A 108,499-nucleotide genomic window follows, 5' to 3' on the forward strand; every position below is an offset into this window, starting at 1 on the left:
ACGGTCGCGGAGGTCACCTCGGCGTCGTGCACCCGGGCGCAGTCGATCCGGTAGGTGAAGGGGGTCTCGTCGAGGAGGTCCCCGCCGGGGACGTTGAAGCAGTCGCCCGCCCGCAGCCGGTCCATGTCGGTCAGCTGGCCCTCGACCGCCTCCGGGGCGGGCCCCGGGCCCAGCCGCTCCAGGAAGGGCCGGGCGTAGCTCGTGAGCCCGTACACCATCACCGACGTGGTCACCAGGGAGACCGCCAGTCCGGCGACCGCCAGCGCCCTGCCCCGCTCCCGCCCGCGCCGGATCTGCACCAGCGCCACCAGGCCGAAGACCACCCCGAGGGGCGGGAAGCAGAGCAGCCCGACCAGCAGGGAGGCGAGGGCGAAGCCGTTGAGCGCGGGCGGTCCCGCCGGGCCGGGCCCAGGCCCCCACCCCGGCTGCGGCGACGGCGGCGGCCAGGAGGGGCCGGGGCCGGCGGGGCGGGGCGGTTGCGGGGTGCTCACAGCGTGAGGTGCTCCATCACAGGGGGCTCGAAACGGCAGCGCGCGCACGACCTCACGCGAACGGCTGCCCGAAATAGTACGCAGCGGGGGCGACCCGGTGATCGGTCGCCCCCGCCTTCACCGGGCGCTCCCGCCCGGTGTCACGCCCCTTCGGCCCGGGCGGGTCAGAACTGCAGCGCCCAGGAGTCGATCCTTCCGGTGTCGGCGGCCGCGTTGTCGCTCACGCGCAGCTTCCAGACCCCGTTGGCCACCTCGGAGGAGGCGTTGACCGTCACCGTCCTCACGAGGTCGTCCGCGCTGCCGCCGGTGCGGTTGTGCAGGTTGTGGAGAGTGCCGTCGGGGGCGACCAGGTCGACCTTCAGGTCGCCGACGTAGGTGTGCTTGACGTCCGCGGAGACGCCCAGCGCGGCCGGCGCGTTGCCGTCGAGACCCCGCTGACGGTGATCGGGGACTCGACCGTGGCGTTGTCGCCCACCGCGTAGTCGGCGGTGCTCTCGAAGCGCGGGCCGGTGGGCGGGGTGGCCGTCGACGCAGGTGATGCCGGACGCGATGGAGTCGCGCACCGCGGTGTCGAGCGCCGGGGCGTTCCAGGCGACGAGGGCCCCGTACGGGCCCTCGGCCCAGACCCGGGCCCCAGGACCGCCCAACGGGCCGTGGCCGCCGTAAGGTTGGCCCACCCGTGCGCCATCCCACAAGAGCCCCACGGACGCGTAACATCCGTGCCATACGACGGCCATGAACGAGCAAAGGCGCTCCGCACATGACGCACGCACTTCCTGGTTATGTCTGCCCCGAGGACGGCACGCGCGCGGACGTGCGGACCGCCCCCTGGTGCTGCCCGGTCTGCGGCGGCCCGTGGGACCTCGACTTCACCCCGGATCCGGCCGTCGCCCTGGAGCCGGCCGCCGGCCCGCCCTCCCTGTGGCGGTACGCGCCGGCGCTGCCGCTGCCGGGGGCGTTCTCGGTGACCCTGTCCGAGGGGCACACCCCGATGCTGCCGCTCGGGGACCGGATTCACGCCAAGCTCGACTTCATGATGCCCACGCTGTCGTTCAAGGACCGGGGCGCGGTGATGCTCGCGGAGCTGGCCCGGCGGCTGGGTCCGGAGCGGGTCGTCGCGGACAGCAGCGGGAACGCGGGGACCTCCGTGGCGGCGTACTGCGCGCGGGCCGGCCTGCGTTGTGAGGTCTTCGTGCCCGAGGGCGCCCCGGAGAAGAAGACCGGCCGGATGCGGGCGCACGGGGCGGCCGTACGGGTCGTGCCGGGTGGCCGCGAGGCCGCCGCGAAGGCCGCGCGGGCCGCGGCGGACGAGCCGGGCGCCTTCTACGCGAGCCACGTCTTCAACCCCTACTTCCTGCAAGGCACGAAGACCTACGTGTACGAGGTCTGGGAGGCCCTCGACGGGCGGCTCCCCGAGGTGCTCGTCGTCCCCGTCGGCAACGGCACGCTGCTGCTGGGGGCGGCGCTGGCGGTGGCGGAGCTGGGCCGGCGCGGAGTACGGGCACCGGCGCTGGTCGGGGTGCAGGCGGAGGCGGTGTCGCCGCTGGCGGCCGCCTTCGCGGAGGGCGCGGAGGAGGCCGAGCCGGTGGAGCAGCGGCCCACCCTCGCGGAGGGCATCGCGATCCCGGCGCCGCCACGGGGCCGCCAGATCCTGTCGGCGGTGCGGAAGTCGGGCGGCGCGATCCTGACGGTCCCGGACGCCCGGATCCGCGAGGCCCAGCGGGACCTGGCCCGCCGCGGGCTGTTCGTGGAGCCGACGGCCGCGGCCTGCTGGGCGGCGGTGGGACCCGGCGCACCCTCCGACCCCCTGGAGGGCCGCACGGCGGTCATCCCCCTGTGCGGTGCCGGCGCCACGTCCGGACTGGCCCCCTGAGACCCCCGCACGGCCCCGGCCGGGCCGCGTCCATGTCGGAAATCCGCCAGCCGGACCCGCCGGATTCTGCTGGACTACCCCCATGACCGCCGCACTTGAGAAGGCCACCGCCTTCACCGCCCTGCACAGCCCCGCCGCCCCCCTCGCCCTCGCCAACGCCTGGGACGTGGCCGGCGCCCGCATCGTCGAGGCGGCCGGCGCCCCGGCCGTGGCCACCACCAGCGCCGGCGTCGCCTGGTCCCTCGGGGCGCCCGACGGCGACGCCCTCGCGCGGGACCGGGCCCTGGACCTCATCGCCCGTGTCGCCGGCGCCGTCTCCGTCCCCGTCACCGCCGACATCGAGGGCGGCTTCGCCGCCGACGCCGCGGGTGTCGGGGAGACCGTCGCCGGCGTCCTGGCCGCCGGCGCGGTCGGCGTCAACATCGAGGACGGCACGCGCGCCCCCGCCGAGCACGCGGAGCGCCTGGCCGCCGCCCGGGCCGCCGCCGACGCCGCCGGGATCCCGCTCTACATCAACGCCCGCGTGGACACCTACCTCTTCGGCCTCGGCGAGAGCGCCACCCGTCTGGACGAGACCCTCGCGCGCGCCTCCGCCTACCTCGCCGCCGGCGCCACCGGCGTCTTCGTGCCCGGCGTCACCGACCCCGCCATCGTCGCGGAGCTCGCCCGGGGCATCGACGCACCGCTCAACGTCCTCGTCGGCCCCGGCGCCCCCTCCGTCGCCGAACTCGGCGCCCTGGGCGTGGCCCGCGTCAGCCTGGGCTCGTGGGTGGCGGAGGCCGCGTACGCCGCCGTCCGCCGCGCCACCGAGGAGCTGCTCGCCGACGGCACCTACGGCTCGCTCGCCGGAGCGCTCCCGTACGGCGAGCTGAACGCCCTGCTCAAGGGGTGAGACACCAGGAAGCGTGCATGCACCACCGACCGTAGGATCCGGCCATGAGCACCTCGATACCGGCACGGCCGGAGGCGACGGAACAGGGCACCTCCCCGCGCGGGACCAGCGGCGCCGTCTGGGCGGCCCTCGGCGTCGTGTACGTCGTCTGGGGCTCGACCTACCTCGGCATCCGGATCGTCGTCCAGACCATGCCGCCGTTCCTCTCCGCCGGCGCCCGCTTCATCACCGCGGGCCTGGTGCTGGCCGGCATCGTCGCCTGGCGGTTCGGCCCGTCCGCGCTCCGCGTCACCCGCGCGCAGCTCGGTTCGACGCTGCTGGTCGGCCTGCTGCTGGTGCTCGGCGGCAACGGCCTGGTCGTGTTGGCCGAGACCTCGGTACCGTCCGGGCTGGCCGCGCTGCTCGTGGCGGCGGTGCCGATGTGGGTGGTGGTGCTGCGGGCGGCCACCGGGGACCGGCCGCCCGCGCGGACCCTGGCCGGGGTGCTGGTGGGGCTCGCGGGGCTGGCGGTGCTGACCAGCCCCGGGCTCAGCGGGGAGGTCCGGCTGTCGGGGGTGCTGCTCGTCCTGTCGGGCTCGATCGCCTGGTCCCTGGGCTCCTTCTCGGCGGGGCGGCTGCCGCTGCCGGGCAACTCGTTCACCGGCAGCGCGTACCAGATGGTGTGGGGCGGGCTCGGCGGGGTACTCGTCGGGCTGGCGCGCGGCGAGCAGCGCGGTCTGGACCCGGCCTCCTTCTCCACCGCCTCCTGGCTGGCCCTGGGCTACCTGGTGCTGATCGGCTCGGTCGTCGGGTTCACCGCGTACGCGTGGCTGCTCCAGTCGGCCCCGCTGTCGCTGACGGCCACGTACGCGTACGTCAACCCGGTGGTGGCCGTCGCGCTCGGCGCGCTGGTCCTGGACGAGCCGCTGACCCTGCCGATCGTGCTCGGCGGCGCGATCGTGGTGGCGGCGGTGGGCATGATCGTCAGCACCGAGCGCCGGAAGTAGGACGGAAGCAGGCCGCGGGAAGGGGGCGGGGGCCGCGGGACGGGGGCCGCGGGACGGGGGCAGCCTCAGCCCCGGGCCGCCGCCTCGTAGAGGGCCTTGGCCTTCCCGTCGTACAGCGCCGCCGTGGAGTCCACGTCGGTGTCCCCGCCGCTGAGCACGCCGATGAGCCGTCCCGGCTGGCCCGTGCCGCCGCGGTCGGCGATCCAGGGGCTGCCGCTGGTGCCCGTCCAGAAACCCGCGCAGCTGATGTACAGCATGTCGGGGTCGTCGGTGTCGTGGCGGGTCTGGGTGGTGCAGGAGACCGGCTTGTTCTGCGGGTTGTGGTCGGACTCCGGGTAGCCGATGACGGTGACCTCGCGCTCGTAGCCGGAGGTCCAGTCCGGCTTGGGCGCCTCGCCCTGCCCGACCCGCTGCTGGAGGCTGCGGCCTTCCTTGTCCGGCTCGATGGTGAGGAAGGCGAAGTCGGCGGTCTCGTCGCCCCACTTCGTCCAGCGCTCGTCCACGTGGATCGAGCGGACCTTCCACACCCCGAGGGGCTGGGTACCCGAGCCCTCGCCGGAGAAGGCGGGCGCGAAGGACAGCTCGCCGATGGCGAGCCCGTCGTGCGCCACCTCGCCCGGACGGCCGTCCTCCCCCGCGGGGGCCACGCAGTGCGCGGCGGTCGCGACGACGTTGCCCCGCGGGCTGTCGACCACGCTCGCCGTGCACCAGTGCTCCCCGTTCGCCATGAGCACGCCGACGGTGGGGAAGGGGTGGACCGGCTGCTCGCCGGACGCCCCGAGGAGGACCACGGCGGCCGCCGCCACGATCCCCGCGGCGGCGGCCGCGGCCGTCGCCCCCTTCACCACCGGGCTCATCGCACGGCGGGGTCGGGTGTCGGTGCCTGCATCACCTTGCTGATCCACTCCAGGGAGCCCTCCCTCATGCCACGTACGTACGATTTTCCGTTGTGCTCACCATCCTGGATCACCTGGAGCCGGGTGTGCACGGGTCCCTTCCCGTACTCCCGCATGAACTTCTCGGCCAGGTCCCGGCCGCTCTCCTTGGTGCCGATCTGGAAGCTGATGTAGACGTCGGGTCCACCCTGCCTGATCAGCTTCTCGGCGAGCTTCTCGGGGTTGTTCTCGTCCATCGCCTCCCGGTTCCCCCGCCACAGCGGGGAGTCGGGGACGAAGTCGACGCCGCTCGCGATGACCGCCTTGAAGCGGTCGGGGTACTTCAGCACGTCCTTGAAGGCGCCGAACCCGCCCGAGGAGGAGCCCATGAAGGCCCAGCCGTCGCGGGAGGTGAAGGTACGGAAATTGGCCCTCGTGAAATCCGGGACGTCATCGGCCATCCAGGTGCCCATCTTGGGCTCTCCGGGGATGTCGGAGCCGTCGTAGTGGTGCTTGGTGTCGGCGTTGATCACCGGCATGACCAGGATGAACGGGAGGCTGGTGCCCTTCTTGACCCCGTCGATCACGGCCTGCTGGAGGCCGAGGCCCGGGCCCGTGCCCCAGTAGTTCCTGGGGTAGCCGCGGCCGCCGGGCAGGGAGATCAGGACGGGGAAGCCGCTCTTGGCGTACCGCGGGTCGTCGTACTCCTTGGGGACCCACACCCACACGTCACCCGTGAAACCGGACTTCTTGCCGGTCAGGGTGGTCATCGCGATCTGCGTGCCGTCCGGCAGCCGGCTGGTGCGCACGAAGGAGGACTTGGGGCCGGTGGGCATCAGCACCCCCGGGCTGCCGATGTCCTCGGCGGCCGCCGACTCCTGGATCTTCCCGAAGGAGACGGGGTCCCCCATGTCGGAGAAGAGGCCGAACGCGTACGCCGCGCCGCCCCCGGCGGCGAGGGCGAGCGCGAGGGCGGCGCCGATCAGGATCCGGCGCTTCCGCGGGCGGCGGCCGGGGCGGCGGCCGCCCCCGGTCGCGGGGTCGCCGTCGCCGCCTTGCTGGTCATACTGCACGGATTTGTTCCCGTTCCCTCTCCGGCGCCCCGGTTGGGCGCGGGTCGGACCGAAAGGTCCCCCTTATCGCTTCTACAGAGGTGTCAACGACCGTAGGGGTTGCCTGGGACCGGGGCGACGTGGCGAGGGCCACGTGGCGGACGCCTGTACGGATGCCCTGTACGGACGCCCCGTGCGGGCGCCCCGTGCGGCGGCCTCCGGGGCGTCCGGGGGCGGGAACGAAGGCTCGGGAACGAAGGCGGGAACGGAAACGGGAACGGGGGTGGGGTGCGGCGGGAGCCGGGGCGGGGTGGAGCGGCTCAGCCGGCCTCGGGCTTCGGGCCCTTCAGCACCCTGCTGACCCACTCCAGCGAGCCCTCCTTCATACCGCGCACGTAGTGCCAGCCGTTGTGCTCGCCGTTCTGGATGTCCCGGATGGTCGTCTTGACGGGGCCCTTGCCGCACTGCTGCACGAACTTCGCCATCCGGTCCTTGCCGGACTCCTTGGTGCCGACCTGGAAGTTGATGTAGACGTCCGGGCCGCCGCTCGCGATCAGCTTCTCGGCGAGCTTCTCGGGGTTGTTCGCGTCCATCTCCGCCTGGTGGCCCTTCCAGAGCGGGGAGTCCGGGACGATCTCGCCGCCGCTGGCGATCACGGCCTTGAAGCGGTCCGGGTACTGCAGGAGCGTCTTCATGCCGACGAAGGCGCCGGAGGACGAGCCCATGAAGGCCCAGCCGTCGCGGGACTTGTACGTGCGGAAGTTGGCGCGGGCGAAGTCCGGGACGTCCTCGGCGATCCAGGTGCCCATCCTGGGCTGGCCGGGTATGTCGGCGCCGTCGTAGTAGTACTTGTTGTCCGGGTTGAGCACCGGCATGATCACGACGAAGGGCAGGCTGGTCCCGGCCTGGACGCCCTCGCTGATGGCCTTCTGGAGGCCGAGGCTGCGGTCGGCCCAGTAGTTCGTGGGGAAGCCGTTGCCGCCCGGCAGGGCGATGAGGACGGGGAAGGCGCTCTTGGCGTACTTCGGGTCGTCGTACTCCTTGGGCGCCCAGACCCAGACGTCCCCCTCGAAGCCGGACTTGGTGCCGGCGAGGCGGGTCTTGGCGATGACCGTGCCGTCGTCGAGCCTGGTGGTCTGCTTGAAGTCCGACTTCGGGCCGGCGGGCAGCTGCACGTCGGGGTCGCCGGTGGGCGTGGGCGAGGCGGAGGGGCTCGCGCCCTTCTGCGCCGGACCGCCGTCCGTCCCGGCGGCGGCGGGCTGGTGGTTCCCGCCGAAGCTGACGGCCTGGCCGTTCCCGTCGAACCACTCGTTCTTGTACGCGGCGAAACCCCCGCCGCCGAGGACCAGCGCGCCGACGACGCCGGCGCTGATCCCTATCGCGCGCCGCGACTTCCTGCGCCCCCCCGGCCCCTGGGGCTCGCGGCCGGACGACTGCTGAGGGTACTGATCCACGAACTTCGCTCCGAACGGTCTCGGCTGCCCCTGGGGCGGGGCAGCACACGGACATCCCCTTGACTGGTCCTGATGAGCGAATTCTGCGGATAGTTCCAAATCCCTGCAAAAACTTGCCTGGAACTTCAGGTTTCGACTCGCTCACCTCAGCGCGTCGAGCACCTCCGCGCACCGCCCCAGCAGGCCGATGAGCTGGTCGCGCTCCTGCGGCGTCAGGGCCGCGGCGAGCGTCCGCTCCACGCGCACGGCCCCCGCGTCCGCGAGCTCCATCGCGGCGCGCCCCTCGGGCGTGAGCCGGGTCTCCAGCACGTTGCGGTGCCACTCGTGCGGGGTCCGCTCGACGAGGCCGCGCTCGTGAAGGTTCTTCAGCACGGTGTTCATCGTCGGCGCGGTGACCCCGCACAGGCGGGCGAGGGCCGCGGCGGAGATCCCGGGCTTCTCGGCGAGCCAGAGCAGGGCCGCGTACTGCGGAACCGTCACCGCGGCCGGCTTGCAGGCGGTGGTCTTCGCCGCGACGAGCGCCTGCTCGGCGCGCTTGATGTGCGAGCCGATGCGCTCCTCGGCGGGCATGGAGGTCATGACGGCATCTTATGACCCTTGCCAAGTATTAGAACTCTAACTACTCTTCGAACCCACTCACTCAGAAGGATGCACCCATGCGCAAGCTGTCATATGCCCTGCCCGTCGCCGCCGCCCTGGCCCTCACCACGGCGCTCACCACCGGCGCCGCCCCCGGCCCGGCCCGCGTGTCGACGGCGTTCACCCTGCCCGGCGCGAAGGCCTACCCCGAGGGCATCGCCGCCGACGCCCGTACCGGCGCGGTCTACGTCGGCTCGTACGCCGACGGCACCGTCTACCGCGCCCGCCCCGGCGCCCGTGCGGCCGAGGTCTTCCTGCCCTCCGGCACCGACGGCCGGCACACGGCCAACGGCCTGCGCGTCGACGCGCGCGGCCGCCTGTGGGTCACCGACTCCACCGCCGGTGTCACGGTGTACGACACGGCGACCGGCATCCGCCTGGCCCGCTTCGACGTCGACGCCGCCACCCCGCACTTCATCAACGACCTGACCATCACCCCGGACGGCACCGCCTACCTGACGGACAGCGTCCGCGCCGTGATCTACCGCGTCACCCCGGCCCAACTGCGCGCCGGCTCGGGCGCCCTGACGGCGGCCTACGACCTGAGCCGGCAGGTCACCCCGCCGCCGCCCGGCAAGCTCACCCTGAACGGCATCACCTCCGACGCGGCGGGCCGCTACCTGCTGGCGGTGGACATGACCGCCGGGGAGCTCCACCGCGTCGACCTGGCCACCGGCACCCTGAGCCGGGTCATCCTCACGGGCGGCGACCTCAAGGCCGCCGACGGCCTCGACCTCTCCCCCGGCGGCACCCTCCGGGCGGCCCACAACATCACCAACACCCTGACCCGCTGGCAGCTCACCCCGGACGGCACCCGCGCCCGCCTGGTCCACAGCATCACGGACCCGGCCCTCCAGATCCCCACCACCCTGGCCCACACCCCGACCCGCACCCTGGTGGTCCGCTCCCAGTTCGACAAGGGCGGCCCGATGACCCCGTCGACGGGCACCCCGACCACCTTCTCGGTCGCCTCGGTCCGGGGGCTGTAGCCGCCTCCTCCACCGACCGGCGCGGTGACCCGCGGGGACCTAAAATGGCCTCAAGAGTCAGCAAGGCACGTCCGGCGGCTCCACGGCGCCCCCGCGGGCCGCCCGGCCCGCCCGGGAGGCGTGATGACCGTATCCCCCGACGCACCGGAGTACGCGCACACCGACCCCGAGGACACCCTCAAGGTGCTCGGGGGCTCATGGCACTGGGCACTGGGCCTCGCCCTCGCGACCCTGATCCCAGGCATCCTGATCCTCGTCTGGCCCGACGAGACCCTGCACGTCCTGGCCGTGATCCTGGGACTGCAGCTCCTGGTGGCCGGCGGCTTCCGCTTCGTGTCGGCCTTCTCGCACGGCAAGGAGTCGGGCGGCAGCAGACTGGCGGGCGTCCTGATCGCCCTGCTGGCCCTGCTGGCGGGCGTCCTGGTGCTTCGGCACCCCATGCAGACGGTCGGCCTGCTCGCCCTGATCGTCGGGGTCTCCTGGCTGCTGACCGGAGTCCTCGCGGCCTACGTCGCGATCGCCGACCGCACCCTCGCCCACCGCGGCCTGCGCTTCGGCCTGGGCGCCCTCGGCGTCGTCGCCGGAATCGTCGTGCTCTGCTTCCCGGTGGACTCCGCGGTCGCCCTGACCCGGCTGCTGGGCCTCTGGCTGGTCCTGATCGGCGCCTTCGAACTCGTCATGGCCTTCGCCCTCCGCTCCACCACCCGCAAACTCACGACCCCACCACCCGTCTGACCCCCGGGCGGAACCCGAAGGGGCCGGCCTCCGAGAGCCCGGCCCCTTCGGTGCGTCGCCGCGGTCGAACGGTGAAACTCCGCAAGTACGCGGAGGCCGGGATCCCGCACTGCTGGTGCATCGAGGACGAGGACGGCGCACCCGTCGTCCACGTCTACGAGCGCGACGAACCGACCGGCGCCTACGCGCCCGCCGGCATCTTCCGTGGCACCCTCCAGCGCCCGGTGCCGTTCGAGATCAGCCTGGACCTCGACAAGCCCACGCCGCCGCGACACGTTGAAGCGGAACGTTCAGCCCAGAGCTCCGACCTGCACAAAAAGGGTTCCGGAAGTGGTTATCCGGCACCTATCCAGCACGGTGCGAGTTCATGCAGCACATCCAGCACCACGCGACCCGCCAAGCTGGTGTACACATGACACACTCGGTACGCTTGAGCGCATGACACAGCCGCTGCCCATAGAGTCCATCCGCGACGTGCGCGCACACCTGGCTGAGGTCGTGGAGCGCGCGGATCGCGACGACGTACCCACAGTGATCACGCGCCGAGGCAAGCAAGTCGCCGCCGTCGTCTCCATCGAGGTGCTGCGCAAGTACCAGGAGTGGGAAGAGCGTGAGATCAACCGGATCATCGACGAGCGCATGGCCAACCCGACTCCCGGGATCCCGATCGAGGACATCATGAGGGAGACGCTGGCGCGAGGTGAGTGAGTACCGAACCGTCTTCCGGCCAGAGGCGCAGGCCGAGCTTCGGAAGATCCCACGCGACATGGCGCTGCGCATCCTGGCCAAGCTGACCGAGCTGGAGAGCGACCCCCTCGGCTTCAACACCACCGCGCTCGTGTCGCAGCCGGACCGCCGCCGGCTGCGAGTCGGCGACTACCGCGTCGTCTACACGCTCGACAACGGAGAACTCGTGGTGTGGGTCGTGCACGTCGGGCATCGCCCCACCGTTTACGACACCTGACGCCGGCCGATCCGGCGTCAGAATATCCAGCACCCCCACGCCTCCCGCCCCTCTCTGGCCTCCCCGCATCTTCCCACCGCCCACACCCGGCCTCGACGGGCCTTCGCAGCCCTGCGGACCGACCGAACCTCGGGTCAGTCATTCACACCCCCAGGCTTACGACCGCCGGTAGGATCGGCACCATGAGCGGTAGTAGGAAGTATTCAATCAGCCTGCCCGAGGATCTCGCCGAGGCCGTGCGTGCCCATGTCGGGCCCGGCGGTTTTTCCGCCTACGTCGCCGAGGCTCTCGAACAGCGGGTCGCCATGGACAAGCTGCGGGAGATCGTCGCCGACTTCGAGACCGACAACGAAGCTCTCACCCGCGAGGAGGTCGAGGCCGCCCGGGAGCTGCTGCGCCACGACCACCGGCAGGCCGGCGGGGCCGCCGCCTGATGCCCGGCACCCTCCTGCTCGACAGCGAAGGACTCTCGAAGCTCTACCGCAAGGACCGCACCGTCGTGGCCCTGGTCCAGGCGGCGTCGGAGGAGGGCGTCCGCGTCGCCACCAGCGCCATGACCACGCTCGAGGCCGGCTACGAGCACATTCACCCGGCCCGCATCAAGTGGGTCCTCTCCCGTGTCGACGTCCACGACGTCACGAAGGAGATCACCGGCCAGGCCGCCACACTTCTGCGCGCCCATCACCTCCACGGCCACAAGTACGCCATCGATGCCGCCTTCGCCGTCATCGCCCGCAACGCACCCCGGCCGGTCACCGTCCTCACGTCCGACCCCGAGGACCTGAGACTCCTGTGCGGCCCTTCCGTGGAGGTCGTCAAGGTCTGAGACCGCGTCGCCGCGACGCCGCCCGGCCAAAAGCTGTCACCGCATCGCGGGATCGAGGACTCACTGCGGACACACAGCTGTGCCCGACCCGGCAACAGGCGGGTCGGGCACAGGTATGGACATAGCGTCACACGTTGAAGCGGAATGTCCACCGCAACGCTCTCACCTGCGGAAACTGGCTTCTAAGAGATCCAAGTCAGCGCAGAATCAGCACGGGTGGCAGGTCTGGGACTCCGGGACGACAGAAAGGACAGTCCCTTGGTGACGATCTCGTGGCCCGCGCCTCGTCGAATCGCTACGGTTGAGCCATGACCGCACTGCCCGACTGGATGCGCCCGCCGCGTGAGGAAGGCTGGTTCGCGGAGGACCTGGACCGCCTTCCCGAGGCACCCCGCCACACAGAGCTGATCGACGGAGCGCTTGTCTTCATGATGTCGCCGCAGAGGTGGTGGCACGGCCACCTCGTCACCATGCTCACCGTCGCTCTCATGGAGCAGGCGCCCGGCGATGTCAGGGTCGGCCGCGAGATGACCATAAAACTCGACGAGCGAAACCGGCCCGAGCCGGATCTGCTGTTGACGACGGCCGACTACGACGGAGACCGCACCTGGTTCGCGCCGGACGAGGTGCGACTCGTCATCGAGGTCGTCTCACCCGAGTCCGCGCACCGGGACCGCACGGTCAAGCTCCGCAAGTACGCGGAGGCCGGCATCCCGCACTACTGGTGCATCGAGGACGAGGACGGCGCCCCCGTCGTCCACGTCTATGAACTCGACGAACCGACTGGCGCCTACGCGCCCGCCGGCATCTTCCGGGGCACCCTGAAGCGGCCTGTGCCGTTCGAGATCAGCCTGGATCTCGACAAGCTCACCCCGCCGAGGAGCAAGTAGGAGTCAGCACCACGTCAGCACGGGAACGCAGATGGGCCCGGACTCACAGAGCCCGGCCCCATCTGACCTGCACGTTTGACGAACCGTTTAGCTCACGGTAACGAAACCAATCACACGTTGAAGCGGAATGTCTGAAGCCAGATCCTGACCTGCGGCGGAGCCCCCTCCAGGGCTCTGACCTGGGACTTCCGTGTTGGCACGCGTTGGCTTCCGGCGGCCGTTTACGGGTGTCCTGCGGACTGGCTGCGGACCAGCAGACCTCCGCGATCCCCCGGTCAGCGGTTCGGCGGAACGCTTTCAGTGAGTTCCTGGTACGCGTCCATGACATCACCCACGTGCAGCGTGATGACTTCGTCCTCCGACGGGACTCCAGAGCTGCCGAGCGCGTCGTAGACCCGCAGGTCCCGCACTGCGGCAGCCTTCCGAGCGAGTTCGCGCGCGAAGCGCCCATTACCAAGCCGGTCGATCAGGCCATTGGTGACGACGAGGTCACATGACATACGCAGCGCAATCGCTGCCTCGTCGGTAAGGGCATCGCCTTGGGCTACCAGGAACGACTCCGCGATCAGCACCAGCTCGTCAGCCGAGTAGGCAGGGAAGTCCACCCGAGTATTGAAGCGGGAGGTGAGACCTGGGTTGGTGGACAGGAGGTCATCGATCTCGTTCGGGTACCCGGCGAGAACCACAACCAGACGGTGCCTGTCGTCTTCGGCTCGTTTGAGGAGCACCTGTAGGGCTTCCTTGCCGAAGGCGTCACCTCCCGAGTACCCGGTGTTGGACAGTGCGTACGCCTCGTCGATGAAGAGAACACCGTCCAGGGCCTCGTCGATGATCTTTGATGTCTTGATCGCCGTCTCTCCGAGGTGCTGTCCCACGAGGTCAACGCGCTGGGCCTCGACGACGTGGCCTCGGGCCAGCAAGCCAAGCCCTGCGAAGACCTTGCCTACGACGCGGGCCACCGTGGTCTTGCCCGTGCCGGGCGGCCCGGCAAATACCAAGTGCTGTGGAGCCGGTGCCGCAGCCAGGCCCTGGCCTCTTCGCACTGCCGCCATCCTCAGCTGTGCCGACAGGGTCCGCACCTGGCGTTTCACCGGGGCCAGCCCGACCATCTCGTCGAGTTCGGCCATCGCCTCATCCAGCAATGCCGAACGCTCCTCGTCGCTCAAAGTGACGCCGGAGGAGTCCTCACGTTGTTCTTGCGCAGCCCCAGCAGCCTGGGCGGGCAGGCGCGCAGCAGGCGGGGCCACCACCTTCGCCCGCTGGGCCACATCACCCAGGGTCGGGCTGTACCGGAACGCTGTCTGGAACTGCTTCAGGGCTTCCTCAGCCCGGCCGAGCTGCTCATACGCACGGCCACGCAAGTAGGCAATCTCCCCGAGAAATCCGGCGTTATCAGCCAGCGCTTGCGGAAGTGGGCTCAGCACGTTGAGTGCCTCGTGGGATACGCCTTGGGCGATAAGGCTGGCCGCAACACAGAGCTGCGACTCGTCCCGTAGGAAGGAGTTCCGGATTCCCTCGGCAAAGGTCAGAAGGAGTGGCCAGTCCTTCTTCAGGACGGCGTAGCGGGCGCAGACGAAGCGGGTCTCGTCACAGTCGAGCACTGCGTGGGAGAGCATGTTCCATGCTTGATCGAGTAGGCCGTCGTCCAAGAACTTCGCCGCCCTCGCGAGCCACAGGTCACGGTGCGTCTCTAAACGGAAGTTCACGTACCCCCCGATCTGAAACCGGGAGGACAGCGGGGTCTGGAGCTTCGTGCGCATGGCACCGAAGGACTGGGCTTGACCATGCATGGCCTCGATCGCCTGGCCCTGGAGCTGCCCCGCGGCATGCAGTCCTAGCCAGGCGTCAGCAGCAAGAGGGTTGTGCGCGACGGCCGCGTGAAAGGATGCAGCCGCAGCGGCCCGATTACCCACCCTCAGCTGCGCAACCCCTTCGAGCCACGCTTGCTCGCAATTCTTGATCGAACGCCGTGATACGGACGGCCCCTGCACTCAGGTCTCCAGTGCTGTCGTTGGTTGATTCAAGATTCGCCCGCCTTGGATAGGCGGGCTAGTTCCACCCGTCAAGTGATACCTGAGAGTTGCCGCCCAAGTACTGATGGAAGGCGCTGGCGGTGGTGTCCACGAAGTTCTCGGGGACAGCGTCAGCGTCGACCCAGCGGACCTGGGAGTGCTTGCGGGGTTCGCGGTTTTCGGGTTCGCCGGTCCATTCGTGGGCGGCGAACACGACCGTGAGGAAGCCGTTGGGGGCCTCGACACCCCAGGCGCCGTGGATGATGTGGGCGACCTTGAGAGACTCGGGCTTCACCGTGAGGCCCGTCTCCTCGTAGAGCTCGCGGACCGCCGTCTCCGTGATGGGTTCGCCCGGCTCGCTCTTGCCGACGGGCAGGTCCCACATGCCCTGGGCGAACTTGGCGTTCTCGCTGCGCTGGAGGAGGACGACGCGGTTGGCGGCCTTGTCGTGGACGATGACCGCAGCGACCAGCAGGGTCATCGATTCGAGCGCCGGCTTGAGGGCCTTCGGCTGGTCGTCGGTCTGCTGGGTCACGGTGTTCCCTTCGTCGGGCGGGTTGTTGGGCATGTTAGGCGAGGGCTTCGCGGGCGCGGCGGGCGAGATCTGCGGCGCCGGGGACACGGCGGCGCTGGTAGACCGCGAGGGTGGAGCGGATTGAGGTGATCGCCTTCCGGGTCCGGTCGGAGGTCATGCCCTCCATGAGGACCAGAGCCTGGGTCCAGGCGGCGACGGCCTCGTCGGCGCGGGCCTGAGCGGAGAGGCTGTCGCCGAGGTCGGCGTGGGTCAGGGCGTGGACGCGCTTGTACTTCTCCGGGTCCCAGCGGGTGAGAGCGTCGCGGTGCTGTCGTTCGGTGCCGATGTGGTCGGCGAGGTCGGTCAGGGTGCGGGCGGTGTGGCTGGCCACGGTGCCCGCGGCGGGGCCACTGACGCGGGAGTAGCTGGGCTGGGGGCCGTCGTCCCGGAGAAGGGCGTCCTCGGCAGCGAGCAGGGCGCGCGCGGCCAGGGAGTTCTCGTCGGTGGCGGCGTAGGCGCGGGCGTGGGTGATGTGGAGAAGTGCCTCGGTCTGGCCGTCGACGTGGCCGAGACCTGTGCGGAGGGCGCCTTCGACGAGGTCGACGCAGTGGTGGGGCTGTTTGAGGCTCAGGGCTTGGTGGGCGAGGGCGCGCATCATCCAGGCGGCGTGGCCGTGAGGGTCGGCTTCGCAGGCGAGCTTGTAGCCGACCTGGTAGTAGCGCTGGGCAGCGCCTTCCTGGCCGAGGTCGTGGTGTTTCCACCCTGCGAGGTAGGCGAGTTCGGCGACGGCGCCGAAGGCGGCCCGGCGTAAGGCTTCGCTGGGGAAGCGTCCGCGCAGCATGGGGGCGGCTGTGTCGGCGAGGTACGCCGTGACGGTGGTCAGGCCGTGCCCGCCGCCGAGGCGCTCGTCGGCGGCGCTGAAGGCTGCGGTGATCTGCCGTACGACGTCCACGTCCTCCGCGCCGACCAGGGACGTGCCAGTGCGGGCGCGAAGCATGCGGGCGGTGGCTTCGTGGTCGTAGCCGAGCGGCATGGCGACGCCCGCGGTGGTGAAGGCCGCGATGGCGAGGAAGCGGCGGCGCTCGACGTCGGCGCGGCCCAGGTCGGTGGCGGCGAGGACAGGGTCGGATTCCGCCGGCGCTTCGTCGTCGCTGGCCTGGAGGCCGATCTCGGACTGGGTGACCGTGCGCCCCGCTCGGCGGGACAGCGCCTCGGCCAGGTACTGACCTACCCGGCCCGACGGGGCGCGGGTGCCGTTCACCCAGTGCGAGATGGCCGACTTGTTGGTCTGGAGGATCTCGCCGTTCTCGGCCGCGATGCGCCGCACGTCTCTGGCGAGGGCCTCGCAGGTGCAGTCGACCGCCGCGATGACGTCGCGCAGACGGGAGTCGGGTGCTCTCGGCGCCGCCACGATCGCCTCCACTCCGGAGCTGTAAACCGCGTATACCGCTTCAACTGCCGTCCACCGTACCCACTGAGCGTGACCACCGGTTCACTTATCAGCAGCCGCCCGGAACGGCGCGACCGTGATCCAGGCTCCCCCTTGGTCCGGGCGGCACCCCGAAGTTCCGTACGCCCACACCAGGCTCGGGCATTCCTGTGCCCGAGACCGGCCAATCAGAGACGGAGACACGGTGACCACCATCGACACCACGGCCATCACGGTCGAGCTGCCCGAGGCGTTCGACCCGCGCTGGAGCCGCCTGCCCGGCATCCAGGTCGACGGCCGGCGCATCACCATCGATCCGGCCGAGTACTTCTTCCGCTTCGAGTCCAACACCTGGCTCGTCGCCGACTGGGAGCTGGTCAAGGCCCAGCTCCTGGACGTGGACGAGACGACCGAGAGCGCGGTCGAGCAGCTCGCGCTCGACTTCATCAAGCAGCACAGCGAGTCCACGTCCGACGCCGCCCGCGTCCTGGCCACCGCGTACGAGGTGTACGCGTACCTCTTCCGCGACGAGCACCTGGCCGGCCTCGGTCTGTCGCAGATGACCGCCGACCATCTGCGGATGCTCCGCGAGGCGGCCACGCTCATGGCGCTCAACAAGGTCGAGCTCGACGGGCACATCTCCAACGTCGGCCCGTGCTGGTTCTTCCCCGCCGCCACCTCCGTCGTCTTCGAGTTGGACGACGAGACGGGCGGGATGCTCGACGAGGTCTACCACGGAGGCTGGTTCAACGAGCACCGCCGGATCGAGTCCATCAAGGCCCACGCCGCGCTCGGTGGCCGGCTCGTGCACGGCTGCCAGTCCGTGCCGGACCAGTCCGGCGGCGTGGTCGCGCCCTACGGTGCCAACGTCATCCGCACCGGCCTGGTCACCCCCGTCTGGTGCACCAGCTGGCGGCAGGACGCCACCACCCTCATCGGCCCCCTCCTGGGCCTCCCGGACCTGCCGTACGTCGACCTGCCCCATCCCGAGATCACCACCAGCCACCCCAACGGATACCTGTGGAAACGCGACCACGTCGACACCTGGCTGGGCGACGCCCCCGCTGTGTGGATCGACGACGACTTCACCAGCCTCGACCACGCCTGGGCCACAGAGCGCACGACCCGCGGCGCGGCGACCCTCCTGATCCAACCCGAACCCCACGCGGGGCTCCAGGCTGAACACCTGGCCGAGGCCCGGGCGTGGGCGGGGCGGCTGGTCCCGGGCCTGGCAGAGGGGCAGGCCCCGGGCAGGGGCTTCGGAGCTGCTCCGTTGTCCAGTGGGGAGGCCGACTCAAGCTGGCGCCGCCTCCGCTCCGCCGGCACTGCCGTCCTGAAGCACCGTCGGCATCATCTCCACAAGCACCACCACCTCGGCCACATCCCCGTCAGCGGAACGCCCCACCCACACTGGGTAGGTACCGTCGCCGGTCGTCGCGAAGGCCACCAGCTCGCCGCCGGAAGCTTCGTCCTGAGTACGCAGGAAGTACATGGAGTCAGGGATGTCCTCCCCGACACCCGGCTCCCCGCGAACAAGGTGCCGCTCGAAGAGCCGGTGGAGCGACTCCCAGGCCCCGGCATCGGCGAAGCATCCGGTCGCACCGTCGGTACAGAAGCCGAAGACCTCGTTCTCCCCGAGCAGCCTGGGGTCGTCATCCGGCCCGAGGCCCATCTCCCACGAGGAGGCGGGGGTCTCGCTGATGCGCAGCCGAACTGCCGTGGTGTCCGTGCGGGTGACCCAGCCCTGGCTCCACTCACAGTCGTAGCCGACGCGGACCTGCGCTTCTTCGAGTACGTGCTCCCCCGGCGGGACGGGGACCATGATGGCGGGACCGTCGTCGGATAGGTTGTCCGGTCCGGATATGGCCAGCATGCCGCTCGGCACGCGCAGGGTTCCAATCCGGCGTGGCTCCACCACGGTCATCTCGGGGTGGTAGCCGTCTGTCATACGCGTTCCGGGCCGGAACAGCGCGTCGAGCGGCCCGGGCTGCGCGGGACGAGGTGGTCGCCAGCAGGTGGCAGGGGCTTCGGATGCGTCCGACGCGCCTGCGCCTGAGGCGAGTGCCGCCGCCTGGAGCACCACCGGTCCCGGCAGCCTCCGCCAGAGGGCGGCGACCACCGGCCAGTCTTCGAACCGGGGGCGGACCTGCCAACGGCGTACATCGGCGTCGGGCACCGTGACGAGCTTCCGTCCGCGCTCGCCACGGGGCTCCTGCGCAATCGAGCCCTTGCCGTCCGGGAACAGCTGCATGGCGGAGCGGGGGCACTCGTCGTCGAACTCAGCCATCTCCGGGCCGGTGTACTGCCACTTGCGGGTACGTCGGCTGAGCAGCCGACTCTGATCGTCCAGCAGCCGCAGGTCCAGCTCGTCGGTGCGACGGCCCTGGTCGTCGTAGAGCCATAGGCCCACGTAGTGGTCCCGCCAGGAAACCAGCCGGACCTCCAGCGGAACCTCCCGCCCCGGGATCCGGTACACCACGACGTACGGCAGCCCCACGGCATCCCGCTCCCGCGCTTCCTCGGCGGTCAGGGGCCGCCACGGCGCGCGAGCCTCCAGATCCCACGCCAGCGCGTACGCCACCTCGACGACCGTACCCGGTCCCTGTTCCCCGCCCATACGGCCACCGTCCGCTCTGCCTGACTCTCACGCACACGGTAGACACCGCCGCTGACAACGGCGATGCGGGGCCGGATGCCGGCCTGGCTCAGCGCCATCGCGCTGTCGCCACACGAGGCGTACGCGGACCGGTCCGCCGATGCCCAGCCACAGGTCGACGAAGCGGCGTAGCCGCTCCCCCGCGCGCTGACCGAAGTCAGCACGCTGCGGACTCTGTGCGGACCGCAAAGGCCGCCCAACCCGCTCCGCCGCAGGTCAGACGGCCTTTCGCCGGACGTATTAGACGTTGAAGCGGAACTCGACCACGTCGCCGTCCTGCATGACGTAGTCCTTGCCCTCCATGCGGGCCTTGCCCTTGGCGCGGGCCTCCGCGACCGAGCCGCAGTCGACCAGGTCCGCGAAGGAGATGACCTCGGCCTTGATGAAGCCGCGCTGGAAGTCGGTGTGGATGACACCGGCCGCCTCGGGGGCCGTGGCGCCCTGCTTGATCGTCCAGGCGCGGGTTTCCTTCGGGCCGGCCGTCAGGTAGGTCTGGAGGCCGAGGGTGGCGAAGCCGACGCGGCCGAGGGTGGCCAGGCCCGGCTCGTCCTGGCCGACCGACTGGAGGAGCTCCAGGGCTTCCTCGTCGTCCAGCTCGGCGAGGTCCGCCTCCAGCTTGGCGTTGAGGAAGATGGCCTCCGCCGGGGCGACCAGCGCGGACTGCTCGGCCTTGAAGGCGTCGTCCGTCAGCTCGTCCTCGTCCACGTTGAAGACGTAGAGGAACGGCTTGGTGGTGAGCAGGTGCAGCTCGTGCAGGAGGTCGCCCTGCTCGGTGCCCTTGGTGATGCCCTGGGAGAAGAGGGTGTCGCCGTTCTCCAGGATCTTCTGGGCCTTCTCGGTCGCCGCCAGGACCGCGACCTTGTCCTTCTGGAGGCGGGACTCCTTCGTCAGGCGGGGGATCGCCTTCTCGATGGACTGGAGGTCGGCGAGGATCAGCTCGGTGTTGATCGTCTCGATGTCGTCCTTGGGCGAGACCTTGCCGTCGACGTGGACGACGTTCTCGTCCTTGAAGGCGCGGATGACCTGGCAGATCGCGTCGGACTCGCGGATGTTCGCGAGGAACTTGTTGCCCAGGCCCTCGCCCTCCGAGGCGCCGCGCACGATGCCGGCGATGTCGACGAAGTCGACCGTGGCCGGGAGGATGCGCTGCGAGCCGAAGATCCCGGCCAGGACCGCGAGGCGCTGGTCCGGAACGCCGACGACGCCGATGTTCGGCTCGATGGTGGCGAACGGGTAGTTGGCCGCCAGTACGTCGTTCTTGGTCAGGGCGTTGAACAGGGTCGACTTGCCGACATTCGGCAGGCCGACGATTCCGATCGTGAGCGACACGTTGGCGACTTCCCGTAGCTGAGTGGGGGCGGCGGCCCGGAGTGGGCCGTCGGACAGTTTACTTTCCTATGAGCGCGCACGTGGCTGTACGCGTGTCCGGGCGGGCTGGGCGGGGGGTCGGGCCTAGGTTGGTGGGGTGGAGCGATACAGGACGCGTTCGGTACGTCACCCCCAGGTGCCCGCACAGGCGGCGCGGCGCCCCCGGCCCCCCGTCCCGGCCGCCGCCGCCCGGCGGATGCCGCGGCCGCGGCTGACCGGCCTCGGCGGCGGGCTGTTCGCCTGTGTGGCGATGCTGCTGGTCGCCGGGATCGCCTGGCTGCTGTTCGACTCCTCGCTGTTCGTGTACGGGCTGCTGTTCCTGCCCGTGGCCGCCGCGACCGCCCTGTGGGTGCGCCCGGCGGACCTGATCACCGCGCCGGTGTGCGTGCCGATCGCCTTCGCCGCCGGAGTGTGGCCCGTGTCCGGCGGCTCCGGCGGCTTCGGCGGGGAGCTCATGGGGGTGGTGTCGGCGCTGTCCCTGCACGCCGGATGGCTGTACGCGGGGACGCTGGTCGCGGGCCTGATCGCGCTGGCCCGCCGCGCCGCGCTGAGCGGGCGGCGCCGGGCCGCCGCGGCCCGGCGCGGGAGCAGCAGCGCCGCCTGCTGACGGCCCCTACCGCGTCAGCCCGTCCCGCGCCGCCATCGCCGCTCCCACGATGCCGGCGTTGTTCTGGAGCTTCGCGGGGACGATCTCGGCGCGGACGTTCTCAATGAGGGGGAGGAACTTCTCCGGTTTGCGGCTGACGCCCCCGCCGAGGATGAACAGGTCCGGGGAGAACAGCATCTCCACGTGCGCCAGGTACTTCCCCAGCCGGCGGGCCCAGCGCTCCCAGCTGAGGTCCCCGTCGTCCTTGGCCTTGACCGAGGCCCGGGTCTCGGCGTCGTGGCCCTTGAGCTCCAGGTGGCCCAGTTCGGTGTTCGGCACGAGCCGGCCGTCGCGGAAGAGGGCGCTGCCGATGCCCGTGCCGAGGGTGAGGAGGAGGACCGTGCCCGGCACCCCGCGCCCGGCCCCGTACGTCATCTCCGCCACGCCCGCCGCGTCGGCGTCGTTGAGGACGGTGACCGGGCGGCCCCCGAGCCGTTGGGAGAACAGGGACGCCGCGTCCAGGCCGATCCAGGCCCTGTCGACGTTGGCGGCCGTCCGGGTCACACCGTGGGTGACCACTCCGGGGAAGGTGACGCCGACCGGTCCGTCCCAGGAGAAGTTCCGGACGACCTCGGCAACGCCTCCGGCCACCCCCTCGGGGGTGGCCGGATGTGGTGTCAGTACCTTGTGGCGCTCCTGCGCCGGCTCGCCGCGGTCCAGGTCCACGGGAGCGCCCTTGATCCCCGTACCGCCGATGTCCACTCCGAAGATCTGCATGGACTCACGGTACGAACGCGCCGCCGCGCGGGCTACTCGTCGGAGCCGGCGGCCATCAGTTCGGCCGCCTCGGTGCGCAGGTCGCGGCGCAGCTCCTTGGGCAGCGAGAAGGTGATCGACTCCTCGGCGGTCTTGACGATCTCCACGTCGGCGAAGCCGCGCTCCGCCAGCCACTCCAGGACCTCCTCGACCAGGACCTCGGGCACCGAGGCGCCCGAGGTCAGGCCGACCGTGGTGACGCCCTCCAGCCAGGCCTCGTCGATCTCGGCGGCGAAGTCGACCAGGTGCGCGGCGCGGGCGCCGGCGTCGAGGGCGACCTCGACGAGGCGGATGGAGTTCGAGGAGTTCTTCGAGCCGACGACGACGACCAGGTCGGCCTCGGAGCCCATGGCCTTGACCGCGGCCTGGCGGTTCGAGGTGGCGTAGCAGATGTCGTCGCTGGGCGGGGAGACGAGCAGCGGGAACTTCGTCTTCAGTGCGTCGACCGTCTCCATCGTCTCGTCGACGGAGAGGGTGGTCTGGGAGAGCCAGACGACCTTGGACTCGTCGCGGACCTCGACCTTGGCCACGTCGTCGGGGCCGTCGACGATCGTGATGTGGTCGGGGGCCTCGCCGGAGGTGCCGATGACCTCCTCGTGGCCCTCGTGGCCGATGAGGAGGATGTCGAAGTCCTCGTTGGCGTAGCGGATCGCTTCCTTGTGGACCTTGGTGACCAGCGGGCAGGTCGCGTCGATCGTCGCGAGCCGGCCGCGTGCCGCCTCCTCGTGCACCACGGGCGCCACGCCGTGCGCGGAGAACATCACGATGTTGCCCGGCGGGACCTCCTCCGTCTTCTCGACGAAGATGGCGCCCTTCTTCTGCAGCGTCTGGACGACGTACTTGTTGTGCACGATCTCGTGGCGGACGTAGACCGGGGCGCCGTACTGCTCGAGGGCCTTCTCGACGGCGATCACGGCGCGGTCCACGCCCGCGCAGTAACCGCGCGGGGCGGCGAGCAGGACGCGGCGGGAAGCGGGTGCGGGGGCAGTCATACGCTCCATCGTACGGGGGGCTCCAGGAGGCCGGACGTCCCCCGTCCGGCAGAGACTGGGTCGAACGTCCGTCCCCACAGCCCCCCGGAGGAACGATGGCAGCTGCTGTGGATCCCGGTACGGCCGCGCCCCCGGCGCTGCGCCGGAGCCTGGGCTTCCGGGACCTGGTGGTGTACGGGCTGCTCTTCATCGCGCCGATGGCCCCGGTCGGGGTGTTCGGCACCCTGGACGCGAAGTCGCACGGGGCCGTCGCGCTCGTCTACCTCGCCGCGACGGTCGCGATGGGCCTCACGGCGTTCTCGTACGCGCAGATGGTGCGGGTGGCCCCGCAGGCGGGGTCGGTCTTCACCTACGCCCGCAAGGGGCTGGGCGAGGGGGCGGGGATGGTCGCGGGGTGGATGGCGCTGCTCGACTACCTCCTGATCCCGGCGGTGGCGTACCTGTTCTCGGGGATCGCGATGAACGCGCTGGTGCCGCAGGTCTCGCGGTGGGCGTGGACGGCTCTGGCGGTGGCCGTGACGACCCTGCTGAACCTGTGGGGGGTGCGGGCGGCGGCGCGGGTGGGCTTCGCGGTGCTGGCGATGGAGATCGTGGTGCTGCTGGTCTTCCTGGTGTCGGCGGTGGCGGTGCTGGTGCGGGACGGGGCGCGGCGCGGCTGGCTCTCGCCGCTGGCCGGCGACGGCTCGCTGGACTTCTCGACGGCGGCCGTGCTGGGGGCGGTGTCGGTGGCGGTGCTGTCGTACCTGGGGTTCGACGCCGTCGTCTCCTTCGCGGAGGAGGTGACGGGGGGCGGTGCGCGGGTGGCCCGGGCGGTGCTGTTCTGTCTGGCTCTGACCGGGGTGCTGTTCGTCGCGCAGACCTATCTGGCGGCGCTGCTGGCCCCGTTCTCGGCGGCGGAGCTTGCGGCGGACCCGGCGCTGCAGGGCCCGGCCTTCTACACGGCGGTGGAGGCCTCGGTCGGGGGCTGGCTGCACGACCTGGTGGCGGTGAGCAAGGCGGTGGGGGCGGCGTTCGCCGCGCTGGCCGGGCAGGCGGCGGCCGGGCGGCTGCTGTTCGCGATGGCCCGGGAGCGGCGGCTGCCGGGGGTGCTCGCCCGTACCTGGGGAGGTACGCCGAGGGCGGCGCTGCTGGTGGCGGCCGGGGTGACGCTGGTGGCGGCGGTGTGGGCGGCGCGACGCGACGACGGGCTCGACCACCTGGTCTCGGTGGTGGACGTCGGGGCGCTGGTGGCGTTCACCCTGCTGCACGCCTCGGTGGTGGGCTGGTTCGTGGTGCGGCGGGCGGAGGGCGAGCCGCGCTGGGGCAGGCACCTGGTGGTTCCGGTGCTGGGTGCGGCGGTGACGGTCGCGGTGATCGTGGAGGCCTCTCCGGCGGCGCAGGCCGTGGGGGCGGTGTGGCTGGCGGTGGGGCTGGGGGTGCTGTTCTTCCAGCGGGGGCGCGCGGGCTCCGACACCCTGCCCGGTGCCTGAGACGCTGTCAGCGTCGGCGGATAGCCTGCCTGCATGGGTCTGAATACGTCGGCGGAGGCGCCGCTGCCGGTCGGTCAGGTGTCCCGGCTCATCGGGGGCTGGATCGACCGGCTGGGCCAGGTGTGGGTGGAGGGGCAGATCACGCAGCTGTCCCGGCGGCCGGGGGCGGGGGTGGTGTTCCTGACGCTGCGCGACCCGTCGCACGACATCTCGGTCAGCGTCACCTGCTTCCGGCAGGTCTTCGACGAGGTCGCGGACGTGGTCGCGGAGGGTGCGCGGGTCGTCGTCCTGGCGAAGCCGGAGTGGTACGCCCCGCGCGGTCAGCTGTCCCTGCGGGTCACGGAGATACGGCCCGTCGGCATCGGGGAGCTGCTGGCGCGCCTGGAGCGGCTCAAGCGGTCGCTGGCCTCGGAGGGGCTGTTCGCGCTGGAGCGCAAGAAGCCGCTGCCGTTCCTGCCGCAGCTGGTCGGGCTGGTGGTGGGGCGGGCCTCGGCGGCCGAGCGGGACGTGCTGGAGAACGCGCGGCGGCGCTGGCCGGCGGTGCGCTTCGAGGTGCGCAACGTGGCCGTGCAGGGGGTGCACGCGGTGCCGCAGGTGGTGCGGGCGGTCAAGGAGCTGGACGCCCTGGACGAGGTCGACGTGATCATCGTGGCGCGGGGCGGGGGCAGTGTGGAGGACCTGCTGCCGTTCTCCGACGAGGAGGTCGTGCGGACGGTCGCGGCGGCCCGTACGCCGGTGGTCTCGGCGATCGGGCACGAGCCGGACTCCCCGCTGCTGGACCTGGTGGCGGACCTGCGGGCCTCGACGCCGACGGACGCGGCGAAGAAGGTCGTCCCGGACGTCGGCGAGGAGCTGGAGCGGGTGCGCCAGCTCCAGGGGCGGGGGCTGCGGGCGCTGCGGGGGCTGCTGGAGCGGGAGGAGCGGGGACTGGCGCACGCGCTCGCGCGGCCGGTGTTCGTGCATCCGCAGCGGATGGTGGAGACCCGGGAGGAGGAGCTGGAGGCCCTGCTGGCCCGCAGCCGGCGCACGCTGGGGCACCTGCTGGACCGGGCGGAGTCGGAGCTGGAGCACACGCGCGCGCGGGTGGTGGCGCTGTCGCCGGCGGCCACGATGGAGCGCGGGTACGCGGTGCTCCAGCGGGCGGACGGGCACGTGGTGCGGGCGCCCGGGGAGGTGGCGCCGGGCGAGGAGCTGCGCGCGCGGGTGGCGGAGGGCGAGTTCACGGTGACCGTGCTGGAGGCCCGCTCGGGAATCGGTACAGAGCGGACGGACGGCCACGTTCCGGCAACGAAATCGCTGTAACACACATCTACGATGGGACACGGGAATGTCTGAGACCGATACCGCGCTGGGCTACGAACAGGCCCGCGACGAACTCGTCGAGGTCGTCCGCAGGCTGGAGGCCGGCGGCACCTCGCTGGAGGAGTCGCTCGCGCTCTGGGAGCGCGGCGAGGAGCTGGCGCAGGTCTGCCGCCACTGGCTGGAGGGCGCCCGCGCCCGGCTGGACTCGGCGCTGGCCGCCCGGGAGGCGGCGGACGCGGCCGGCGGGGACGGCCGGGAGGAGTGATCCGGATCACCGGCACCGGCAAGTAGTTGAAATTTCATCTATTTCTGCCTAAGGTCGGGGTACCGCTTCACCTCCGTACAGAAGAAGGCTTACCGATGTCTCTCGTGCTCGACGCCGCTGCTCAGGACCTGCTGTTCCGCGAGGCCCGCACCGCCAACTCGTTCTCCGACGAGCCGGTGACCGACGAGCAGGTCCAGGCCATCTACGACCTGGTGAAGTACGGCCCGACCGCCTTCAACGCGACCCCGCTGCGCGTGACCCTGGTCCGCTCGGCCGAGGCCCGTGAGCGCCTGGTGAACCTGATGTCGGACGGCAACAAGGCCAAGACCGCCGCCGCCCCGCTGGTCGCGATCCTCTCCGCGGACAACGAGTTCCACGAGGAGTTCGACACCCTCCTGCCGCACTACCCGCAGGTCAAGGGCTTCTTCACCGAGCGTCCGAACCGCGAGCGCTTCGCCGGCATGAACGCCGCGCTGCAGGCCGCCTACTTCATCGTGGGCGTGCGGGCCGCCGGCCTGGCCGCCGGCCCGATGACCGGTGCCGACTTCGAGGGCATCAACAAGGAGTTCCTCGACGGCGACCACTCCGCCCTGATGGTCGTCAACATCGGCAAGCCGGGCGAGGACGCCTTCCACCCCCGCTCGCCGCGCCTGTCCTACGACGAGGTCGTCACCACCGTCTGAGCCCCGGCCCGACGGAAACGCGCGGAAGGCCGCCCTCCCCGGTTCCCCCGGGGAGGGCGGCCTTCTCGCGTCGTCCGGCACGGCCGGGCGGGGGCCCGCAGGCCCCGCCGCACGGGGGCCCGCAGGCCCCGCCGCACGGAGGGCCGGCCGAACCCGCCGCACGGAAGGCCGGCCGACCCCGACGGCCTACTGGCCCTGCTTGAACTCCAGCGCCGCCGCCATCGCGCCCAGCCGCTCGAAGGAGGCCGTTCCGGTGACCACCGTGACGTAGCCCTGCTCCTGGCGCACCAGCGCGTCGTACTTCTCGCCGTCCCAGCGCTCCCACGCCCGGTCGCCGACCTGCTGGGTCTGCCCGGTGGGCGCGGCCTTCTGGGTGAGCTGGTCCAGGTTCTTCTTCGAGGCGTCCGTGGACTGCTCGACCGCCACGTACTGCTGCTCCGGGTCCAGGAAACCCAGGTGCCAGGCGTTGGCGTTCTTGCGCTCGAACGTCACCGACGTCGCCCGCCACTGCTCCGGGAGGCCCACGGGGGCCGCCACCGGGTACGGGGCCGCGCGCCGGGCCGTGAGGGTCTCCACCCGGTAGTCGACCGTGCGCGTCGGGTCGGCTTTGTCGTCGTGCGGGATGAAGATGTAGATCCCCGCCACCACGACACCGATCACCGCCAGCGACCGGACCATGTCCCAGACCGTCTGCTTGCCTTTCATACCTGCCACCCCACCATCGTCCCGCATGACCGACGGCGATCACCGCCGGGGTCGGCGTGGCGGGCCGGGGCGGGCGGCCGGCGAGGGGCGCGACGCGTCCGCTCAGCCGGACGGGCTGACCGATAATCCGCTCATACGTGACCCGCTCTGCTCAATATGTCGACGAACCGATAGAGTTTCAGCACCCTCACACTCCCGGCCGTCGTCGTACAGAAAGGTGCGCTCCGATGACCGAGCACAACCTGCCGCCCCAGCTCGAAGTAGCCCCCGACTCGCCTGACCGCAACCTCGCCCTCGAACTCGTACGGGTCACCGAGGCTGCGGCACTCGCCGCGGGCCGGTGGGTCGGCCGTGGCGACAAGATCGGCGCCGACGGCGCCGCGGTCAACGCGATGCGGACCCTGATCTCCACCGTCTCGATGAACGGCGTCGTCGTCATCGGCGAGGGGGAGAAGGACGAAGCCCCGATGCTCTTCAACGGCGAGCACGTCGGTGACGGCACCGGCGCCGAGGTCGACATCGCCGTGGACCCGATCGACGGGACCACCCTGAACGCCAAGGGCATGCCGAACGCCATCGCCGTCCTGGCGGCCGCCGACCGCGGCACGATGTTCGACCCGTCCGCCGTCTTCTACATGGACAAGCTCGTCACCGGCCCCGAGGCCGCCGACTTCGTCGACATCAACGCCCCGGTCTCGGTCAACATCCGCCGGGTCGCCAAGGCCAAGAGCATCGCCCCCGAGGACGTCACGGTCGTCATCCTGGACCGCCCCCGCCACGAGGGCATCGTCAAGGAGATCCGCGAGACCGGCGCCCGGATCAAGTTCATCTCCGACGGCGACGTCGCCGGCTCGGTCATGGCGGTGCGCGAGGGCACCGGCGTGGACCTGCTCATGGGCATCGGCGGCACCCCCGAGGGCATCATCTCGGCCTGCGCCATAAAGTGCCTCGGCGGCACCATCCAGGGCAAGCTCTGGCCCAAGGACGAGGCCGAGCGCCAGAAGGCCATCGACGCGGGCCACGACCTCGACCGCGTCCTGACCACCAACGACCTGGTCTCCGGCGAGAACGTCTTCTTCGTCGCGACCGGCATCACGGACGGCGAGCTGCTGCGCGGCGTCCACTACCGCTCGGAGACCGCGACCACGTCCTCGCTGGTCATGCGCTCGAAGTCGGGCACGATCCGGCAGATCGACTCCACGCACCGCCTGTCGAAGCTGCGCGCCTACAGCGGCATCTCCCTGGGCCGCGCCCAGTAGCGGGACCCGCGGCCGGTGACGGCACGCCCGAAGGGCGGCCCCTGTGCGGGGGGCCGCCCCTCAGTCGTCTCCGGTACGGGCAGGCCCGGTACGGGTCAGCCCGCCGCGGCGACCGGCCCGGGCGCGCCGGGCAGCAGCTCGGCGGCGCGGCGCCTCCTGCGGCCCAGCACCACCCGCCGCTCGGCGGCGGTCAGACCGCCCCAGACGCCGTACGGCTCGGGCTGGAGCAGGGCGTGCTCCCGGCAGGCGACCATCACGGGACAGCGGGCGCAGACCCGCTTGGCGGCCTCCTCGCGGGCCAGCCGGGCCGCGGTCGGCTCCTTGGACGGCGCGAAGAAGAGCCCCGCCTCGTCCCTGCGGCACACCGCCTCCGCGTGCCAGGGCCCGTCCTCCTCTTCCCTCGCCGGCACCCGCGGCCTCGGCACGGCGACCGGGCGCGTCTGAAGACTCTGGAGGGCTGCCTGCAGGGACTGATGCGGCGGATGCGGCACGGTCTACTCCTGACGACGTGTACGCGAGCGAGAGACGATGCACCTGTCCCTACCCGCTGCGCGTGCCCGTATGCACCGGGCGCGGCGCGCCCGCCGAGGATCGTCCGAAACCGAACCACTTGCGGGCGGGCCCGGCGGACGGCTCAGCGAAGCCGCTTGCGCAGCTTCTCCGCGAGGTCGACCAGGCGGGCGCCGAGCTTGGCGCGGGCCTCGATGTTGCCGAGCAGGGCGAAGCCGCGGACGATCACGACCGGCGCCTGGGGGTCGGCGGTCGCGCCCTCGCCGCGCACCTCGAAGTTGCCGAGGACCCCGCTGCCGTAGCCGCGCAGGGTGACGTTCTCCGGGACCAGGATCTCGACGTTGCCGAGGACCGAGACCACGTTGAACTCGGTGACCTGCTGCTCGAAGACGGCCTCGGTGAGGTCGATGGTGATGTCGCCCATGACGGAGACGGCGCGGGTGTGCGCGCCGGGGCGCCAGCGGCCCTTGCGGGCGGAGCTGCTGCACACGGCCACCACCGACTCGACCGGCCCGGCGCCCGGCACGGCGGGGACCGGGGCGGCGGACCGGTGCGCGGCGGCAGCGGCGGCTCCGGCCGGCAGGTCCTGCACGAGCACCTCCAGCTCCCCCACCGTCTTGACCGCGTAGAGGGTGTCCAGGCGCTCGGAGTGCTCCTCGGCGGTCAGCCGGCCCTCCGCGAGGGCGTCGGAGAGGATCTGCGCGATCCGGTCCCGGTCGGCGTCGGAGGCGCGCAGCCCGCCGACGGCCGGGGCGGCGGGCGTCCCGGGAGCGGGCGCGGGGGCAGGGGCGGCGGGGTGCTTTTCCAGGTCCACGCCGGCCAGCATAGCGAGACACGATAGATCGCGATACTGGCCGGTGAGCCCTACCTCACAGACGAGGCCGCACCGGGAGGTTCTACGCTGGATAGCCGCGCTGCCAAATCGGGCGTCAGCGCTGTCTGCCGAGTGAGGATTGGCCACCATGCCGGAGTTCGCGTACACCGACCTGCTGCCCTTGGGCGAGGACACCACCCCCTACCGGCTGGTGACCTCCGAGGGCGTCTCGACCTTCGAGGCCGACGGGCGTACGTTCCTCAAGGTCGAGCCGGAGGCGCTGCGCAAGCTCGCCGAGGAGGCCATCCACGACATCCAGCACTTCCTGCGCCCCGCGCACCTGGCCCAGCTGCGCCGCATCATCGACGACCCGGAGGCGAGCGCGAACGACAAGTTCGTCGCCCTCGACCTGCTCAAGAACGCCAACATCGCGGCGGCCGGCGTGCTGCCGATGTGCCAGGACACGGGCACGGCGATCGTGATGGGCAAGCGCGGCCAGAACGTCCTCACCGAGGGCGGCGACGAGGCGGCCCTCTCCCGCGGCATCTACGACGCCTACACCCGGCTGAACCTGCGCTACTCGCAGATGGCCCCCCTGACCATGTGGGAGGAGAAGAACACCGGCTCGAACCTGCCCGCGCAGATCGAGCTCTACGCGACCGACGGCGGCGCGTACAAGTTCCTCTTCATGGCCAAGGGCGGCGGCTCGGCCAACAAGTCCTTCCTCTACCAGGAGACCAAGGCGGTCCTCAACGAGGCCTCCATGATGAAGTTCCTGGAGGAGAAGATCCGTTCGCTCGGCACGGCCGCCTGCCCGCCGTACCACCTGGCGATCGTCGTCGGCGGCACCTCCGCCGAGCACGCGCTCAAGACCGCCAAGTACGCCTCCGCCCACTACCTGGACGAGCTCCCCCGCGAGGGCTCCGCGCTGGGCCACGGCTTCCGCGACGAGGCCCTGGAGCAGCAGGTCTTCGAGCTGACCCAGAAGATCGGCATCGGCGCCCAGTTCGGCGGCAAGTACTTCTGCCACGACGTCCGCGTGGTGCGCCTGCCCCGCCACGGCGCCTCCCTCCCGGTCGCCATCGCGGTGTCCTGCTCCGCCGACCGCCAGGCCGTCGCGAAGATCACCGCCGAGGGCGTCTTCCTGGAGCAGCTGGAGACCGACCCGGCGCGCTTCCTGCCGGAGACCACGGACGAGCACCTGGACGAGACGGCCGACGTGGTCCGCATCGACCTGAACCAGCCGATGGACGACATCCTGGCGACGCTCACCAAGCACCCGGTCAAGACCCGCCTCAGCCTGACCGGACCCCTGGTCGTGGCCCGCGACATCGCGCACGCCAAGATCAAGGAGCGGCTGGACGCGGGCGAGGGCATGCCGCAGTACCTCAAGGACCACCCGGTGTACTACGCCGGCCCGGCCAAGACCCCCGAGGGCTACGCCTCCGGCTCCTTCGGCCCGACCACGGCCGGCCGCATGGACTCCTACGTCGAGCAGTTCCAGGCGGCGGGCGGCTCCAAGGTCATGCTGGCCAAGGGCAACCGCTCGCAGCAGGTGACCGACGCGTGCGGCGCGCACGGCGGCTTCTACCTGGGCTCCATCGGCGGCCCGGCGGCCCGCCTGGCGCAGGACTGCATCAAGAAGGTCGAGGTCCTGGAGTACGAGGAGCTCGGCATGGAGGCGGTCTGGAAGATCGAGGTCGAGGACTTCCCGGCGTTCATCGTCGTCGACGACAAGGGCAACGACTTCTTCACCTCGCGTGAACCCGAGCAGCCGACGTTCACCACCATCCCGGTGCGCGGCCCCGGCCTGGCGTAGCGGCCCGCTTGCGGGTCCCCTGACCCGCGCCGAACGTTCACGCGCCCACAGAGCCCCTGGCAGCCGTCAGGGGCTCTGTCGCTGCCTGCCACACCGAGGGGGCAGTACCCGCCCGCCTCACACCGGTTTCCCGTAACGGAAACTGGAAGCCCTTGCGCCTGAGGCCAGTTGGTCGCCAGCATCGTCCGTGAGTAGACGCTGAAGGCCAAGAAGGGACCCCCGTGAAGGTCACCAAGCTTGTGAGTACCTGCGACCTCAAGGACTGCCCGACCATCTACGCCACGGACCGGGGCACCCTGCTGGTGCAGGGCGAGACCCCGACCGACCATGGTCTGGAAATTCCTGCACACGAAACCGTGGTCGAGATCCCGGAACAGCTGATCTTCGATCTCATCCGGAAGGGCCTTCGTGGCGCCTAAGAATCTTGGCGAGCTGTTCGACGCCTTCCAGCTGGAGGCGTTCCGCCTGGAGACCCTGGACGACTACGGCAAGTCAGGGAGCACGGATACCTATAGGGCGTTCCTTGCTGGCGAAGCCCAGCCACCCGATTACAACGAAACCTGGGTCTCGGAGCTGCGATCGCACACTGGCAAGGGCAAGCGCATCTACCGCGTGCACATCCTCTCCCGCCCCCTCACTCCGTATCTGCGGTTCGAACTCGGATGGGGTTACAGGAAGAACATGACGGGCGGTGAAGAGTTCTTCATTCTTGACACCACCGACCGCCACAACCCCCTTGAAGGCGTTCCGGATTTCTGGCTGATGGACGGCCTGACAGCCGGAGTAATGAACTACTCGGACGACGGGGCGTTCCTCGGGGCCGAAATTCTCCCCGAGGAGCGTGCAGGGGAGTTCCGCGCGTATCGCGACACGGCCATGGATCACGCCGCACCGTTCTCCGAATGGTGGGCGAAGCACGGCGCGTGAACAGAGGACAGCTGGGGGCCGCACTGCGGGCGCTACGGCTAGCATCCGGCAAGGAGGCAAAGGCCGTAGCCCGCAGTGCCGTCATGTCTGCAAGCAAGCTGAGCAAGATCGAGACTGCGAAGGTTGCTCCGTCCGTAGGGGATGTTGAGCGCATCCTCACAGCTATCGGCGTCTCAGATGAAGTCAAGGAAGAGTATCTAGAGGCCGTCAGGGCAGCAGCGACAGAGGCTACAGCGTGGCGACTCGTCCGCCGCATGGGAGTACACAAGGCCCAGCAGCAGACAAGGGCCCTTGAAGCCCAAATGGCATTACTGAGACTCTTCCAGCCGGCTTTGGTCCCCGGGCTGCTTCAAACGCCGGAATACATCAGGGCCATTCTGTCCCGTCATGACCTCGGCGAGGACGTGCTCACCAAGACCATCAGCGCCCGCCTCGAACGCCAACAGGCGCTCTACGACTCATCCAAGGAACTCCACTTCGTCATTACAGAACCCGTCCTCCGTTGGCGGATCGTGACGGCTTCCAGGATGGCGGAGCAGATCGATCGGATCGTTTCCCTCTCGCGCCTACCACACATAGACATTCGAATCGTCCCGTTGTCCGTGCGGCAGCATGACATACCCAATCACGCATTCGTTATCCGGGACGACCGAACCGTCACCGTCGAGACCACACACGCCGAAATAGTGGTTACAGACCCGAGAGACGTGGCCCTCTACGTCCGCAAGTTCGAGGGATTTTCCGCCACAGCAGTTTCCGGCGACGAGGCGCGCATGATGCTTGAGAGCCTTCGGGAAGAGTTCTTGCGCGAACAGGAAACCGGCTAGAGCCTGGTCCAGCACCCCGACACCATTGGTTGTCGGTTCCCGAAATGGCGAGGGGTGCGAAATGGCAACCATGACGGACACGTTCGAGTACGCGACGTTCACCGGCAAGCGCGAGACATGCCCGTCGTGCAGCATGCCCATCCCCCTTCACCACATCGCCCGGCGGGGAATGCTCGGCCAGAAGGACGGGCCGCCGAGGGTGGCCTACTGGCACACCCGGTGCGTGAACCCGGACGGGACGCGGCGGTGACGCGCTCAGTCCTCCGGTACGTCGAGCACCGGATCATCAGGGACCCCGAGACCGCTCCCACGGTACTGGCGAGTTGCCTCCATGAGGGCTGCGGCTGGGCGGCCGTGCCCGGGCCGGACGTGGCCGAGGTCGACCGGCAGTGCATGGCCCACACGGGCCTGAACGCCGGTCACGGCCGCTTTCTTCGAGGGTTCGAGGACATCGCCCTGGTCCACCGGGTCGACAGCCCCGAAAGGTGATCGGCTCATGGGAGATGAGAAGGCACACATGAGCCCCCCGCCTCGCTGCCACTTCACGCCCCAAGAGCGGGCGGAACTGGAAGGCGGATTTGCCCGCATCCTGGCGGCCAGGGAAGCGCGGGAATGGGCGGCGGCTTTGAAGGAAGCCTTTCACACGCTCGTTCAGGCGACGGTGGAGGCCGCACAGCAGGAAGCCAGAACCAATGACCAATAGGGACGAGCCGGCACAGCCTTCGTACTCCTCGTACGAACGGGCAGCGATCCGAGCTGTCGAGGACGCAGACGAAGCCTGCGTCACCTTCGCCAAGATTCCGGAGCCAGCTGCTCCCCGCGGCCCTGGCGGTACGGCGGCACGAAGCCGCCGCTGCCCCCGCACCGCGGCGCCTGCGGAGCCGGCGGTCGAGGCGGCGGTCGAACCGGCGGCGGTCCAGCCCGCGGCGGTCGAGGCGCCGACGCCCGAGCCGCCGACGCCCGAGCCGGAGGCGGTCCAGCCGGAGGCGCCCGAGGGGACGCCTCCGGGCCGGGGCGCCCCCGGTTCGGACCTGTGGGCGCTCGGCGCGGGGCCGTTGGATGGCCGTCTGCGGCGCCCCGCGCCCGGGGCGGGGCGGGGCCCGCAGCCCCCGCCGCCGGAAGCCGGGCCGCGGGGGCCGGGCGTCGGGCTCGGGGGCTGAGGCCTGCCCCGGCCGCCCCGTGCCCCCTGGTGGTGAGGGCCCCTCCCCCGTGCGGGGGAGGGGGCCTCGCGCATGTCGGTCCGGCGGTAGACGTCCTGGTCGGGGGGGGGCGGCGAGGCTGTTCACGTCAGCGGGACAGCCTCTTCGAAACCGGATTCCACGATGAAGAACCGTACGCGCGCCCTCGCCCTGGCCGGCTCTGCCGCCCTCGTCGCCACCCTGGTCGGGGCCGCCCCGGCCCCGGCCGCGCCCGCCGCGCCCAAGGTCGCCTCGGTGCACGGCGGCGGCACGGTCTCCTACCCGTACGTGCCGAAGGAGCACGACATCCGCATCACCGTCGACGCGGAGCAGGTCCCCTGGAGCCGGCCGTTCCAGGGCGAGGGCGGGGATCAGGGCATGCCGGTCGACGCGCGCGGCACGGTGACGGTGTACCACGCCATGCCCGACCAGAACTTCACCGCTGTCGCCGAGGCGCGGGTGGACTGCCTGGTCACCGGAGGGAAGACGGCGGTGGTCACGGCGGTGGTGACCTCCTCGAACGTCGGCTGGGAGGGCAAGCGGATCGGGATCAGCGTCCAGGACGGGGAGCGCGGCGCCCCGGACCGGGTCGGCTTCTCCTGGGGCATCGCCAACGTGGACGTGAAGCCCGACGGGACGGCGGAGGCGCCCCGCGTGGGCACCTGCATGGCCCCGGCCCCCTTCGCGGAGGTGGTCAAGGGCGGCTTCAAGGTCACCTCGGCGCCCCTGGCCCCGCGCCCCGCGAAGCCGTGACGGCGTCCTGGGCGTGACCGGCCCCGCGCCGGGTTAACGTCGGGGTCACAGGCCCGCACCCGGCCGTTCACCCCGGTTCGCAAGGATTCCCGCATGGCAGCGACGACCCCCGCCCCCTCCCCCGAGACCACCCGCGCGATCCGCGTGGTCGCGCACCGGGGGGCCTCCCACGAGCACCCCGAGCACACCATCGAGGCCTACCGGCAGGCCGTCGCCGACGGGGCCGACGCCCTGGAGTGCGACGTCCGGCTCAGCGCCGACGGGCGGCTGGTGTGCGTGCACGACCGGACGGTGGAGCGGACCTCCGACGGGCGCGGGGTGGTCTCGGAGCTGACGTACGAGCAGCTGGCCGCGCTCGACTTCGGCGGCTGGAAGGGGGAGGCGCACCGGGGTGCGCGGGTGCTGCTCTTCGAGGACCTGCTGAAGGAGGCCCTGGCGGCGGACCGGCCGGTCGGGCTGGCCGTGGAGACCAAGCACCCCACCCGGGCCGGGGGCCGGCTGGAGGCCGAGCTCGTGCGGGTGCTGAGGGAGCACGGGCTCGTGGACGGGTCCGACGGCCGTGTCGAGGTGATGAGCTTCTCCCGCACCGCGCTGACCCGGCTGCACCGGCTGGCGCCCGGGCTGCCCGCCGTCCACCTGATCGAGCGGCGGCTGCGCGCCCCGCGGCCGCCCTTCGCGGGGCATGCCGGTCCGGGGATCGACCTGGTGCGCAAGGACCCGGGGCTGGTGGGGCGGCTGAAGGCCAAGGGGCTGCGGGTGCGGGTGTGGACCGTGGACGAGCCCGCGGACGTGGAGCTGTGCGTCCGGCTCGGGGTGGAGACGATCATCACCAACCGGCCCCGCGAGGTGCGCGAGCAGCTCGAAGCGCTCTGAGCGGGGCTCCAGGACACCGGGTACACGGGGCGCGGGGCCTGCCGGGCGCCACGGACGCGTGTGCGGGCCGTGCGGTTGCGGACCGGCGAACACCCGGCCGGGAAGTCCGGCCGGGTGTGGGGGTTCTGGTGGTGCGGGGCCCCGGCTACGCGAAGCGCTGGTTGGCCGAGCCGTTGCAGGTCTGCAGGCGCAGCTGCTCGTGGGCGGCGGCGACGGTCAGGCACATGCCGGGGGCGGCGGCGGGGTGCAGGGTGGCTCCGTCGCGGACGAACTGCTGGTTGGCGCCGCCATGGCAGTTCCAGAGGATCAGGCCGGTGCCGGCCCCGTAGTCGGCGCCGGTGACGTCGAGGCAGCGGTCCTGGCTGAGTTCGACGTGCACGGACTTGTTCGCGGCGTCGTACCACCAGCCCTGGTTGCGTCCGCCGTGGCAGTCCCAGCCGACCACTTTGGTGTTGTTGGCGCTGGAGCCGCCGAAGGAGTCGAGGCAGTTGCCGGTGGCCTCGTTCTTCAGGGGCTTGTAGAGATCGTCCCAGGCTCCGGCCTGGAGGACGGGGGTGCCGGTGCTCGCGGGGTCGGCGCAGGAGGCCTCGCGCAGCCCGGAGTCGTAGAGCTGGGTGAGGCAGGACGCGAAGGCGCCGTGGCCGCGGTAGTTGGGGTGGAAGGACTGGCGGGCGGTGTTCTCGTCCCAGGGGAAGTGGTCCCCGAGGTCGAGGTAGAGGCCGCGGGCCCAGGTGTCCTCCATGCAGACCTCGTGGCCGTGGAAGAGCCGCGAGTTGTCCAGGTAGGTGGCGCCGGCGGCGAGGGCGGCGGCGCGCATGCCCTTCTCGAAGGCGGGGACGGCGTGGTTGCGGCCCCAGGCGGCGTCGGAGTCGTAGCCGGCGCAGCCTCCGGGGAGCTTGCCGGGGAAGTTCGGGTTGTCGTTGAAGTCGGGGCCGATGGGGCTGGGGTAGCCCATCACGACGAGCTTGTAGTCGGAGTCGGCGTAGCCGGCGTCGCGCATGACCGTCTTGAGGTCGCCGATCGTGGCCTCGACCTTGGGGCGCAGTCCGTCGACGCGGGCCTGCCAGCCGGGCCCGTACTTGGGTTCGCAGGTGCCCTGGCTGAGTACCCAGCGGGTGACGCAGTCGGTCATGACGGGGCCGAACTGGAGGTCGTCGTTGGCGCCGGCGACCAGCAGCACCATCTTGATCTTCGTGTTGCGGGCCTTGACGGCCAGGTTGTCGCTCTGCACCAGCTCGTCGGCGTACTGCTTGCTGCCGCCGATGCGGATGTTGCCGGTGTAGCCGCCGGAGCAGGCGACGTTGAAGGTCAGGTCGGCCGGGATGCCGGTGCGGTGGATCGCGGAGTCCGGCGAGCGGTGGCACTGGTTGGTGGGGGTGTTGGTGGCGGGATCGTAGTTTCCGACGCCCTCGCCCGAGATCTCGCTGTCGCCGAGGGAGATGAGCCCGGTCTTGCGCTCGGCGAGGGGGCGGATCGCCGGGTCCCCGTAGATCTTGGTGGCCTCGGCGGCGCGGATGGCTTCGAGTTCCGGTGAGAGGGGTGTGATCGAGCCGGATGCGGCGGGTGCCGCTTCGGCCACGGGGGTGATGGCGGAGACGCCCCCGAGGACGGCCGCGATCGCCGCGACCGCGGCGAATGTACATCTGAGCCTGGGTTTCGCATGTGAACGAGCCATGTACTGCCTCCCCGATAGCGGTGTTACCCCCGGTATTTACTGGCCGGTAGGGGAGATGGGAACAGTCCGAACAAGACAATTGCTCAACTTTCTGAGGAGGATGTGAAGATGACCGACGATCAGCAGTCAGCGGCGTTCCGGACCGAGCGCGACTCCATGGGCGAGGTACGGGTGCCCGCGCACGCCAGATGGCGCGCCCAGACCCAGCGCGCCATGGAGAACTTCCCGCTCTCCGGGCAGCGCCTCGAACGCGCCCACATCGAGGCCCTGGCCCGGATCAAGGCGGCCGCCGCCCTGGTCAACGCGGAGCTCGGGGTGCTGGACGAGGAGACCTCGGACGCCATCCGGTCGGCCGCGGCGGAGGTCGCCGAGGGCCGCTGGGACGAGCACTTCCCCGTCGACGTGTTCCAGACCGGCTCCGGGACCTCGTCCAACATGAACACCAACGAGGTGATCGCCACCCTGGCCACCGAGCGGCTCGGGCGCGAGGTCCACCCCAACGACCACGTCAACGCCTCGCAGAGCTCCAACGACGTCTTCCCCTCGTCCATCCACATCGCCGCCACCGCCGCCGTCGCCCACGACCTGGTCCCGGCCCTGCGCCATCTGGAGCTGGCCCTGGAGCGCAAGGCCGCCGCGTTCGCGGAGGTGGTCAAGTCCGGGCGCACGCACCTGATGGACGCCACCCCGGTCACCCTGGGCCAGGAGTTCGGCGGGTACGCCGCCCAGATCCGCTACGGGATCGAGCGCCTGCACGCCTCCCTGCCGAGGCTGGCCGAACTGCCGCTGGGCGGTACCGCCGTCGGGACCGGCATCAACACCCCGCCCGGGTTCTCCGCGGCCGTGATCGCCGAGGTGGCGCGGGCCACCGGGCTGCCGCTGACCGAGGCCCGGGACCACTTCGAGGCCCAGGGTGCCCGGGACGCGCTGGTGGAGACGTCGGGGATGCTCCGCACGATCGCCGTCTCGCTCACCAAGATCTGCAACGATCTGCGCTGGATGGCCTCCGGACCGCGCACCGGATTGGCCGAAATCAATCTGCCGGACCTCCAGCCGGGGTCCTCGATCATGCCCGGGAAGGTCAATCCGGTCGTCCCCGAAGCCCTCCTGATGATCGCCGCGCAGGTGACCGGCAACGACACGGCGGTCGCCGTGGCGGGCGCGGCCGGCAACTTCGAGCTCAACGTGATGCTCCCGGTGATGGCCCGCAACCTCCTGGAGTCGATCCGCCTGCTGGCCAACGGGAGCCGCCTGCTGGCCGACCGCACCGTGGACGGGATCACCGCCAACGCCGAGCGGGCCAGGGAGTACGCCGAGTCCTCGCCCTCCGTGGTGACCCCGCTGAACCGCTACATCGGCTACGAGGAGGCCGCCAAGGTCGCCAAGCGCTCGCTCGCCGAGCGCAAGACGATCCGGGAGGTCGTCCTGGAGTCCGGCTACGTCGACCGGGGCGCGCTGACGCTCCAGCAGCTGGACGAGGCGCTGGACGTCCTGCGGATGACCCGCCCCTGACCCGCCGCCGACCCTCCCCCGCAGGGGCCGAATCCGGTCGTTCGCATCCCCCGGCCCCCTCCGTGACCTGCACCGCAGCGTCCCGGAGGGGTGCCGCCCTAAGATCTGCGCATGACAGGTGATTTCAGGTCCGGGAGCGGCGCGGCGCACCCCGCGGCGCCGGGCGCGGCGGACGGCGTGCGCTGGGCGCCCGGCGACCGGATCCTCTGGCGCTACCGCGGCCACGAGCCCGGACTGGAGGGGCGGGTGCACATCGCCCGCCCGGTGACCGTCGTCCAGGACACCGACGAGCTGCTCGCGGTCTGGATGGCGCCCGGCACCGAATGCGTCAAGCCGGTGCTCGCCGACGGCACCTCCGTGCACGAGGAGCCCCTCGCCACCCGCTACACCGCCCCGCGCACCACCAGGCGGGCGCGCTGGTTCGGCACCGGGGTGCTCAAACTCGCCCGGCCCGGGGAGCCCTGGTCCGTATGGCTGTTCTGGGACCACGGCTGGGTGTTCAAGAACTGGTACGTGAACCTGGAGGAGCCCCGGACCCGCTGGTCCGGCGGGGTGGACTCGGTGGACCACTTCCTGGACATCGCCGTCCACCCGGACCGCGGCTGGAAGTGGCTGGACGAGGACGAGTTCGCACAGGCGCGGCGGATCGGGCTGATCGGCCCGGAACAGGCGCGGCGCGTGGAGGAGGCGGGCCGTGCGGCACTGGAGGTCGTCGAGGCCTGGGGGCCTCCGTTCTGCGACGGCTGGGAGGACTGGAGACCCGATCCCGCCTGGGAAGTTCCGGTTCTGCCCGAGGACTGGGACCGCACCCCGGCGCATATGACGTCATGAGACCCTTGATGCGCCCCCGGGGTTCAAACGTAGGATCGTCCTCCGCCGGTCGTACGCGGGGGGCCATCCCGGTCCCGCTTCCGTAAATGACCTGCGGCGACCGGGACTTGACCGGAGGTCGACGCGGAAGAAAGGTAACGAGCGGGACGCGGAACCCGGGGGTGGTGGTGCCCCCGCCGCTGAGCGGGTATACCGCGACTGACCGAGTTGAGTGCAGCGCACATCGAGCGCAAACGGACGGAATTCCACGCGTGACGGAGTACCCCACCTCCCAGGAGGGCCCGCAGCCCACCGTCGCCCCCGGCGGAGGTACGGACGAGCTCGGCCACGGCAAGGCCCCCATCGCGGCCGCCGAGGCCGTACGCACGCATGCCGACTTCCCGCGCCCGCGCGGCACCGCCGGCGAGGGCTCCTCCGGCCACGGCCCCGCGGACGCGGACCCCGAGGGCGCGCGGTCGCGTGACGGCGGGGCCGCCCGCAACGCGGGCCGGCCCGACGAGGCCGCCGCCGCGGCGGCCGGGACGCAGACGCTGCCGGGACCGGGCGCGGGCGGCCCGGGCCACGGCGCCGCCGAAGCGGGCACGGCCCGGCGCGAGGGCGACCGGCTGCGGTTCGTCGGCGCGGCCACGCGCCGCATCGCCCGCGGCATCGACCTCGACGAGATCGTGCTCGGCCTGTGCCGGGCGACCGTTCCCACCTTCTCCGACGCCATCCTCGTCTACCTGCGCGACCCGCTGCCCGTCGGCGACGAGCGGCCCGTCGGCCCGGTCGTTTTAAGGCTGCGCCGCACCGACCGGCTCCGGCCGATCGACGATCTGGGCCTGGCCGACGGCGGCGAGGCCGCCGGAGCCGCGGGGGGCGCCGGCGAACTCGACTTCAGCCAGCTGCCGCTGGTGGGCCCGCAGGGCGACCTGCCCGCGGCCGAGCTGTGCGAGATCCGGCCCGGCGGGGCCCTCGCCGAGGTGCTGCGCGGCGTACGGCCCGTGTTCGGGTCGGCCCCCGGCGCCCGCGACGCGCTGCCCGAACTGCTGGGCGCCGACCATCCGGTGCCGAGCGGCCAGCGGGCCATCCTCGCCCCGCTGCGGGGCCGCCGGCGCGTGATCGGCGCGGCGGTGTTCCTGCGCAGCCCGGACCGGGACGCCTTCGAGCAGAACGACCTGCTCGTCGCCGCCCAGCTGGCCACGCACACCGCGCTCGGCATCGACAAGGCCGTCCTCTACGGCCGCGAGGCCTACATCGCCGACGAGCTCCAGCGCACGATGCTGCCCGACGGCCTGCCCCAGCCCACCGGCGTGCGGCTGGCCTCGCGCTACCTGCCCGCCGCCGAGACGGCCCGGGTGGGCGGCGACTGGTACGACGCCATACCGCTGCCCGGCAGCCGGGTCGCGCTGGTCGTCGGCGACGTCATGGGCCACTCCATGACCTCCGCCGCGATCATGGGCCAGCTGCGCACCACCGCGCAGACCCTGGCCCAGCTGGACCTGCCCCCGGCCGAAGTGCTGCACCACCTGGACGAGCAGGCCCAGCGGCTCGGCTCCGACCGGATGGCCACCTGCCTGTACGCGGTCTACGACCCGGTCTCGCACCGGATCACCATCGCCAACGCCGGCCACCCGCCGCCGGTCCTGCTGCACCTGGGCGGCCGCGCCGAGGTGCTCCGCGTCCCGCCGGGCGCCCCCATCGGGGTCGGCGGGGTGGACTTCGAGGCCGTGGAGCTGGACGCCCCGGCCGGGGCCACGCTGCTGCTGTACACCGACGGGCTGGTGGAGTCCCGGCTGCGGGACGTGTGGACGGGCATCGACCAGCTGCGCGAACGGCTCGCCACCACCGCGCAGCTGACCGGGCTGGACCACTCGCCGCCGTTGGAGGCCCTCTGCGACGACGTGCTGGACATGCTCGGCCCGGGCGACCGGGACGACGACATCGCGCTGCTCGCGGCCCGCTTCGAGGGGATCGCGCCCAGTGACGTGGCGTACTGGTTCCTGGACCCGGAGGAGACCGCTCCGGGCCGGGCCCGGCGGTTCGCCCGGCGCGCCCTGGCCCGCTGGGGGCTGGAGGAGCTGAGCGACTCGCTGGAGCTGCTGGTCAGCGAGGTGGTCACGAACGCCGTCCGGTATGCCGAGCGGCCCGTGACCCTGCGCCTGCTGCGTACGGACGTGCTGCGCTGCGAGGTCGGCGACGACTCCCCGCAGCTGCCGCGCCAGCGCCGGGCCCGGGAGACCGACGAGGGCGGGCGCGGCCTGTTCCTCGTCAACCGCATGGCGCGGCGCTGGGGCGCGACCCGGCTGAGCAGCGGCAAGGTGGTCTGGTTCGAGCTCTCCCTGCCGGGGGCGCACGACCGGCGCTGAGCCGGGGGCCCACAGTCCCTCCTACGGAAAAACCGCCGCCCCGCAGCGTTCTCGCTGCGGGGCGGCGGTGTTCTCGTGCCTACTGCAACAGGCCCGGGCCGGGCGCCGGCGGCGTCGGCTTCTTCGTCGGCGGCTGCGGGTCACCCGTGGGCGAGGTCGGGTTCTTCGTCGGCGGGGTCGGGTTCTTCGACGAGGAGGACGGGTCCGGCTTGCCGGTGCCGCTGCCCGAGGGATCCGGGGTGCCCGAGGGTCGGGTGCCGGAGCTGGACGGCGTCGGGCTGACGGAGCCGGAGGGGCCGCTGGAGGGAACGGCGCTGCGGGTCGGGCCGACCGGGGTGCCCATCTTCGCGTCCGACAGGTCGAACTCGCCCGTGGTGACGCCCTTGAGCGCGGCCAGCGTGTAGGCCTGCCAGATCTGCGCGGGGAAGCTGGAACCGCCCGCACGGCCCTTGCCGGCCGTACCGGTCAGGGTGACCTGGCCGTGCGAGTTGGGGTCCTCGCCGAACATCGCGACGACGGTGACGAGCTCCGGGGTGTAACCGGTGAACCAGGCGGCCACGTTGGACTCGGTGGTACCGGTCTTGCCCGCGGCCTGGTAGGCGTCGCTGCGCACGGCCTTGCCGGAGCCGTCCTGGACCACGCCGGTCAGGACCTTGGTGACGGTGTCGGCGGTCTCGCGCTTGATGACCTGGGCGCCGATGGGGCTGACCGGCTTGAACTGGGCGTCGACGTGGTCGGCGCTCTTGACGATGGTCGGGGTGACCTTCTTGCCGTGGTTGCCGAAGGTGGCGTAGACGCCGGCCATCTCGACGGTGTTGGCGCTCATGGTGCCGAGCGACATGGCGGGCTTGTCGGCGGGCCAGCCGTCGCGGTCGCGCATGCCGAGGGATATGGCGGTCTTCTTCACCTCCTGCGGCTTGGCGTCCACGATCATCTGCGCGTACACCGAGTTCACGGAGGAGTTGGTGGCCTCCTGGACCGTGAGCATCGGGTCGCCGTAGTTGATGTCGTCCTGGTTCTGCGGGGCGAAGGGCGTGTCGCTGCCGACCACGGGGCGCTTGCTGGTGCCGTCGTAGAGGGCGTTCGGGGTGATCGGACGGCCGTCCTGGGTCTTCGCCCCGGTCTCCAGGGCGGTGGCCAGCACGACCGGCTTGAAGGTGGAGCCCGGCTGGTAGTCGGTGCGCAGGGCGTTGCTCTCGGCCTTCTCGGTCAGGCCCACGCCGCCGTACATGGCGACGATGTTCCCCGTCTTGGCGTCCACGGAGGTGGCGCCGGCCTGGACGCTCTGGTCCTGGGGGCGGTCCTTGACGTTCTTGCGGTCGAGCTTGGACTCCAGCTCCTCGTCGACGGCCTTCTCCAGCGCGGCCTGCTTCTTCTTGTCGATGTTGAGGGTGATCGTCCAGCCGCCGGCCGCGATGTCGGCCTCCTTGATGCCCTGGCGGCTCATCTCCGCCCGGGCGGCCTGCATCAGGTAGCCTTTCTGGCCGTCCATGCCGGGCTGCGGCTTGGGCTTGATGGGCTCCTGGAACTTCAGGGTGTCGCGCTTGGCCTTGTCGAGCTTGCCCATCTCGACCATGTTGTCGAGGACGGCGTTGAAGCGGATCAGGGCCAGCTTCTTGCCGTTGGGACCCGCGGTGGCCCAGTCGTACTGGCTGGGCGCCTGGATGACGGCGGCCAGGTAGGCGCCCTGCTCCAGGGTGAGCTTGTTGGAGTCCACGCCGTAGTAGGCCTGGGCGGCGGCCTGGATGCCGTAGGCGTTGCGGCCGTAGAAGTTGGTGTTCAGGTAGCCGGCGAGGATGTCGTCCTTCTCCATGCGCTGGTCGACCTTGAGGGAGATCACCATCTCGCGGAGCTTGCGGGTCGCCGACTGGTCCTGGGTCAGGTAGTAGTTCTTGACGTACTGCTGGGTGATCGTCGAACCGCCGGCCGTGCCCTTGCCGCGGAGGGTGTTGAAGACACCGCGGGCCACACCCACGAAGTCGACGCCCCGGTCTTTGTAGAAGGTCTTGTTCTCGATCGCGATGAAGGCCGTCCGGACGTCCTCCGGGATCTTGTCGATCGAGACGATCTCGCGGTTCATCTTGCCCGTACGGGCCATGACCGAGCCGTCGGCCCACTTGTAGGTGTTGCTCTGGAGGACCGCCGTCTTGTTCGGGTCGGTCGGCTCGTCCACGGAGAAGTAGAGGGCGACCGCGCCGGCTATGAGGAGCAGGATCCCGCCGAGGAAGGTCCCGAGGATGGTCTTCCAGGTGAAGAAGCGGCGTATGCCGCCGCGCTTCTTCCCGGTCGGCTTGTCCGCGCGCCCGGCGGCACGCCCGGTCGGCGCCTTCCGCCCACCGCGCTGCTGCTGCGCCCGTCGCGCATCTGCTCGGCCCATCGCTCCCGCTCCGCTCGATTACCCCCCCGACGTCAGCTCAGAAAACTAACACCGCAGGCTGTGACAAAGGTTGACTAACCCTGATCAATACCGGTCAATTCGGACGTGAGAATCAGCACCCACTCCAATGGAACCGACGCCCACGATGCCGGAAGGGTTGCGGTCACCGCAAAAAGTGATATCACTTTGCTAGGCGTTCCGGTCGACCGCGACCGGACGCGACCGACCAAACGGGGGTAATCCATGACAGCCACGATGACGGACGAACGACCTCTCGATGTACGGGAGTTCGCGGCGAACAGCGTCGGCGGCGGCCTCGCGCTGCTGTCGGGGCTGGTGGGGGCGGTGGCCGGGGCGGGCCTGATCGCCCTCGGTGCTTCGGCGGCCGCGACGGCGACGAAGGCGACCCTGATCCCGCTCGGCATCCTGCTGGTACTGGCCTCCGCGATGGCCATGAGCGGGCTGAACACGGTGGCTCCCGGCGAGGCCCGCGTGGTCCAGCTCTTCGGCCGCTACCGGGGCACGATCCGCACGGACGGGCTGCGCTGGGTCAACCCCCTGACCTCCCGCGAGAGGATCTCCACCCGCGTCCGCAACCACGAGACGGCGGTCCTGAAGGTCAACGACGCCTACGGCAACCCGATCGAGCTGGCGGCGGTCGTGGTGTGGCGGGTCGCCGACACCGCGCGGGCGGTCTTCGAGGTCGAGGACTTCACGGAGTTCGTCGAGACGCAGACCGAGGCAGCCGTCCGGCACATCGCGATCGAGTACCCCTACGACGCCCACGACGAGGGCGGCCTGTCGCTGCGCGGCAACGCCGAGGAGATCACCGAGAAGCTCGCGGCCGAGCTGGCCCTCCGGGTCGATGCGGCGGGCGTGGAGATCATAGAGTCCCGGTTCACCCACCTCGCGTACGCTCCGGAGATCGCCTCCGCGATGCTCCAGCGCCAGCAGGCCGGTGCGGTCGTGGCGGCCCGCAAGCAGATCGTCGAGGGCGCGGTGGGCATGGTGGAGCTCGCCCTGACCCGGCTGGCCGAGGAGGAGATCGTGGACCTGGACCCGGAGCGCAAGGCCGCCATGGTCTCCAACCTGATGGTGGTCCTCTGCGGCGACCGCGCGGCCCAGCCGGTCGTCAACACGGGCACCCTCTACCAGTGACCCCCGTCGGCGGCCCCCGGCCCGAGGACGCGGACGCGGACCCGGCGGGCGAGCCCAAGCCCGCCCGGGCCGGGCGGCAGGCGCGCAAGCAGGTGCTGCTGCGGCTCGACCCGCAGGTGTACGACGCCCTCGCGCGCTGGGCCGGCGAAGAACTGCGCAGCGCGAACGCGCAGATCGAGTTCCTGCTCCGCCGGGCCCTGTCCGAGTCCGGCCGCCTCCCGGGCGGCGCCGCCCCGATCCCGCCCCGCGGCCGCCCCCGCACCAACCGGGACACCTGACCGTCCCACCCCGGCCCCGGGCTCGGGCCCGGGCGCGACCCCGCGCCCGGGCCCCTTTGCGTCCACCTGCGCCCCCACCTGCGGAAACGAATCGACAGCGGATCTATACACCATGCGTATACACCCCGTGTATAGTCGCCGCCATGTCCATCGGCCACACCCTGCTCGGCCTCCTCGAGGCCGGCCCGCGCCACGGCTACGACCTCAAGCGCGCCTTCGACGAAACCTTCGGCCACGACCGGCCCCTCGCCTACGGGCAGGTCTACTCGACCATGTCCCGCCTCCTGAAGAACGGCCTCGTGGAGGTCGACGGGATCGAGAGCGGCGGCGGTCCCGACCGCAAGCGGTACGCCATCACCGACGCCGGGATCACCGACGTCGAGCACTGGCTCGCCGAACCCGAGAAGCCCGAGCCCTACCTCCATTCCACCCTCTACACGAAGGTGGTCCTCGCCCTGCTCACCGGCCGCAGCGCGAGCGGACTGCTGGACACCCAGCGGGCCGAACACCTGCGCCTGATGCGCATCCTGACGCAGCGCAAGCGCAAGGGCGACCTCGCCGACCAGCTGGTCTGCGACCACGCCCTGTTCCACCTGGAGGCCGACCTGCGCTGGCTCGAACTCACCTCCGCCCGCCTGGACCAGCTCGCCCGGGAGGTACGACGATGACCCCGGCGGGATCCCTCCTCATAGGCGCCGGCCTGCGCAAGGCGTACGGCACCGCCAAGGCCCTCGACGGCGCCGACTTCTCCATCCACCCCGGCGAGGTCGTCGCCGTCATGGGCCCCTCCGGCTCCGGCAAGTCCACGCTCCTGCACTGCCTCGCCGGGATCGTCGCGCCCGACTCCGGCACCGTCACCTACGACGGCCGCGACCTCACCGCCCTGGGCGATGCCGAGCGCAGTGCCCTGCGCCGCAGCCAGTTCGGCTTCGTCTTCCAGTTCGGGCAGCTCGTCCCCGAACTGACCTGCGTGGAGAACGTCGCCCTGCCGCTGCGCCTGGCCGGCGTCCGGCGCAAGGAGGCCGAGGCGACCGCCCTGGGCTGGATGGAGCGGCTCCAGGTCGAGGACATCGGCGCCCAGCGCCCCGGCGAGGTCAGCGGCGGCCAGGGCCAGCGCGTGGCCGTGGCCCGCGCCCTGGTCACCCGGCCCCGGGTGGTCTTCGCGGACGAGCCCACCGGCGCCCTGGACTCCCTCAACGGCGAACTGGTGATGCAGTTGCTCACCGAGGCCGCCCGGGCCGCGAGCGCCGCCGTCGTCCTGGTCACCCACGAGACCCGGGTGGCCGCCTACTCCGACCGGGAGATCGTGGTGCGCGACGGACGGTCGCGGGACATGGAGCACGCCCTGTGAGCGCCCTCCGGACCTGGGCCCGGGACCTCGCGCTCGGGGCCCGCTTCGCCTTCGGCGGCGGACGGCGGGGCTGGACCCGCACCCTGCTCACCGGCGTGGGCGTGGGCCTCGGCGTCGCGCTGCTGCTGATCGGCACCGCGGTGCCGGGGGCGCTGACCGCCCGCCATGAACGCGAGGACGCCCGTTCCCTCCTGGGCGCCACCACGGCCGACGTGCCCGGCCGGGACACCCTGCTGGCCGCCCGCGTCGACCAGACGTACCGCCGGCAGGAGATCAGTGGTCTGATGCTGCGCGCGGAGGGCCCCGACGCGCCCGTCCCGCCGGGGCTGAAGTCCCTCCCGAAGCCCGGTGAGATGGCGGTCTCCCCCGCCCTGGAGAAGCTGCTCGCCTCCCCCGAGGGGGCGGAGCTGCGCGAGCGCCTCGGGGCCCGGATCACGGCGACCGTCGCCGACCGGGGCCTGACCGGCCCGGCCGAACTCCGCTTCTACCTGGGCGGCGACTCCCTCCAGAAAGGGGGACCGGGCGACCACCGGGTCCAGCGGATCACCGCCTTCGCGGGGGATCCGGAGCCCCGGGAGCTCGACCGGGTGCTGATGCTGCTGGTCGTCCTGGCCTTCGTGGCGCTGCTGGCACCCGTCGCCGTCTTCATCGCCGCCGCCGTCCGCTTCGGCGGGGAGCGGCGCGACCAGCGGCTCGCCGCGCTGCGCCTGGTGGGCGCCGACGGCCGCACGGTCCGCCGGATCGCGGCCGGCGAGGCCCTGTGCGGGGCGCTGGTCGGGCTGGTGCTCGGCGCGGGCTTCTTCCTGGCCGGCCGCGGCCTCGTCGGATCCCTCTCGTTCCGGCAGCGCAGCGTCTTCCCGCAGGACCTGGCCCCCTCCGCGTGGCTGCTCCTGCTGGTGGCGCTGGCGGTCCCGGCGGCCGCCGTGGCCGTCACCGTCCCCGCCCTGCGGCGGGTGGTCATCGAGCCGCTGGGCGTCGCACGGACGGTGGCGCCGCGTCGGCGCCGCGTCTGGTGGCGGCTGCTGCTGCCCCTGGCCGGGCTGGGCCTGCTCGTCCCGCTGGGCAGGAGGAGCGAAGGGCACCGCGGCTTCGACCGGTGGCAGGCCGGCGGCGGCGTACTGCTGCTGCTGGTCGCCGTCACCGTCCTGCTGCCGTGGCTGCTGGAACGGGTCGTCGGACGGCTCTCGGGCGGACCGGTCTCCTGGCAGCTGGCCGTCCGCCGGCTCCAGGTCGACAGCGGCGGCGCCGCGCGCATGGTCAACGGCATCGCGGTGGCGGTGGCCGGGGTCATCGCCCTCCAGATGGTCTTCACGGGCGTCGAGGAGGACTACGAGCGGCCCACCGGCCAGGCCTCCGGCCGCGCGGCCGTGTCCGTCGTGATGCACCTGGGCACCGAATCCCGCCTCGAAGCCCTCGCCGGGAAGCTCGCCGCGACGCCGGGCGTCATCCGCGCCGTCCCCCTGACCGACTTCCAGGCGGCGCGCAGCACACCAGCCGACGGCGAGACCGTCCGCGGGACCGTCGGCACCTGCGACGCGCTGCGGGAGGTCGCCGACATCGGGGCCTGCGCCGAGGGCGACGCGTTCGTCCTGTCCGGCGGCGGCCTGTCCCCCACCGGTGAACCGCTGGCCCCCACGCCCGGCGAGCGCCTCTACGCGGGCAACATCACCTCGTACGGCGCCCGGGAAATGCCCGCGCAGAAGCCCGTCGAGTGGACCGTCCCCGCGGGCGCCCGCACGGTGCGGCCCATCCTGGACCCGGCGGGCAACCTCCGCGAGGGAGTGCTCGTCACTCCCTCGGCCGCCCCCCGCGACATGGGCAGCTGGCCGTCCGCCCAGGTCTATCTCCAGACCGGCGGGCCCCGGCCCGACACCCTCGACCGGATCCGCACGACGGTGTTCAGGGCGGAGCCCCTCGCGACGGCGATCCCCCTGGGGGAGAGCGCCGAGGACACCTCGTACGCGACGATCCGGACCGGGCTCTTCTTCGGCGCCGCGGGCCTGCTGGTGCTCATCGGCACGAGCCTGCTGGTCGCGCAGCTGGAGCAGCTGCGCGAGCGGCGGCGCCTGCTGGCCGTGCTGGTCGCCTTCGGCACCCCGCGGGGCACTCTGGGGCTGTCCGTGCTGTGGCAGACGGCCCTGCCGATCGCCCTCGGGCTGGCGCTGGCGACCGGCGCGGGCCTCTCTCTCGGATCGGCCCTGCTGTGGGTCGCGGACCGGCCGGTGCACGTCGACTGGGTCTCCGTGCTGTCCCTGGCCGGGGCCGGGGCGGGCGTGGTCGCGCTGGTCACCCTGCTGAGTCTGCCGCCCCTGCTGCGCCTGACGCGCCCGGACGGCCTGCGCACGGAGTGACCCCCGCGCCCGTGCGAGGGCAGTCGCGCCCGCTCCCTCCGGGTCCCGCCGCTCAGTCGGTGGGCCACACCGGGAGTGGGCGCACCGCCTCGCGCAGCGCGCCCGCGATGGCCCGGAACTCCTCCTGCCGGGCGGTCCCGGTCCGCATGGCCAGCGCGATCCGCCGCGAGGGGGCCGGCTCGGCGAAGTACCCGGTGGCCAGGGCCTCGTTGCGGGCCGTCTCCAGCCGCAGCGCGGTGCGCGGCAGCAGGGTCACCCCGAGCCCGCCGGCGACCAGCTGGACCAGCGTGGAGAGCCCGGCGGCTGTGGTGGTGACGTCCGCGCCGGCGGTGCGCCCGGCCTCCCGGCAGATGTCCAGGGCCTGGTCGCGCAGGCAGTGCCCCTCGTCCAGCAACAGCAGCTGGAGACCCCGCAGTTCCTCGCGCGGGATGTCCCTGCGGCCGGCCAGCGGGTGCTCGCGGGGGGCCAGCAGCACGAAGTCCTCGTCGAAGAGCGGCAGTTCGCTCACACCGGGTACGCCCAGCGGCACCGCGAGCAGCAGCAGGTCCAGGCGTCCGGCGGCCAGCCCTTCCAGCAGGGAGGCCGTCTGCTCCTCGTGGACCTGGAGGTCCATGCGCGGGTAGCGCCGGTGGAAGAGCCCGAGCACGGTCGGCAGCAGGTACGGGGCCACGGTCGGGATGACCCCGAGACGCAGCACGCCGGTGAAGGGTGCCCGGACCGCCTCGGCCTCCTCCAGCAGCCCGCCCAGCGCGTCGAGCACGCCCCGCGCCCGGACCGCGATCCGCTCGCCCGCCGGGGAGAGCAGCACCTTGCGGGTGGTGCGCTCCAGCAGCTGCACCCCGAGGGCCTCCTCCAGCGCGGAGACGGCGCCGGAGAGCGCGGGCTGGCTCATCCCGATCGCCGCGGCGGCGTCCCGGAAGTGCAGGTGCTCCGCCACCGCCGCGAAGGCGCGAAGCTGCGCCAGCGTCGGCTGCTTCTGTCCTCTACTACTCACAGCCACTGATAGGTACCTCCGATCACCCATCACAAGACTAGCTATTTCCCTAATCAATGCAGCTGTGCCAGCATGTGAGATCAGTCCAACCCCCTCGGAAAGCCCCCAAAAGGGTCTCTTTCCATTCCGCAAGGAGAGTTCGTGCTCACTGTCGGTGACAAGTTCCCCAGCTACGACCTGACCGCCTGCGTCTCGCTCGAAGCCGGCAAGGAGTTCGCGCAGATCGACCAGAAGACCTACGAGGGCAAGTGGCGCGTCGTCTTCTTCTGGCCCGCTGACTTCACCTTCGTGTGCCCCACCGAGATCGCCGCGTTCGGCAAGCTGAACGACGAGTTCCTCGACCGCGACGCCCAGATCCTCGGCGTCTCCGGCGACTCGGAGTACGTCCACCACGCCTGGCGCAAGGACCACGCCGACCTGCGCGACCTGCCCTTCCCGATGCTGGCCGACTCCAAGCACGAGCTGATGCAGGCCTGCGGCATCCAGAGCGAGGACGGCTTCGCGCAGCGCGCCGTCTTCATCGTGGACCCGAACAACGAGATCCAGTTCTCGATGGTGACCGCCGGTTCCGTGGGCCGTAACCCCAAGGAGGTCCTGCGGGTCCTCGACGCCCTGCAGACCGACGAGCTGTGCCCCTGCAACTGGAACAAGGGCGACGACACCCTGAACGCCGGCGCCCTGCTGGCCGGTGAGTGACGGATGTCCCTCGACACCCTCAAGTCCGCCATACCGGACTTCGCCAAGGACCTGAAGCTGAACCTCGGCTCGGTCATCGGCAACCAGGACACCCTCACCCAGCAGCAGCTGTGGGGCACCGTCCTGTCCTGCGCGATCGCCGCCCGCTCCCCGCGCGTCCTGCGTGAGCTGGAGCCCGAGGCGAAGGCCGCACTGTCCCCGGAGGCGTACACCGCCGCCAAGTCCGCCGCTGCGGTCATGGCGATGAACAACGTCTTCTACCGGACCCGGCACCTGCTCTCCGACCCGGAGTACGGCGCGCTGCGCGCGGGCCTGCGGATGAACGTCATCGGCAACCCGGGCGTGGAGAAGGTGGACTTCGAGCTCTGGTCGCTCGCGGTCTCCGCCGTCAACGGCTGCGGCCAGTGCCTGGACTCGCACGAGCAGGTCCTGCGCAAGGCGGGCGTGGACCGCGAGACGGTCCAGGAGGCCTTCAAGATCGCTTCGGTGATCCAGGCCGTCGCCGTCACCCTCGACGCCGAAGCGGCCCTGGCCGCCGAGTAGTCGCCCGTACGGGTGGACCCCGTACGCCCCCCTCCGCGCCCCCGCGGCCTTCCCGGCCGCGGGGGCGCGGTGCGTTCGCGGGGGCTACCGCCGGAGCCGGTCCATGAGGGCCCGCACGTCCTCGGCCATCGCGGCCCTGACGGCGTCCCCGTCGACGTCGCTGCCGCCGCCGTCCCGGCGGCCCCACCAGCGGACGGTGACGGTGAAGACCGCCCCGCCGTCCAGCACCTGGAGCCGGGGCGCCTGCACCCCGCCCGAGAACAGCGCCCGCTCGCCCAGCCCGGACACCCGCTCGGCCTCGGTGGGCGGCGAGCTCCCGAACGGGTCCAGCACCGGATCCGCGCCGAACTCGGGCTCCGGGTCCGCCTTCTTGTGCAGCTCGACCAGCACCGAGGCCTGATGGCTGAAGTCCTGCCCGACTCTGGACCCGGCGGCCAAGCAGTACGACCAGTCCAGCGCGGGCGCCTCCCCATGGCTGGGCATGCCCGCGCCCAGGTTGCCGAGGGCGGCGCCGACCGCTTTCAGCGGGGTCTCCGTGCACAGCTGCTCGCTGTGCCGGTAGCGGATCGGGGGCCCGGCCGCGGCGTAACGTTCCTGCACGACCAGGGCGCCGGAGAACACCACGGAGGCCGCGACCGCCCCGCCCAAGGCCCAGCGCCAGGGCGCCGCCCGTAAGGACCGGGCGCGCCCACCCGGCTCGGCGGTGTCGGGGGTGTCCGCGACCGTGTCCGAGGCCCACTCCCCCTCGAGCTCGGGCTCGCCGATCACTCCCCGCCCTCCCACGGGGACGACAGCGCCACGGTGGAGCCGTGCGGTCCGGGGCCGGACGCGCCGGGGGTGAGACGGCGTTCACGGGAGTACGCGCGCAGGTAGACGACCACGGTGTTGGTGACGGCGACCAGTGGCACGGCCACCACCGCGCCCCCGATGCCGGCGATCATCCCGCCGGCCGCGACCGACAGCACCACGGCGAGCGGGTGGACCCGTACGGCCCGGCCCAGGATGAAGGGCTGGAGCACGTGCCCCTCGATCTGCTGGACGGCCAGGACCACGAGCAGCACCATCAGCGCGGTGAACGGTCCCTGGGTCACCAGGGCCACGACCACGGCGAGGGCGCCGGAGACCACCGCGCCGACGAGCGGGATGAAGGCGAACAGGAAGATGAACACGGCGAGCGGCACCGCCATCGGCACCTTGAGGAAGTACAGGCCGAGGCCGATGAAGACGGCGTCGATCAGCGCGACGAGGACCGTGCCGCGCACGTACGCGGTCAGCGTGCGCCAGGCGCGCGGACCGGCTCCGGCGACGCCGGGGCGGGCGGGGGACGGGACCAGGCCGAGCACCCAGTTCCAGATCTTCTGGCCGTCGTAGAGCAGGAACAGCGTCGAGAACATCGCGAGCAGCATGCCCGTGAGCACCTCGACGAGCACCGTCACGCCCTGGAGGCCGGCGGAGGTGATCTCCTCGGTGTTGGTGCCGATGGTCTCGCTGAGGTTCTTCGCGATGTCGTTGATCTGCTTCTCGGTCACGTGGAACGGACTGTCCAGTGCCCAGCTCTTGAGCTCGTTGATGCCCTCGCGCAGCCGGTTGGAGAGGTCGTCGAGGTTCTCCATGACCTGCCAGACCACGAACCAGCCGACCAGCCCGATGACGACGAACCCGAGGATCGCGGTGACGGCGGTGGCCAGGCCCCGCGGCAGCCCGATCCGGCGCAGCCGGACCACGAACGGCTGGAGCAGGGCGGTGACGAGCAGGGCTGCGGCGAAGGCGAGGACGACCAGGCGGACCTCGCTGATCACCTTCATCAGCACCCAGACCATCCCGGCGAGCAGGAGCAGCCGCCAGCTGGCCTCGGCGGCGACGCGCACCCCCCACGGGATGACGGCCGCGGGGTCGGGCCGCACGGGCGGCGGGAGCTCCTCGAACGCGGCCGCGGCGGGGGCCTGCGCCTCGGAGGCCGGGTCCGCCGACGGCTCCACGTCGGCCGAGGCCTCCGCCTCGACCTCCGCCCGCCGCTCGTCCAGGCGCGCCTCCATCCGGCTCAGCCCTCTGCCGAGCCGGCCGAGCCAGCCCGTCCTCTTCGCCATGTCGTTCCTTTCCCCCCGCCCTGCGGTCAGACCTCGCACGACCGTACACGCGCGGAACCCCACACCGTAGGACGGTGTGGGGTTCCCCGAGGTTGTGCGCGGGCGTCTCCGCCCGGCCTCTAGTACCAGCCGTTGGCCTGGTGGAAGCTCCAGGCGCTGCAGGGGCTGCCGTAGCGCTCGTTCATGTATCCCAGGCCCCACTTGATCTGCGTGGCCGGGTTGGTGCGCCAGTCCGAGCCGGCCGAGGCCATCTTCGAACCGGGCAGCGCCTGGACCAGGCCGTAGGCGCCCGAAGAGGAGTTCACGGCCTGGTAGTTCCAGGTGGATTCCTCGTTGATGATGTTGGAGAAGCACTGGAACTGGCCCGAGGGGACCAGCTGCCGGGCGATGTCCTTGACCTGGGCGATCGTGTAGGAGCCCTGGACCGGGAAGTCGCCGGCGTCGCGCGTGGCCGAGCGGCTGGCGATGCCCTCCGCGGCGTCGCGCTCGTCCTTGAGCTTCTTGGCGTCCGCGTCCTTCTTTTCCTGCTCCGCCTTCTCGGCCTCGGCCTTCTTGGACTTGGCGTCCTCGGCGGCCTGGATGCGGGCGGCCTCCTCCGCCGAGCGCTTGGCGTCGGCGTCGGCGGCGTGGGCGATGGCGTCGGCCTGCTGGGTCAGGGACCCGCTCTGGACCTGGGCCTGCTCGCCGACCGGAATGTCCTGGAGGAGCGTCGCTCCGGACGCGGTCGTCTCGAGGTCGTTCGAGGTGGCGGCATCGCCAGTGGCGACGCCGACGACTGCGCCGACGGTGGTGACCGCGGTGGCCGAAGCCACTGCGAACCCCCGGACCGAGATCCGGCTCACACGGTGTCCTTCCAGCAGCGTCCGCAGTGACCGCGCGGGCGCAAGAGTGCCCCTTCGACACTGGACTCCGTGGTGTTCTGGTCACTGGAGACACGGGCCCGTGGACAACTCCCTTGCGGGGGCTGCCGCGTGAAACCGGGCGGCATACGGTCAACGGCTGTGGAGTTGTGGTGCTGCGCGTATCGCCAACCGGAGATACAGAGGTGCCGTATGCGGGGCCTGACGGAAAACAGACTCTGCCGGACCTCGACGCCGCAAGGCAATTCCACGTTGCGTGGGAAACGTCACACCAGGCATGTCGCCGCTGATTTCGAGAAAGGCCTGTGCGGAAGGGCGCCGTCCGGCTAGGCTCCTGCGCCTTTGCCGGACGGCGCCAACTCACCGTCCCGTTCTGGGGGATTTGACCCTTACGGGCCCTCCTCGCACCCCCTGGGCGATCAGAGCGATTCGAGCATCTCCGTGACGAGCGCGGCGATCGGGGAGCGCTCGGAGCGGGTGAGCGTGACGTGGGCGAAGAGCGGATGCCCCTTCAGCTTCTCAACGACGGCGACCACTCCGTCGTACCGGCCGACCCGGAGATTGTCCCGCTGGGCCACGTCATGGGTCAGAACGACCCGCGAATTGGACCCGATACGGGACAGAACGGTCAGCAGGACGTTGCGCTCCAGGGACTGCGCCTCGTCCACGATGACGAACGCGTCGTGGAGCGAGCGGCCGCGGATGTGCGTGAGCGGCAGGACCTCCAGCATCCCGCGGTTCAGCACCTCCTCGATGACCTCGCGCCCGGCCACCGAGGAGAGGGTGTCGAACACCGCCTGCGCCCAGGGACTCATCTTCTCGGAGGCGTCCCCGGGCAGGTAGCCGAGGTCCTGGCCGCCCACCGCGTACAGCGGCCGGAAGACCATCACCTTCTGGTGCTGCCGGCGCTCCAGGACCGCCTCCAGGCCCGCGCACAGCGCCAGCGCCGACTTGCCCGTGCCGGCCCGGCCGCCCATCGAGATGATGCCGATCTCCGGGTCGAGCAGGAGGTCCAGGGCGATGCGCTGTTCGGCGCTGCGGCCGTGCAGCCCGAAGGCGTCGCGGTCGCCCCGTACGAGCCTGACGTTGCCGTCGGCGGTGACCCGGCCCAGGGCCTTGCCGCGCTCGGACTGGAGGATCAGGCCGGTGTGCACCGGCAGTTCGGCCGCCTCCGGGACGTAGAGGCGCTCCTCGGAGTAGAGGAGGTCCACCTGCTCCCCGGAGAGGGCCAGCTCGCTCATGCCGGTCCAGCCGGCATCGGTGATGGCCAGCTCCGCCCGGTACTCCTCGGCGAGCAGACCCACGGACGAGGCCTTGATGCGCAGCGGGAGGTCCTTGGAGACGACCGTGACGTCGTAGCCCTCGGCCTGGAGGTTGCGGGCGACCGCCAGGATGCGCGAGTCGTTGTCCCCCTGCCTGAATCCCGCCGGCAGGACGCCGGGGTCGGAGTGGTTGAGCTCGACGCGCAGGGTTCCGCCCAGATCGCCCAGCGGGATGGGGGCGTCGAGGCGGCCGTGGCGAACCCGGAAGTCGTCGAGCAGGCGCAGGGCCTGACGGGCGAAGTAGCCGAGCTCGGGATGGTGCCTCTTCGCCTCCAGCTCGGTGATCACCACGATCGGGAGCACGACCTCGTGCTCGTCGAAGCGGGAGATCGCGTTGGGGTCTGCCAGCAGGACGCTGGTGTCGAGGACGTAGGTCCGCCTGTCGGACAGGCGGCGCTTTGTGCTGGTCACCACGGAAGGACGTACCCCCTCGGAAGAGGTCGGGCCATGAAGACCGGACCGGTCAACGGCGCCTGTGCCAGGGCCGCTTTCCGGCCCTCCATTCCGTCCGTGCGAACCGCACGCTCGTCCTGGTGCAAAGGGCCTCCCGGGCGGACGGCCCTGTGCCGTCCGCTGAGACTCGACACCCGTGGATCGGGCGTCGACCTGCAAGGCTTATGCCCTTGAACGGGGGCGCCCATGCCATGGCATATGACGGACGCTCGGTGAACCCCAGGTGAAGGCCTGACGAGGGGGGGAGGAGGGGCCGGAGGGGTTCCGAGGGGTTTCGGCCGCCGGGGTCAGGTGCCGTAGCGGCGGTGGCGGGCCGCGTAGTCGCGGAGGGCGCGCAGGAAGTCGACCTTGCGGAAGGCCGGCCAGAACACCTCGCAGAAGTAGTACTCCGAGTGCGCGCTCTGCCAGAGCATGAACCCGGACAGCCGCTGCTCGCCGCTGGTGCGGATCACCAGGTCCGGGTCGGGCTGGCCGCGCGTGTAGAGGTGCTCGGCGATGTGGTCGATGTCCAGGACCTCGGCGAGCTCCTCGAAGGAGGTGCCCTTCTCGGCGTGCTCCAGCAGCAGCGAGCGGACCGCGTCGGCGATCTCCTGGCGGCCGCCGTAGCCCACGGCGACGTTGACCAGTATCCCGCCGATGTCGTGCGTGGCCTGCTCGGCCTCCTTCAGCACGGTCTGCGTCCGGGACGGCAGGATGTCCAGGTTGCCGACGTGGTGGACGCGCCAGCGGCCGTCCGCGGCCAGGCCCCGGACGGTGTTCTCGATGATGTTGAGCAGCGGGCGGAGCTCGGCCTCGGGCCGGTCCAGGTTGTCCGTGGAGAGCATCCACAGCGTGACGACCTCGACGTCCGTCTCGGTGCACCAGCCCAGCAGCTCGGAGATCTTGTCGGCGCCGGCCTGGTGGCCCTGCTCCGTCGTACCTCCGGACGCCTTGGCCCAGCGCCTGTTCCCGTCCAGGATGACGCCGATGTGCTTGGGCGACGCGTCATGGTCGAGGCGACCTTCCACCCGGCGTGCGTAGAGCTTGTACACCAGGTCGCGCAGCTTCACGATCTTCCAGCCCCTCCGTGCAATGCCCCCGTACGAATTGCGGTCTCCCCCGAGTCCCCGCCACATTACTGCGCGGCGGGATCGGGTACCCAACTCGGTAGGTCACAAGTCCGTGATAGCAAGGACAACGTGACTGATACCAATCCCTATCGGGCAGACCACTCCCGTTACGACTCCATGCCCTACCGGCGCACGGGCCGCAGTGGCCTCAAGCTCCCCGCCATCTCCCTGGGCCTCTGGCACAACTTCGGTGACGACAAGTCCCTGGAGTCCCAGCGCTCGATCCTGCGCCGCGCCTTCGACCTCGGCGTGACCCACTTCGACCTGGCCAACAACTACGGCCCGCCGCCCGGCTCCGCCGAGCTGAACTTCGGCAAGGTCTTCGCCCAGGACTTCGCGCCCTACCGCGAGGAGCTGGTCCTCTCCACCAAGGCCGGCTACCTCATGCACCCCGGCCCGTACGGCGAGTGGGGCAGCCGCAAGTACCTCCTCGGGTCGCTGGACGCCTCGCTGAAGCGGATGGGCGTCGACTACGTCGACATCTTCTACTCCCACCGCTTCGACCCGGAGACCCCGCTGGAGGAGACCATGGGCGCCCTCGCCTCCGCGGTCCAGCAGGGCAAGGCGCTGTACGTCGGCGTCTCCTCGTACACGGCGGAGCAGACCGCCGAGGCCGTCCGGATCCTGCGCGACATGGGCGTCCGCCCGCTGATCCACCAGCCCTCGTACTCCATGATCAACCGCTGGACGGAGGAGGACGGGCTGCTGGACACGCTGGAGGACGCCGGCATGGGCTGCATCGCCTTCGCGCCGCTCGCGCAGGGCCTGCTGACCGGCAAGTACCTCCAGGGCATCCCGGAGGACTCCCGGGCCGCCGCCGGCAAGTCGCTGAACCCGGCGCTGCTCTCGGAGGACGTGGTGCGCCGCCTGGGCGGCCTCAACGACATCGCTGCCCGCCGCGGCCAGTCGCTGGCCCAGCTCGCGCTGAACTGGGTGCTGCGGGACGACCGGATGACCTCGGCCCTGATCGGCGCGTCGAGCGTCCGGCAGCTGGAGGAGAACGTGGCCTCGCTGACCGGGGCTCCCCTGTCGGAGCAGGAGCTGAAGGACATCGACTCCTTCGCCGTCTCCACCCCCGGCACCAACATCTGGGCCCAGCGCGGCTGACCTGCGCTTTTGCCCGTGAGGGAGGGGAAAGGAAAAACGGGCCGGTCCGTGGGGGGGATACGGACCGGCCCGAGGGGGGGGTTCCACCATAACCCTTCGTAAAGCGTCCTGCGTGCATTGGCGCAGAATGATTACGCTCCGAATCCGCCCAGGAGCACTCCGCTGAGGGTTCCGGCGGCCATGAAGGGCCCGAATGCGAAGCCCGTCTTCCGGGTCGCGCGGCTGGTCAGCAGCGCGCCGAGGCCGTACACGGCCCCGTAGAGCAGCCCGAGGAACGCCCCGGCGACCCATACCCCCCACCCGTACCACCCAAGAGCGACCCCGAGGGGAAGCGCGAGCTTGACGTCGCCGAGGCCCATGCCGGCGGGGTTGATCAGGAACAGCGCGAGGTACGCCGCCCCGAGCGCGGCCCCGCCGAGCAGGGCCCCGCGCCAGCTGCCCGCGGCGCCGGGCAGGAGGGCGGCCACGCCGAGCAGGGCGGCGGTGGCCGCGGCCAGGGGCAGGGTGAGCACGTCGGGCAGCCGGTGCACGGCGAGGTCGACCATCCCGAGCAGCACGCACACGGGCGCGGCCCCGACGAACACCGCCGTCTCGGGCCGCACCCCGCCGGCGGCCCCGAGCACCCCGCACACGGCCGCGCAGACGGCGGCGGGGGACCACCGGGAGCCGCCGTACGCGGCCGGCCGGCTGCCGGGGCCCTCCCGGCGCCCGCAGCGGGCGGCGCCGAACCAGCCGCCGAGCGGGTGGCCGTCGGGGCAGAGCGTCCGCCAGGGCCGGCCCGGCTCCACCGAGAGACGGTAGGCGGCGCGCGGCAGCCCGGACCCGACGGCCGCGCCGTACACGGCGGCGAGGATGATCACGACTGCGCCCATCCGGCGACGGTAGCCCGCGCGTCGCCCGACGGCATGGGCCTGTGGACCCCTGCTCGGCGGTCCTACCGCGGCCCGGCGGGCCCTGGCTAGGGTGGGCGCATGGCCTACCAGGACGGCACCGGGATCCTCCGCGTCGGGCACGACACCAGCGTCCCCCTGGAGGTGGCCGCCTCCTACCGCGCCCGCACCCGCGGCCTCCTCGGGCGGGACGGGATCGAGGGGGCGATGCTCCTCACCCCCGCGGCGAGCGTGCACACGTTCCGCATGCGGTTCCCCATCGACGTCGCCTACCTCGACCGCCGCCTGCGCGTCGTCGCCGTCACCACGATGCCGCCGAACCGCCTCGGCCTCCCCCGCCCCCGCGCCCGGCACGTCCTGGAGGCGCGGGCCGGGGCGATGGCGGGCTGGGGGCTGCGGCCCGGTGCCACGGTCACGCTGGAGCATCTCGTCCACCCCTAGGTCACGGCGCGCCCGGGCGGTAGGTTGGGGCGGTTGAGGTGGGGTGTCAGGGGAGCGGCGGGCATGACGGAGAACGCGCGGGTCAAGGCGCTGGAGCAGATCATGCCGGCGACGCACGGCGCCGACGAGGACATCGACTGGCAGACGGCCGAGGCCGTCTGGGGCACCCGTTTCCCCTCGGACTTCGTCGCCTTCATGGGCCGTTTCGGCGCCGGCTCGATCAACGGCGAGGCCGGCATCCTGCTGCCCCTGCCCAAGCCCGGGCTCCAGTGGGACCCCGCCGAGATGGCCGAGGAGACCGCCAACGCCCGGCAGACCTGGGAGGCCGGGGGCGGCCGGGCCGCCTTCGACGTGGACCCGGAGTCGATCATCGCCTGGGGGGTCACCGCCGGCTCCGACATCCTGTGCTGGCTGACCACCGACCCCGACCCGGACCGCTGGCCGGTCCTCGTCGTCGGGCGGCACACGGCCGAGGCCTTCGCGGTGTACCCGTACGGCATGGCCGAGTTCCTGCTGCGGATGTGCTCCGACGAGTTCGACGTGAGCCCCGTCGGCATCACCTTCTGGGACGCCGGCCACCTCAGCTTCGTGCACTGGCGCAAGGCACAGCGCCGCTGGCAGGAGGGCCGCAACCCGGAGACGGGTGAGCCCGACCCGTACGCCGGCGAGTTCGCCGACTAGCCCGGCCGGCGCCCCCGCCCCCTCAGCCCGTTTTCCGGAAGGAAACGGGCTTTTCGTCATGTCTACGCGCGTCCCATTCGATGGGCGCATATTCGAAAACACAAACACGGAAAAGCACTTTTGGAGCATTGGACACAAGTGCCGACCCAATGGAAACAACTCCGCCGCCCTCAGGAGAGAATTCCGGCCATGACGGGCCGCGGCGGGACACCCCAGCCCGGAGCAACTCATAAGTAATAACGGGAATCAAAAGAGAATCAGGGGTATCCACCCGTGCGACGAAAAATGTTCGGCGCGGCCGCCACGGCGACCGTTTTCGGCCTGCTCGTACCGCTGTCCGGCTGCGGTTCTTCCGACAGCAGTGCAGGTGACAGCGGTACGCTGCGCCTGGTGGCCGCGGAATACGGCGATACCGCAGCCAACAGCTCCAAGGGTTTCTGGGACAAGGTGACGAAGGATTTCACCGCCGCGAACCCCGGTATCAGGGTTCAGGTGCAGCTCCTGCCCTGGGCCGACATCGACCGCGAGGTCTCCCGTATGGTCAAGGCCGGCAATGCGCCGGACATGGCCCTCATGGGCTCCTACTCGGACTTCGCGGCCCAGGGAAAGCTGTATTCCGCGGAAGAGCTGCTCTCGATCAGCGCCGAGGCGAACTTCCTCCAGCCGCTCGCCGAGGCCGGCTCCGTAGGCAACACCCTCTACGGCCTGCCGTTCGTGGCCTCCAGCCGCCTGCTCTTCTACAACGACACCCTGTTCAGGCAGGCGGGCATCACCTCCGCGCCGAAGACCTGGTCCGACCTGAAGGCCGACGCCAGGGCGCTCAAGGACAAGGGCGTGAAGTACCCGATCGCCCTGCCGCTGGGACCCGAGGAGGCGCACGCCGAGGCGATGATCTGGGAGCTCAGCAACGGCGGTGGGTACGCCGACAGCAGCGGCAACTACAGCCTGGCCTCCGACCAGAACATCGCGGCCTTCCGCTGGCTCAAGGACCAGCTGGTCACCCCGGGCCTCACCGGCCCGACCCCGCCGTCGCAGCTCAACCGCGCCGACGCCTTCGCCGCGTTCCTGCGCGGTGAGGTCGGCATGGTCAACGGCTACCCCTCGCTGCTGCACGAGGCCCGCGCCAAGGGCATGACCGTCAACGCGGTCCCCATGCCCGTCTCGGACAGCCTCGGCTCGGGCGAGACCCCGCCGACCGTCGGCGTGGCCGACTGGATGATGGCGTTCAAGCAGAACGGGAAGGGCGAGGAGATCGGCAGGTTCCTGGACTTCGTCTACCAGGACAAGAACCTCTCGGACTTCGCCGGCCGCTACCACCTGCTGCCCTCGACGGTCTCGGCCTCCCGCACCCCCTCGGGCGGCGGCCTCGACCGCAACGACGAGCAGTTCCTGACCGCCCTGCGCGGCGCGCAGCTCTACCCGGTCAACGACCCGTCCTGGGTGACCGTCAGCGACACGATCAAGCGCAGCATCGGCCACGCCGTCGACCCGAGCGGCGACGCCAAGGCCGTGCTGGAGGGCATCGCCGCGAAGGCGGGCGAGGCCGGCCGGAAGAACGGCTGACATTCGGCCGAGACGGGCCCTTCGCCTCCCGTCCCGCCCCTTCCCGTACGGCAGAATGGCTTACGGCACCTGATCCAAGGGCCGTGGCCCGGTCGCCCGACGAGCGCCCACAAGGTGCGCAGGGCGGCAAGGCCTTTCCCTCCCCCGCGGCTACTTGCCGCCGTTCTCCGCGGAGAACGCCTTCCGGTACTGCTCGCAGCCGGAGTCCCAGCGCAGCGTGCCGCCGACCTTCGCGTATCCGGGACGCTCCAGCGTCCACTCCACGGTGTACTCGCCGGTGTCGCACGCGATCCGCTTGTTCCCCGCGACCTTCTGACTGCCCGTCGCGGCCTGCCCGGACAGTTTCCTGTCCACCTCCCCGACCACCGAGCGCCGCGCGTCGCGCAGCACGGCGTGCAGGCTGAGGGCGTGCTTGCCGTTCTTCGTGGTCAGGCCCTTGTTCACCAGGACGTCGGAGACCGTCCAGGTGAACTCGTACGAGGGCATCCAGGCCAGCGTGTTCGGGTCCCCGACCTTGCGCTCCCACTCCGGGGCGGCCTCGGGGCCGGGGCGGGTGACGGTCTGGTACTGCACCCCCGGGTGGAAGCGGACCTGTCCCTCCACCTTGTGCTTCTGGTCCTTGCTCCACGCCTTCCCGCTCCCCACCGGGTCCTGGGGGAGGTTCCCCTTCCCGTCGGCGGCGGTGGCGGCCACCTGGCCGAGGGCGGGGGTGAGGGCCGCGACGGCGGCGGCAGCGGTGAGAGCGGCGGTACGGGTGCGCTTCATACGCGGTCCAACGGGCCGCCGCGGCGCGCTGGAACGTCGTCGTGCGCGCGTTCACCCGTACGTGGGCGGGGCGCGCGGCCACAGGTGACAGATTCCGGCCACGGCGGGCATATGAACCGACCGGCTCTGGTTGTCTGTGCGCGAACGACGCAATGATCTACGGATGGCTACGGGGGATGTCATGACAGTGATGGTGAACGGCACGGTGGAAGCGGGCTGGGAGCCGGTTCGCGAGGAGTTCGAGGCCTTCGTGGCCGCGGAGCCCCACTCCCCGGAGGCACAGCTGGCCGTCCGTCACCACGGCCGGACCGTGGTGGACCTGTGGGGTGGCGAGGAGACCGACGGAGACACCCTGAGCGGCGTCTTCTCGATCACCAAGGGCGCCGCCCACCTGGTGGTGGCGCTGCTGGCGCAGGAGGGCGTACTGGACCTGGACGCGCCGGTGGTGGAGTACTGGCCGGAGTTCACGGGCGACGGCAAGGAGCGGCTGACGGTGCGACAGCTGGTCGCACACGGCTCCGGGCTGATCGCCGTGGACACGTTCTCGTACGAGCTGATCGCGGACGACGCGCTGGTGGCGGCCGCGCTGGCGGGGCAGAAGCCGCACTGGGAGCCGGGGACGGCCTACGGCTACCACGCCTTCGTGATCGGCGCGCTGACCGGTGAGGTGGTGCGCCGGGCGACGGGCCGCTCGATCCAGGAGCTGTACGAGGAGCGGGTGCGGGCGCCGTACGGGGTGGACCTGTACATGGGGCTGCCGGCCGCTCTGGAGGGCCGCTGGAAGCCGGTGCTGGAGATGCTGCCGACGCCGGCGCAGCTGGAGCTCCTGGCCTCGGGCGGGCCGATGCCGGAGCTGATGCGGGTGTCCTTCAACATGCACCACGAGCCGCCGATGGACGCGGTCGCGTACGCCAACCACCCGAAGGTGAAGGCGCTCGGCCCGGCCTCGGCGGGCGGCATCGGCACGGCGCGCGGTGTGGCGGCCCTGTACGCGGCCGCGATCAGCGGACTGGAGGGGCTGCCCGCGCTGCTGAAGCCGGAGACGGCGGCCGAGGTCGCGCGGCTGCACACGCCGGGCCAGGACGCGGTCGTGCCGGAGGCGGACCACTTCGGGCTGGGCTTCGAGAAGCAGCATGCGGTGGGCCCGGAGGCCTTCGGGCACTGCGGTGCGGCGGGCGCCAACGGCTTCGCCGACCCGGTGACGGGGATCGCGTACGGCTACACGCGTCGCCGCTTCGGCTTCCCGGGCGGGCTGGCCCCGGAGAACGGGCCCCTGACGGCGGCGGTGCTGAAGGTGGCGCGGGGGCTGTAGGGCCCCGGCCGTCGTGCCCGGCGGCCGTCGTGCCCGGCGGTGGGTCAGGCCTGGCCGGGGGGTCAGGCCTGGCCGGTTTCGAAGCGGCTGACGCGGCCGTCGGAGACGGTGAACCGCCAGGCGGTGCGCATCTCGCCCCAGGTGTCGTCGCGGTAGCCGGCGATCAGTGCGCGACCGCCGTCCGACTCGGACTCGACGTCCATGTGGCCGCCGGAGGAGAAGATCTCCCGCTCGGCCCAGTCGTTCAGGTCGCGGTCGCCGCCGTCGTCGGACATGGTCGCGCCGGGGGTCAGGGCGGCGGCGAAGGCCTGCTGGTCGCCGGCGTTGACGGCGGTGACGAAGGCGCGGACGGCGGGGTCGGTGAGCTGGTTCACGGGGATCACGGGGGCCTCCCGGTCGGGTGCGTGCGTACGGGCTGCGTGCGCGACCAGGGAACACCGCGGGCGGGGCCGGGGTTCCGGCCTTCACCCGTTCGCCGGGCGGCGGCGTGTCAGGGGGCGGTGCGGACGGGGAAGCCGGTCGGCCGCCCCTGCTCCCCCAGCCAGGCCAGGACCTGGTCGAGCGCGGCGACGGTCTGGCGGCGGTCGCCGCCCCCGTCGTGGAAGAGGACCGTGGGGCCGTTGCCGATCTCGCGCTTGACGTTGGCGACGATGGCGGCGGTGCCGGGCCGGCCGAAGTCCTTGGTGTCGACGTTCCAGCCGAGCGGGCGCATGCCGGCGGCCGCGGCGATCCGCCGGCTGTCGGGCGTGAAGGCTCCGCCCGGGGCGCGGTAGTACTCGACCTTCGCGCCGCCACCCGCGGCCTCCTCGATCAGCTTCTTCGCGTCGAGGATCTGCGCCTCCTGGTAGGCGACGGGCTTCCCGGCCATGCTCGTGTCGTGGTCCATGGTGTGGTCGCAGAGCCGGTGGCCGGCGGCGACGACCTTCTTGACCAGGTCGGGGTGGGCCCGGGCCTGCGGTCCGATCATGCAGAAGACGGCCTTCACGTCGTACTCGGCCAGGACGTCGAGGACCTGCGGGGTCCAGCGGGGGTCGGGGCCGTCGTCGATGGTGATGTTGACGGCGTTCCCGCCGGCCTCCGAGGCGTGGGCGATGCCGTCGGGCACGGCAAAGGAGGGCGCCCCGCCCGGGCCGCCCGGTTTCCCGTCGGCCTGTGCGGAGCCGTGGTCTGACGCGTTCTCGTGGCGGGGTGCGTGGTGGTCCTCACCCGCGGGGAGCAGGGTCGTGACCCCCCAGACGGTGGCGGCGACGGCGGCGGCCGAGGCCGCGACGGCTGTCCGGGCTCGGAGGCTGTGCTTCTGCGTGCGCGTCATGTGGATCAGGACGCCTTCGAACCTGAGAAAGTTCCTCGCAATTGCCCGATAAATTCCAGGTAATGACGACTTCAGCCCTTTATCATCGCAGTTGACGCGTGTGTCCCTAGGCCCCCTGGAGACACGCGAAGAGGCGGGTGGGGCCCGGGAAATCCCGGGCCCCACCCGCCTCTTGGGCCGTGCGCGGTCAGTGGGCGAACGAATCCGCCGGGGAGGCCGCGGCCTTGGCGCTGCCGCCGCCGGCCTGGGCCGGGCCCGCGCCCCGCAGCGGGACCTCCTTGACGAACCAGGCGAGCGCGAAGCCCAGGACGGCGATCGCCGCGCCGAGCAGGAACGCCGAGTGCGTGCCGGCGGCCACCGCGTGCTGGTAGGCGTCGCGGACGGCCTCAGGCAGCTTGGCCAGGCTGGCCGCGTCGAGCTGGGCGGAGCCGGCGGCCTGGGCGGCCTGCGGACCGAGGCGCTCGGACATGGTGTCCGTCACCTGAGAGGTGAACAGGGAGCCCATGAGGGCCACGCCGAAGGAACCGCCGAGGGTGCGGAAGAGCGTGGCCGAGGAGGAGGCGACGCCCATGTCCTTCATCTCCACGCTGTTCTGGGCGACCAGCATGGTGATCTGCATCAGGAAGCCGAGACCGGCGCCGAGGACGGCCATGTACACGCCGGAGATCAGGCGGGAGGTGCCGGTGTCCATGGTCGCGAGCAGGAACAGCCCGACGACCATGAGGGCGCCGCCGGCGATCGGGAACACCTTGTACTTGCCGCTGCTGGTGGTGATGCGGCCGACGACGAGCGAGACGACCATCATCGAGAGCAGCATCGGCAGGAGCAGCAGGCCGGAGTTGGTGGCCGAGGCGCCCTGCACCGCCTGCTGGAAGAGCGGGAGGTAGAGCACGCCGCCGAACATGGCGAAGCCGACGAGGAAGCCGATGACGGACATCAGGGTGAAGTTGCGGCTGCGGAAGATGTGCAGCGGCATGACCGGCTCGGCGGCCTTGGTCTCGGCGTAGAGGAAGGCGGCGATGGCGAGGACGCCGGCCGCGATCAGGCCGATGATCTCACCGGAGCCCCACGCGTACTCGGTGCCGCCCCAGGTCGTCACGAGGACGGTCGAGGTGATGGCCACGGTCAGCAGCGCCGCACCCAGGTAGTCGATCTTGCCCTGGGCCTTCTTCTTGGGCAGGTGCAGCACGGCGCTGACCATCGCGAGGGCGACGGCGCCGAGCGGGAGGTTGATGTAGAAGGACCAGCGCCAGCCCATGTGGTCGGTGATGGTGCCGCCGACCAGGGGACCACCGATCATGGCGAGGGCCATCACGCCGGCCATCATGCCCTGGTACTTGCCGCGCTCACGGGGCGGGATCAGGTCGCCGATGATCGCCATGACGCCGACCATCAGGCCGCCGGCGCCCAGGCCCTGGATGGCACGGAAGCCGATCAGCTGGCCCATGTCCTGGGCCATGCCGCTCAGCGCGGAGCCGACGAGGAAGATGACGATCGAGGTGAGGAAGGAGCCTTTGCGCCCGTACATGTCGCCTACCTTGCCCCAGATCGGGGTGGAGGCGGCGGTGGCCAGGGTGTAGGCGGTGACCACCCAGGAGAGGTGTTCGAGGCCGCCGAGCTCACCGACGATGGTCGGCATCGCGGTCCCGATGATCATGTTGTCGAGCATGGCGAGCAGCATGGCGATCATGAGTGCCATCAGGACGACACGGACGCTGCGCGGCTTCACCTCCTCCGGGGTTCCGGCCTGCTTCACTGCGTCGCTCATGTCCACTCCCCGTGACACCGGTTCTTCTCAGCCCTGCGCGGACACTTACTTGCCGCCCGGCTAGTTCACTACACTGGGGAAGGTAGACCCGTCACTAGCCGGGCGTCAAGCAAGTTCGTGGGGAGACACATGTCCAGCAGCTCCAGCGGCACCGGACCGCAGGCCAAGCGCGGGAACACGCGCCAGCGCATCCAGGACGTCGCGCTGGAGCTCTTCGCCGAGCAGGGGTACGAGAAGACCTCGCTCCGCGAGATCGCGGAGCGGCTGGAGGTCACGAAGGCGGCGCTGTACTACCACTTCAAGACCAAGGAAGACATCATCATCAGCGTCTTCGAGGACCGGACGCGGCCCATCGACGACCTGATCGAGTGGGCGCAGGAGCAGCCCCGGACGCTGGAGACCAAGCGCGAGGTCCTGCGCCGCTACAGCGAGGCGATGGTGGCGGGCGCACAGCTCTACCGCTTCATGCACGAGAACCAGGCGACGATGCGGGAGCTCAGCATCGGGGAGATCGTCAAGCGGCGGATCTTCACCCTGGTCGAGCTGCTGCGCACGGAGGACGGGCCACTGGCGGACCAGGTGCGCTGCGTGAGCGCCCTCTTCACCCTGCACGCGGGGATGATGTTCCTCCAGCACGTGGACGAGGCCGACCCGGAGGCGACCCGGCTGGCCGCCCTGGAGGTCGCGACGGACCTCATCACCCGCGCCCACGGCGGGGAGTAGCCCACGGGCCCGCGCCTCCGCGCGTCTGCGCCTCCGCTCCCATGAAGACCACCCCCGTGGGTGGTTTACGCCCAGATCCGCTACTCTCCGTTACCAAACGCGCTACGTTACGTCATATCCGCCGGTCGAGAGGGTCGCCCGGCGCCTGACAGGAGGACGTAGCCGTGAACGCCACCCCGCGGATCGCACTCGCCGCCGCCACCGCCCTCGCCGCGGCGGCCGCGGCACTCGCCCCGGCCTCGGCCGCCCCCGCGGCGGCCGCCCCGGCCCGCACGCTGAACTACGTGGCCCTCGGGGACTCCTACAGCGCGGGCGCCTTCGTCCGGCCCTGGGCCGAGGGCGACGGCTGCGGCCGCTCGGCGCTCGACTACCCGCGGCAGGCGGCCGGGCGGCTGAAGGTGCGGCTCACCGACGTCACCTGCTCGGCCGCCGAGGTCAGAGCCGGCGCGCTGGAGCCACAGACCGACCTGTCGGGTCCGCCGTCCGTCCCGCCCAAGGGCGGCTGGGCGCCCCGGCCGGCCCAGGTCCGGGCCGTGTCCGCCGCCACCGACCTCGTCACGGTCGGCCTCGGGGGCAACTCCGTCGGCTTCGCCGAGATCGTCCAGAAGTGCGTCGAGCGGGGACTCGCCTCCCTCGGACTGGGCCACCCCTGCTCCACCGCCTACTCCGGCGGCGCGGCCGCCACCACCCTGGAGGGGCGGTTCACCGCGCTGCGGGCCGACTTCGCCACCCTGCTGAAGGAGATCCGCCGGCGCGCCCCGCACGCCAGGGTGGCGGTGGTCGGCTACCCGGCCGTCGTCGACGAGGCGGCCGGCTGCCGCTGGGGCAGCTGGCCCCAGCTGGGCACGGTCGCCAAGGGCGACATGCCCTGGCTGGACTCCCTGGAACGGCGGGTCAACACCCTCCTGCGCGAACAGGCCGAACGGGCCGGCGCACTCTACGTGGACACGTACACCGGCAGCACCGGGCACGGGGTGTGCGCGGCCGGCGGACAGCGCTGGATGTACGGCATCAAGGACGACCTGACCGGCCAGGGCCGCCAGAAGGACACCCCCTCCGACCTGTGCCGCCTGATCCCCGCCCGGGGCGAGGCCTGCACGGTCCTCCACCCGAACCTCGCCGGGGTCGGGCATCAGGCCGACCTGGTCACCCGGGCGCTGACCGCGATGGGGGCGACCGTCCACTGAGCCCCGGCGGCCGCCGGCCCCCGGGCCCCAGCCGCGGTCCCGGTCCCGGTCCCGGTCCCGGTCCGTCAGTCTCCGGCCGGCCCGCTCCCCGCCGCCGCCAGGAAGGCGGTGAGGGTGGTGGCGTAGAGCTCGGGGTGGGTCGCCTGGGGGACGTGGCCGGCGCCCTCCAGGGTCAGGACGCGGGCCCGGGCGAGGGCGGCGGCGAGGCGGTCGGTGATCACCGGGAACCAGGGCGGGCTCTCGGTGCCCCGGGTCAGCAGCACGGGACCGGTGTACCCGGCCAGCCGGGTGAGGTCCAGGTGCGCCCAGCCGGGGTCCGCCTGTTCGTCGGCGAAGGTCGGGGCGTTGGCGGTGAAGGTCCGCCGGACGGGTTCCGGGAGCCGCTCCCAGCTGCCGGGGCCGAAGGCGACCTCGTCCACGAAGCGGCGGGCGGCCGCCTCGGCGTCGACCGCGCGCAGGTCGGCGAGGACCCGGTCGATGGCGTCCTGGGTGGCCCGCATCAGCGGTCCGAGCTCGGGATCGCCGGCCACGACGCCCAGCAGCGGGGGCTCGTGGGCGGTGACGCTGCGGAAGAGCCCGGGGCGGCGGGCGGCGAGGCCGAGTGCGGTGGCCCCGCCGAAGGAGTTCCCCGCGACGTGGGCCGGGGCGAGGTCCAGGTGCTCGATGAGCGCCGCGAGGTCGTCCTCGTCCTGCGTCCGGCTGCCCGGTCCGGGCGGGCTCCCGCTGGCGCCGTGGCCGCGGCGGTCGTAGACCACGACCCGGTGGCCACGGGCGGTGAGGAGCGGGACGGCGGCGTCCCAGCTGTGGTGGTCGACCCACGATCCGTGCACCAGGACCAGCGGCTCACCGGCCTCCTCGCCCGCGACCTCGTAGAAGAGGTCCACGCCACCCACCAGCGCCCGCGCCATACCCCGCTCCTCCGCGTCCCTGCCGCCGGCCGGGCCCGGCGGCGCAGGCAGACACATACCGCGGCGCGGGGCGTCTGGGCCGGGTGGGCACCGGCGCGTCGCGGGCCCGTCCCTCATGCGGAGTGCGGAGTACGGTGCGGGCGGCCCGCCGGCCTCAGTCCCGGAGCCTCCGCTCGGACTCCTCGATCGGGACGTCGTTGATGCTGGCCTCGCGGCGGCGCATCAGGCCGTCGTCGTCGAACTCCCACTGCTCGTTGCCGTGGCTGCGCCACCACTGGCCGTCCGCGTCGTGCCACTCGTACTCGAAGCGGACGGAGATGCGGTTGCCGGTGTAGGCCCAGAGCTCCTTGCGAAGGCGGTAGTCGAGCTCGCGCCGCCACTTCTCGGTGAGGAAGGCGCGGATCTCGGGGCGGCCGGTCAGGAATCGGTCGCGGTTGCGCCAGACGGAGTCCTCGCTGTAGGCGAGCGCGATCCGTTCGGGGTCGCGGGTGTTCCAGGCGTCCTCGGCGGCCTGCACCTTGGCGCGGGCGGTCTCTTCGGTGAACGGCGGGACCAGCATGGGAAGTTCCTCTCGTGGCGACGATTCGGAGAACGCTCGTTCTCAACGTAGAGAACGAGCGTTCTCAAAGCAAGCCGATCTGAACTACCCTTCACGCCATGGACGACGAAGAAGCCCGCACCCGCCTCCTCGACGCGGCCGAGGCGCTGTTCTACGCCGAGGGCGTGCAGGCCGTCGGCATGGACCGCATCCGCGCGGAGTCGGGCGTCCCGCTCAAGCGGCTCTACCGGCTCTTCCCCGCGAAGGACGCCCTGGTCGCCGCCTACCTGGAGCGCCGCGACGGCCGCTGGATGGGCGGCCTGCGGGAGGCGGTGGCCGCCGCCCCGGAGCCCGTGCCGGCGGTGTTCGACTGGCTGGCGGCCTGGTTCTCCGAGCCGGACTTCCGCGGCTGCGCCTTCCTGAACGCGTACGGGGAGCTGGGCACGGGCCCGGCCGCCGTCCTGGACGTCGTACGCCGCCACAAGGCGGAGCTGCGCACCCTCCTGGCGGACCTCACCCCCACGCCGGAGCTCGCGGAACAGCTCCTGATCCTGGCCGAGGGCGCGACGGTGGTGGCCGCCCTCGACCCCGGCCCGGCCCCGGCCCTGCACGCCCGCGCGGCGGCGCAGCGGCTCCTGGGGGCCACCGCCCACCCGGCCGGGTGAGCCTCCACGCGGCGGGGGGCCCGGCTCACCAGGGGGCCGCCGTCAGTTCCAGGACCTGGGCCGGGCCCGGGCGGAAGGCGGGGGCGGCCGCGTCGGCCTCGGTCATGTGCGGGGTGGCGTCGTGGGCGGCCAGGGCGGCCTTCGAGGTCCACTCCTCGATCAGGACGAAGCGGTCCGGGTCGCCCGCCACCCCGTGGAGGTCGTAGCGCAGGCACCCCTCCTCCGCGCGGACCAGCGGCGCGAGGCGCTCGTACGCCGCCTCCTGCTCCGGGCCGCGGCCGGGGAGGGTGGTGATCAGGATGACCAGCTTCACGGGCGGCTGGGGCTGGTGCGGCTGCTGCGACATGCGGTGCAGCCCAGGCGCCCAAGATCGGCCGCGGCAGGCCGATTTCGCCCTGTGAGATGGTGGACCGCGTGAACCTGGAGGACCTCGTCCGGCTGCGCCGGGCACGTGACGCGATGGACCGCGACTACGCCGAGCCGCTGGACGTCCCCGCCCTGGCGCGCATCGCGCTGATGTCGGTCGGCCACTTCCAGCGCAGCTTCCGCGCCGCCTACGGCGAGACCCCGTACGGCTACCTCATGACCCGCCGCATCGAACGGGCCAAGGCCCTGCTGCGGCGCGGCGACCTGTCGGTGACGGAGGTCTGCTTCGCGGTCGGCTGCACCTCGCTCGGGTCGTTCAGCTCCCGCTTCACCGAGCTGGTCGGCGAGACCCCGAGCGCCTACCGGGCCCGCGACCACGGCGACAGCGCCGCCATCCCCGCCTGCATCGCGAAGATCCACACGCGACCGGTCAGGAACGGAGAAGCCAAACCCGACACCCCCGCGTAGCGTCGGAGCCATGGGAATCAAGCTTTCGCAGTGCTTCATCGCCGTCGACGACCACGACAAGGCCATCCCCTTCTACCGGGACGTCCTGGGCCTGGAGGTCCGCAACGACGTCGGGTACGAGAACATGCGCTGGGTGACCGTCGGATCACCCGCGCAGCCGGACGTGGAGATCGTGCTGGAACCCCCGCTCGCCGACCCGAACGCCACCCCCGCCGACCGCCAGGCCGTCGCTGAGCTGTTGGCCAAGGGGATGCTGCGCGGGGTCATCTTCACCACGGACGACGTCGACGCCACCTTCGAGCGGATCCGCGCGGCCGGCGCCGATGTACTCCAGGAGCCGATGGACCAGCCGTACGGGGTCCGGGACTGCGCCTTCCGCGACCCGGCCGGCAACATGCTCCGCTTCAACCAGCCCCGGAAGGTCTGACGCCACCCCACCCCGGCGCTCCGGGCATCAGGGCCGACAGAGCCGGTCCTCCAGGGCGGCGGGCAGCGGGTAGACCCGTTCGGCGGGCAGCAGCCGCCGCGCCCTGGCGGCCTGCCCGCCCTGGATCAGCGCGGCGGCCTTGCGGACCTGCGGGGTGAGGTCCGCGATGCCGGTGATCCACTCGTCGGTGAAGGTCCGGATGAGGTGCCGGCCGAGGCCGACCTGGATGCTGTAGTGGTTCAGTGCAGCCCCGCGCACGGAGCGCTCGGGGTCCCACTGGACGTGCACCGTCGCGTCGGCGAGCGCGGCCGGGCCGGAGGTGGTGAGCACGGCCCGGGACAGGGCCTCCTCCCACCCCGCCCGGCTGATCCGCACGGCCAGCACCCGTTCCTGGCCTGGTTTGCGGGCCCAGTTGCTGCGGTGCATCAGCCAGAGGAAGGACGGCTTGATCCACGTCATCCGCCGGAACGAGAACGGCGCGACGAACCGGCCCGCCCGGAGGGCGGCATCCGCGAGGGCGGGGGCGTAGGCCTGGTAGACGACGATGCCGTGGGCGTCGTAGTCGGCGCGGATCTGGTATTGGGATGCCGTGGATGCCATGCCCCGGAGTATCGGATCCGCGCGGCCGGGCCCGCGACCGGGTTTCAGAGGGGCAGCGTGGCCCAGGTGCGGGTGCCCCCGCCGGGTTCGCGGGACGGCCCGACCCCCCATTCCCCGCCGTGGTCCCGCACGAGGGCGGCGAATACCCGCAGCGTGGCCCGGCGGCGCGCCTCGCAGAGGGCGGCGAGCCGGGGGTGGGCGTGGGCGGGATGGCCGTCGTACACGATGAGGCGGAGGGCGTCGTCGCGGTGGCGGAGGGAGAGGTACAGCTCCCCGTGGGGGTCCATCCGCCAGGCGGAGCCCATGAGTTCGGAGGCAGCCTGCACGGCGGTGGGTTCGAGCGGGTCGAGCGCGTAGGCGCGCAGGGCGGCCCGCACGGCCTGCCGGGCGATGCCCGCCGAGCGGGCGGAGGCGGGCAGGGTCATGCTGCACGACAGCCCGTCCGGCGGGGCCGGCTGCACGGGGTGGTCGGGCGCCACGGGGCAGGCGGAGGGGGTGCTGAAAAAGGGCGCGGTGAAGGGGGTGAGCATCTTCGGCTCCCAAGTCGTCTGGATAGACGCCGGTTCGGCGAGGAAGGCTCGACGCGCACGGATGGCTCACGCGGGGCGGGGAGGTGGCTCGTCACCGAGGCCGAGGCATGCTGCGGCGATGCACTTCGACTCCCCTGGGTGAGCGGTGCGCTACCTAAAGTAGCGCGTTGAGTGGGCTATTGACCACCTGGTCGCCGGGATCCGGCGACAGGATGGATCCGATGGGCCGTCACACGGCACACTGCACACATGCCGCCACGCACCTCGCCGACAGAACGGCAGAAGCGACTGGGCGCCGAGCTGCGCAGGATGAGAGTGGCAGCCGACGTATCGGCGGAATCCGCCGCCGGGTTGCTCGGGCTCGACCGGTCCAAGGTCTCCGCGATCGAGCAGGGAATCCGTGCCATCAGCGAGGCCCGCCTCCGCGCACTGGCCTGCCACTGCGACTGTACGGACGAGGAGTACATCAGCGCCCTCGTCGCGATGACGCAGACCCGCAAACGCGGGTGGTGGGAGCGCTACCGGGGCTCCCTGTCGGCCGGGATACTGGACATCGCCGAGGCGGAATCCCACGCGACACGCATGCGCTGCGCACATTCGGTCCACATTCCCGGCCTGTTGCAGACCAGCGAGCACGCCATGGCCCTCTTCCGGTTCGCCGTACCCGCGCTCCCGGAAGAGCAGCTGGCCGTGCGGCTCGCGCACCGATTGGAGCGCCAGCGGGTACTCGAAGGCGACTCGGCGCCCCCATACGTCGCGGTCGTGCACGAAGCGGCGCTGCGCATGCAGTTCGGCGGACGCAAAGCTGCGCGGGCACAGCTGGAGTACCTGGGGCACATGTCCGAGCGGGAGAACATCGTCCTGCGCGTGCTCACCTTCGACGCAGGCGGCTTCCCCGGCGCGGGTCAAACGGTCAACTACCTTGAAGGGACGGTCCCGCAGCTCGACACCGTGCAGGTCGACAGCACACACGGCCCGGACTTCCTGCACACCGACGCCCAACTGTCGAAATACCGCTGCCAACTGGACTGGATGGAGCGGCTCAGCCTGTCACCTGCCGCATCACGGGACTTCATCCACGACCTCGCCCGCCAACTCTGAGAGGACCTGATGGCCGACATCGACTGGGAAGACGCCTACTGCGCCGAAGGCGCCAGCTGCTACCGGATCGGCGTGGACGCGGACGGCAACAGCTACATCGCCGTCGCCGGGCGGGAAGACGCCCCCCTCACCGACACCCGCGAGGCCCTGTCCGCCCTCATCCGGGACATCAAGGCCGGCAAGGCCGATCACCTGCTGGACGGCGTGTAGGAGCGCTCACGCGGGCGGCGGTGTCGGGCCGAGCGCGGGCGGGCGGATCGCGTCGGCGGCGGTCGAGCCGCGGAGGAGTTCGGCCAGGTCGTGGGGCTGGGCCGGCTCGTCGGTCGGGGTCGCCGCCGTGATCCGGTCCAGGCGGAAGCCGCGGCCGGCCCGCCGCGTACGGCACCAGCCAATCAGGTACCAGCGGCCCTCGGCGGTGAGCAGGCCGGCCGGCTCGACGGCGCGGTCGCTCGCCCGGCCCGCCGCGTCGACGTACGCGAGCCGCAGCACGGTGCCGTCGGTCAGGGCCCGCTCCACCGCGTCGCGGACCGTCCGCTCCGTCCGGGACGGCAGCGCGACGATCCGGGCGGCCACCCCCTCGGCCGCCGCCGCGGCGGGGCCGGTCATCGACGCCACCAGCTTCTGGTAGGCCGTACGGGCCGCACCCGCGAAGGGGGTCTCTGCGGCGGCGAGGGCGGCGGCCAGGGCCGCGGCCTCGTCGGCGGTGAAGTGGACCGGGGGCAGGGTCATGGCCGGGTCGACGGTCCAGCCCCCGCCCCGTCCGAGGGCGGCGCGGACGGGGACGCCGGAGTCCGTCAGCGCCTGGAGGTCGCGCTGTACCGTCCGCGCGCTGACCTCGAACCGCTCGGCGAGCACCGCGACCGAACGCGGCCGCGGCGCCGCGGCGCGCAGTTCCTCCACGAGGGCGTAGAGCCGGGTCGTACGGTCCATGGGCCCGACGCTACCGGCCCGCGGCGGCCAGGAACTCCCGCTCGCGGGCGAACTGCCTTTCGGTGATGGTCAGGGGGAAGAGGGTGAAGCCGTGCATCGCGCCGGCGACGACCTCGAGGTCCACGGGCGCGCCCGCCGCCCGCCAGCGCTGTGCGAGGAACAGCGAGTCGTCCAGCAGCGGGTCCTCCGTGCCGACGACGATGCGGGCGGGCGGGAGGCCGGCGAGGTCGGCGTAGAGCGGCGAGAGCTCCGGGGAGCGGCGCTCCTCCGTGCCGGTGCCGGGCGAGAAGGACTCGTAACTGCCCTGCAGCGCCTCAGTGTTGCTGAGCAGCCGGCGGGAGCCGAACGCGCGCTGGCTCGGGGTCATGGACAGGTCGTACGGGCCGAAGAGGAGGTGGGCCCCCTGGAACGCCCCGTCGATGCCGTGGCGGTCACGCAGGCGCAGCAGCGTCAGGACGCCGAGGTGGGCGCCCGCCGACTCACCGCCGATCAGCAGCCGTTCGGTGCCGAACTCCGCGGCGGCGTGTTCGACGAGCCACCGGGCGGCTGCCTCGCAGTCGTCGGGGCCGGCGGGGAAGGGGTGCTCGGGCGCGAGGCGGTAGTCCACGCTCACGACGGCCAGGCGTACTTCCTCGGCGATCCGCCACAGCCGTTCGTCCTGGCCGTCGGCGGAGCCGAACGACCAGCCGCCGCCGTGGATGTGCAGGTACACCCCGTCGACCGGGCCGGCCGGGACGAAGGTCCGCACCCGCACCCCGCCGGCGACGACCCGGTCCCGGCCCTGCGGCAGCCGCACGGGCGGCGCGTCCCCGGCGAGCCGGTTGCGCCGCAGCCGCGCGAGGAGGTCGGCGTCCAGGGCCCGCCCGCGGGCGGGGCGGCTCGCGGCGGCGGCCTCGAACTGCCGGTTGAAGGCGAGGGTCTCGGCGAGGCAGTCCTGGTCGGTGAGCGGCATCGGGGGCGTCGGGGGCATCGGCGTCTTCGTCGTCGTCATGGGAAGAGGTTCGCAACGGCTCGCGACAGCCCCGTGTCACCCTTTTCCGGTGACCCGCGTCACATGCGCGCCCGCTACCGGACGCCGGTCGCCGGGGCGGGCCGCGACCGGACGCGGGCGGCGATGGTCCGGGCACAGGCCAGGGACTCGGCGCGGGTCGTGTCGACCTCCAGGTCGTAGTCGACGCCCCGGTGGACCGCCTCGGCCTGGGCGGCGGCCATCCCCCGCGGGCGGTCGCCCCGGGCGATCTCACGGGCCGCGGCGGCCTCGCCGTCGCACCGGACGCCGACCCAGAGCACGTTCAGCCCGTGCAGGGCCTTCTGCCACCGCTGCTGGGACTCCGGGCCGCCGAGGAACACGTCGTCGACGACGATCCGGGCCCCGGCTCGGGCCATGGCGGCGATCCCCTCGGCCCAGGCGGCGTCGAGGGTGCGGAAGGCTTCTCCGACCACGACCTCACCGCCGGGCTCGAACCCGATCCCGGCGTCGGAGGCCCGCAGGGAGGGCGGCATGGCGGCGACCAGCGTGTCCACCCCGAACGCCAGCCAGGGCTCGGGCAGGACGGCCTGCAGACACCGCACGATCCCGGACTTCCCGGAACTGGAACCACCGTTGAGGACGATCACCTGGGTCTCGGACATCAGAGCAGCCTAGGTCGAGTGTCTGGCCGTGATCAATCTGCGGGTTTCACCCTCGCGGTCGCGCCTGATGCGGCAGATCGTGTGGTGTGACGCGAGCGCAACTGATCGACGCGGCGTAGGAGTTCATCGGGCCACACCTGCCGATCGGTGAGTACGGCCCGTACCCCGATCGGCGCCTTACGGGTCTCGCGCATCAGCAGCAGGCCGTTGACCGCCATCAGTGTCGCGGTCAGGCCGTGGACGCCGAGCGCGGTGGCCGCGGAGCCGTGGTGGGCCAGCACGTCGGCCATGTCCCCGTACGCTGCGAGGGCCTCCACCAGCATCACCCAGCCCAGCGGCCGGCGGTGACCTGCCACCAGCAGGACACCCAGCACCAGGGCCATGACGACGTCGCGGGTTCCCTTGACGACCAGGAAGCCGCCGCTGTCGCCGGACGGCCGGCTCGGCAGGCCTTTCGGCCTCAGACGAGGGCGGTGACCAGGAAGGCGAAGGCGCCGACGATGACGGCGACGCGGACGTAGTGGTAGCGGTCCCAGCGGTTCATCTGCTCCTTCCAGTCCGCGGGCCGGTTCTCGGGGGTCCACGTCTTGCCCCGGTTGTTGATCGGGACGAGCAGCAGGAGCGACATGACCACGCTCACGATCAGCAGCGCGGCGGCGATGACGACGAGTCCGGCGCCGGGGCGGTCCCATCCGGCGATGGCCCAGACCGCGCTCAGGACGAGCGAGCCGATGTACCAGAACGGCATGAGGGCGCCGAGCATCCGGCCCCCGTGGGCGCGGGCGAGCTGGTCACTGTCCTCGGGAAGGGCGTTGAAGATCCGGTTCATCACGAAGGCGACGGAGAACTCCACCCCCACCATCAGGCCGACGATCACGACGGTGAGCACCTCGAGTGCGTTGAGCATGATGACCCCTCCTGGGATCTAGCGCCGCTAGATATTGAGGCAACGCTAAACTGCTGCCGCTCGATTGTCTAGCGGTGCTAGGATCGGAGTCATGTCGGTACAGGAACGCAAGCAGCGCGAACGGGCGGAGCGCGAGCGCCTCATCGTGGCGACGGCCCGCGAACTCGCCGAGCGACAGGGCTGGGACGCGGTCACAACCCGCCGGCTCGCCGAGCGCATCGAGTACAGCCAGCCCGTCCTCTACAGCCACTTCCGCGGCAAGCGGGAGATCATCGGCGCCGTGGCCCTGGAGGGCGCTGCCGAGCTGGCCGCGGCGGTGCGTGCCGCGACCTCCGCCGCGGACGGCCCTCGTGAGCGGGTCGCCGCGCTCGCCCGCGCCTACCTCGACTTCGCCGCACGCAACCCGGCGGTCTACGACGCCTTGTTCCAGCTCGACGGCGGCCTGGCGTACGCGCAGGAGGACACCCCGGAGCCGCTGAAGGACGCCTTCGCCGCGTTGCTGGAGAGCCTGGGCGAGGTCGCCGGGGACGGTGTCCACCCGGGGCTGTTCACCGAGGTGTTCTGGGCGTCCCTGCACGGCCTTGCGACCCTGACCCGGGCGGGACGGTTGCTGCCGCAGGACGCCGCACAGAGGGTGGAGCTGCTGGTGGACCGGCTCGCCGTGGTCTGACACGCCATCCCGGCGAGCACGCGGCCGGGGCCCTCAGGCCCCCGCCGCTGCCTGCGGCAACGCTTCCGGTCACTCGCGCCCACACGGCGCAGCCGCAGATCGCCGGGCCCCGTGCCCCGGACCGGCGCCCGCTCCGGAAGCTGCGACGCTCATTGACCGCGACCCGATACGCGGCCTAGTGAGGGTCCGCGCCGCGGGGGAAGGTGATCTCGACGCGGCGGTTCTTCTTGCGGCCTTCCTCGGTGCTGTTGTCGGCGATCGGGTAGTCCTCGCTGTAGCCGCGGACGTCGTAGGTGATGCCGGGGTTGGTGACGGTCTTGGCGAGTTCCGCCTGGACCGCGTCGGCGCGCTGCTTGGAGAGTTCCTTGCCGTGTTCGTAGCTGCCCTGGTCGTCGGTGAACCCGAAGACGCGGATGCGGGTGGCCTTCTGTGTGTTGATCTCCTGCGCGATGGCCTGGATGCGGGCGGCTGCCTGGGCGTTGAAGACGGCGCTGTTCTCGGGGAAGAGGACCTCGGACTGGAGGGCCATCATGACGTTCTGGTTGGTCTCCTGGCGGCGCTGCTCACCGCCGAGGTCTTCGACGACCTCGGCGATGTCGAGGACCTTGATGGGGGCGAGGGTGCCGCCTTGGGGGATCTTGAGGCCGGGCGCGTTGGAGTCGATGGGCACGGGGGCGGCGGGGGCGGGCTCGGTGCCGGGGGGTACAGAGGGCTTGGGCTCGTCGGCGTAGGCGCTCGTCGCGCCGAGAAGGTGGGCACCTGCGATGACGAGACCGGCGACGGCTGTCGCGGCGGCGGCGCGGTGGCGTTTGGTCATGGGGTCACCCGGAGATCTTGACGGTGGCCGGAGCGAAGGTGGGGAGGCTGAACTCGACCTCGCTCGTCGAGGATGGCGGCGTCGGGAACTGGGCGAAGAAGGGGATGGTCTGACCTGCGTCGACACTCGAGACTCCGGTCGTGCAGAGGCATCGGGACTCCGTGTCCCGCAGCACGTAGTAGCGCTTCTTACCGACCTTGTCGACCAGTGTTGCACCGGCTACGGACTCGCCTGTTCCCTTCAGCTCGATCCCGCGCCAGGCCACGGTGTCCTTATAGGACTGGCTGCCCGTGTTCTTGAGCTGGCCGCTGACGGTGAGAAAGCCACCCGGGTCCCTCGCGACGGAGTTGATCTCCAGGAGCATGCCTTCCTGCCCCTGGAGGGTGGCGACAACCACGGTTGGTGCAACGCTCTGCGCCTTGCCCGGAGAGGAGGCCTGGGCACCCGCGTTCTGCGACTGTGGCTGCGACGCCTTCGGGTTGCCCTTCGCGTCACCACTGCCGCCACCGCCACACCCGGCTGCGGTGAGGGCCAAGAGCGCAGCGACCACGAACGCCGCTCCCCCACGCACCTTTGCCATGTGCCGAATGCCCATCTATGACGCTTCCTTGTCTCTTGTGACCCGTCAATTGACGAGACGCACGCTGAAGAGCTTCCTACCCAACTCACGCAGGGAGCCCGGCTTCATCGGGTCGACCTTGATCGACCCGCCCTGGCCGCAGGTGAATATGACCGTGGGAGCCAGTGACACCGTCGGCGTGGGCTCCGGCCCATTCCGCCCGGTGGACGCTGTGGGTGTGGGGCTGGGATCGGCCACCTCGTCAAGGTGGCACTTCGACTCGACCAGAGCGGTGGCGGACGCCGTCCCGTGCATGCTGTCGGTGCCCGGAATCACGGACTCGCCGACCGTCCGGTTGCTCTCCACCTTCACGGTGAACTTGGGCGGTGACACCTCACATTGCGCCTTCGCGTCGTTGCGCGCCGCGAAGACGGCGGCCTGGGTGCAGGCGCCATTCGACTTGAGATGGTCCGCGTCAATGATTTTCGCCCAGTCCTCGGGCTTCAGCGCAGCGAGGTCGAGACCGAACAGGACCCGGTCCCGCGCCTCTCTTGCAGCCGCCAAGGCAGCCGCATCCGCTGCGCCTTGCGCACCGCTGCGGGTTACGGCTGCCTGGCCGACAACGAACAGAGCGAGTGCCACGAAGAGCAGGCCTGCCACCGCGACGACGTAGAATGGAAAGGCTTGCCCACCATCCGGCGACGACCGCACGCGCGCCCGCATCACCCGGCTTTGATGTCCGTCACGGCCTGCTTGATCCGCTTGGTGATCTCCGAACCGACGCCGGAGCCGACGATCGCGCCGATGATCACCACGACCACAAGGATGATGCCCAGGTACTCGAACGCCGTCTGCCCCCGGTCGAGGTGGGCGTACCGCTTGCGGATCCGGGACACCGCCGTGTCCGTCCAGCCGGTCAGGCGGATCTTCGCCTCGACCGACGCCTTCAGCAGCGAGTTGTGTGACATGGGGGTTCCCTCCCGGGCCGGTGCCGGTGCCGATTTGCGGACGGTACGGCGAGTGACGAGTGGTAACCAAGGGTCCCGGGGCCCAATTACGGACCCACTGCGCACCGCGTCTACCCATGTCCACTCACCCCCGGACGGGCGGTTCCGAGCCAGTGGGCTATCGCTTCGCTTCGGCTCGTGCTCTGGAGTTTGGCGAAGATGCGGTTGATGTGGTTCTTCACCGTCTTCTCGCTGATGAAGCACGCCGCCGCGATCCGCTGGTTGCTCATCCCGGACGCGATCAGGTCCATGATCTCCACTTCCCTCGAACTCAGGCCGAAGAGTACGGAGTTGTGCAGACGCTCCGGAGAGCTTGCCACAGTTCGTTGCGGTTGCGAAGAGGCGCGGAGCTCCGTGAGGAGGGTGCCGGCCGCGGTTGGCGTGAAGTGGGGGCGGCCTTCGCGGACGTCGTGGACCGCTCTCACCAGGCCGTCCGGCGTGAACTCGCCGTGGACCAGGTAGCCGCCCGCGCCCAGCAGGAGCGATTCCCGGACGATTTCCGACTCCCCGCTGTACGTGAGCATCAGGACCGGCGCCAGGCGGGCCAGGTGCGGCAGGGCCGAGATGCCGTCCACGCCTGGCATGCGGACGTCCAGCAGGACCACGTCCGGGGCGTGCCGGCGGGTGAGGCTGAGGGCCTCGCGGCCGTCCGAGGCCTGGGCGGTCACCGTGATGTCGCCCGCCGCCTCCAGGAGGGCGGCCAGGCCGGCCCGTACGACCGGGTTGTCGTCGGCGATCAGGACGCGGAGGCCGGGCATCAGGGGCTCCCTTCCAGGGGGAGGGTCAGGTGGATCCGGGTGCCCGGGTGGCCGTCCGGGTGGGGGCCCATGCGCAGGAGGGCCCCGAGCGTCGTGGCGCGCTCCCGCATGCCGAGCAGGCCGTAGCGGCCCGGGGAGCAGGCGGCCCCGGGCGGCAGGCCCCGGCCGTTGTCGGTGACCTCCAGGATGAGGCGCGTGGGGGTGGCCGTCGCCGTGAGGGTCACCCGGGTCGCGGACGCGTGCCGGCGGGCGTTCTCCAGGGCTTCCGAGGCGATGGAGAGGACGTGGTGGGCCGCCTCGGACGGGAGCGCGGGGAGCGGGCCCGGGGCGTGGACGTCCGTGTCGGGGCCCGCCAGGCGGTGCAGGGCCGGCAGCAGGGGGACGTCCGAGGGGGGCTCGCGGAGGTCGGTGAGCAGGGCCCGGGACTCCTCCACCGCGCGGCGGGCCGCCACCGCCAGGAGGGCGGAGCGGGTGCGGATCGCCGCCGGGTCGTCGGTGAGGGCCAGGGCGTCCGCCGTCAGGGCCAGGCCGTGCAGGGTCTTGGAGACCGAGTCGTGCATCTCCCGGGCCAGGCGGTCGCGTTCGGCGCGGACCGCCTCGGCCACCGCCAGCTGCGCGCGGGCCTCCGTCAGCCGGACCAGGAAGTCGCGGACGGAGGAGCCGGCGGCGCCCGACAGGACGCAGAGCAGGGACAGGACCAGGCCGCCGCCCAGCGCCGCCACCACCGCGGTCTGCACCGCCGCGTACACCGCCGAGCCGCGCCAGCCGTGGACGAGACCCGCCAGCAGCGGGGTGCCGAGGGCCACCAGGCCCAGCGGGGAGGAGGGGGTGGCGGTGATCAGCAGCAGGGTGCCCAGGGCCATGTCGGCGGCCAGCAGCCAGGGGTGGCGCAGGAGCAGGGGGCCGAAGCGCTCCCAGTCGCGGAAGAGGACGTACGAGAGCATGAAGGTGACGAGGACCGCCCCGGCCACGAGGCACGTCGGGGCGCCGTGCGCCGTGCGGGAGAGGGCCGGCGGGGCGCCCAGGGGGATCATCACCAGGCGCAGGGCGAAGACCTGGCGGCAGAGGGACTGGAGGGCGTTCGCCCGCAGGCGCAGCGGGGAGCCGCCGGCGGGCGCCGGTGCGGGGAGGGTCGGGGCGGCCATCGTCAGTCACCGCCCAGCAGGGCACCGAAGTCCACGTTCGCCCCGTAGACGAAGCCGCAGACCAGCAGGATCAGGGTCCCGGGCAGCATGAACACGGTCACCGCGAACGTGGCCTTGGGCACGGCGCGGGCGGCGCGGCGCCGGGCGTTCTGGGCGTCCGTGCGGCGCATGTCCTCGGCGATGGCGATCAGGGTGTCGACGATGGGCGATCCGAGTTCCTCGCCCTGCTGGAGGGCCGTGACGAACTGGGCGACCTGTTCGCTGTCGTTGCGGCGGCGCAGTTCGTCGAAGGCCTGGCGGCGGCTGACGCCCATGTCCATCTGCTGGAGGGTGATGCGGACCTCGTCCGCCCAGGGGCCCTCGTACTTCGCCGCCACGCGCTCCAGCGCCTGCCGGAAGCCGAGTCCCGCGCTGACGACGACCGCGAGGACGTCGAGGAAGTCGGGGAGGGTGCGCTCGATGTCGTCGCGGCGGACCCGGATCGCGGACCACAGGCCCGCCTCGATCCAGAACAGCCCGAACGCGACCATGAGGAGGGCGACGACCAGCCGGCCGTTGAGGAGCATCGCGAAGGCGCCGAGCCCGCCGAGGAAGCCGTAGACCGCGCGCCGGGCCGCGTACCGGTCGATGGTCAGGCCGGCCGGGTTGCCGGCGCGGTCGATCTGGGCGCGCTTGCGCGCCACCCGCCGGGGTCCCATCAGACGCAGCACCAGCGGCGCCCAGCGGATGCCGAGGCGGTCGACGAGCGAGCCGACGGCCGTCGTACGGGAGGAGCCGACCTCCAGGGCGAGGGCGAGGTCGGTCGGAAGGGCCACGTCGGCGCGGTAGAGGCGGATGCCGTGGAGGATGCCGAAGACCGAGAGGGCCGTCACGGCGGCCAGCAGGATCGGGAGGTAGGGGCTCATGGGTCTCGTCGTCCTCCCGTCAGACGTCGATCTTCGACAGGCGGCGGATGAGGACGAAGCCGAGCGTGAACAGGCCCAGGGCGATCAGGACCGCCGTCTGGCCGATCAGGGCGCCGGTCATCCGGTCCAGGGCGCCCGGCATCATCGCGTCGACCAGCAGCAGCGAGCCGAGCCCGATCGCCGGGACCAGGTAGGCCGTGACGGTGACCTGCGAGAGCTGCGTACGGATCTCCCTGCGCGTCTCCTTGCGCTGCTCCAGGGTCACCACCAGGTTGCGCAGGCTCCCGACGATGGCACCGCCGGCGCGCGCCGACAGGACGAGGGTGGAGACGAGGACGACCAGCTCGCGCGACGGCAGCCGGTCCACGATCTCCCCGAGCGACTCCTCGATGGAGTGCCCCACCGCGAGCCGGTCCGCGACCCGGGACAGCTCCTCGCCCGCCGGGGCCTCCAGCTCCTCGGCCGCGATGCCGATGGCCGTGCGCAGGGCGAGCCCGGCCTGGGTGGCGTTCGCGAGGATCCGGGCCAGCTCCGGCAGCTGGTTGACGAAGCGTTCGGTGCGCCGGGCCCGCTGCCAGGTGAGGAAGGCGTTCGCGGCCCACAGGCCGATCAGGCCGGCGACCGGGCCGAAGAAGGGCGCCAGGAGGGAGGCCGAGAGCAGCCAGAGCCCGGCGACCGCCATCAGCACGTAGACGAAGAACTCACCCGGGGTGAGGTCCAGACCGGTGGTCGCCAGCTTCAGCTCGATGCGCCGGCCGAGCCGTGTCCTGCGCAGGCGCCGGTCGACGCCCGGGAAGCGGCGCCGGCGGCCGGCCGGCTGCGGGGCGCCGTCGGCCGCGAGGCGTTCGACGAGGGCGGCGCGCTGGGCGAGGCCGGCGGAGTAGGCGTGCACCCCGAGGGAGACGAACAGGCCGGCCAGCAGGGTGGCGCCGAGGGTGAGGAGGACGAGGTGGGTCACAGGACGGTCCGTGGGGTCAGCGGGTCGAAGTGGTCCTCGGGCGGGGCGACCCCGAAGGCCTGGGGGATCGGCTGGTTGTTCATGTGGAGGCGCTCCGCGGTCCGGCGCGGCAGAGGGGCGTAGGCGAAGTAGCCGTGGACGCGCCCGTCGGCGGCCATGGGCTGGGCGACGTAGCGGCAGACCGTGGTGATCCGGAACGGTTCGCGGCCGTGCGAGTCGAGGACGGAGATCTCGGTGACGCGGCGCGAGCCGTCCCCGAAGCGGGTGAGCTGCACGATGACGTTGACGGCGCTGTTGATCTGGTCCTGGAGCGCCTCGAAGGGGATCTCGACCTCCGACATGGAGGCGAGGGTCTGGAGGCGCATCAGCGCGTCCTGGGAGCTGTTGGCGTGGACGGTGGCGAGGGAGCCGTCGTGGCCGGTGGACATCGCCTGGAGCATGTCGAGGGTCTCGCCGCCGCGCACCTCGCCGACGATGATGCGGTCGGGCCGCATGCGCAGGGAGTTGCGCACGAGGTCGCGGATGGTGATCTGGCCCTTGCCCTCGACGTTGGGCGGGCGGGATTCGAGCCGGATGACGTGCGCCTGCTGGAGCTGGAGCTCGGCGGAGTCCTCGATGGTGATGACGCGCTCGCCCTCCGGGATCAGGCCGGAGAGGGCGTTGAGGAGGGTGGTCTTCCCGGTGCCGGTGGCGCCGGAGACGATCACGTTCATGCGCGCCTGGACCATCCCGGAGAGCAGGAGCAGCATCTGCTCGTCGAGCGACCCGAGAGCGATCATCTCGTGCAGGGTGAAGGCGCGGGGGAAGCGGCGGATGGTGAGGGTCGCGCCGGTGAGGGACAGCGGCGGGATGATGACGTTGACGCGCTCGCCGCTGGGCAGACGGGCGTCGACCATCGGGTTGGACTCGTCCACGCGGCGGTTGACGGTGGAGACGATGCGCTCGATGGTCTGCATCAGCTGCTCGTGCGAGGCGAAGCGGATGGGCAGCTGCTCGACCCGGCCGGCGCGCTCGACGAAGATCTGGTCGGGGCCGTTGACCATGATCTCGGAGATGGAGGCGTCCTCCAGGAGCGGTTCGAGCACGCCGAGGCCGAGGGCCTCGTCCACGACGCGGCGGATCAGCTGGGCGCGTTCGGCGGTGGAGAGGACCGGGCCCTCGCGGCTGATGATGTGGCCGAGCACGCGCTCCAGGCGGGCCCGGCGCTCGGCGGGAGCGAGCGCGGACATCTCGGCGAGGTCGATCTCCTCCAGCAGCTTGGCGCGGTAGGAGGGGACGAGCCGGCCGTCCTCGCGGGGACCGTGGCGGTCGTCCGGGGTGGTGACCCGGGAACGCAGGCTCATGGGCGGGCTCCGGTCGGATCGTCGTTGGGCATCACGGCGGTGGCCTTCGCCGGGTCCACGGAGAGGCCGGGGACGATCGAGCTGATGGGGATCGTCACGGTGGCGGTGACCGCGTCGGCGGTCTTGGTCAGGCTCACGTCGGCGGTGAGGCCGCCCCGGACGGCGGCCTGTCCGGCCGCCTTCCCGCCCGAGCCCTTGCGGGCCTCCACGCGGGCGGCGGTGCGAGCGGCGGTGTCGGCCTGTTCGTGGACGTACGCGATCCAGCCCAGCTGGATCCCGCAGAGGGCGACGAAGAGGAGGATCGGGACGAAGCCGATGTACTCCAGCGCCACCTGGCCGCAGTCCCGGCCCCCGTGCCGGAGCAGGCCCCCGCGTCGGAGCCGACCCCCGTGCCGGTCCAGGTCCCCGTGCCGGAGCCGGCCGCGGTGCCCGTACCCGTCGCGGGCCCGGACCAGGTCCCGGGACAGCGCCCGGGGCCGGGGCCGGGTGCCCGGGCGGATGTGCGGTGAAGGACCCATGTCAGTCCGCCTCCCTCTCCATCGCCGCGCCCCCGGTGCCGGTGATCTCGCCGAAGTTCAGGCCGGGGTAGAGGACGGGGATCCTGAGCGTGACCGTGGTCTTGTAGACGTCGCCGGACCCGCCGCAGTCCGCCGTCATGCCCCACGCGCCCCCGATGTGCTCGGCGGCAGCCGCCCGGCAGGCCCCGTCGCCGTGCACGGCGCCCGCCCGCGCCCCCTCGTCGGCGGCGTTCCCGGCCAGGGAGAACGCGTACCCGATCAGTACGCACTCCCACACGGCCGCCACGAGCAGCAGGATCAGCGGCACCATGCCCACGAACTCCAGGGCCACCTGCCCCCGGTCCCGCTCCCGCTCCCCCCGCCGGCCGCGCATCCCTCAGCCCTCCCGGCCGCGCCGCAGCCGGGCCACCGGCCCAGCCGCGCGGACGGCCAGCGCCGAGCCGGCACCCGGGCCCGCGCCGGCCGCGGCGGACGCCGACCGCGGGGCCGACAGCAGCCCCAGCTCCCCCGCCAGGGCCCACAGGGCCTGCTTGACCGTCGAGCGGTTGTCGAGGTCCTGCACCCGGCCCGCGTCCACCACCCCCTGGAGCTCCTTGAAGGCGGCGGGGACCGGCGTGCGGGTCGGACGGGTCCTGGTGATCTTCTCGATCAGCGAGGGCTGGATCTCGGTGTGCCTGCTCCAGCGGTTGACCACCAGCGCGGTGTCCTCCGCCTTGCGCACCTGGAGCCGCTCCCACATCCGGACCATCCGCTTCGCCGCCCGTACGGCGACCACGTCCGGGGTGGTGACCAGGACCGCCACGTCGGCCTGTTCGACGGCGGTGGCGTTGGCGCCCGTCACCTGGGTGCCGCAGTCGACCACGACCAGTTCGTAGCGGGAGCGCAGGGCGCTGAGCACCTGCCGGGTGGCGCGTTCGTCGAGGTCCTCGCCGCGCTCCCCGTCCGCCGGCGCCAGCAGCAGGGCGAGGCCGCTGCGGTCCTCGTAGACGGCGTCCTGGAGGACCCGGGGCGAGATGTCCTGGATGCCGGCGAGGTCGGCGATCGAGCGGCGGAACTGGACGTCGAGGTACGAGCCGACGTCGCCGGCCTGGAGGTCGAGGTCCACGAGTGCCGTGCGCCGCCCCGAGGCGGCCGCGGCCAGGGCGAACTGGACGGCGGTGAAGGTGGTGCCCACGCCGCCCTTGGCCCCGCTGACGGTGACCACCCGGCCGCCCGGGCCGGAGACGGCCTCCGCGCCCCGGCCCAGGTGGCGGCGCACGCCCGCGGACCACTGGGCGGCCGCGCCGACCCGGGCGGCGAGCTCCTCGTAGTGCAGGGGCAGGCCGACCAGGCCCCGGGCTCCGGAGTCCATGGCGGCGGAGAACACCCCGGGCCCGGTGTCCGAGGAGAGCAGGACCACGCCGACGGCCGGGAAGCGCAGGGCAACCTCGCGGACGAGCTCCAGCGCGGGGACGGGCCCGATCCGCTCGTGGACGAGGACGACCTCGGGGAGTTCGTCGACGGAATCGGCGGCGAGGCGGCCCAGGGCGTCGAGCAGGGAGGTGGAGTCGGCGACGGGCGGGGCGGGCTCGGCGTCCGGGAGCTGGCTGAGCAGGGCGACGACGGAGCGGGCGGCGTCGGGATCGCCGGCCGCGGGCAGGATCCGAGTGGTCATCCGCGCCTCACCTGTCCCCGTCGAGGGTGTACGTGCGGTCGGCCGGGCCGGGCGTGGAGTCGGTGCCGGGGGCGACGAGGGCCAGGCGGACGTGCTCCGCGAAGGATTCGGCGTAGGCGACGCGCTGGGTGTCCTTGGTGTTCAGGGCAAAGGTGATCGGGACGGCCTCGGCCGGGCCCTTCCTGTCGCTGTCCTTGTCGAGGGCGGTCAGCTTGCCGACGCCCAGGACCCGGGCGTTGGCGACGATGATCACCGAGCGGGAGGGCTCGGACTCCTTGGCGCCCTTGAAGGTGGCGATGATGTTGACCTTGGCGCCGGAGGTGATCTTGCCGGCCACGCCGGTGGCCGCGTCGATCATGATGGCGATCTCCTGCTCCCCGGGCTGGAGCTGGGGTTTGTCGACGAACATGTCGCTCTGCAGCAGGGAGCCCTTCTTCAGCGTCGTGAGCGCGATCTTGCCCTGGAGGCTCCCGAGGTCGCTGACGGCGGTGTCGGACAGCCACCGCCTGGGGACCTTGACCTCCTCGAACTGGCCCGCGGTCAGGGCGCTGTACGGCGCGATGTCGCCCTTGACGCGGTACGCGACGACTTCGGCGCCGACCTTGGAGTTGACGTCGCCGATGACCACGAGCACCCCGGCGAACGCCGCGAGGGCGCACAGGGCCGACAGGAGCAGCAGGATGACGCCGCGGCGCTGGCGTGAGTTCATGAGCCGACTTACCTCGCCGTTCTTCGTTCGTTCGGGCGGTCAGGATCCGGATCTGGTGCGGGTGCCGGAGCGGGCGGCGGGGACCTCGGGCGGTGGTGCGGCGAGCGGGGCGGCGCAGAAGCCGCAGCGGTCGCCGATGAGCTCGAAGCCGCACCAGCGGCACTGCTCGCGGCGGACCGAGGCGACGAGCTGGTAGAGGACGGAGACGTCCGGGATGGCGGCGGCGAACTCGACCAGCCTGGGGGTGGCCCACCAGCGGGGCGAGTCGGCCGGGAGCGGGTTCTCCATCACGCCCTGCACCTTCCAGGCGGGGGCCAGTTCGGCCGCGACCCAGTCGGAGGACAGCTGTCCTCGGGCGAAGGTGAGGTGGGTGGCGAAGGCGGGTCCGGGGGGCAGCACCCCGGAGTGGGCCGCCGCCGCGGAGCCGCCGAGCCGGGCCAGGTGCGGCTGCGGGTGGGCGAGTACGGCGAACCGGGCGCTCGGCGACCAGGAGCGGGCGTGGGCCTTGAGCCCGACGGGGACCCGGTCCAGTTTGGCGACGCTGCCCAGCAGGGCGCCCGCGTAGATGTAGTGGGACAGCAGCCGGGCGGCGGAGGCGAGCACGCCGGGGCTGAAGTCGCTGACGGTGAGCTGGCGCAGCTGACGGGCCAGCACGGCCGTGCCCAGCGGCGGGAGGTCGACGTCGAGCAGCGCGATCCGGTCGGTCTCCAGGACGGCCCGGACGGTGTGCAGCCTGCGGACGGTGGCCGGGGGCAGCCAGGGCGGCACGAGGGCCACGAGGTGGCCGTGCCGCTCCAGCAGGGCGGTGGTCTCGGCGACCGCGCCCTCCAGGCCGGCCTCGCCGGGCGGGCTCAGGACGGCGGCTCCGGGGGTGTGCCGGTCGGGGGCCGGCAGCACCAGATCGGCACTGGTGACAGCGATGGCGGTCGGCACGCGAATCCCCCCGTTCACCCGGTGCGCGACGGCCGTTCCCCGGGCCGTCACGTACGCGCATGCGCACGCGGCCGCACGCATGACCCTGCGCGACCGCAAACATCCGACGCGCCTTCCCCCTTGCCCCAGCACCATATCCGCGTCACCCCTGGCTGGTCAGGGGCTTGGGGATTCCCGTGCCGGAAGGGTCGGTCGCAGGTGACGAAAAACCCGGACAACAGGGATCCGACAGCCATTCATTTCAAGCCACTTCGCAAACACCCTTGACACCAGGATTGGTCTGGACCAACTTGGCTGCGCCGGCACCTCCCCATGGGGACCCCACTCCCCCGCCCCTTCGACCCTCACTCGAACTCCTTTCCGCCCCACCCCTCCACTCCCCCCACGGAGTCCACGTGAACCGCATACGCTCCCTCGCCCTGCTGGGCGCCGCCACCCTTGCCGCGGGCGGGCTCTCCGCCCTCGCGACGGGCACGGCCCAGGCCGCCGACGTCGACGTCGCCCGCAACGGAGGCTTCGAGTCCGGCCTCACCGGCTGGTCCTGCTCCGGCGGCTCGGGCGCCGTCGTCACCTCGCCCGTCCACGCCGGCTCGGGCGCCCTGCGCGCCACCCCGGCAGGGCAGGACAACGCCCAGTGCAGCCAGACCGTCACGGTCAAGCCGAATTCCACGTACACCCTCAGCGCCCAGGTGCAGGGCTCGTACGTCTACCTGGGCGCGACCGGCACCGGCACCCAGGACGTCTCCACCTGGACCCCCGGCTCGGGCGGCTGGCAGAAGCTGTCGACCACCTTCACCACCGGCCCGAACACCACCCAGGTCACCGTCTGGACCCACGGCTGGTACGGCCAGCCGGCCTACCTCGTGGACGATTTCAGCGTCCTCGGCCCCGACGGGGGCGGCGGCACCGACCCCGGCCCGAGCCTCCCGGGCGCCCCCGCGGCGACCTCGGTCTCCGGCCAGGGCGACACCTCGCTCACCCTCGCGTGGAACGCGGTCGGCGGGGCGAGCGGCTACCACGTCTACCAGGACGGCGTCCGCGTCCGGACGGTGACCGGCACCTCGGCGCAGATCACCGGGCTCACCGCCGCCACCTCGTACTCCTTCCAGGTGAGCGCCTACAACGCGGCCGGCGAGGGGCCGAAGTCCGCCCCGGTGACGGGCACCACGACCGGCGGCGGGGGCAACCCGAACCCCGGCCCGTCCGTGCCCCGGCACGCCCTGACGGGCTACTGGCAGAACTTCGACAACGGGGCGACGGTCCAGAGGCTCTCCGACGTCTCCGCCCAGTACGACATCATCGCCGTCTCCTTCGCCGACGCCACGACCACGCCCGGGGCCATCACCTTCACCCTCGACTCGGCCGGGCTCGGCGGCTACACCGTCGCGCAGTTCAAGGCGGACGTCGCGGCGAAGAAGGCGGCCGGCAAGTCCGTCATCCTCTCCATCGGCGGCGAGAAGGGCACGATCTCGGTCAATGACTCCGCCTCCGCGACGAACCTGGCGAACTCGGCCTGGGCCCTGATGCAGGAGTACGGCTTCAGCGGGATCGACATCGACCTGGAGAACGGCCTCAACCCGACGTACATGACCCAGGCGCTGCGCGCCCTCGCGGCGAAGGCGGGCCCCTCCCTGGTCCTGACGATGGCTCCGCAGACCATCGACATGCAGTCCACGCAGGGCGGGTACTTCAAGACCGCGCTGGCGGTGAAGGACATCCTCACCGTCGTGAACATGCAGTACTACAACAGCGGTGCGATGAACGGCTGCGACGGCAAGGTCTACTCCCAGGGCCCGGTGGACTTCCTGACTGCGCTGGCCTGCATCCAGCTGGAGGGCGGGCTCGACCCCTCCCAGGTGGGCATCGGCGTCCCGGCCTCCCCCAGCGGCGCCGGCAGCGGGTACGTGTCGCCGACGGTCGTGAACAACGCCCTGGACTGCCTGGCGCGGGGGACGAACTGCGGGTCCTTCAAGCCGTCGAAGACCTGGCCGGGACTGCGCGGGGCGATGACCTGGTCGACCAACTGGGACGCCAAGGCGGGTAGTACCTGGTCGAACGCGGTGGGTCCGAAGGTCCACGGGCTGCCGTAGGCGGTAGGTGTGGGGGTGGCTGATTCGGTCCGGTGCGCAGTACCGGGTACGCCTGAGGCTATTGACCGGGACATGCCATAAGAGCACGCTGTGCGCGTCCGCACGGCTACCCCCACACTCCACCCAGGAGAACGCATGCGGCTCCACACCCGCCGGAGGGCCGCCGTCACGGCCGCCCTGCTGGCGCTCGCACTCGGCGCACCCGCCTACGGCATGAGCGCGACGGCAGCCCCGCCGCCCACCCCCTCGACGGCCACCCAGGACGAGGCGGTCGCCCAGTACGAGGTCAAGGGCCCGTCCACGGCCGCCGAGCGCACCGCCCTGCTGAGCAGCGGCGTCTCGATCGACGAGGTCGACGCCCGCTCGGTCGTGGTCAGCGCGAACCCGGCGCAGGCCAAGGCCCTGCGCGCCCGCGGCTACGAGCTGACCGCCCTGGCCGGCCCGCCGGACCGCTCCGAGCGCGGCGTCGCGACCCGCCCGATGGACTTCCCCTCGGCGGACTCCAAGTACCACAACTACGCCGAGGCGAGCGCGGAGATCGACCAGCGCATCGCCCAGTACCCCGGGATCATGAGCAAGCAGGTCATCGGCAAGTCGTACCAGGGCCGGGACATCGTCGCGATCAAGATCAGCGACAACGTCGGTACGGACGAGAACGAACCCGAGGTGCTCTTCACCGCCCACCAGCACGCCCGCGAGCACCTGACCGTCGAGATGGCCCTGTACCTGCTCCAGGAGTTCGGCTCCAAGTACGGCAGCGACTCCCGGATCACCGACATGGTGAACAACCGCGAGATCTGGGTCGTCCCGGACCTCAACCCGGACGGCGGCGAGTACGACATCGCCACCGGCTCGTACCGCTCCTGGCGCAAGAACCGGCAGCCCAACTCCGGCTCCACGGCCGTGGGCACCGACCTCAACCGCAACTGGGACTACAAGTGGGGCTGCTGCGGCGGCTCCAGCAGCAGGAAGAGCTCCGAGACCTACCGCGGAGCGGCCGCCGCGTCGGCGCCCGAGGTGAAGGTGGTCTCCGACTTCGTGCGCAGCCGGATCGTCGGGGGCAAGCAGCAGATCAAGGCCGCCATCGACTTCCACACCTACAGCGAACTCGTGCTGTGGCCCTTCGGGTGGACGTACAACGACACCGCGCCGGGGCTGACCGCGGACGACCTCGCGGTCTACAAGAAGATCGGCACCAGCATGGCCGCCAGCAACGGCTACACGCCGGAGCAGTCCAGCGACCTGTACATCACCGACGGCACGATCGACGACTGGCTGTGGGGCGACCAGAAGGTCTTCGCCTACACCTTCGAGATGTACCCGTCCGACACCGGCGGGGGCGGCGGCTTCTACCCGCCCGACGAGGTCATCGACCGCGAGACGGCGCGCAACAAGGACGCGGTGCTCCAGCTGCTGGAGAACGCCGACTGCATGTACCGCTCGATCGGCAAGGAAGCCCAGTACTGCGCGTAGCCGCAGCCGGGGCCGAAGGTCCGGGGCGCCCCGCCGCCAGGGGGGCGCCCCTCCCCTGTGCTCAGCCGAGGACGGCGAGGGCGTCGATCTCGATCAGCAGACCGGCGGGCAGGCCGACGTACACCGTGGTGCGGGCGGCGGGGACCTTGACGCCCTGCTCCTCGAAGTAGGCGTTGTAGATCTCGTTCATCTCGGCGAAGTGGGCCGTGTCGGTCAGGTAGACGCGGATCATCACGGCGTCGTCCCAGCCCGCGTCGCCCGCCTCCAGGACGGAGCGGACGTTCTCCAGCGTCTGGAGGGTCTGCTCGCGCAGGGTCGGGCCTGCGACGGCGGGCGGCCGGCCGTCGACGGCGGGGAGGTGGCCGACCTGGCCGGCCACATGGAGGATGTTGCCCTTGCGCACGCCGTGCGAGAACTTCGCAGGGGCGGCGGGGTGGGACTCGGGGTTGACGGCGGTCTTCTCGCTCACGGGATCCTCTGCTGGGTTCGTGGTGTCCGGTGCGGAGTGGTGCTCCGCACCGATGGTGTCAGCGGTACGGGGTGCGGGTGGCCGCGCTTCGAGCAGTTCGCTAGGGGCTGGTGCCCTCCGCCCCGCACCGGCGCCGGAACCGCGCGGCATTGACCCCTCGTCGTCACCGGTGTTACACCACAGGCACCACCCGCACCACCAGGAGGCCCCATGCCCAGCGACGCCGTCCGACGCCTCGCCGCCGAACCCGTCGACCACCGCTTCAAGGGCCTCCCCCCGGACGCCGAGGCCGCCGGCCTCACCGTCGGCGAGCTGGCCGCACAGGCCAGGGACCTGCACACCGGCGGGTTCACCACCCCCGTGCTGACCCTGGACGCCGACGCGCTCGACCACAACCTCACCGTCCTCGCCACCTACGCGGAACGCCACCACCTCGCCTTCGCCCCGCACGGCAAGACCTGCATGGCCCCCCAGCTCTTCGAACGCCAGCTGGAGCACGGCGCCTGGGGCATCACCGCCGCCGTGCCCCACCAGGCACGCGTCTACCGGGCCTTCGGGATCCAGCGGATCTTCCTCGCGAACGAACTCGTCGACCCCGCCGCCCTGCGCTGGGTCGCCGCCGAACTCGCGGCCGACCCCGCCTTCCGCTTCGTCTGCTACGTCGACTCCGTGCGCGGCGTCGAGCTCATGGACCGGGCCCTCCAGGGGCAGCCCGCCCGGGTCGACGTCGTCGTCGAGCTCGGCGCCGGCGAAGGGGCCCGCACGGGCGCCCGTACCGACGAGAACTGCCGGGCCGTCGCCGACGCCGTCGCCGCGGCCCCCGCCCTGCGCCTCGTCGGCATCGCCGGGTACGAGGCCGAGGTCCCCGACGCCGATCCGGAGAAGGTGCACGCCTGGCTCCGCCGGCTCACCGCCATCGCCGTCGAGTTCGACAAGGCCGGGCGGTTCGCGGCCGACGTCGAGGAGATCGTCGTCAGCGCCGGCGGCTCCGCCTGGTTCGACGCCGTCGCCGACGTCTTCGAGGAGCTGCCCGAGCTGTCGCGGCCGGTGCTCAAGCTGCTGCGATCCGGCGCCTACGTCTCCCACGACCACGGGTGGTACACCCGCCTGACCCCCTTCAACCGGGTCCCGGCGGAGGGCGGGCTGCGCCCGGCGTTCCGGCTCTGGACGCAGGTCGTCTCGCGCCCGTCCCCGGCCCAGGCCTTCGTCAACGCCGGAAAGCGCGACATCGCCTACGACCTCGGGCTGCCCGAGGCCGAGCTCGTCCGGGACGCGCTCACCGGCGAGGAGCGGGCCGCCGCCGGCGTGCGCGTCGTCAAGCTGTCCGACCAGCACGCCTGGCTGGAGACCGACTCCGCCGACGCCGTACAGGTCGGCGACTGGGTGGCGCTCGGAATGTCGCACCCCTGCACCATCTTCGAGAAGTGGCCGCTCATCCCGGTCGTCGGCGCGGACGGGGCCGTCCGCGAGTACGTGCGGACCTTCTTCTAGGAGACGGGCCTCCAGGAGGTGGACCTCGTCATCCGGGGAGCCCGGGTCGCCGACGGGACCGGCGGGGCGTCCTACCCCGCCGACGTCGGCGTGCACGAAGGGCGGATCGCCGCCATCGGACGGCTCCCCGGCGGCGGGCGGCTGACCGTCGACGCGCACGGGCTCGTCCTCGCGCCCGGGTTCGTCGACATGCACGCCCACAGCGACCTCGCGCTGCTCCGCGACCCGGACCACAGCGCGAAGGCCGCCCAGGGCGTGACCCTGGAGGTCCTCGGCCAGGACGGGCTGTCATACGCCCCCGTGGACGAGCGGACCCTGGCGCAGGTGCGGACCGCGATCGCCGGGTGGAACGGGACGGGGGAGGACATCGAGTTCGACTGGAGGACCGTCGGCGGGTACCTCGACCGGCTGGACCGCGCCCACGGCGGACAGGGCAGTGCCCTGAACGCCGCCTACCTCGTCCCGCAGGGGACCGTCCGGGCCTGCGTCCTCGGCTGGGAGGACCGGCCCGCCACCCCCGCCGAGACGGACCGGATGCGGCAGCTGGTGGCCGAGGGGATGGAGGACGGCGCCGTCGGGATGTCCTCCGGCCTCACCTACACCCCGGGCATGTACGCCTCGGGAGCCGAACTCGCCGAGCTGTGCGCGGTCGTGGCCCGCTACGGCGGCTACTACTGCCCGCACCACCGCTCGTACGGGCGCGGCGCCCTCGCCGCCTACGCCGAGATGCTCTGCCTGGCCCGGGAGACCGGCTGCGCCCTGCACCTCGCGCACGCCACCATGAACTTCGCGGAGAACGAGGGCCGGGCCCCCGAGCTGCTGGCCCTGCTGGACGCGGCGCTCGCCGCGGGGACCGACGTCACCCTCGACAGCTACCCGTACACCCCCGGCTGCACCACCCTCGCCGCCCTGCTGCCGGGCTGGGCGCACGAGGGCGGCCCCGAGGCCCTGCTGGCCCGGCTGGCCGACGGCGCCACCGCCGCGCGGATCCGGTACGCGCTGGAGGTGGAGGGGGCCGACGGGTGCCACGGGGTGCCGGTGGACTGGGCGACGGTCGAGGTGGCCGGGACCGGGGACCCCGCGTACGCGCACCACGTCGGCAGCCGCCTCCACGGCTGGGAGGACGCGCGCCGGCTCCTGCTGGGCGACCGGCTGGGTACGACCGTCCTCCAGCACGTCGGGCACGAGGGGAACGTCCGGGCGATCATGCGCCACCGCGTCCACACCGGCGGCTCGGACGGCATCCTGCACGGCGCGAAGCCGCACCCGCGGGCGTACGGTACCTTCCCGCACTACCTCGGCCGCTACGTGCGCGAGCTGGGCGTGCTCTCGCTGGAGGAGTGCGTCGCCCACCTGTCGGGCCGGCCGGCGGCGCGGCTGCGACTGCCGGACCGGGGGCTGGTGCGCGAGGGGTACCGGGCGGACCTGGTGCTCTTCGATCCGCAGACGGTCAGGGCCGGCTCCAACTACGAGAACCCGCGCACGCTGCCGGCCGGCATCCCTCACGTGCTGATCGACGGACGGTTCGTCATGCGGGACGGGCGCCGGACGGACGTCCTGGCCGGACGGTCCGTCCGCAGAACGGCCGTTGGGGCGTAGGACCTCCCTCTGCCGGCCCGGGTGTTCGCCCCCGCGGGGACCGGTCGGGCGACACATACGATGAACGGCATGGCCGCCTTCGTCCTCCCCGCCCTCCTCTTCCTCGCCCTGTGCGTCAGCGCGTTCAAGGACCGCCGCCGCTTCCGCAACGCGGTGCTGTTCGGGCTGACCCTCATCACGTTCTCGGCCGCCCTGCTCTTCCAGGTGACGGCGCTGCCGGGGTGGGCGGCGCTGACGATCATCGCGCTCGCCCTCGCCGCGCCCACGCTCGGCACGATGGCGATCGGCGCCTTCCTGATGGCCAACGGTGTGACGATGATCCGCAAGGAGGGACGCCGCCCGGCCAACCTGCTGTCGATGCTCGCGGGCCTCGGGATCTTCGGGATGATCGCGCTGCTGGTCGTCGTCCCGATGTTCCGCTCCACCCTCCTCAACGGCATGGCGGCGACCCTCACCCTGGTCGTCGCCTACGTCGCGTTCCTCTTCCTCTGCTTCCTCGGCTACGCCTTCCTCTACGGCCGGATCAAGGTGCGCGGCGACGTCGACCACGTGGTGATGCTGGGCTCCGGGCTGATCGGCGGGGACCGGGTGCCGCCGCTGCTGGCCTCGCGGCTGCGCAAGGGCAAGCAGGTCTACGAGGCACAGCTGGCCCGCGGCTCGCGTCCGCCGGTGCTGCTGACCTCGGGCGGCAAGGGGTCGGACGAGCGGGTCGCGGAGGCCCGGGCGATGGCGGACTGGCTGATCGCCGAGGGGGTTCCGGCGGAGCACGTCACGCTGGAGGACCGGTCCCGGACGACCGAGGAGAACATGCTGTTCTCGAAGGAGATCATGCTGGCGCACGACCCGGGCTACCGGTGCGTGGTGGTCACCAACAACTTCCACGCCTTCCGCGCCGCGATGCTCGCCCGCAAGACCGGGGTCAACGGGCAGGTCGTGGGCTCGCCAACGGCCCGCTACTTCCTGCCGAGCGCCATGCTGCGCGAGTTCGTCGCGGTGTTCTGGGAGCACCGGAGGGTCAACCTGTCGATCTGCGGGCTGCTGATCGCGGTCGGCGCGGCCGCGACCCTCACCGCCGTCTGAGGCGGGCGGGCGCGCGGGGCGCCCGGCGGCCCGGGCTTCCCGAGGTGCGTTCTTGGTGCCGGGGCCGGAGGATGGGGGCCTGGGGCACCGTAGGAGGTATCCGATGGACAGTGAAACCAACGAGCAGCCCACCCGGTCGGACCGGCTCTTCACCGGCGGTGAGCGGCCGTACGACCCCGAGGACCTGGTGATGGCGACCGGCCACGACCCGACTCCGGAGCGGGTCGAGAAGGCCCGGAAGCTGATCGAGGAGAAGGGCCCGTCCGTCATCGAGCGCTACCTGCCGTAGCCGGCGGCCGGCCGCACGCGCTGCTGTGGGCCACGGCCCGGGGTCGCACCCCGGGCCGTGGCCCGTCCGTGACCCCTCTGAAGAACGTCCGGTTCGCGGTGGCGATGGCCCGGACCAGCGCCCCGCACTCGGCGACCTCCCAGTTCTTCGTCAACACCGCCGACAACCCGACACTGGACCACACCGCCCCCACCGCGGCCGGCTACGGCTACGCGGTCTTCGGCGTGGTCAGCGAGGGGCGGGACGTCGTGGACTCCATCGCCGCGGTCCGCACGGGCCGGGCGGGCGGGCACGGGCACGTGCCGCTGGTGCCGGTGGTGATCGAACGCGCGGCCCTGCTGGGCTGAGCGGCGGAGATGCGCCGCGGGCGCGCCGCATCCAGAATCGGTGAAGACTCGTTAGCCGTAGGGGGGACGCCCTACGGAGGTCAGATGAACAGCGTCGCCGTCGCCGTCGACTGGGAGCACCCCACGGACCCGCGCCCGGGGCCGCGCCTCGAACACGTGCGCACGTACGTGTCGAGCGGGGGCACCGACGGACACCTGTGGCACGGGGTCCCCACCCTGCTGCTGACCACCCTCGACCGGGCCTCCGGCCGGGCGGTGCGCACCCCCCTGATCTACGGGCGGGACGCGGGCCGGCTGCTGGTGGTGGCCGCCGGCAGGGGCGGCCCGCACCATCCCTCCTGGTACGGCAACCTCGCCGCGCATCCGGAGGTACGCGTCCAGGTGGGCACGGCGGCCTTCCCGGCCTGGGCGCGGACGGCGGACCCGCAGGAGCGGGAGACGTACTGGGAGGCGATGACGGCACTGTGGCCGCTCTTCGACGACCACCAGGCGGCGGCACGGCCCCGGGAGCTCCCGCTGGTGATCATCGAGGGCTGAATCGAGGGCTGCCCGGGGGCCCGCTACGCCCCGGCGGGGGTGGCCACCGCGTGGTAGGTGCGGCCGGAGACGGTGTACTCGCCGAGCGGGGTCATACCGAAGGCGTCGACGTGCACCCGCCAGGAGGGGGCGTTGCCCGCCTCGATGAAGGCCACCAGGGCCTCGGCGCGTCCCGCCGACGCCTCGACGGCCCGCGCGAACAGGCCCCGGGCCACGCCGTGCCCCCGGAAGCCGGCGTCGACCACCACCGGTCCGTACAGCAGCCACGGCATCTCGCCCAGCGGGCGGCCCCGCCAGACCAGGCCGGCCTGGGCCCGCAGCAGCCCGGTCACCGCCGCCGGCGGGTCGGCCATGTCGGCGGCGACCGACAGCGCGAGCAGCCCGGCGATCCGGCCCTGCCCGTCGTCGGCCACCAGCAGCTCCCCGGCCGCTGCCATGTCCCGCAGGGTGGCGGCGTCGAAGGAGCCCTGGACGAAGCCCTGCGCGGCGCGCTGCTCCTCGGTCAGGGCGTCGTGGTGGTTGGCGGCGAACAGCAGGGCCAGGGCGGGCGCGTCGGCCTCGGTGGCGTATCGGTAGCGCATGGCGCCGATGCTGCCACGGCCCGGCGGCCGACGGCTCCGGCGCAGGGCGAGGCGGCGGGGGCCCGGGAGCCGGGCCGGACCCGTTCGGGTCACGGGGGGGGCGCGGCGGTGGCCCGTCGGGGGTGACGAGCGCAACACTGGAGTGAGCGCCGCCACCGATCGCCCATCCGATCCGCAGGCCGGAGAGGCCGGGAGGCCGCCGTTTCGAAGGGTGGACGGGGAGGCCACCCGTCCATCAGTTGAAACGGGACATTTCACTCCCTGGTGTCCGGCCGGAATGCCCCAGCGGACGAACAGAGAGGCCCGTAAGCTCCCGTCATGCAGGTGATCCAGTCAACGAAACTCGCCAATGTCTGCTACGAGATCCGCGGACCCGTCCTCGAAGAGGCGATGCGGCTCGAAGCGGCAGGTCATCGCATCCTCAAGCTGAACACCGGCAACCCCGCGGCCTTCGGCTTCGACTGCCCGCCGGAGATCCTCGAGGACATGCTGCGCAACCTGGGCAACGCCCACGGCTACGGGGACGCGAAGGGCCTGCTGTCGGCCAGGCGCGCGGTCATGCAGCACTACCAGACCAAGGGCATCGACCTGGACGTCGAGGACATCTACCTCGGCAACGGCGTCTCCGAGCTGATCCAGATGTCGATGCAGGCGCTGCTCGACGACGGCGACGAGGTGCTGGTGCCCGCCCCCGACTACCCGCTGTGGACGGCGTCCGTCAGCCTGGCGGGCGGCACGGCCGTGCACTACCGGTGCGACGAGCAGTCCGACTGGATGCCCGACCTGGCGGACATCGAGCGCAAGATCACCGACCGCACCAAGGCGCTCGTGATCATCAACCCGAACAACCCGACCGGCGCCGTCTACGACGACGAGATGCTGCGGGGCCTGACGGACATCGCGCGCCGCCACAACCTGATCGTCTGCTCGGACGAGATCTACGACCGGATCCTCTACGACGGCGCCACGCACACGAACACCGCCACCATCGCCCCGGACCTGATGGTCCTCACCTTCAACGGCCTCTCCAAGAACTACCGCGTCGCCGGCTACCGGGCCGGCTGGATGGCGGTCTGCGGCCCCAAGAAGCACGCCTCCTCGTACATCGAGGGCCTGACGATCCTCGCGAACATGCGCCTGTGCGCGAACATGCCCTCCCAGCACGCGGTGGCCACCGCGCTCGGCGGCCGGCAGTCGATCGTGGACCTGGTACTCCCCGGCGGGCGGCTGCTGGAGCAGCGCGACACGGCGTACGACCTGCTCACGCAGATCCCGGGCGTGACGTGCGTGAAGCCGAAGGGTGCGCTGTACCTGTTCCCGAAGCTGGACCCGGCGGTCTACAAGATCAAGGACGACCGGCAGATGGTCCTGGACCTGCTGCGGGCCGAGAAGATCATGGTCGTGCACGGCACGGGCTTCAACTGGCCCGAACCGGACCACTTCCGCATCGTGACGCTGCCCAACGCCACGGACCTCGCGGACGCGGTGACCCGCATCGGCCGCTTCCTGGACGGCTACGGCCAGCACTGACGGACGGGGCGCGGGGGGAGCCGTCCCAGACTCCGGATACAGCTCAACTTTAGAACGGATCCAAGGTAGGATGGTCTCCTGACCCCGCAGGAGGCCTCCTCATGTACGAGCCGATCCGCTCCAAGTCGGCCGTCCACGTCGTGGACGGCAACCGCGGCGAACCCCAGTACCCGCGCAGCAGCCGGGGCGAAGCCCTCGACATCCAGCTCGCCGGGCACCTCGCGGCCCTGCTGGCCGTCACCGACGAACTCGGCATGGAGGACGGCGGTGCCGCCCGCATCGCGGAGCAGGTGGCCCGCCTGCGCGGGTCCCAGCCGGTACGGGCCTCCTCCCCTCCCCTGTCCGACGACGCCGGCACCGCGGCCCTGCACCGACGCGCTCACGACCTCGCCGCCCGCGCCCTCCTCGTCGCCGCCTCCCGCGCCGACACCGCCGTGGCCATCCTCGCCGCCCAGCGCATGGACGCCCACGCCGCCGCCGCCAACCCGGCCGGCGCCCACTGACGGCCCCGGTCCGGCGCCGCGGAGGCTCCGGACCGGGCGCCACGAGTCCGAAGGCCTTCGGGCGGCAGATGAGGAAGAGAGCAGTCTCGCTGCCGAGTCCTCCGTTCCCCACAGCTGCTGCGCCAGCTCCTGCCGGGTTTTCAGGCGCTTCGCGATCGCGCGCAGTTTGCCGAGGTTCACGCCGTGGTCACCGCCGTGCCGCTCGTTCGCCGCCCGCGTCTTCGCGTCCTCCAGCCCGGCCCGCCCGGCCATCACCTCGGCCCCCACGTACGACGGCCGGTCGCGTGAGAGCGGGAAGCAGCCGCCGCGCGGGAGACGCAGGTCACATCCGGGCCGTGTCACAGGTCGCCGGAGTGCGGTGTCTTGAGGGCACAACGACACACAACGACGAAGGAACCCCACCATGAGCGCTCGCCTGGACCTCTTCGCCAACCCGGTCGCCGTCAAGGCCTGGAAGCACGTCATCGCGGCGAACAAGGCGCTCGGGGAGTCGGCCCTGCCGGCCGCGACGCGCGAGCTGGTGATGCTCCGTGCCAGCCAGATCAACGGCTGCGCCGGGTGCATCGACATGCACACCAAGGACGCCGCCGCCGCCGGCGAGACCTCCGTACGCCTCAACCTCGTGGTGGCCTGGCGGGAGGCCATGGTGTTCACCGAGGCCGAACGCGCCGCCCTGGAGCTGACCGAAGAGGCCACCCGTATCGCCGACGCCGCCGGCGGCGTCAGCGACGAGGTCTGGGGCAATGCCGCCAAGCACTACGACGAGGACCAACTGGCCGCCCTGGTCACCCAGATCGCCCTCATCAACGCCTTCAACCGCGGCAACGTCATCGTCCGGACGCCCGCCGGGGGCTACGAGCCCGGACAGCACCAGCACTGACGGCCTCCCCCGACTCCGAAGGACAACCGATGAACCTCGCCCTGTGGATCGTGACCGGACTGCTCGCCGCCGCCTATCTGCTCGGCGGAGCCTTCAAGGTGATCACGCCGAAGGAGAAGATAGCCGCCGCCGGCTCCAGCGGGAGATGGGTCGAGGACTTCAGCGACGGCGGTGTGAAGGCCATCGGAGCCCTTGAGGTCCTGGCCGCGGCGGGCCTGGTCCTGCCCGCCGTACTCGGCGTCGCCCCGGTACTGGTGCCGCTGGCCGCCCTCGGTCTGGTGCTGCTCATGCTCGGCGCGGCGCTCATCCGCTTCCGCCGTCACGAGACCAAGCTCGTGGTGGTGGACCTGGTCTACGTCCTCCTGGCCGCGTTCGTGGCGTGGGGCCGCTTCGGCCCCGAGTCCTTCATCGGGTGACGGGGCGGCCGACAGCGCGGACGTGCCGAGTGGTGACCCGGCGGGCCCTCACCCGACCGCCACCCCCGCCACCCCGCACCACGGCGGGGTCGACGGGGGCCAGACCGGGCCGATGGCTTCCGTGCGGGCCGGTGGGGTGTCCGGGGTGAGGCCCGGGAGGCGGACCAGGGCGCGGGACGTGCGGGCGTCCGGGAGGGACGGCCGGCGGTCGCGGAACTCGACCGTGACCACGTACGAGCCCTGCCCGCCCCGGGCCTCCACCACCGCCAGGACGCGCCGGCTCGCCGGGTCGATGCGGCAGTCGGTGACCCGGACCTGCGCAGGCGGAGCGGACGCGGCCGACGGGCGGGGCGGGCTGCTGGCCCACACGTACAGGCCCAGCGGGGCGAACACCAGGAGACCGGCCAGGACCACCAGGCCCACCACCCACCCCTGCCATTTCAGTGCCATGCCACGATCCTCCCGGCACACCCGCCGCCCCGCCAGCAACCACCCGCTCACACAGCATTTCGAAGCGGGACCGCCTGGACACCGGCCGGGGGACGTGAAGTCCCTGCGCCCGAGGGGGGCACGGCGGTGTACGGCAGCCTGAAGGCCGCCTAACAGCACCTGGGGCAGGGGAACGCCGACGCGTTCACGTCGATCGTCCTGATGACGGACGGGGAGAGCGGGGACAGGGTGCAGGACTTCGAATCCTTCTACGCCGGACTGCCCGAGGGGCAGAAGCACACTCCGGTCTTCGCCGTCCTGTTCGGGGACTCGGACCGCGAGGAGCTGGGCCACATCACCGGGCTGACGGGTGGCCGGCTCTTCGACGCCACCAACCCGGGGGTCCTCCCAGCGGTAGCTGGGGGGCGGGTCGCTGGACGGGGCCTTCGAGGAGATCCGTGGCTACCAATAGGCCCCTGGCGCGGGCGCTGGCCTACCTGGAGTCGAAGAAGAACCTGGCCGGCAGCGCCTGCGGTCTGGCCGGCCTGGCCCTGACCCTGGCCGGGGCGGCGGGGGCGTACTGGCCGGTGGTGATCGCGGGCCTGTACGGGACGGGGGCGCTGATCGCCCCGCCCGAGCGGGCCCCCGTGCCACTGTTCCCGTGCACCGCGGAGCAGTTGGGGGCCGTACGGGAGGACCTGGGCCGGCTGCGGGAGTACGTGGCGGAGGTCGAGCTCCCGGCGGCCGCCGGGGGGAAGCTGGGCGAGGTGCTGGACCTGTACGCGGCGCTGCTGGAGCCGGGCTGGGTCACGGAGGCCCTCGCGGCCGACCCGGACGCGGTGCACGCGCTGTCGCGGGCGATCCGGCTGGACGTGCCGGAATGCGTGGACACGTACAACCGGACCCGCTGGTGGACCCGGCTGGCGCCGGGCGGGGAGTCGCCGGAGCGGCACCTGGAGCGGCAGCTGCCGGTGCTGTTCGACGAGGCGGAACGCCTGACGGCGGGCCTCCAGGACAGGGAGGCCCGCCGTCAGCAGACGCACACGGCCTACCTCGAGGAGCGCGGGCGCTCCTGAGGGGCGGGACCGACGGCGGCCGGGACAGTGGCTTCCGTCGGCCGGTCAGGCGTGTGCTGCGATGGGAAAGCCTTGGTCGGGGATTCCCACAGCGGTGGGAGAACCTTGGTCGGGGACTCCCACGTTCATGTGGCCTGCGGCACCGGGCAGGCGGTCCGGGCTCAGCCCAGGCGCTCGACCAGCGCGTGGTACTGCTCCCACAGCTCCTTCGGCGTGTGGTCGCCGTAGGTGTTGAGGTGCCCGGGGACCAGGGCGGCCTCCTCGCGCCACACGTCCTTGTCGACGGTGAGGAGGAAGTCGAGGTCCTCGTCGGAGATGTCGAGGCCGTCGAGGTCCAGGGCGGCCTTGGTCGGCAGGACGCCGATCGGGGTCTCGACGCCCTCGGCGTTGCCGTCGAGGCGGCCGACGATCCACTTCAGGACGCGGCTGTTCTCGCCGAAGCCCGGCCACACGAACTTGCCCGCGTCGTTCTTGCGGAACCAGTTCACGTAGTAGATCTTCGGGAGCTTGGTCTGGTCCTTGTCGGCCGCGACCTTGACCCAGTGGGCCATGTAGTCGCCCATGTTGTAGCCGCAGAACGGCAGCATGGCGAACGGGTCGCGGCGCAGCTCGCCGACCTTGCCCTCGGCGGCGGCGGTCTTCTCGGAGGCGATGTTCGAGCCGATGAAGACGCCGTGGTTCCAGTCGAAGGACTCGGTGACCAGCGGGACGGCGGAGGCGCGGCGGCCGCCGAAGAGGATCGCGGAGATCGGGACGCCCTTGGGGTCCTCCCACTCGGGGGCGATCGTCGGGCACTGCGACGCCGGAACGGCGAAGCGGGCGTTGGGGTGGGCGGCCGGGGTCCCGGACTCCGGGGTCCACGGGTTGCCGCGCCAGTCGATCAGCTCGGCCGGGGGCTCCTCGGTCATGCCCTCCCACCAGACGTCGCCGCCGTCGGGGGTGAGCGCGACGTTGGTGAAGACGGTGTTGGCGTACATCGTCTTCATGGCGTTGGCGTTGGTGTGCTCGCCGGTGCCCGGGGCGACGCCGAAGAAGCCGGCCTCGGGGTTGATCGCGTAGAGGCGGCCGTCCTCGCCGAAGCGCATCCAGGCGATGTCGTCGCCGATGGTCTCGACCGTCCAGCCGGGGATGGTCGGCTCCAGCATGGCGAGGTTGGTCTTGCCGCAGGCGGAGGGGAAGGCGGCCGCCACGTACTTGGTCTCGCCCTCGCCCGCGGGCGGGGTGAGCTTGAGGATCAGCATGTGCTCGGCGAGCCAGCCCTCGTCGCGCGCCATGACGGAGGCGATGCGCAGCGCGTAGCACTTCTTGCCGAGCAGGGCGTTGCCGCCGTAGCCGGAGCCGAAGGACCAGATCTCGCGGGTCTCGGGGAAGTGCGAGATGTACTTGGTGGTGTTGCACGGCCACGCGACGTCGGCCTCGCCCTCGGCGAGCGGGGCGCCGAGGGTGTGGACGGCCTTGACGAAGAAGCCGTCGGTGCCGAGCTCGTCGAGGACGGCCTTGCCCATGCGGGTCATGGTGCGCATGGCGACCGCGACGTAGGCGGAGTCGGTGATCTCGACGCCGATCGCGGAGAGCTCGGAGCCGAGGGGGCCCATGCAGAAGGGCACGACGTACATCGTGCGGCCCTTCATCGAGCCGCGGAAGATGCCTTCCTGGCCCGCGAAGAGCTCCTTCATCTCGGAAGGGGCCTTCCAGTGGTTGGTCGGGCCCGCGTCCTCCTCCTTCTCGGAGCAGATGAAGGTCCGGTCCTCGACGCGCGCGACGTCGGAGGGGTCGGAGGCGGCGTAGTACGAGTTCGGGCGCTTGGTCTCGTCGAGCTTCTTGAACGTGCCCTTGGCGACGAGCTCCTCGCACAGGCGCTCGTACTCGGCTTCGGAGCCGTCGCACCAGACGACGCGGTCCGGCTGGGTGAGAGCCGCGATCTCGTCGACCCAGGAGATCAGCTCCTGGTGCGTCGTCGGGAGGGAAGGGGTGGGAGCCGCGTTGTCGCGCGCCACGATTGCTCCTTGTTGAGGGGTTTGTTTGGTGTATGCCCCGTGGGGGCCGCGACCCGGACGCTTCGCGCTCCGCTCATCCGGTGTCGACCGCACTCATCTGATCATCCGGTGGATGTGCGCATATGTCCAGGGGGCCTCTCACGTGAGCATCGCCACGTCAGTCAATCTTCCGTAAAGAGGACTAACGGAAACCTACGCTCCCGTAGGTAGCATGACGACCATGACTTCTGACGCCGCCGCCGTACCGGCCGCCCCGGCCGAACGCGCGGCTCCGGAGGCCAAGCCGCTGATGCGCGGCTGGCTGCACACCGGAATGTTCCCGGCCGTGGTCGTCGCCGGCCTGGTGCTGTTGGCCTTCACCGACTCGACGCGGGCGCGGGTCGCGTGCGGGGTGTACATCCTCACCGCCTGCCTGCTCTTCGGTGTCAGCGCCGTCTACCACCGCGGGACCTGGGGCCCGCGCGGCGAGGCCGTCCTGCGCCGGCTCGACCACGCCAACATCTTCCTGATCATCGCCGGCACCTACACCCCGCTCACCGTCCTGCTG

At 71.8% G+C, this 108,499-nt stretch carries 117 protein-coding genes and 7 pseudogenes (2 of these 124 cut by a window edge); 66 read left to right on the forward strand and 58 right to left on the reverse strand.

Annotation, left to right across the window (positions count from 1 at the left end; all coding sequences use genetic code 11):
* Both ACFY15_RS03220 and ACFY15_RS03225 read right to left on the reverse strand, forming a co-directional pair.
* Nucleotides 1-491 carry the 5' portion of a DUF4190 domain-containing protein gene (locus tag ACFY15_RS03220; RefSeq protein ID WP_390685173.1) on the reverse strand. It extends 649 nt beyond the left edge of the window, so only the first 491 of its 1,140 coding nucleotides appear in the window; its start codon is at nt 489-491; its stop codon lies beyond the left edge, outside the window.
* A 164-nt stretch (nt 492-655) separates the two neighbouring features.
* Nucleotides 656-1,011: pseudogene (locus ACFY15_RS03225) on the reverse strand (proprotein convertase P-domain-containing protein); the annotation flags it as partial.
* A gap of 240 nt (nt 1,012-1,251) precedes the next feature.
* On the opposite strand from ACFY15_RS03225, the gene ACFY15_RS03230 reads away from it, so the two are divergent.
* The 3 genes from ACFY15_RS03230 (at nt 1,252) to ACFY15_RS03240 (ending at nt 4,242) form a co-directional block, all read left to right on the forward strand.
* Nucleotides 1,252-2,364 carry a pyridoxal-phosphate dependent enzyme gene (locus ACFY15_RS03230; RefSeq protein WP_390685172.1) on the forward strand — a complete coding sequence of 371 codons (1,113 nt, stop codon included), beginning with the start codon at nt 1,252-1,254 and terminating at the stop codon, nt 2,362-2,364.
* Nucleotides 2,365-2,446: 82 nt separating this feature from the next.
* Complete coding sequence (locus tag ACFY15_RS03235) at nt 2,447-3,256, forward strand: isocitrate lyase/phosphoenolpyruvate mutase family protein (RefSeq protein ID WP_390685171.1); 810 nt, start codon at nt 2,447-2,449, stop codon at nt 3,254-3,256.
* A 44-nt stretch (nt 3,257-3,300) separates the two neighbouring features.
* Complete coding sequence (locus tag ACFY15_RS03240; protein WP_390685170.1) at nt 3,301-4,242, forward strand: EamA family transporter; 942 nt, start codon at nt 3,301-3,303, stop codon at nt 4,240-4,242.
* Nucleotides 4,243-4,307: 65 nt separating this feature from the next.
* Here the strand turns inward: ACFY15_RS03240 and ACFY15_RS03245 are convergent, their stop codons facing one another.
* From ACFY15_RS03245 to ACFY15_RS03260, 4 genes are all read right to left on the reverse strand, one after another.
* Nucleotides 4,308-5,099, reverse strand: coding sequence for a trypsin-like serine peptidase (locus ACFY15_RS03245; RefSeq protein ID WP_390824912.1), 792 nt, complete (start codon nt 5,097-5,099; stop codon nt 4,308-4,310).
* A complete protein-coding gene (locus ACFY15_RS03250) occupies nt 5,096-6,190 on the reverse strand; it encodes an alpha/beta hydrolase (protein ID WP_390824913.1) in 1,095 nt (364 codons plus the stop codon). The genes ACFY15_RS03245 and ACFY15_RS03250 overlap by 4 nt, the downstream gene beginning before the upstream one ends.
* 299 nt (nt 6,191-6,489) lie before the next feature.
* Nucleotides 6,490-7,623 carry an alpha/beta hydrolase gene (locus ACFY15_RS03255; protein WP_390824914.1) on the reverse strand — a complete coding sequence of 378 codons (1,134 nt, stop codon included), beginning with the start codon at nt 7,621-7,623 and terminating at the stop codon, nt 6,490-6,492.
* A 141-nt stretch (nt 7,624-7,764) separates the two neighbouring features.
* On the reverse strand, nt 7,765-8,202 hold the full coding sequence (locus ACFY15_RS03260) for a MarR family winged helix-turn-helix transcriptional regulator (RefSeq protein ID WP_390685166.1): 438 nt from the start codon (nt 8,200-8,202) through the stop codon (nt 7,765-7,767).
* Nucleotides 8,203-8,279: 77 nt separating this feature from the next.
* Between ACFY15_RS03260 and ACFY15_RS03265 the strand changes: the two genes are divergently transcribed.
* The 8 genes and pseudogenes from ACFY15_RS03265 (at nt 8,280) to ACFY15_RS03300 (ending at nt 12,666) form a co-directional block, all read left to right on the forward strand.
* Nucleotides 8,280-9,251: an SMP-30/gluconolactonase/LRE family protein gene (locus tag ACFY15_RS03265; RefSeq protein ID WP_390685165.1), complete on the forward strand. Its 972-nt coding sequence runs from the start codon at nt 8,280-8,282 to the stop codon at nt 9,249-9,251.
* Nucleotides 9,252-9,374: 123 nt separating this feature from the next.
* A complete protein-coding gene (locus ACFY15_RS03270) occupies nt 9,375-9,986 on the forward strand; it encodes an HdeD family acid-resistance protein (protein WP_390685164.1) in 612 nt (203 codons plus the stop codon).
* 59 nt (nt 9,987-10,045) lie between these two features.
* Nucleotides 10,046-10,258: pseudogene (locus tag ACFY15_RS03275) on the forward strand (Uma2 family endonuclease); the annotation flags it as partial.
* 166 nt (nt 10,259-10,424) lie between these two features.
* Nucleotides 10,425-10,694 (forward strand): type II toxin-antitoxin system Phd/YefM family antitoxin, encoded by a 270-nt coding sequence (locus ACFY15_RS03280; protein ID WP_390685163.1) that lies wholly within the window; start codon nt 10,425-10,427, stop codon nt 10,692-10,694.
* Nucleotides 10,687-10,950, forward strand: coding sequence for a type II toxin-antitoxin system RelE/ParE family toxin (locus ACFY15_RS03285; protein WP_390685162.1), 264 nt, complete (start codon nt 10,687-10,689; stop codon nt 10,948-10,950). Before ACFY15_RS03280 ends, ACFY15_RS03285 begins: the two co-directional genes overlap by 8 nt.
* Nucleotides 10,951-11,132: 182 nt before the next feature.
* Nucleotides 11,133-11,384, forward strand: coding sequence for a hypothetical protein (locus ACFY15_RS03290; protein ID WP_390685161.1), 252 nt, complete (start codon nt 11,133-11,135; stop codon nt 11,382-11,384).
* Nucleotides 11,384-11,776 carry a DNA-binding protein gene (locus ACFY15_RS03295; RefSeq protein WP_390685160.1) on the forward strand — a complete coding sequence of 131 codons (393 nt, stop codon included), beginning with the start codon at nt 11,384-11,386 and terminating at the stop codon, nt 11,774-11,776. The genes ACFY15_RS03290 and ACFY15_RS03295 overlap by 1 nt, the downstream gene beginning before the upstream one ends.
* 308 nt (nt 11,777-12,084) lie before the next feature.
* On the forward strand, nt 12,085-12,666 hold the full coding sequence (locus ACFY15_RS03300) for a Uma2 family endonuclease (RefSeq protein ID WP_390685159.1): 582 nt from the start codon (nt 12,085-12,087) through the stop codon (nt 12,664-12,666).
* A 275-nt stretch (nt 12,667-12,941) separates the two neighbouring features.
* Here the strand turns inward: ACFY15_RS03300 and ACFY15_RS03305 are convergent, their stop codons facing one another.
* Genes ACFY15_RS03305 through ACFY15_RS03315 form a run of 3 tightly spaced genes read right to left on the reverse strand, consistent with a single transcriptional unit; the run spans nt 12,942 to nt 16,603 of the window.
* Nucleotides 12,942-14,657, reverse strand: a complete 1,716-nt coding sequence (locus ACFY15_RS03305; RefSeq protein WP_390685158.1) for an AAA family ATPase — start codon at nt 14,655-14,657, stop codon at nt 12,942-12,944.
* A gap of 58 nt (nt 14,658-14,715) precedes the next feature.
* Nucleotides 14,716-15,246, reverse strand: a complete 531-nt coding sequence (locus ACFY15_RS03310) for an NUDIX domain-containing protein (RefSeq protein ID WP_390685157.1) — start codon at nt 15,244-15,246, stop codon at nt 14,716-14,718.
* Between the two features lies 1 nt (nt 15,247).
* Nucleotides 15,248-16,603, reverse strand: a complete 1,356-nt coding sequence (locus ACFY15_RS03315; protein WP_390824915.1) for a tetratricopeptide repeat protein — start codon at nt 16,601-16,603, stop codon at nt 15,248-15,250.
* Between the two features lie 223 nt (nt 16,604-16,826).
* Here ACFY15_RS03315 and ACFY15_RS03320 point away from each other — a divergent pair.
* Nucleotides 16,827-17,492: pseudogene (locus ACFY15_RS03320) on the forward strand (hypothetical protein); the annotation flags it as partial.
* Nucleotides 17,487-17,840, forward strand: a pseudogene (locus tag ACFY15_RS03325) (hypothetical protein); the annotation flags it as partial. The pseudogenes ACFY15_RS03320 and ACFY15_RS03325, both read left to right, overlap by 6 nt.
* A gap of 75 nt (nt 17,841-17,915) precedes the next feature.
* Here ACFY15_RS03325 and ACFY15_RS03330 read toward each other — a convergent pair.
* Nucleotides 17,916-19,238 carry a DUF4241 domain-containing protein gene (locus ACFY15_RS03330; protein ID WP_390825040.1) on the reverse strand — a complete coding sequence of 441 codons (1,323 nt, stop codon included), beginning with the start codon at nt 19,236-19,238 and terminating at the stop codon, nt 17,916-17,918.
* Nucleotides 19,239-19,517: 279 nt separating this feature from the next.
* Nucleotides 19,518-20,606, reverse strand: a complete 1,089-nt coding sequence (gene ychF, locus ACFY15_RS03335; RefSeq protein ID WP_390685156.1) for a redox-regulated ATPase YchF — start codon at nt 20,604-20,606, stop codon at nt 19,518-19,520.
* Nucleotides 20,607-20,742: 136 nt separating this feature from the next.
* On the opposite strand from ychF, the gene ACFY15_RS03340 reads away from it, so the two are divergent.
* On the forward strand, nt 20,743-21,252 hold the full coding sequence (locus ACFY15_RS03340; protein ID WP_390685155.1) for a DUF6542 domain-containing protein: 510 nt from the start codon (nt 20,743-20,745) through the stop codon (nt 21,250-21,252).
* Nucleotides 21,253-21,258: 6 nt separating this feature from the next.
* Here the strand turns inward: ACFY15_RS03340 and ppgK are convergent, their stop codons facing one another.
* Complete coding sequence (ppgK, locus tag ACFY15_RS03345) at nt 21,259-22,008, reverse strand: polyphosphate--glucose phosphotransferase (RefSeq protein WP_390685154.1); 750 nt, start codon at nt 22,006-22,008, stop codon at nt 21,259-21,261.
* Between the two features lie 32 nt (nt 22,009-22,040).
* The gene (locus tag ACFY15_RS03350; protein WP_390685153.1) at nt 22,041-23,048 is read right to left on the reverse strand and encodes a 4-hydroxy-3-methylbut-2-enyl diphosphate reductase; all 1,008 of its coding nucleotides are present in this window, start codon (nt 23,046-23,048) and stop codon (nt 22,041-22,043) included.
* A gap of 86 nt (nt 23,049-23,134) precedes the next feature.
* On the opposite strand from ACFY15_RS03350, the gene ACFY15_RS03355 reads away from it, so the two are divergent.
* From ACFY15_RS03355 to ACFY15_RS03370, 4 genes are all read left to right on the forward strand, one after another.
* On the forward strand, nt 23,135-24,508 hold the full coding sequence (locus ACFY15_RS03355) for an APC family permease (RefSeq protein WP_390824916.1): 1,374 nt from the start codon (nt 23,135-23,137) through the stop codon (nt 24,506-24,508).
* A gap of 33 nt (nt 24,509-24,541) precedes the next feature.
* A complete protein-coding gene (gene xseA / locus ACFY15_RS03360) occupies nt 24,542-25,810 on the forward strand; it encodes an exodeoxyribonuclease VII large subunit (protein ID WP_390685151.1) in 1,269 nt (422 codons plus the stop codon).
* Nucleotides 25,811-25,835: 25 nt separating this feature from the next.
* A complete protein-coding gene (locus tag ACFY15_RS03365) occupies nt 25,836-26,075 on the forward strand; it encodes an exodeoxyribonuclease VII small subunit (RefSeq protein WP_366454538.1) in 240 nt (79 codons plus the stop codon).
* 95 nt (nt 26,076-26,170) lie between these two features.
* Entirely contained in the window at nt 26,171-26,758 is a 588-nt protein-coding gene (locus ACFY15_RS03370; RefSeq protein WP_390685150.1) for a malonic semialdehyde reductase, read from the forward strand.
* Nucleotides 26,759-26,944: 186 nt separating this feature from the next.
* On the opposite strand, the gene ACFY15_RS03375 is transcribed toward ACFY15_RS03370, so the two are convergent.
* Nucleotides 26,945-27,463: a DUF4245 domain-containing protein gene (locus ACFY15_RS03375; RefSeq protein ID WP_390685496.1), complete on the reverse strand. Its 519-nt coding sequence runs from the start codon at nt 27,461-27,463 to the stop codon at nt 26,945-26,947.
* Nucleotides 27,464-27,690: 227 nt separating this feature from the next.
* On the opposite strand from ACFY15_RS03375, the gene glpX reads away from it, so the two are divergent.
* Entirely contained in the window at nt 27,691-28,722 is a 1,032-nt protein-coding gene (gene glpX / locus ACFY15_RS03380; protein ID WP_079429574.1) for a class II fructose-bisphosphatase, read from the forward strand.
* Nucleotides 28,723-28,817: 95 nt separating this feature from the next.
* On the opposite strand, the gene ACFY15_RS03385 is transcribed toward glpX, so the two are convergent.
* Both ACFY15_RS03385 and ACFY15_RS03390 read right to left on the reverse strand, forming a co-directional pair.
* Nucleotides 28,818-29,213 carry a WhiB family transcriptional regulator gene (locus ACFY15_RS03385; RefSeq protein ID WP_390685149.1) on the reverse strand — a complete coding sequence of 132 codons (396 nt, stop codon included), beginning with the start codon at nt 29,211-29,213 and terminating at the stop codon, nt 28,818-28,820.
* Nucleotides 29,214-29,356: 143 nt separating this feature from the next.
* Nucleotides 29,357-30,046, reverse strand: a complete 690-nt coding sequence (locus ACFY15_RS03390; RefSeq protein ID WP_390685148.1) for a DUF1707 domain-containing protein — start codon at nt 30,044-30,046, stop codon at nt 29,357-29,359.
* Nucleotides 30,047-30,194: 148 nt separating this feature from the next.
* Between ACFY15_RS03390 and ACFY15_RS03395 the strand changes: the two genes are divergently transcribed.
* The 9 genes from ACFY15_RS03395 to ACFY15_RS03435 all read left to right on the forward strand — a co-directional run bounded on the left by ACFY15_RS03395 (nt 30,195) and on the right by ACFY15_RS03435 (nt 36,423).
* Entirely contained in the window at nt 30,195-31,865 is a 1,671-nt protein-coding gene (locus ACFY15_RS03395) for a fumarate hydratase (RefSeq protein WP_390824917.1), read from the forward strand.
* A 221-nt stretch (nt 31,866-32,086) separates the two neighbouring features.
* Nucleotides 32,087-32,284 carry a hypothetical protein gene (locus tag ACFY15_RS03400; protein ID WP_042816229.1) on the forward strand — a complete coding sequence of 66 codons (198 nt, stop codon included), beginning with the start codon at nt 32,087-32,089 and terminating at the stop codon, nt 32,282-32,284.
* A complete protein-coding gene (locus ACFY15_RS03405) occupies nt 32,274-32,792 on the forward strand; it encodes a DUF6879 family protein (protein ID WP_390824918.1) in 519 nt (172 codons plus the stop codon). The genes ACFY15_RS03400 and ACFY15_RS03405 overlap by 11 nt, the downstream gene beginning before the upstream one ends.
* Nucleotides 32,789-33,619 carry a helix-turn-helix domain-containing protein gene (locus ACFY15_RS03410; RefSeq protein WP_390824919.1) on the forward strand — a complete coding sequence of 277 codons (831 nt, stop codon included), beginning with the start codon at nt 32,789-32,791 and terminating at the stop codon, nt 33,617-33,619. The genes ACFY15_RS03405 and ACFY15_RS03410 overlap by 4 nt, the downstream gene beginning before the upstream one ends.
* Before the next feature lie 61 nt (nt 33,620-33,680).
* Nucleotides 33,681-33,869, forward strand: coding sequence for a hypothetical protein (locus tag ACFY15_RS03415; protein WP_390824920.1), 189 nt, complete (start codon nt 33,681-33,683; stop codon nt 33,867-33,869).
* On the forward strand, nt 33,866-34,108 hold the full coding sequence (locus tag ACFY15_RS03420) for a hypothetical protein (RefSeq protein WP_390824921.1): 243 nt from the start codon (nt 33,866-33,868) through the stop codon (nt 34,106-34,108). Before ACFY15_RS03415 ends, ACFY15_RS03420 begins: the two co-directional genes overlap by 4 nt.
* Before the next feature lie 7 nt (nt 34,109-34,115).
* Nucleotides 34,116-34,322 (forward strand): hypothetical protein, encoded by a 207-nt coding sequence (locus ACFY15_RS03425; RefSeq protein WP_390824922.1) that lies wholly within the window; start codon nt 34,116-34,118, stop codon nt 34,320-34,322.
* Between the two features lie 619 nt (nt 34,323-34,941).
* Entirely contained in the window at nt 34,942-35,550 is a 609-nt protein-coding gene (locus ACFY15_RS03430) for a hypothetical protein (RefSeq protein WP_390824923.1), read from the forward strand.
* 93 nt (nt 35,551-35,643) lie between these two features.
* Nucleotides 35,644-36,423, forward strand: a complete 780-nt coding sequence (locus tag ACFY15_RS03435) for a glycerophosphodiester phosphodiesterase (RefSeq protein WP_390824924.1) — start codon at nt 35,644-35,646, stop codon at nt 36,421-36,423.
* A gap of 145 nt (nt 36,424-36,568) precedes the next feature.
* Here the strand turns inward: ACFY15_RS03435 and ACFY15_RS03440 are convergent, their stop codons facing one another.
* Nucleotides 36,569-38,098 carry a ricin-type beta-trefoil lectin domain protein gene (locus ACFY15_RS03440; protein WP_390824925.1) on the reverse strand — a complete coding sequence of 510 codons (1,530 nt, stop codon included), beginning with the start codon at nt 38,096-38,098 and terminating at the stop codon, nt 36,569-36,571.
* Between the two features lie 108 nt (nt 38,099-38,206).
* Here ACFY15_RS03440 and ACFY15_RS03445 point away from each other — a divergent pair, with 108 nt between their 5' ends.
* The 3 genes from ACFY15_RS03445 (at nt 38,207) to ACFY15_RS03455 (ending at nt 42,789) form a co-directional block, all read left to right on the forward strand.
* A complete protein-coding gene (locus ACFY15_RS03445) occupies nt 38,207-39,610 on the forward strand; it encodes a class II fumarate hydratase (RefSeq protein WP_390685144.1) in 1,404 nt (467 codons plus the stop codon).
* 111 nt (nt 39,611-39,721) lie between these two features.
* Entirely contained in the window at nt 39,722-40,441 is a 720-nt protein-coding gene (locus ACFY15_RS03450) for a DUF402 domain-containing protein (protein ID WP_390685143.1), read from the forward strand.
* Between the two features lie 251 nt (nt 40,442-40,692).
* Nucleotides 40,693-42,789, forward strand: coding sequence for a SpoIIE family protein phosphatase (locus tag ACFY15_RS03455; protein ID WP_390824926.1), 2,097 nt, complete (start codon nt 40,693-40,695; stop codon nt 42,787-42,789).
* 79 nt (nt 42,790-42,868) lie between these two features.
* Here the strand turns inward: ACFY15_RS03455 and ACFY15_RS03460 are convergent, their stop codons facing one another.
* Nucleotides 42,869-45,166 (reverse strand): transglycosylase domain-containing protein, encoded by a 2,298-nt coding sequence (locus ACFY15_RS03460; protein WP_390824927.1) that lies wholly within the window; start codon nt 45,164-45,166, stop codon nt 42,869-42,871.
* Between the two features lie 243 nt (nt 45,167-45,409).
* On the opposite strand from ACFY15_RS03460, the gene ACFY15_RS03465 reads away from it, so the two are divergent.
* The 5 genes from ACFY15_RS03465 (at nt 45,410) to ACFY15_RS03485 (ending at nt 50,304) form a co-directional block, all read left to right on the forward strand.
* A complete protein-coding gene (locus ACFY15_RS03465) occupies nt 45,410-46,324 on the forward strand; it encodes an SPFH domain-containing protein (RefSeq protein WP_390824928.1) in 915 nt (304 codons plus the stop codon).
* Entirely contained in the window at nt 46,321-46,602 is a 282-nt protein-coding gene (locus ACFY15_RS03470) for a hypothetical protein (RefSeq protein ID WP_390824929.1), read from the forward strand. Before ACFY15_RS03465 ends, ACFY15_RS03470 begins: the two co-directional genes overlap by 4 nt.
* Nucleotides 46,603-46,745: 143 nt before the next feature.
* Nucleotides 46,746-47,270, forward strand: coding sequence for a PadR family transcriptional regulator (locus ACFY15_RS03475; RefSeq protein WP_390685138.1), 525 nt, complete (start codon nt 46,746-46,748; stop codon nt 47,268-47,270).
* On the forward strand, nt 47,267-47,953 hold the full coding sequence (locus ACFY15_RS03480) for an ABC transporter ATP-binding protein (protein WP_390685137.1): 687 nt from the start codon (nt 47,267-47,269) through the stop codon (nt 47,951-47,953). The genes ACFY15_RS03475 and ACFY15_RS03480 overlap by 4 nt, the downstream gene beginning before the upstream one ends.
* Nucleotides 47,950-50,304 (forward strand): ABC transporter permease, encoded by a 2,355-nt coding sequence (locus ACFY15_RS03485; protein ID WP_390824930.1) that lies wholly within the window; start codon nt 47,950-47,952, stop codon nt 50,302-50,304. The genes ACFY15_RS03480 and ACFY15_RS03485 overlap by 4 nt, the downstream gene beginning before the upstream one ends.
* Before the next feature lie 52 nt (nt 50,305-50,356).
* On the opposite strand, the gene ACFY15_RS03490 is transcribed toward ACFY15_RS03485, so the two are convergent.
* A complete protein-coding gene (locus tag ACFY15_RS03490; protein ID WP_390824931.1) occupies nt 50,357-51,328 on the reverse strand; it encodes a hydrogen peroxide-inducible genes activator in 972 nt (323 codons plus the stop codon).
* Between the two features lie 111 nt (nt 51,329-51,439).
* Here ACFY15_RS03490 and ACFY15_RS03495 point away from each other — a divergent pair, with 111 nt between their 5' ends.
* Both ACFY15_RS03495 and ACFY15_RS03500 read left to right on the forward strand, forming a co-directional pair.
* Nucleotides 51,440-51,994, forward strand: coding sequence for a peroxiredoxin (locus tag ACFY15_RS03495; RefSeq protein ID WP_390685135.1), 555 nt, complete (start codon nt 51,440-51,442; stop codon nt 51,992-51,994).
* 3 nt (nt 51,995-51,997) lie between these two features.
* Nucleotides 51,998-52,537 (forward strand): alkyl hydroperoxide reductase, encoded by a 540-nt coding sequence (locus ACFY15_RS03500; RefSeq protein WP_390824932.1) that lies wholly within the window; start codon nt 51,998-52,000, stop codon nt 52,535-52,537.
* Nucleotides 52,538-52,621: 84 nt separating this feature from the next.
* Here the strand turns inward: ACFY15_RS03500 and ACFY15_RS03505 are convergent, their stop codons facing one another.
* From ACFY15_RS03505 to ACFY15_RS03525, 5 genes are all read right to left on the reverse strand, one after another.
* Nucleotides 52,622-53,305 (reverse strand): hypothetical protein, encoded by a 684-nt coding sequence (locus tag ACFY15_RS03505; RefSeq protein ID WP_390824933.1) that lies wholly within the window; start codon nt 53,303-53,305, stop codon nt 52,622-52,624.
* Nucleotides 53,302-54,624 carry an AI-2E family transporter gene (locus tag ACFY15_RS03510; protein ID WP_390824934.1) on the reverse strand — a complete coding sequence of 441 codons (1,323 nt, stop codon included), beginning with the start codon at nt 54,622-54,624 and terminating at the stop codon, nt 53,302-53,304. The genes ACFY15_RS03505 and ACFY15_RS03510 overlap by 4 nt, the downstream gene beginning before the upstream one ends.
* Nucleotides 54,625-54,743: 119 nt before the next feature.
* Nucleotides 54,744-55,466, reverse strand: coding sequence for a transglycosylase SLT domain-containing protein (locus ACFY15_RS03515; RefSeq protein WP_390685131.1), 723 nt, complete (start codon nt 55,464-55,466; stop codon nt 54,744-54,746).
* A gap of 437 nt (nt 55,467-55,903) precedes the next feature.
* Nucleotides 55,904-57,220, reverse strand: coding sequence for a PhoH family protein (locus ACFY15_RS03520; protein ID WP_366454560.1), 1,317 nt, complete (start codon nt 57,218-57,220; stop codon nt 55,904-55,906).
* Nucleotides 57,221-57,546: 326 nt separating this feature from the next.
* A complete protein-coding gene (locus ACFY15_RS03525) occupies nt 57,547-58,308 on the reverse strand; it encodes an isoprenyl transferase (protein WP_390685130.1) in 762 nt (253 codons plus the stop codon).
* Nucleotides 58,309-58,437: 129 nt separating this feature from the next.
* Between ACFY15_RS03525 and mgrA the strand changes: the two genes are divergently transcribed.
* Nucleotides 58,438-59,475, forward strand: a complete 1,038-nt coding sequence (mgrA, locus tag ACFY15_RS03530) for an L-glyceraldehyde 3-phosphate reductase (RefSeq protein ID WP_390685129.1) — start codon at nt 58,438-58,440, stop codon at nt 59,473-59,475.
* A 131-nt stretch (nt 59,476-59,606) separates the two neighbouring features.
* On the opposite strand, the gene ACFY15_RS03535 is transcribed toward mgrA, so the two are convergent.
* Nucleotides 59,607-60,347 (reverse strand): prepilin peptidase, encoded by a 741-nt coding sequence (locus ACFY15_RS03535; protein ID WP_390685128.1) that lies wholly within the window; start codon nt 60,345-60,347, stop codon nt 59,607-59,609.
* Between the two features lie 99 nt (nt 60,348-60,446).
* Between ACFY15_RS03535 and ACFY15_RS03540 the strand changes: the two genes are divergently transcribed.
* The 3 genes from ACFY15_RS03540 to ACFY15_RS03550 all read left to right on the forward strand — a co-directional run bounded on the left by ACFY15_RS03540 (nt 60,447) and on the right by ACFY15_RS03550 (nt 63,050).
* Complete coding sequence (locus ACFY15_RS03540) at nt 60,447-60,806, forward strand: DUF192 domain-containing protein (protein ID WP_390685127.1); 360 nt, start codon at nt 60,447-60,449, stop codon at nt 60,804-60,806.
* Between the two features lie 63 nt (nt 60,807-60,869).
* Nucleotides 60,870-61,487 carry an SMI1/KNR4 family protein gene (locus tag ACFY15_RS03545; RefSeq protein WP_390685126.1) on the forward strand — a complete coding sequence of 206 codons (618 nt, stop codon included), beginning with the start codon at nt 60,870-60,872 and terminating at the stop codon, nt 61,485-61,487.
* Nucleotides 61,488-61,772: 285 nt separating this feature from the next.
* Nucleotides 61,773-63,050: an extracellular solute-binding protein gene (locus tag ACFY15_RS03550; protein WP_390825041.1), complete on the forward strand. Its 1,278-nt coding sequence runs from the start codon at nt 61,773-61,775 to the stop codon at nt 63,048-63,050.
* Between the two features lie 150 nt (nt 63,051-63,200).
* Here ACFY15_RS03550 and ACFY15_RS03555 read toward each other — a convergent pair whose 3' ends face one another.
* A complete protein-coding gene (locus tag ACFY15_RS03555; protein ID WP_390824935.1) occupies nt 63,201-63,815 on the reverse strand; it encodes a hypothetical protein in 615 nt (204 codons plus the stop codon).
* A gap of 181 nt (nt 63,816-63,996) precedes the next feature.
* On the opposite strand from ACFY15_RS03555, the gene ACFY15_RS03560 reads away from it, so the two are divergent.
* Nucleotides 63,997-65,127, forward strand: coding sequence for a serine hydrolase domain-containing protein (locus ACFY15_RS03560; RefSeq protein ID WP_390685124.1), 1,131 nt, complete (start codon nt 63,997-63,999; stop codon nt 65,125-65,127).
* A 62-nt stretch (nt 65,128-65,189) separates the two neighbouring features.
* Here the strand turns inward: ACFY15_RS03560 and ACFY15_RS03565 are convergent, their stop codons facing one another.
* The 3 genes from ACFY15_RS03565 to ACFY15_RS03575 all read right to left on the reverse strand — a co-directional run bounded on the left by ACFY15_RS03565 (nt 65,190) and on the right by ACFY15_RS03575 (nt 68,207).
* A complete protein-coding gene (locus ACFY15_RS03565) occupies nt 65,190-65,510 on the reverse strand; it encodes a nuclear transport factor 2 family protein (RefSeq protein ID WP_390824936.1) in 321 nt (106 codons plus the stop codon).
* Between the two features lie 107 nt (nt 65,511-65,617).
* Nucleotides 65,618-66,439 carry a polysaccharide deacetylase family protein gene (locus ACFY15_RS03570; RefSeq protein WP_390824937.1) on the reverse strand — a complete coding sequence of 274 codons (822 nt, stop codon included), beginning with the start codon at nt 66,437-66,439 and terminating at the stop codon, nt 65,618-65,620.
* Nucleotides 66,440-66,626: 187 nt separating this feature from the next.
* Nucleotides 66,627-68,207, reverse strand: a complete 1,581-nt coding sequence (locus ACFY15_RS03575) for an MDR family MFS transporter (protein ID WP_390685122.1) — start codon at nt 68,205-68,207, stop codon at nt 66,627-66,629.
* A 129-nt stretch (nt 68,208-68,336) separates the two neighbouring features.
* Between ACFY15_RS03575 and ACFY15_RS03580 the strand changes: the two genes are divergently transcribed.
* Both ACFY15_RS03580 and ACFY15_RS03585 read left to right on the forward strand, forming a co-directional pair.
* A complete protein-coding gene (locus tag ACFY15_RS03580) occupies nt 68,337-68,930 on the forward strand; it encodes a TetR/AcrR family transcriptional regulator (protein WP_390685121.1) in 594 nt (197 codons plus the stop codon).
* A 164-nt stretch (nt 68,931-69,094) separates the two neighbouring features.
* Entirely contained in the window at nt 69,095-70,117 is a 1,023-nt protein-coding gene (locus tag ACFY15_RS03585) for an SGNH/GDSL hydrolase family protein (RefSeq protein ID WP_390824938.1), read from the forward strand.
* A 65-nt stretch (nt 70,118-70,182) separates the two neighbouring features.
* Here ACFY15_RS03585 and ACFY15_RS03590 read toward each other — a convergent pair whose 3' ends face one another.
* Together ACFY15_RS03590 and ACFY15_RS03595 are read right to left on the reverse strand one after the other, a co-directional pair.
* Entirely contained in the window at nt 70,183-71,025 is an 843-nt protein-coding gene (locus ACFY15_RS03590; RefSeq protein WP_390685119.1) for an alpha/beta fold hydrolase, read from the reverse strand.
* Nucleotides 71,026-71,179: 154 nt separating this feature from the next.
* On the reverse strand, nt 71,180-71,584 hold the full coding sequence (locus ACFY15_RS03595) for a nuclear transport factor 2 family protein (protein ID WP_390824939.1): 405 nt from the start codon (nt 71,582-71,584) through the stop codon (nt 71,180-71,182).
* A gap of 98 nt (nt 71,585-71,682) precedes the next feature.
* On the opposite strand from ACFY15_RS03595, the gene ACFY15_RS03600 reads away from it, so the two are divergent.
* Nucleotides 71,683-72,228: a TetR/AcrR family transcriptional regulator gene (locus ACFY15_RS03600; RefSeq protein WP_390824940.1), complete on the forward strand. Its 546-nt coding sequence runs from the start codon at nt 71,683-71,685 to the stop codon at nt 72,226-72,228.
* A gap of 25 nt (nt 72,229-72,253) precedes the next feature.
* On the opposite strand, the gene ACFY15_RS03605 is transcribed toward ACFY15_RS03600, so the two are convergent.
* Nucleotides 72,254-72,574: a putative quinol monooxygenase gene (locus ACFY15_RS03605; RefSeq protein ID WP_390824941.1), complete on the reverse strand. Its 321-nt coding sequence runs from the start codon at nt 72,572-72,574 to the stop codon at nt 72,254-72,256.
* A gap of 68 nt (nt 72,575-72,642) precedes the next feature.
* Between ACFY15_RS03605 and ACFY15_RS03610 the strand changes: the two genes are divergently transcribed.
* Together ACFY15_RS03610 and ACFY15_RS03615 are read left to right on the forward strand one after the other, a co-directional pair.
* A complete protein-coding gene (locus ACFY15_RS03610) occupies nt 72,643-73,062 on the forward strand; it encodes a helix-turn-helix transcriptional regulator (protein ID WP_390824942.1) in 420 nt (139 codons plus the stop codon).
* Between the two features lie 10 nt (nt 73,063-73,072).
* Nucleotides 73,073-73,489, forward strand: coding sequence for a VOC family protein (locus ACFY15_RS03615; RefSeq protein WP_390685114.1), 417 nt, complete (start codon nt 73,073-73,075; stop codon nt 73,487-73,489).
* A gap of 27 nt (nt 73,490-73,516) precedes the next feature.
* Here ACFY15_RS03615 and ACFY15_RS03620 read toward each other — a convergent pair whose 3' ends face one another.
* Together ACFY15_RS03620 and ACFY15_RS03625 are read right to left on the reverse strand one after the other, a co-directional pair.
* Nucleotides 73,517-74,089: a DUF4291 domain-containing protein gene (locus ACFY15_RS03620; RefSeq protein WP_390824943.1), complete on the reverse strand. Its 573-nt coding sequence runs from the start codon at nt 74,087-74,089 to the stop codon at nt 73,517-73,519.
* Between the two features lie 44 nt (nt 74,090-74,133).
* Entirely contained in the window at nt 74,134-74,619 is a 486-nt protein-coding gene (locus tag ACFY15_RS03625; protein ID WP_390824944.1) for an ATP-binding protein, read from the reverse strand.
* A 249-nt stretch (nt 74,620-74,868) separates the two neighbouring features.
* Here ACFY15_RS03625 and ACFY15_RS03630 point away from each other — a divergent pair, with 249 nt between their 5' ends.
* Complete coding sequence (locus ACFY15_RS03630; RefSeq protein WP_390824945.1) at nt 74,869-75,720, forward strand: helix-turn-helix domain-containing protein; 852 nt, start codon at nt 74,869-74,871, stop codon at nt 75,718-75,720.
* A 9-nt stretch (nt 75,721-75,729) separates the two neighbouring features.
* Nucleotides 75,730-75,930: a hypothetical protein gene (locus ACFY15_RS03635; RefSeq protein WP_390824946.1), complete on the forward strand. Its 201-nt coding sequence runs from the start codon at nt 75,730-75,732 to the stop codon at nt 75,928-75,930.
* A 6-nt stretch (nt 75,931-75,936) separates the two neighbouring features.
* Here the strand turns inward: ACFY15_RS03635 and ACFY15_RS03640 are convergent, their stop codons facing one another.
* From ACFY15_RS03640 to ACFY15_RS03660, 5 genes and pseudogenes are all read right to left on the reverse strand, one after another.
* Nucleotides 75,937-76,650, reverse strand: a complete 714-nt coding sequence (locus tag ACFY15_RS03640; protein ID WP_390824947.1) for a helix-turn-helix transcriptional regulator — start codon at nt 76,648-76,650, stop codon at nt 75,937-75,939.
* A 10-nt stretch (nt 76,651-76,660) separates the two neighbouring features.
* A complete protein-coding gene (locus ACFY15_RS03645) occupies nt 76,661-77,602 on the reverse strand; it encodes an alpha/beta hydrolase (protein WP_390825042.1) in 942 nt (313 codons plus the stop codon).
* A gap of 113 nt (nt 77,603-77,715) precedes the next feature.
* Nucleotides 77,716-78,282, reverse strand: coding sequence for a chloramphenicol phosphotransferase CPT (cpt, locus tag ACFY15_RS03650; RefSeq protein WP_390824948.1), 567 nt, complete (start codon nt 78,280-78,282; stop codon nt 77,716-77,718).
* Between the two features lie 173 nt (nt 78,283-78,455).
* A pseudogene (locus ACFY15_RS03655) lies at nt 78,456-78,734 on the reverse strand (DUF4267 domain-containing protein); the annotation flags it as partial.
* A gap of 8 nt (nt 78,735-78,742) precedes the next feature.
* Nucleotides 78,743-79,189 carry an anthrone oxygenase family protein gene (locus tag ACFY15_RS03660; protein ID WP_390685103.1) on the reverse strand — a complete coding sequence of 149 codons (447 nt, stop codon included), beginning with the start codon at nt 79,187-79,189 and terminating at the stop codon, nt 78,743-78,745.
* A gap of 91 nt (nt 79,190-79,280) precedes the next feature.
* Between ACFY15_RS03660 and ACFY15_RS03665 the strand changes: the two genes are divergently transcribed.
* Nucleotides 79,281-79,859, forward strand: a complete 579-nt coding sequence (locus ACFY15_RS03665; protein WP_390685102.1) for a TetR/AcrR family transcriptional regulator — start codon at nt 79,281-79,283, stop codon at nt 79,857-79,859.
* Between the two features lie 175 nt (nt 79,860-80,034).
* On the opposite strand, the gene ACFY15_RS03670 is transcribed toward ACFY15_RS03665, so the two are convergent.
* The 14 genes from ACFY15_RS03670 to ACFY15_RS03735 all read right to left on the reverse strand — a co-directional run bounded on the left by ACFY15_RS03670 (nt 80,035) and on the right by ACFY15_RS03735 (nt 91,165).
* A complete protein-coding gene (locus tag ACFY15_RS03670) occupies nt 80,035-80,676 on the reverse strand; it encodes an OmpA family protein (RefSeq protein ID WP_390685101.1) in 642 nt (213 codons plus the stop codon).
* Nucleotides 80,677-80,680: 4 nt separating this feature from the next.
* Nucleotides 80,681-81,271, reverse strand: coding sequence for a hypothetical protein (locus ACFY15_RS03675; protein WP_390685100.1), 591 nt, complete (start codon nt 81,269-81,271; stop codon nt 80,681-80,683).
* Between the two features lie 30 nt (nt 81,272-81,301).
* The gene (locus ACFY15_RS03680; RefSeq protein ID WP_390685493.1) at nt 81,302-81,958 is read right to left on the reverse strand and encodes a pilus assembly protein TadG-related protein; all 657 of its coding nucleotides are present in this window, start codon (nt 81,956-81,958) and stop codon (nt 81,302-81,304) included.
* Nucleotides 81,958-82,203 (reverse strand): hypothetical protein, encoded by a 246-nt coding sequence (locus ACFY15_RS03685; RefSeq protein WP_390685099.1) that lies wholly within the window; start codon nt 82,201-82,203, stop codon nt 81,958-81,960. The genes ACFY15_RS03680 and ACFY15_RS03685 overlap by 1 nt, the downstream gene beginning before the upstream one ends.
* Nucleotides 82,204-82,313: 110 nt before the next feature.
* Nucleotides 82,314-83,000: a response regulator gene (locus ACFY15_RS03690; RefSeq protein ID WP_390685098.1), complete on the reverse strand. Its 687-nt coding sequence runs from the start codon at nt 82,998-83,000 to the stop codon at nt 82,314-82,316.
* A complete protein-coding gene (locus ACFY15_RS03695; RefSeq protein ID WP_390685097.1) occupies nt 83,000-84,145 on the reverse strand; it encodes a sensor histidine kinase in 1,146 nt (381 codons plus the stop codon). The genes ACFY15_RS03690 and ACFY15_RS03695 overlap by 1 nt, the downstream gene beginning before the upstream one ends.
* A gap of 2 nt (nt 84,146-84,147) precedes the next feature.
* Nucleotides 84,148-85,050 (reverse strand): DUF5936 domain-containing protein, encoded by a 903-nt coding sequence (locus tag ACFY15_RS03700; protein WP_390685096.1) that lies wholly within the window; start codon nt 85,048-85,050, stop codon nt 84,148-84,150.
* 19 nt (nt 85,051-85,069) lie between these two features.
* On the reverse strand, nt 85,070-86,008 hold the full coding sequence (locus ACFY15_RS03705) for a type II secretion system F family protein (RefSeq protein ID WP_390685095.1): 939 nt from the start codon (nt 86,006-86,008) through the stop codon (nt 85,070-85,072).
* Nucleotides 86,005-87,351: a CpaF family protein gene (locus ACFY15_RS03710; RefSeq protein ID WP_390685094.1), complete on the reverse strand. Its 1,347-nt coding sequence runs from the start codon at nt 87,349-87,351 to the stop codon at nt 86,005-86,007. The genes ACFY15_RS03705 and ACFY15_RS03710 overlap by 4 nt, the downstream gene beginning before the upstream one ends.
* The gene (locus tag ACFY15_RS03715) at nt 87,348-87,869 is read right to left on the reverse strand and encodes a TadE/TadG family type IV pilus assembly protein (protein ID WP_390685093.1); all 522 of its coding nucleotides are present in this window, start codon (nt 87,867-87,869) and stop codon (nt 87,348-87,350) included. The genes ACFY15_RS03710 and ACFY15_RS03715 overlap by 4 nt, the downstream gene beginning before the upstream one ends.
* Nucleotide 87,870: 1 nt before the next feature.
* On the reverse strand, nt 87,871-88,242 hold the full coding sequence (locus ACFY15_RS03720) for a TadE/TadG family type IV pilus assembly protein (protein ID WP_390685092.1): 372 nt from the start codon (nt 88,240-88,242) through the stop codon (nt 87,871-87,873).
* A gap of 3 nt (nt 88,243-88,245) precedes the next feature.
* Nucleotides 88,246-89,523, reverse strand: coding sequence for a CpaE family protein (locus tag ACFY15_RS03725; RefSeq protein ID WP_390685091.1), 1,278 nt, complete (start codon nt 89,521-89,523; stop codon nt 88,246-88,248).
* A gap of 7 nt (nt 89,524-89,530) precedes the next feature.
* On the reverse strand, nt 89,531-90,232 hold the full coding sequence (cpaB, locus tag ACFY15_RS03730) for a Flp pilus assembly protein CpaB (protein WP_390685090.1): 702 nt from the start codon (nt 90,230-90,232) through the stop codon (nt 89,531-89,533).
* Between the two features lie 39 nt (nt 90,233-90,271).
* Nucleotides 90,272-91,165 (reverse strand): hypothetical protein, encoded by an 894-nt coding sequence (locus ACFY15_RS03735; protein ID WP_390685089.1) that lies wholly within the window; start codon nt 91,163-91,165, stop codon nt 90,272-90,274.
* 395 nt (nt 91,166-91,560) lie between these two features.
* Between ACFY15_RS03735 and ACFY15_RS03740 the strand changes: the two genes are divergently transcribed.
* The gene (locus tag ACFY15_RS03740) at nt 91,561-93,255 is read left to right on the forward strand and encodes a chitinase (protein ID WP_390685088.1); all 1,695 of its coding nucleotides are present in this window, start codon (nt 91,561-91,563) and stop codon (nt 93,253-93,255) included.
* A 135-nt stretch (nt 93,256-93,390) separates the two neighbouring features.
* Complete coding sequence (locus ACFY15_RS03745; RefSeq protein WP_390824949.1) at nt 93,391-94,728, forward strand: M14 family metallopeptidase; 1,338 nt, start codon at nt 93,391-93,393, stop codon at nt 94,726-94,728.
* 61 nt (nt 94,729-94,789) lie between these two features.
* Here the strand turns inward: ACFY15_RS03745 and ACFY15_RS03750 are convergent, their stop codons facing one another.
* Nucleotides 94,790-95,197 (reverse strand): RidA family protein, encoded by a 408-nt coding sequence (locus ACFY15_RS03750; protein WP_390685086.1) that lies wholly within the window; start codon nt 95,195-95,197, stop codon nt 94,790-94,792.
* A 210-nt stretch (nt 95,198-95,407) separates the two neighbouring features.
* Between ACFY15_RS03750 and ACFY15_RS03755 the strand changes: the two genes are divergently transcribed.
* The 6 genes from ACFY15_RS03755 (at nt 95,408) to ACFY15_RS03780 (ending at nt 100,540) form a co-directional block, all read left to right on the forward strand.
* Complete coding sequence (locus tag ACFY15_RS03755) at nt 95,408-96,688, forward strand: alanine racemase (protein ID WP_390685085.1); 1,281 nt, start codon at nt 95,408-95,410, stop codon at nt 96,686-96,688.
* Between the two features lie 18 nt (nt 96,689-96,706).
* Nucleotides 96,707-98,287, forward strand: a complete 1,581-nt coding sequence (locus ACFY15_RS03760; RefSeq protein ID WP_390685084.1) for an amidohydrolase family protein — start codon at nt 96,707-96,709, stop codon at nt 98,285-98,287.
* A 69-nt stretch (nt 98,288-98,356) separates the two neighbouring features.
* Nucleotides 98,357-99,367, forward strand: a complete 1,011-nt coding sequence (locus ACFY15_RS03765) for a YdcF family protein (RefSeq protein WP_390685083.1) — start codon at nt 98,357-98,359, stop codon at nt 99,365-99,367.
* 103 nt (nt 99,368-99,470) lie between these two features.
* Nucleotides 99,471-99,656 (forward strand): hypothetical protein, encoded by a 186-nt coding sequence (locus tag ACFY15_RS03770; protein WP_365153951.1) that lies wholly within the window; start codon nt 99,471-99,473, stop codon nt 99,654-99,656.
* Between the two features lie 68 nt (nt 99,657-99,724).
* Complete coding sequence (locus tag ACFY15_RS03775; RefSeq protein WP_390685082.1) at nt 99,725-100,003, forward strand: peptidylprolyl isomerase; 279 nt, start codon at nt 99,725-99,727, stop codon at nt 100,001-100,003.
* Between the two features lie 84 nt (nt 100,004-100,087).
* Complete coding sequence (locus ACFY15_RS03780) at nt 100,088-100,540, forward strand: nitroreductase family deazaflavin-dependent oxidoreductase (RefSeq protein WP_390685081.1); 453 nt, start codon at nt 100,088-100,090, stop codon at nt 100,538-100,540.
* Nucleotides 100,541-100,563: 23 nt separating this feature from the next.
* Here ACFY15_RS03780 and ACFY15_RS03785 read toward each other — a convergent pair whose 3' ends face one another.
* Entirely contained in the window at nt 100,564-101,121 is a 558-nt protein-coding gene (locus tag ACFY15_RS03785) for a GNAT family N-acetyltransferase (RefSeq protein WP_390685080.1), read from the reverse strand.
* Nucleotides 101,122-101,439: 318 nt separating this feature from the next.
* Here ACFY15_RS03785 and ACFY15_RS03790 point away from each other — a divergent pair, with 318 nt between their 5' ends.
* Both ACFY15_RS03790 and ACFY15_RS03795 read left to right on the forward strand, forming a co-directional pair.
* Nucleotides 101,440-102,651: a pyridoxal phosphate-dependent aminotransferase gene (locus tag ACFY15_RS03790; RefSeq protein WP_390685079.1), complete on the forward strand. Its 1,212-nt coding sequence runs from the start codon at nt 101,440-101,442 to the stop codon at nt 102,649-102,651.
* A gap of 101 nt (nt 102,652-102,752) precedes the next feature.
* Nucleotides 102,753-103,154, forward strand: coding sequence for a hypothetical protein (locus tag ACFY15_RS03795; protein WP_390685078.1), 402 nt, complete (start codon nt 102,753-102,755; stop codon nt 103,152-103,154).
* 49 nt (nt 103,155-103,203) lie between these two features.
* On the opposite strand, the pseudogene ACFY15_RS03800 reads toward ACFY15_RS03795, so the two are convergent.
* Nucleotides 103,204-103,406, reverse strand: a pseudogene (locus ACFY15_RS03800) (DNA alkylation repair protein); the annotation flags it as partial.
* A gap of 151 nt (nt 103,407-103,557) precedes the next feature.
* Between ACFY15_RS03800 and ACFY15_RS03805 the strand changes: the two are divergent.
* Both ACFY15_RS03805 and ACFY15_RS03810 read left to right on the forward strand, forming a co-directional pair.
* Nucleotides 103,558-104,034 carry a carboxymuconolactone decarboxylase family protein gene (locus tag ACFY15_RS03805; protein WP_390685077.1) on the forward strand — a complete coding sequence of 159 codons (477 nt, stop codon included), beginning with the start codon at nt 103,558-103,560 and terminating at the stop codon, nt 104,032-104,034.
* Between the two features lie 29 nt (nt 104,035-104,063).
* Nucleotides 104,064-104,450 (forward strand): DoxX family protein, encoded by a 387-nt coding sequence (locus tag ACFY15_RS03810; RefSeq protein WP_390685076.1) that lies wholly within the window; start codon nt 104,064-104,066, stop codon nt 104,448-104,450.
* Between the two features lie 48 nt (nt 104,451-104,498).
* Here the strand turns inward: ACFY15_RS03810 and ACFY15_RS03815 are convergent, their stop codons facing one another.
* The gene (locus ACFY15_RS03815) at nt 104,499-104,900 is read right to left on the reverse strand and encodes a hypothetical protein (protein ID WP_390685074.1); all 402 of its coding nucleotides are present in this window, start codon (nt 104,898-104,900) and stop codon (nt 104,499-104,501) included.
* A gap of 111 nt (nt 104,901-105,011) precedes the next feature.
* Here ACFY15_RS03815 and ACFY15_RS03820 point away from each other — a divergent pair.
* Both ACFY15_RS03820 and ACFY15_RS03825 read left to right on the forward strand, forming a co-directional pair.
* A pseudogene (locus tag ACFY15_RS03820) lies at nt 105,012-105,351 on the forward strand (hypothetical protein); the annotation flags it as partial.
* Entirely contained in the window at nt 105,338-105,955 is a 618-nt protein-coding gene (locus ACFY15_RS03825; protein ID WP_390685073.1) for a hypothetical protein, read from the forward strand. The pseudogene ACFY15_RS03820 and the gene ACFY15_RS03825, both read left to right, overlap by 14 nt.
* Nucleotides 105,956-106,116: 161 nt before the next feature.
* Here the strand turns inward: ACFY15_RS03825 and ACFY15_RS03830 are convergent, their stop codons facing one another.
* On the reverse strand, nt 106,117-107,952 hold the full coding sequence (locus ACFY15_RS03830) for a phosphoenolpyruvate carboxykinase (GTP) (RefSeq protein WP_390685072.1): 1,836 nt from the start codon (nt 107,950-107,952) through the stop codon (nt 106,117-106,119).
* Nucleotides 107,953-108,172: 220 nt separating this feature from the next.
* Here ACFY15_RS03830 and ACFY15_RS03835 point away from each other — a divergent pair, with 220 nt between their 5' ends.
* On the forward strand, nt 108,173-108,499 hold the beginning of the coding sequence (locus ACFY15_RS03835; protein ID WP_390685071.1) for a hemolysin III family protein. 360 nt of this gene lie beyond the right edge of the window; 327 of the gene's 687 nt are visible here — the first part of the coding sequence; it begins with the start codon at nt 108,173-108,175; its stop codon lies off the right edge, out of view.

This window comes from Streptomyces sp. NPDC001373, assembly GCF_042895815.1.
GTDB lineage: Bacteria > Actinomycetota > Actinomycetes > Streptomycetales > Streptomycetaceae > Streptomyces.

Excerpts from the sequence above, each read along its gene's own strand:
- ACFY15_RS03370 (WP_390685150.1), top strand. The coding sequence starts at position 26,171 with ATGTCTCTCGTGCTCGACGCCGCTGCTCAGGACCTGCTGTTCCGCGAG.
- ACFY15_RS03540 (WP_390685127.1), top strand. The coding sequence starts at position 60,447 with ATGGCCTACCAGGACGGCACCGGGATCCTCCGCGTCGGGCACGACACC.
- ACFY15_RS03295 (WP_390685160.1), top strand. The coding sequence starts at position 11,384 with ATGCCCGGCACCCTCCTGCTCGACAGCGAAGGACTCTCGAAGCTCTAC.
- ACFY15_RS03510 (WP_390824934.1), bottom strand. The coding sequence starts at position 54,624 with ATGGCGAAGAGGACGGGCTGGCTCGGCCGGCTCGGCAGAGGGCTGAGC.
- ACFY15_RS03475 (WP_390685138.1), top strand. The coding sequence starts at position 46,746 with ATGTCCATCGGCCACACCCTGCTCGGCCTCCTCGAGGCCGGCCCGCGC.
- ACFY15_RS03615 (WP_390685114.1), top strand. The coding sequence starts at position 73,073 with ATGGGAATCAAGCTTTCGCAGTGCTTCATCGCCGTCGACGACCACGAC.
- ACFY15_RS03630 (WP_390824945.1), top strand. The coding sequence starts at position 74,869 with ATGCCGCCACGCACCTCGCCGACAGAACGGCAGAAGCGACTGGGCGCC.
- ACFY15_RS03230 (WP_390685172.1), top strand. The coding sequence starts at position 1,252 with ATGACGCACGCACTTCCTGGTTATGTCTGCCCCGAGGACGGCACGCGC.
- ACFY15_RS03625 (WP_390824944.1), bottom strand. The coding sequence starts at position 74,619 with ATGCTCACCCCCTTCACCGCGCCCTTTTTCAGCACCCCCTCCGCCTGC.
- ACFY15_RS03500 (WP_390824932.1), top strand. The coding sequence starts at position 51,998 with ATGTCCCTCGACACCCTCAAGTCCGCCATACCGGACTTCGCCAAGGAC.
- ACFY15_RS03665 (WP_390685102.1), top strand. The coding sequence starts at position 79,281 with ATGTCGGTACAGGAACGCAAGCAGCGCGAACGGGCGGAGCGCGAGCGC.
- ACFY15_RS03710 (WP_390685094.1), bottom strand. The coding sequence starts at position 87,351 with ATGAGCCTGCGTTCCCGGGTCACCACCCCGGACGACCGCCACGGTCCC.
- ACFY15_RS03245 (WP_390824912.1), bottom strand. The coding sequence starts at position 5,099 with ATGAGCCCGGTGGTGAAGGGGGCGACGGCCGCGGCCGCCGCCGCGGGG.
- ACFY15_RS03660 (WP_390685103.1), bottom strand. The coding sequence starts at position 79,189 with ATGCTCAACGCACTCGAGGTGCTCACCGTCGTGATCGTCGGCCTGATG.
- ACFY15_RS03570 (WP_390824937.1), bottom strand. The coding sequence starts at position 66,439 with ATGACGCGCACGCAGAAGCACAGCCTCCGAGCCCGGACAGCCGTCGCG.
- ACFY15_RS03595 (WP_390824939.1), bottom strand. The coding sequence starts at position 71,584 with ATGCTGGTCCCGCCGTTCACCGAAGAGACCGCCCGCGCCAAGGTGCAG.
- ACFY15_RS03695 (WP_390685097.1), bottom strand. The coding sequence starts at position 84,145 with ATGGCCGCCCCGACCCTCCCCGCACCGGCGCCCGCCGGCGGCTCCCCG.
- ACFY15_RS03445 (WP_390685144.1), top strand. The coding sequence starts at position 38,207 with ATGACCGACGATCAGCAGTCAGCGGCGTTCCGGACCGAGCGCGACTCC.
- ACFY15_RS03545 (WP_390685126.1), top strand. The coding sequence starts at position 60,870 with ATGACGGAGAACGCGCGGGTCAAGGCGCTGGAGCAGATCATGCCGGCG.
- ACFY15_RS03310 (WP_390685157.1), bottom strand. The coding sequence starts at position 15,246 with ATGCCCAACAACCCGCCCGACGAAGGGAACACCGTGACCCAGCAGACC.
- ACFY15_RS03645 (WP_390825042.1), bottom strand. The coding sequence starts at position 77,602 with ATGCCGCTCACCGACCAGGACTGCCTCGCCGAGACCCTCGCCTTCAAC.
- ACFY15_RS03535 (WP_390685128.1), bottom strand. The coding sequence starts at position 60,347 with ATGGGCGCAGTCGTGATCATCCTCGCCGCCGTGTACGGCGCGGCCGTC.
- ACFY15_RS03810 (WP_390685076.1), top strand. The coding sequence starts at position 104,064 with ATGAACCTCGCCCTGTGGATCGTGACCGGACTGCTCGCCGCCGCCTAT.
- ACFY15_RS03620 (WP_390824943.1), bottom strand. The coding sequence starts at position 74,089 with ATGGCATCCACGGCATCCCAATACCAGATCCGCGCCGACTACGACGCC.
- ACFY15_RS03815 (WP_390685074.1), bottom strand. The coding sequence starts at position 104,900 with ATGGCACTGAAATGGCAGGGGTGGGTGGTGGGCCTGGTGGTCCTGGCC.
- ACFY15_RS03395 (WP_390824917.1), top strand. The coding sequence starts at position 30,195 with ATGCCGGAGTTCGCGTACACCGACCTGCTGCCCTTGGGCGAGGACACC.
- ACFY15_RS03425 (WP_390824922.1), top strand. The coding sequence starts at position 34,116 with ATGGGAGATGAGAAGGCACACATGAGCCCCCCGCCTCGCTGCCACTTC.
- ACFY15_RS03785 (WP_390685080.1), bottom strand. The coding sequence starts at position 101,121 with ATGCGCTACCGATACGCCACCGAGGCCGACGCGCCCGCCCTGGCCCTG.
- ACFY15_RS03350 (WP_390685153.1), bottom strand. The coding sequence starts at position 23,048 with ATGGAGCGTATGACTGCCCCCGCACCCGCTTCCCGCCGCGTCCTGCTC.
- ACFY15_RS03725 (WP_390685091.1), bottom strand. The coding sequence starts at position 89,523 with ATGACCACTCGGATCCTGCCCGCGGCCGGCGATCCCGACGCCGCCCGC.
- ACFY15_RS03280 (WP_390685163.1), top strand. The coding sequence starts at position 10,425 with ATGACACAGCCGCTGCCCATAGAGTCCATCCGCGACGTGCGCGCACAC.
- ACFY15_RS03440 (WP_390824925.1), bottom strand. The coding sequence starts at position 38,098 with ATGGCTCGTTCACATGCGAAACCCAGGCTCAGATGTACATTCGCCGCG.
- ACFY15_RS03580 (WP_390685121.1), top strand. The coding sequence starts at position 68,337 with ATGTCCAGCAGCTCCAGCGGCACCGGACCGCAGGCCAAGCGCGGGAAC.
- ACFY15_RS03415 (WP_390824920.1), top strand. The coding sequence starts at position 33,681 with ATGGCAACCATGACGGACACGTTCGAGTACGCGACGTTCACCGGCAAG.
- glpX (WP_079429574.1), top strand. The coding sequence starts at position 27,691 with ATGACCGAGCACAACCTGCCGCCCCAGCTCGAAGTAGCCCCCGACTCG.
- ACFY15_RS03640 (WP_390824947.1), bottom strand. The coding sequence starts at position 76,650 with ATGGACCGTACGACCCGGCTCTACGCCCTCGTGGAGGAACTGCGCGCC.
- ACFY15_RS03450 (WP_390685143.1), top strand. The coding sequence starts at position 39,722 with ATGACAGGTGATTTCAGGTCCGGGAGCGGCGCGGCGCACCCCGCGGCG.
- cpt (WP_390824948.1), bottom strand. The coding sequence starts at position 78,282 with ATGTCCGAGACCCAGGTGATCGTCCTCAACGGTGGTTCCAGTTCCGGG.
- ACFY15_RS03265 (WP_390685165.1), top strand. The coding sequence starts at position 8,280 with ATGCGCAAGCTGTCATATGCCCTGCCCGTCGCCGCCGCCCTGGCCCTC.
- ACFY15_RS03260 (WP_390685166.1), bottom strand. The coding sequence starts at position 8,202 with ATGACCTCCATGCCCGCCGAGGAGCGCATCGGCTCGCACATCAAGCGC.
- ACFY15_RS03685 (WP_390685099.1), bottom strand. The coding sequence starts at position 82,203 with ATGTCACACAACTCGCTGCTGAAGGCGTCGGTCGAGGCGAAGATCCGC.
- ACFY15_RS03805 (WP_390685077.1), top strand. The coding sequence starts at position 103,558 with ATGAGCGCTCGCCTGGACCTCTTCGCCAACCCGGTCGCCGTCAAGGCC.
- ACFY15_RS03590 (WP_390685119.1), bottom strand. The coding sequence starts at position 71,025 with ATGGCGCGGGCGCTGGTGGGTGGCGTGGACCTCTTCTACGAGGTCGCG.
- ACFY15_RS03790 (WP_390685079.1), top strand. The coding sequence starts at position 101,440 with ATGCAGGTGATCCAGTCAACGAAACTCGCCAATGTCTGCTACGAGATC.
- ACFY15_RS03700 (WP_390685096.1), bottom strand. The coding sequence starts at position 85,050 with ATGAGCCCCTACCTCCCGATCCTGCTGGCCGCCGTGACGGCCCTCTCG.
- ACFY15_RS03550 (WP_390825041.1), top strand. The coding sequence starts at position 61,773 with ATGTTCGGCGCGGCCGCCACGGCGACCGTTTTCGGCCTGCTCGTACCG.
- ACFY15_RS03240 (WP_390685170.1), top strand. The coding sequence starts at position 3,301 with ATGAGCACCTCGATACCGGCACGGCCGGAGGCGACGGAACAGGGCACC.
- ACFY15_RS03755 (WP_390685085.1), top strand. The coding sequence starts at position 95,408 with ATGCCCAGCGACGCCGTCCGACGCCTCGCCGCCGAACCCGTCGACCAC.
- ACFY15_RS03300 (WP_390685159.1), top strand. The coding sequence starts at position 12,085 with ATGACCGCACTGCCCGACTGGATGCGCCCGCCGCGTGAGGAAGGCTGG.
- ACFY15_RS03270 (WP_390685164.1), top strand. The coding sequence starts at position 9,375 with ATGACCGTATCCCCCGACGCACCGGAGTACGCGCACACCGACCCCGAG.
- ACFY15_RS03745 (WP_390824949.1), top strand. The coding sequence starts at position 93,391 with ATGCGGCTCCACACCCGCCGGAGGGCCGCCGTCACGGCCGCCCTGCTG.
- ACFY15_RS03765 (WP_390685083.1), top strand. The coding sequence starts at position 98,357 with ATGGCCGCCTTCGTCCTCCCCGCCCTCCTCTTCCTCGCCCTGTGCGTC.
- ACFY15_RS03680 (WP_390685493.1), bottom strand. The coding sequence starts at position 81,958 with ATGCGGGCGCGCGTGCGGTCGTCGCCGGATGGTGGGCAAGCCTTTCCA.
- ppgK (WP_390685154.1), bottom strand. The coding sequence starts at position 22,008 with ATGCAGATCTTCGGAGTGGACATCGGCGGTACGGGGATCAAGGGCGCT.
- ACFY15_RS03675 (WP_390685100.1), bottom strand. The coding sequence starts at position 81,271 with ATGGGCATTCGGCACATGGCAAAGGTGCGTGGGGGAGCGGCGTTCGTG.
- ACFY15_RS03670 (WP_390685101.1), bottom strand. The coding sequence starts at position 80,676 with ATGACCAAACGCCACCGCGCCGCCGCCGCGACAGCCGTCGCCGGTCTC.
- ACFY15_RS03770 (WP_365153951.1), top strand. The coding sequence starts at position 99,471 with ATGGACAGTGAAACCAACGAGCAGCCCACCCGGTCGGACCGGCTCTTC.
- ACFY15_RS03555 (WP_390824935.1), bottom strand. The coding sequence starts at position 63,815 with ATGAAGCGCACCCGTACCGCCGCTCTCACCGCTGCCGCCGCCGTCGCG.
- ACFY15_RS03690 (WP_390685098.1), bottom strand. The coding sequence starts at position 83,000 with ATGCCCGGCCTCCGCGTCCTGATCGCCGACGACAACCCGGTCGTACGG.
- ACFY15_RS03330 (WP_390825040.1), bottom strand. The coding sequence starts at position 19,238 with ATGGGCGGGGAACAGGGACCGGGTACGGTCGTCGAGGTGGCGTACGCG.
- ACFY15_RS03460 (WP_390824927.1), bottom strand. The coding sequence starts at position 45,166 with ATGGGCCGAGCAGATGCGCGACGGGCGCAGCAGCAGCGCGGTGGGCGG.
- ACFY15_RS03720 (WP_390685092.1), bottom strand. The coding sequence starts at position 88,242 with ATGCGCGGCCGGCGGGGGGAGCGGGAGCGGGACCGGGGGCAGGTGGCC.
- ACFY15_RS03600 (WP_390824940.1), top strand. The coding sequence starts at position 71,683 with ATGGACGACGAAGAAGCCCGCACCCGCCTCCTCGACGCGGCCGAGGCG.
- ACFY15_RS03355 (WP_390824916.1), top strand. The coding sequence starts at position 23,135 with ATGGCAGCTGCTGTGGATCCCGGTACGGCCGCGCCCCCGGCGCTGCGC.
- ACFY15_RS03235 (WP_390685171.1), top strand. The coding sequence starts at position 2,447 with ATGACCGCCGCACTTGAGAAGGCCACCGCCTTCACCGCCCTGCACAGC.
- ACFY15_RS03780 (WP_390685081.1), top strand. The coding sequence starts at position 100,088 with ATGAACAGCGTCGCCGTCGCCGTCGACTGGGAGCACCCCACGGACCCG.
- ACFY15_RS03435 (WP_390824924.1), top strand. The coding sequence starts at position 35,644 with ATGGCAGCGACGACCCCCGCCCCCTCCCCCGAGACCACCCGCGCGATC.
- cpaB (WP_390685090.1), bottom strand. The coding sequence starts at position 90,232 with ATGAACTCACGCCAGCGCCGCGGCGTCATCCTGCTGCTCCTGTCGGCC.
- ACFY15_RS03430 (WP_390824923.1), top strand. The coding sequence starts at position 34,942 with ATGAAGAACCGTACGCGCGCCCTCGCCCTGGCCGGCTCTGCCGCCCTC.
- ACFY15_RS03605 (WP_390824941.1), bottom strand. The coding sequence starts at position 72,574 with ATGTCGCAGCAGCCGCACCAGCCCCAGCCGCCCGTGAAGCTGGTCATC.
- ACFY15_RS03575 (WP_390685122.1), bottom strand. The coding sequence starts at position 68,207 with ATGAGCGACGCAGTGAAGCAGGCCGGAACCCCGGAGGAGGTGAAGCCG.
- ACFY15_RS03715 (WP_390685093.1), bottom strand. The coding sequence starts at position 87,869 with ATGGGTCCTTCACCGCACATCCGCCCGGGCACCCGGCCCCGGCCCCGG.
- ACFY15_RS03375 (WP_390685496.1), bottom strand. The coding sequence starts at position 27,463 with ATGAAAGGCAAGCAGACGGTCTGGGACATGGTCCGGTCGCTGGCGGTG.
- ACFY15_RS03490 (WP_390824931.1), bottom strand. The coding sequence starts at position 51,328 with ATGGGTGATCGGAGGTACCTATCAGTGGCTGTGAGTAGTAGAGGACAG.
- ACFY15_RS03635 (WP_390824946.1), top strand. The coding sequence starts at position 75,730 with ATGGCCGACATCGACTGGGAAGACGCCTACTGCGCCGAAGGCGCCAGC.
- ACFY15_RS03290 (WP_390685161.1), top strand. The coding sequence starts at position 11,133 with ATGAGCGGTAGTAGGAAGTATTCAATCAGCCTGCCCGAGGATCTCGCC.
- ACFY15_RS03560 (WP_390685124.1), top strand. The coding sequence starts at position 63,997 with ATGACAGTGATGGTGAACGGCACGGTGGAAGCGGGCTGGGAGCCGGTT.
- ACFY15_RS03480 (WP_390685137.1), top strand. The coding sequence starts at position 47,267 with ATGACCCCGGCGGGATCCCTCCTCATAGGCGCCGGCCTGCGCAAGGCG.
- ACFY15_RS03795 (WP_390685078.1), top strand. The coding sequence starts at position 102,753 with ATGTACGAGCCGATCCGCTCCAAGTCGGCCGTCCACGTCGTGGACGGC.
- xseA (WP_390685151.1), top strand. The coding sequence starts at position 24,542 with ATGGGTCTGAATACGTCGGCGGAGGCGCCGCTGCCGGTCGGTCAGGTG.
- ACFY15_RS03465 (WP_390824928.1), top strand. The coding sequence starts at position 45,410 with ATGACAGCCACGATGACGGACGAACGACCTCTCGATGTACGGGAGTTC.
- ACFY15_RS03365 (WP_366454538.1), top strand. The coding sequence starts at position 25,836 with ATGTCTGAGACCGATACCGCGCTGGGCTACGAACAGGCCCGCGACGAA.